Source organism: Variovorax cryoconiti (assembly GCF_051216395.1).
In the GTDB taxonomy this organism is placed as follows: domain Bacteria; phylum Pseudomonadota; class Gammaproteobacteria; order Burkholderiales; family Burkholderiaceae_C; genus Variovorax.
The window spans coordinates 1-113,492 of record NZ_JBPJZI010000008.1; the positions used below are offsets into that span (position 1 = coordinate 1).

Sequence of the window (113,492 nt, forward strand, 5' to 3'; positions counted from 1 at the left end):
CTCGCCCGATAGCCGTCTTGCCCTGCGTTGCGACTGATCTCGCGGCTGATGGTCGACGGTGCCCTGCCAAGTCGGGCGGCCACCGAGCGCATCGATTCACCGACCATCAGAGCACGAGAGATCTCTTCTCGCTCTGCCAGGGTCAGCGCATTCGCGCTGCGCCGCCGGTCCGGTGGTCGAATGCCGCCGGTCTTTGACAAGATGGTTTGGACGGAAGTGTGAGGTCGATCAAACAGATTGCCAATCTGGTGAAGGGTCCAGCCTTCCTTCCAGCGCTCCCACATCAATGCCTTCTGGGCGTCCGTGTAGTAGGTTCGCGTCCGATACTTCATCTGCAACACTCCTTCTGCCTCAGCAGTGGTTAGTGTGTTGCATCGACCAGTTGAATCCGCCGCCGAATGCAGCCGGCCGAAGGATGCCACAGCGACATCCTCGTGGAAAAGCTCCCCAGCTGCGATCCGCCAAGCTCAATGACTTGGCGCAAGGCAATGGCTGCACCTCCCTACGCCTAACGCAGCAGCGACAGCAGCCCGCTCGCACGCCGCGTGCGCTGCGCCAGCGCCTCGCTGAAGGCAGGCGCGCGGGGCGTGACCAACGTGAAGGCGCTGCGCGCCCGCGTGATGCCGGTGTAGACCAGCTCGCGCGTCAGCACGCGGCCGGCATCGCGCGGCAGCACCAGCACGGTGTGGTCGAACTCGCTGCCCTGCGACTTGTGCACCGTCATCGCGAAGGCGGTCTCGACCGACGCCAGCCGGCTGACACCGACCGAGCGGGCGGTGTTGCCGTCGAGGAAGTACGCGCGCAGCGGCGCATTGGGCGTAGCCGGCGGCAGCGTGATGCCGATGTCGCCGTTGAAGACGCCCACCGCCGCATCGTTGCGCGTGACCATCACCGGCCGGCCCTCGTACCAGGCGCTGCGCTTGACGAGCGAACCCGCGGCCACCATCGCGCGTTCGATGGCGGCGTTCAGGCCCTCCGCGCCCCACTCGCCCTGACGCACGGCGCAGAGCAGACGAAAGCGCTCGAAGGCGGTGAGCACGGCGAGCACCCAGTCGGCATGGGCTGGCGCATCGCCGGGCGCCGGCCGTGCGTGCAGCGCCGCGAGGTAGCCGCCGAAGCCGCCCGGCGCGCCGGCGCGGCCACGCAACGCGAGCGCGACGACGTCGGCGGGCGACGGTGCATCGAGCCAGGCCAGCGCGCCGCTTCCGTCGGCGTGCAACAGCTTCACCGCCGATGCCGCGTTGCCCTCGTTCACGGCCATCGCGAGCTGCCCGATCGGCCCGCCGAAACGACGGCTCTCGCGCAGCATGACGGTCTGCTGCGCCAGCGGCGGACCGTCGCCGGCAAACGCATCGGGCACGCGCCGGCCGGTGACCGCTTCGAGGTAGGCCAGTGTCTCCGGCCGGTAGCGCCCGGCCTCGGCATCGCGGCACAGGTCACCCAGCACCGCGCCGGCCTCGACCGAGGCGAGCTGGTCCTTGTCGCCCAGGAAGATCACGCGCGCCGTCGGCGGCAGCGCCTCGAGCAGCGCGGCCATCATCTCCAGGTGGATCATCGAGGCCTCGTCGACGATCAGCACGTCGACCTCCAGCGGATGCGCCGCGTCGAAGCGGAAGCGCCGCGTGTCGGGCCGCGCGCCGAGCAGCGAGTGCAGCGTGCGGGCCGGCTGGATGTGCGAGGCGAGCTCGTCGAGCGGCAGGCGGTCGCCGAGCTGTGTATTCAACGCATCGAGCGCCGCATCGATCGACTGCTTGAGCCGCGCCGCCGCCTTGCCGGTGGGCGCAGCGAGCATCACGCGCAGGCGGTCGGGGCTGGCATCCATCGCGAAGAGCAAGGCGAGCAGGCGCGCGGCGGTGTAGGTCTTGCCGGTGCCGGGGCCGCCCGTGATGATCGAGAAGCGGCCACGCAGCGCGAGGCCGCAGGCGGCCTTCTGCCAATCGAGGGTCGATGCAGCATCGGTCGCTGCGGGGAACAGCAGATCGAGCTGCCGGCGCACGGCCACCGTGTCGACCGGCAGCGGCGTGGCGCCGCGCGCCAACACCTGCGTCGCGACACGCCGTTCGTAGTCCCAGTAGCGGCGCAGGTACAGGCGGCCTTCGTGCAGCACCAGCGGCGCGCTGCTTGGGGCGTCGCCCGTGCCCACGAGCGGGCTCGCTTGCAGGGCCTCGGTCCATGCACCGGGCTCGGTGTGCAGCGATGCCATCGCCGCCTGCAGCGCCGTCTGCGCATCGGCGGGCCAGCCGAGCAGCGCATCGGCGTCGCCCAGCAGCTCGTCGAGCAGCAGGCAGGCGTGGCCCCGGCCTTCCATGTGCGCGACCAGCGCGCCGGCCATCAGCAGCTCGGCGGACGTGTCGGGCTCCAGCTCGTGCAGGAAGCCGGCGAAAGCGGCGTCGAGCCGGCGCAGCCAGCCGGACTCGGCCCATTCGCGCAGCGTGGCGAGCAGCGACGCGGACGTGGTGGTGTCGATCGATGGCATCGTCATGCCTCACCCTCCGCGGTGGCGCCCAACAAGCGGTCGAGCGCATCGAGCAGTGGCAGCACCGGCGGCACGTGGTAGCACCCACGGTACGGCCCGTCGATGCCGCGCAGGAACAGGAAGACCGCGCCGCCCAGCTGTACCGCGGGGTCGTAGGCGGCGCCCAGGCGGCTGCGCAGCAGGCGGTGCAGCGCGAGCAGGTAGATGGCCGATTGCACGTCGTAGCGGTGCGCAGCCATCGCGCCTTCGAGCGCGTCGTGGTCGTAGTCGACATCGCTGCCGCCGAGGTGGTTGGACTTGTGGTCGAGCACCCAGTAGCGCCCGCCGTGCTCGAACACGATGTCGGCGAAGCCCATCAGCATGCCGTGCAGCTCGCGCTCCGGCAGCGCCGGGCGCTCGCGGCCACCCAGCAGGTGCTGGCGGCACAGCGCGTCGATTTGCGTGGCGGCCAGGGTCTGCGCGGGCAGCCAGAACTCCATCTCGGGCACGGTGACCGCCAGCGCGTCGAGCGCCGCGCCGACCGGCGGCAGCGGCGACTGCAGCACGCGCAGCAGCCACGCCAGCACGTCGGGCGCCCGCTCGGCCCAGCCCTGCCGCTCGCAGCGGCGCAGCAGTTGTTGCTGGCGCTCGGACGAGGCGGCGAGGTCGAAGCCTTCGGTCGCCAGCCATTCGAGCTGGTCGTGCAGGAAATTGCCGGCGAAGGCGCCACGCGGGAAGCGATGCCAGGGCGCGTCGATGGCCTCGGCGCGCAACGGGGCCGCGGCCAGGTCGCCATCCGCTGCATCGCCCGGCTCGTCGTTGCGCACGGCCGCCACGCTCGATGCCAGCACGCCCGGCAGGGGTGATACGGCCGACAGCGTGCGCACCAGCGCCGAGAAGCTGCCAATCGACCAGCGCCGGTCGAAGTCCGCGTCGTACTTCGACATTTCGCGCAATGCCGCCGGCTCGCCGCGCGGCAGCAGCGGCGTGGTGCCGAGGCCGGCCATGTCATCGGCCGGCACCAGCGCGATGTCGGCGCAGAGCTGCACCACATCCTGGATGCGTGCCATCAGGTGCTCCGGCAGCACTTCCTCGGTGCCGCCGAGCACGTAGCCGATGGCACTGCGGTGCAGCGTCGGCGCGTTGGCATTGCCTTCCTTCAGCGCCGCCAGGCCGACCCACACGGCGTGCCGTGCCCGCGTGAGCGCGACGTACAGCAGGCGCAGGTCTTCGCGCTGGCGCTCCTTGTCGGCCTCGGCGATGTGGGCGTCGCTCAGGTGCAGGTGCAGCGTGCGTTCGCCTTCGTCGTCGGCCAGGTTCAGGTGAGAGGTGCCGGCCTTCTTCACGCCACGGAAGCCGCTCGCGAAGGGCAGGAAGACCAGCGGGTACTCGAGGCCCTTGGACTTGTGCACCGTCACCACCTTCACCAGGTCGGCGTCGCTTTCCAGCCGCACGATCTGCTCGTCCCCACCGGCTGCATCGCCGCGCACCTGGTCGGCCAGCCAGCGCACCAGCGCCTGCTCGCCGTCGAGCTGGCCGCTGGCCGCCTGCAGCAGCTCGGCCAGATGCAGGAAGTTCGTGAGCCGGCGTTCGCCGTCGGCCGCGCCACCGAGCCAGCGGGTCGGCAGCTGCAACAAATGCAAGGTGCGGCGCAGCATGGTCAGCACGCCCTGCTGCTGCCAGATGCCGTGCAGTTGGCGCAGTTGCTCGCTGCGCAGGTCGAAGGCTTCGTCGTCGCGCGCGAGCACGCGCAGCTCGTCGATCGAGAGGCCGACGGTGCGCGTCGCGAAGGCCGCGCGCGCCAGGCGCACGTCGAGCGGCTCCGCGACGGCGCGCAGCCAGTGCAGCAGGTCCTGCGCCTCGGGGCTGGCGAAGACCGAGTCCTTGTCGGAGAGGTAGACCGAGGCGACGCGCCGGCGGCGCAACTCGCGCTGCACGGCGGCGGCTTCCTTGCCGGTGCGCACCAGCACCGCGATGTCGGCGGGGCGCAGGCGGACGAAAGGCTTGCCCGGCTCCACGAAGCCAGCTTCCGCATCGTTCAACAGCACGACGATGCGCTCGGCACAGCGCGCCGCGAAATGGCGCCGGCTGGTTTCGGCGTTGAGCAGCGTGGCATCGAGCACCAGCGTGACCCCCGGCTCGGCACCGGCCGCGCTGACGAAGGCTTCCTTGCGACCGCGCGCCTCGACCGGCGCGAAGGGCAAGGGGTCGTTCTCGGCGCCACCGCGGTACATGAACGCGCCTTCGCCATCGCGCCGCTCCGGGTGCGCCAGCAAATGGTTCACCGCGGCCACCACCGACGCGGTCGAGCGATGGTTGGTGCCCAGCATGTAGTGCCGGCCCTCGGTCGCGCGCCGTGCCTGCAGGTAGCTGTGGATGTCCGCACCGCGGAAGCCGTAGATCGACTGCTTCGGGTCGCCGATGAGCAGCAGGCCGCTCGACGGCTCGTTCGCAGCGATGCGGTAGAGCCGGTCGAAGATGCGCGACTGCACCGGCGAGGTGTCCTGGAACTCGTCGATCAGCGCGACCGGGTACTGCGCCAGCATGCGCGCGCGCAGCCGCAGCGCGGCCTCGCCGTTGCGCTCGGGGTCGAGCGCATCGTCCAGGCGCTGCAGCATGTCGGCGAAGCCGAAGCTGCCCGACTGGCGCTTGAGTTCGGCCAGCCGCTGCGCGATCTGCGCGGCGGCGTGCAGGCGCAGCGCCGTGCCGATGGGTGGCAGCGCGTCGAGTGCAAGCATCAACTGCTCGAAGGCCGCGAAGTCTTCCGGCAGGTCAACGCTGGCACCGGCCTTGAGCGCGCCCTGCATGCCCTCGGGCGTGAAGCGCGTGCGGCCGGTCTTGAGCTCGGGCAGGTCTGCGCGCGGGTCGTCGGCCCACGCGGCCAGCGCGTTCAGCCAGCCGGTGTAGTTCCGGGGCGCCATGCGGCGGCCGTCGAAGGGGCACGGCTTGCGCGCCATCTGCGCGTCGATCCAGCCCTGCATCGCCTGCGCGCGCTGCGCCCAGCCGAGTTTGAGCGAAGCGAGTTGCGTGTGGCGCGCGGCCAGCGCCTCGTCGATCAGCGCGCCCAAGGCGCCCCGCCCCGCATCCGCCGGCAGCGTCTGGCCGACCAGCGCGCGCGCGTCCTTGGCGAGCGCGTCGACGCTGGGCCACACGGAGAGCGCCGCGTCGAGCGGCTCGCCCGACAGCGGGTAGAGCTGCTGGCGCCAATAGTCCTGCGCCGCCTCGTCGAGCATCGCGCGCTCGTTGGCGGTGAGATCCTCGTCGAACAGGCAGCCGCTGTCGAAGGCGTGCTCGCGCAGCATGCGCTGGCACCAGGCGTCGATGGTGTGGACGGCCGCGTCGTCCATGCTCTCGGCGGCCATGGCGAGCCGCCAGGCGGCCGACTGGCGTGGCGCGCCGTCGGCATAGGCCGCGATCAGGCTGCGCAGGAAGGCGTCGCCGTCGTCGGGCACCGCTTCGCCGCGGAAGCAGCGCGCGGCTTGCAGCAGGCGCGCGCGGATGCGGTCCGACAGCTCGCGGGTGGCGGCGCGGGTGAAGGTCATCACGAGGATCTCGGACGGCACCAGCGGGCGCAAGTAGCCGGTCGATGCGCCCTCGGCGTCGGCCTCGCCATGGCCCAGCACCAGCCGCAGGTAGAGCGCGGCGATGGTCCAGGTCTTGCCGGTGCCGGCGCTGGCTTCGATGAGGCGGCTGCCCCACAGCGGCAAGGTCAGCGGGTCGAGGTGCTGACTCATACGGCCGACGCCTCCGTCAGGGCGGCATGGAGCTCGACCGCCACGTGCGTGGCCGCCCAGTCACGCAATGGGCCGTAGAGGATCTCGGCGAATTCCTCGAAGCGGCCGTCGGCCGCCAGCGTCTCGAAGTCGGGAAACACGCGCGCCAGGCAGGCTTCGCGGCCCTCGCCATCGAGGAACAGGCCGCCTTCGTAGGCGGGCTCGGGCTTGCCGCCGTCAAGGAACGCGAGGGCCGTGAGCGGCGCCACCGGCAGCGGCTGGCCCATGCCTTCGCGCCAGGCATCGAGCAGATCGCGCAACGTCGCCATCGCACGGTCGGCCGGCATGGCCTGCACAGTGAGCGTCGCGTCGCGGCCGACGAGCACGCCCTGCACCGGCACGCCGCAGGCACTGCCGACCAGCGCGTGGATCCATGCGCCGATCAGCTTGTCGACCCGTGGCGCGCCCTTGTCGGTGGCCAGCCGGCTGGCCTGCAGCGACAGCCACACCGGCGCGCCGGATTCCATCGACGCCAGGCGCAACCCGTCGAGCCAGTCGTCGAGCACCAGGCCCTCGTGCTCGAAGCGCAGCGGCTCCTTCACGCCCGCGACGGGATAGTCGCGGTGCAGCGTGCGCCAGCGCGTCAGCATTGGGCGCAGGGCACTGGCCAGCTCGCGCTCGGCGCGCTCGCCCAGCGCGGCCATGGGCAGACGGCCACTGCGGCGGATGCGCGCGAGCTGCGTGTCGATGCGGCGATCGAGCGGCGCGGCGGCCTCGGGCGCGCCGGCATCGTCGAGCGCATCCAGCGACTCGTCGAGCAGGCCGTAGTGCGTGAGGCCGTCGAGCGCGAAGGTCTCGTGGTCCTCCATCACCTCCTCACCGTCGCTGAAGACGACGGCGAACTGGCGCCGGAAGAAATCCTTGACCGGGTTCTTGAGGAAGCTGGTGAGCGCGGACAGCGTGATCGGCACCGCGGTGTCGATGGCAGCCGGCGCGCCGTCGGGCCACACCGCATCGCGGGCATCGGGTTCCGCCGCCGCTTCATGCGCGCCGCGCCATTCCCGGGCGTGGGTGAAAAGCGGCGCCGCGGTGTCGTCAGCAATTTCGGTAACCTCGAAGTAGCGGCGGCTGAAGGGCTGCAACGGGTGCTCGGTGGTGCGCGCCTCGACCACGTCTTCACGCCAGCCCGCCTCGAGGTAATCACGCAGCTGCGACACCAGCACCGACGGCGGCTGCTCGCTGTTGTCGCGCACGCTGCGGCCGGTCCAGCTGACATAGAGCACGCGGCGCGCCGACAGCAGCGCCTCGAGCATCAGCTGCCGATCGTCGTCGCGCCGCGAGCGATCGCCCGGCCGGCGCTGGCCGGCCAGCCCCATCAGGTCGAAGTCGCTGCGCGGGCTGCTGCGCGGGTAGTCGCCGTCGTTCATGCCCAGCAGGCAGACGACCTCGAAGGGCACGGCGCGCATCGGCAGCAGCGTGCAGAAGGTGACGCCGCCGGCGCGGAAGCGGCGGCTCAGGCCGGGCTCGTCGATGCCTTCGAGCCAGGCTTCGCGCAGCACGGCCAGCGGCACCGGTTCGTCGAAGGCGGCGCTGTCGCAGGCCTCGAGCCAGGCGCCCAGCGCATCCTGTGCGGCGGCCAGCGCCAGGCGCTCGCGCTCGTCGGTCGGCGCCATGAAGGCGGCGAGCACGGCGCGGGCGCGCTCGGCCCAGGCGGCCGGGGTGGCGTCGCTGGCGGTCTGCGCCCACCAGGCGGTGAGCGCGCCCAGCAGGTCGGCCAGCGCGCCGGCCACCGAGGCTTCCAGCCCGCCGACTTCGGCATAGGGCTCGATGCCCTCGAAGGCGCCCTCGTCCGCTTCGCCATTCGCATAGCCCAGGAGCATGCGCTGCAGGCCGAAGCGCCAGGTGTTCTGCTCACCGCATGCGTCGAGCCCGAGCGCCGACCGGTGCGCCAGGTTCAGGCCCCAGCGCGCGCCCGCGCCTTCCATCCAGCGCGCCAGCAGCGGCAGCTCATCGGCCGCGATGCCAAAGCGCGCGGCCACGGCCGGCACGTCGAGCAGGTCGCGGATCTCGGTGAGGCCGCAGCGTTGCTGCGGCAGGCGCAGCAGCCATTCGAGCGCGACCAGCAGCGGGTTGTGGCCGCGCTCGTTCAGGTCGGCGATGTCGAAGGGAATGAAGCGCGCGTCGCTGCGTTGGTACTGGCCGAAGACAGAACGGATGGCCGGCGCGAAAGCCGCGATGTCCGGCACCATGACGACGATGTCGCGCGGCTGCAGCGGCGCACCACCGGGCGGCGCAGCGAGCAGCGCGAGCAGCTGGTCGTGCAGGATCTCGACCTCGCGCTGTGCGCTGTGTGCGACATGGAACACGACCGAGCGGTCCTCCGCATCGACCGGCGTGTGCGGGTGCTCGTGCAGCGGCACCAGGTCGCGGATGTTCGCCTGCACCTGCTGCAGCAGCGTCGTGGCCGGCGCGTCGTCGAACAGGTCGATCTGGCTGTCGCCGAAGCGTTGCTGCGCGGCCGCTGCGTCGTCGAAGGCGTCGAGCTGGCGCACGAAGTCGCGGCCCTGCCGGCCCCAGGCCGCCAGCAGCGGATGGCCGTGCGCATGCATCTCTTCCAGCGGCACCGACGCCAGGTCGCGCGCCCCGCGCAAGGGGTGGCGGCGACGCGCCATGCGCAGCAGCTCGCGCCCTTCGATGATGTCGGCCCAGTGGTAGCGGCTGGGGTTCGGGATGGCCATCAGCACCTGGGTGTGGGCCGACAGCGCAGCCAGCGCCTGCAGCGTCTGCATCGGCACATGGGTCATGCCGAAGAGGATCACGCGGCGCGCGACCGGCGCGGCCAGCGGCGCGCCGGTGGTGAGTTTCGCGAGGAAGCGCTGGTGCAACTGCGTGCGGGCGGCGCTGCACGCGTCGGCGTCGAGCCCGGCCAACACGTCGCGCCACAGCGCGGCCTGCCAGCGCTGGTCGTCGGGCAGCGGCAGGTCGTTGGCGCCACCAAGGCCGGGCAGCACGTCGCGGCCCGCCTCCCACGCGGCGAGCCAGTCGCTGCGGTAGACCTGGTACTGGTCGTACAGGTCGGCCAACCGTTGTGCCAGTTGCAAGCGCCGGCCCAGATCGCCATCCCGAAGGAAGCCGGCCAGCGGTGAGAAGCCCGGGCGCGGCGCCACCTCGGGCAGCAGGTGCATCAGCCGCCAGGTCAGCGCCTGCCGGTCGAGCGCGGAGCGGGCCGGCACCGCGTCGCGGCCCAGCACCTGGCGGTAGCTGCGCCACAGGAAGCGCGCCGGCAGCTCGACCCGCGTGGCCGCGCACACGCCGCTGGTGGCCGCCAGCGTCATCTTCAGCCACTCGGCCACGCCGTTGCTCTGCACCAGGAAGACTTCTTCCTCCAGCGGCAGCAGCGGGTGGCGCCGGATCCATTCGAACAGCGCATCGCCCAGCAGTTCGGCGCGGTTGCCGTGCAGGACCAGAAGGCCGGGCTGGAGAGGGACGGGAGTCATGCGCTGCGCGGCGGGTGAAGAGGAAGCGAGGGGTGGCGGAGCATTCTCGCCGCTGCGTCGGGCGGCGACGCTGCGGCCCGTCGTGCAATCTCGCTCAGCGCCGGCCAGCGGCGAGGTTCGCCAGACGGTCGTAGCCGCTCATCTCCAGGAAGCCCTGCCCTTCGGCGCCGCCGCTCACGCGCACCGGCCCCTCCCAGTAGACATTGGCCGTGGTCTGGCGCGAATCGAATTCGCCGTCGGGGTAGAAAGGCTTCACGTCGTAGACGCCCGAAGGCAGACGCAGGCGCCACTCGACGACGTAGGGGATCTGCGTCACGGGGCTGGTCCAGCGCGCACCCGGCGTCAGTTCGATGTCCTCGCCCTTCAGCGGCACGGCGCCCTTGGCGTCGGACACCGTGCCGGCGGTCATGACCTTGCGGCCCTCGGCGTCGAAGAGCTGGTAGACCATCACGTCGGAGCCGTTGGCCAGATGCAGCGCGAACCAGTTCCAGCCCAGCGTGGAGGCATCGAACTCGCCCCACTGGTGATCGAACCACACCGGGCCGCTCACCGGAACGGTCTTGCCGCCGACCACGATCTCGCCCTTGGCGGCGATGCGCGGGCGCGAATAGTAGTAGCTGATGCCGGCCTTGCCGAAATCGAGCAGGCCGGGCGTCTTCGAGCCGGCGGCGCGGTGCGCGACCACCGGCCCCGCGTCCTGCAGGTCGAGCGAGATCGCCATGTCGTCGGACGCAGTCCGCAGCGTGTGCGACGGCCCGGCCGCCGCCACGCGCCAGCGCCCCTGCGAGAAGTCGAAACCGTTGGTGACCGTCTTCGCCGGCACGCCGCCGGTGCGGGTCTGGCTGGCATAGCGCCGGCCGGTCTGCAGGTCGGTCACCGCGGCGTGCAAGGCCGTGTGCTTGACCAGGCCGGTGGCGACGAAGACCGCGACGTGGAAGGCATAGCGTTCGCCGTTCGCTGCATCGAGGATGCCGTTGTAGTACCACCATTCCATGCCTGAACCGTGCGCGGCGTCGTCGGCCGGCAGGTTGAGCGGCGGGAGCGCGGCGGTGCGTTCGGTCGGCCCGCCGTCGTCGACGGCCGCGACTGGCGCCGCCCGCCCCGACAGCGCATCGGGCATCCACGCCATGAACAGCGCCGCCGCCGCGACGACCAGGACACCGACGCCCAATAGCAGGTAACGCCGCGCAGCACGACGGCGCTGCAGCTCTTCCCGGTAGGAGCGGGAATACGCCCGGCCGGAGCGAGGGGAAAAATCATCTGGCATCGGCGAGGCCTCGGAAGGACATGCAATGGGCGCCGAGCCTAGCATTGGCTCCGCGCCAACGCCAGAGAAGGCAGCAGTCGCTGCGCTGCCAAAAGGCTCACAGGAGCCCGGGTGGGCTGGTCCCGAACAGCTCGATCAGCGGCGGCATCGCATCGTAGGCCTGGGGACGCGCAGCGTCCCCGGGCCCCGCCCCGGGGACTTCGCCCGAGGCTTCGACGAACAGCGCCCCGTCGGGCCGGTACACACCGCGGCCGACCAGCCCGTGCGTGCCTTGCTGGTCGAGGATGGCGAGGTCGACCAGCGGCGGCACACCACTCACCGCCGCCCGCGCGATGTCGACCAGCCCCGTGGCCGGGTCGACCACCGCAGCGCGCTGCGCCGCCAGTGCATCGGGCAACACATTCCGCCATTCATCCTGCAGCGCCGGCGCCGCGGCGAGCGCCTGACCACCGAGCCCGCAAAAATCGATGACTGCGCTGTCGCCGATGGCGCCCAGCGCCTCGGTGTCGGCATGGCCGGGCATGCGCGTGCCCATCGGCGGCGTGGCCGGGCGCCGATGCCAGCGACTGTCACCATGCATACGCAGCCCGAAGTCGATGCCATTGCCACCGACCGCGGCCAGACCGTGCGCAGCGTGGCGCAGCCGCCAGCAGGCCGCCGCCATCAGGACCGTCAGCACGAAGCCCGGGTTGGACTGCAGTGCGGCCCGATCGTCGGCAGCAAGGCCGGCCATGGCCTCGACCAGCGCCGCGTTGGCCGCGCCGGTGCGTGCATGGCATTCGTCGCCTTGAGTAAGCGCCTGCACGACGATCGGTGCCAGCGCCACAGGCTGCGCTCGCAGCAGCGGTGCGAGCCGCTGCAGGCCGAAATCGGCGATCGCGGCAAGACGCAAGCGCGCCTCCGGCGCCTCGGTGCCGAAGCGCAGGGCCGGCGGCGGCCCTTCAACCAGCGGCGCCCATGCGACGCGGGCCGCATCGCCGACCACGGCCATCGGCATCGAGGCCGAAACGACCTGCGCCAGCGGCGTGACCACCCCGTGGTCCTGCGCGGGACGAAGCTCGACGGCGCCGGTTGACAGCATGGCGCGTGCATGCGCGTCGTCGGCGGCCAGGCCTTCGAACAGCAGCGCCTGCACGCAGGCGTTGCGCACGGCACGCGGAAGCTCGCCTTCGAATGGCGGGCCGGCGTGCAGCAGCACCGTCGAGGCCAGATCGGGCAAGGCGTCGCGGCGCAACACCACGTCGCGCAGGCTCGCGCCTTCAAAAGGTCGCGCCCAGAATGCGGCATCGGCCGTCGGAAAAGACGGAGGCACGGCAGACATGGCGTCAGGCCCCCTGCGCCACCGGAAGGATCGATGCGACGGCATCGAAGCGCTCGCCGGCGCGCAGGCAGAAGGCGGGCGTGAGCAGGCGGTCGGTCGTGACGGCGGTGCCTTCGTTGTCGTGCAAGGTCCAGCGGCCGCGCTGGTCGTTCAGCACGCTCACGTCGGCCTCGCCGCCCACCCGCAGGCTGCCGAGCGTGTCTTCCATGCCGATCATGCGGGCCGCGTTCACCGTGACCATCGGCACCACCTGCTCGATCGTCAGGCCCAGCGCCAGCATGCTGGTCATGGCCGACACCAGACTGAAGCGGATGCGTCCCTTGAACATGTGGTCTTCCTCGTCCGGGTGCGAATCCGGCGTGCCGGGTGGCGCCGGCACCGTGGTGTTGTAGCCGTGCATGTCGGCGCCGAGGGTGTCGGGCATCACGCCATAGTCCAGCACGATGCGCGCCGTGCGGTAGCTGAAATGAGAGCCGTGGCCCACGTCGATCTTCAGGCCGCGCGCGACCGCTTCCTTCACCAGCGGATGGAGCTTCCCGTCGAGTTCGACGAAGCCACCCGGGTGCCGGCTGAACGGGTGCGCCAGCACGTCGCCCGGCTTGAGCATGTCGACGACCTGGTTAAAGATCGAGTCGGGGTCGACGGCCAGCCCGCCCTCCTCCGGCTTCGGCCACAGCTGACCGAAATGGATGTACACCGGCAGTTCCGCCTCGCGGCCCATGCGGGCGGCCAGACGCATCACGTCGACACCCCAGCGCGCGAAGCCGCCAATCTCGGCATGCGCCTTCAACCCACGGACCAGATCGCGGTTGCTGCGCGCAGCCTTCACCGCCGCGTCGACGTCGAGACAGTCCGGGCGGTACAGCTCGGGGTAGTAGTGCCCCTCGAGCCCGCCCACCAGATAACACGACATGAAAGCCACCACGCGTGACTTGGCAGTGGCCACGACGTAGTCGCGAAAACCCGGCAGCGTGATCGAACTCGGCCCGCCCTGGTCGACCAGGGTGGTCACGCCGGAATGCACGCCACACAGGTCGGCGTTCATCCCGAAGCGGCCGGTCACCCCCTGGTAGACGTGCGCATGGGTGTCGATCAGCCCCGGGAGCACCAGCTTCCCACGGCAGTCGACCACCTGGGTGTCGTGGGTATCGGCCAGCGCGCTGGCCGACAGGTCGGGCCCGACCGCCGCGATGCGCGTACCCGACACCAGCACATCCATGATGCCGTTGCGCTGACTGGCGGGATCGATCACGCAGCCGCCTTTGAGCAGAATGTTCGTCATGTCCTTGGTCGTTCCGAAATGGTTCAGTTGAACTAAATAGGTGGCATGCCGCATGTTTCGTGCCACCCCCGCGACCGGTCGATCCGGCAACAGATATGCGGTATGCCCGCTAAACTGCCGCGCAGCCCCACCCTTCCGCGGGGCCGGGATGCGGCCCCTGCCGCTCAACGCTGCACACGTGTTCAGATGACAGAAAAAACCAAGAGCAAGACCGTCCAGGCGGAACTCCAGGCCGCACAGGAACGCTCGATGCTGTTCGCCCGCCCGGGCTTCCTGATCCGCCGGCTGCATCAGATTCACAGCGGTCTCTTCACCGAAGAAACCAAGGCCTTCAACATCACGCCCGTGCAGTACAGCCTGCTGACCGCCCTGGCGGAGCACGGCGAGATGGACCAGAACACCCTGGCCATGGAGATCGGCCTCGAGCGCACCACGGTCGCCGAGGTGTTGCCTCGCCTGGAGAGCCGTGAGTTCATCGAGCGCAACCAGTCAACGCAGGACAAGCGCGTGAAGCTGGTCAAGCTCAGTCGCACGGGCAAGGCGATGGTTCGTCGCATGGAAGCCGCCGCCCAGCGCGCCCACGACCGAACCATCGAGCACCTGCCTGCAGCGGAGCGGCAGCTGTTCATGCTGCAGCTGATTCGGCTGGTGGAAGCAAACAACCATAAGAGCGTGGCACCCCTGCGGCTGCGCTGAGCTGCTGCTGGCTGAGCGGGAATACTGGTCTGTCGAGGCGCAGTGACGGCTCATGCCGGCAGGGTGCACTGCTTCGTTCGTGTCCCCCGGCCTGCGGCCTCCTCCTTGACCTCACTGCGCAGTACACCCCACCGGCACGAGCCTGGACGCGACGGCTGATCATTGCGCTGAACGACACAGCGCGTCCAAGGCCGAGGGTGGTGGGTGGCCCCTGCAGCGAAATCAAGGAGGAGGCGAAGCCGGGGGACATTCGCGGAAGGGGCCACCCGCCGCCCTGGGCCCATCAACGGCACTGCAAAACCCAAACTCACAGCCGCTTCCATAATAGGTGGCATGCCCCATTAATGCGCGGCATACCACCGATACGGTGCATCACGCACGCTGCCAGATACTGACGAACGCTTGGTCGAGCGTGAATTTCACGCGCAAACCTGTTCGCTGTGCTGGATATTGATGCAACGCAAGGACAGGACATGCCGCAAGCTGCTAGTGGCATGGACGTTGCTTGAAAGCCCAAGGGCCGCGGCATTTCTGCCACGGGTTTCCGCCACCGGAGGTCTCATGGGTCTGGAAGGTTCTGTCGCCATCGTCACAGGCGCTGCCATCGGCATCGGCTTCGCTGCGGCTGAGCGCCTGGCGGAGCGTGGCGCGCGGGTCGTCATCGCTGACCGCAGCGGCGCCGAAGAAGCCGCCGCCCGGCTGGCAGGGCGCAACCTCCAGGTCACGGGCCTCGCGCTCGACGTCTCCTCGCCCGAGCAGGTGAGCGCTGCCGTGCAAGCCACCGAATCGCGCCATGGCCGCATCGACGTGCTGGTGAACAACGCCGGCATCTACTCCACGCTCGAACCCAAGCCCTTCGAGCAGCTGACGCCGCAGGAGTGGCGTCAGGTGTTCGACGTCAACGTGATCGGCGTGTTCCTGATGTGCCAGGCGGTGCTACCGGCCTTCCAGCGCGCCGGGGGCGGCCGCATCGTCAACATCTCTTCGGGCGTCGCCTTCAAGGGCAACCCCTGGATGGCGCACTACGTGGCCAGCAAGGGCGCCGTGATCTCGCTGACGCGGGCGCTCGCCACCGAACTCGGCCGCTACCAGATCCTCGTCAACAGCGTGGCACCGGGCTTCACGCTGAGCGACGGCGTCCACCGCAACCCCACGCTGGTCGAAGGCGTGCGCGAGCCGTCGATGCGCAACCGGGTGCTCGCGCGCGACATGACGCCGGCCGACCTGGTGGGCGCCATCGAGTTCTTCGCCGACGCACAGTCGGCCTTCATCACCGGCCAGACGCTGGTGGTGGACGGCGGCGCGTACTTCCACTGACGCCGATCCCGCCGCATGTCCGCCACCACCATCCCCGTGATCGACCTCGCGCCCGCGCTGCAGGGCAACCGTGCCGAACGCCTGCGCGTCGCGCGCGAGATCGAGGCCGCCTGCACCGACATCGGCTTCTTCACGATCACCGGCCATGGCGTGCCGCTCACGCTGATCGACACGCTGCGCGGCCACGCCGGCACCTTCTTCAATCTGCCGCTGGACGAGAAACGCCGTGCCGAGCCCGAGAAGGTCACCGTGCCGCGCGGCTACCGCGCGCTGGGCTTCGATTCGCTGTCGCGCGGCAATGCCGGCGACGCGCCGGGCGACCTGAAGGAGTACTACCACTTCGGCCGCGAAAGCTGGCCCGACACGCCCTACTACACCAACGAGGCGGGCCAACGCTATTTCATCCCGAACCGCTGGCCGGCGCGGCCCGACGGCTTCGCTGCGGCGGCCGCCATGTACTACGCCGAGATGGAGCGGCTCACCGGCCAGATGATGTCGCTTGCCGCCTTGGCGCTCGGGCTCGATGAAGACTTCTTTGAGGACAAGATCGACCGGCACATCACAGCGATGCGCCTGAATTTCTACCCGGCGCAGCAGGAAGCGCCGCTGGCCGGCCAGATGCGTGCCGGCCCGCACACCGACTACGGCCTGCTGACCATCCTCAACGGCGAGAACACGCCCGGCGGGCTCGAGGTGCAGACGCGCGGCGGGCGATGGCTGCGCGTCGAGACCGACCCCGACACCTTCGTCGTGAACATCGGCGACCTGTTGATGCGCTGGACCAACGACCGCTGGGTGTCGAACGTGCACCGCGTGGTCAACCCGCCGCCCGGCAGCGGCCCGGCGGCGCAGCGCATCTCGCTGGCCTTCTTCCACCACCCGAACTACGACGCGCTGGTCGAGTGCATCGCGCCCGAAGGCCAGGCGAAGTACCCGCCCGTGCTGTCGGGCGAATACCGCGACCAGCAGTACCGGCGCACGCGCGTCTGAGCGCGACGCCCCGCTCTTCTTTTAGAACCAATATGTGGCACACCCCACTTCTTCGAAGGAGCGCCCGATGAACGCTCGCACCCCGCCGGCCGGCCTGCAACTTCCGGCCGACGCCGACCAGGGCATCGGCGGCAGCCCGCGCCGCAAGGAAGACCGCCGCCTCCTGCTCGGCCGCGGCCAGTACGTGGGCGACATCCGCATGCCCGACATGCTCGACGTGGCCTTCGTCCGCTCGCCTGTGGCGCATGCCCAACTCGGCCGGATCGACAAGCCCGAAGGAATGGCGTCGATGGTCTACACGATGGACGACCTGCACGATGTGCAGCCGATCCTCGCCGCGTCTTCGCTGCCCGGGTTCAAGCGCTCGGTGCAGCATCCGCTGGCGAAAGACAAGGTGCGCTTCGTCGGCGAGCTGGTGGCGGCCTGCGTGGCGCCGACGCGCGCCCGCGCCGAGGACATCGCCGCGCAGGTCGTGGTCGACTACATCGACCTGCCGGTGCTGGCCGACATGGAAGGCGCCATCGATTCCGGCACGCGCGTGCACGACGCGTGGAGCGACAACGTCTTCGCCGAGACGAACACCGAGCGCGGCGCCATCGCTGCGGATGCCTCGCAGAAGCCCACGCGCACCGTGCGCCGCCGCCTGCGCACCTCGCGCCAATGCATGATGCCGCTCGAAGGCCGTGCCGTGCTGTGCTGGTGGGACCACCGCCTCGACCAGCTGGTGATGTACTCGGCGGCGCAGGTGCCGCACATCAACCGCACCGGCCTGGCCGAATGCCTCGGCCTCGACCAGGGCCAGATCCGCGTGGTGTCGCCCGACGTCGGCGGCGGCTTCGGCTACAAGGGCCTGCTGCTGCCCGAAGAGGTCTGCTGCGCCTGGCTGGCGCGCCATCTCGGCCGCCCGGTGCGCTGGCTGGAGGACCGACGCGAGCAGTTGGGTGCCAATGCCAACTGCCGCGAGCATGCCTACGACATCGCGGTCGAGGTCGAAGCAGACGGCCGGCTGGTCGGCATCGAATGCGACGCCATGGTCGACTCCGGCGCGTACTCGTCGTACCCCTTCAGCGCCTGCCTCGAGGCGGCGCAGATCGGTTCGATCCTGCCCGGCCCGTACATGATGGACCGCTTCGTCTGCCGCACCCGTTCGGTCGCGACCAACAAGCCACCCATCCTGCCGTACCGCGGCGTGGCCCGCACCGGCGTGTGCTTCGCGCTCGAGCTGATGCTCGACACGGCCGCCCGCGAGCTTGGCATCGAGCCCTACGAACTGCGCGCCCGCAGCCTGGTGCCGGCCTCGGCCATGCCGTACACCAACATCACGAACAAGTACTTTGACTCCGGCGACTACCTCGCGGCCATGACCCAGGCCGTCGACGCGCTGGGTTGGCGGGCCTGGCGCGAACGGCAGCCGAAGGCGGCCGCCGGCAAGCGCATCGGGCTGGGCCTGGCGGTGTTCTGCGAGCAAGGCGCGCACGGCACCTCGGTCTACCACGGCTGGGGCATCCCGATGGTGCCGGGCTACGAGCAGTGCGCGGCGCGCTTCACGCCCGACGGCATCCTGGAGATCCGGCTCGGCGTGCATTCGCACGGCCAGGGCATGGAGACTTCGATGGCGCAGGTGGCGCACACGGTGCTGGGTATCGACATCGACCGCGTCCGCGTGCAGCACGGCGACACCGCCAACTCGCCCTACTCCACCGGCACCTGGGGCTCGCGCTGCGCCGTGATGGCCGGCGGCGCGGTGGGCACGGCCTGCCAAGCGCTGGCGGCGCGGATGACCGAGATTGCCGCGGCCCTGCTCGGCGTGCCGGCCGCGTCGCTGCGGGTCGAGGGCGGACGCATCGGCGTGCCCGACTCGCCGGGCCTGGCGCTCGACGAGATCGCCCGGACCTGGTACCGCGCGCCGCAGAAGATCCCGCTGGGCATCGACCCGTCGGGGCTCGAGGTCGTAGTCGGCTACAAGACCGCGCCCGACACCGGCACCTTCAGCTACGCCTGCCATGCTTGCGCGGTCGAAGTCGACATCGCGACCGGCCGCGTGACGCTGCTCGACTACGCCATCTGCGAGGACGGTGGCGTGCTGCTCAACCCGCAGATCGTCGAAGGCCAGCTGATCGGCGGCCTGGCGCAGGGCATCGGCACCGCGCTCTACGAAGAGATGCCCTTCGACAGCGAGGCCCAGCCGCTGGCCTCGACGCTGGCCGACTACCTGATGCCCGGCGCCGGCGAAATGCCGCCGTTGAAGATCATCCACATGGAAACGCCCAGCCCGCTCACGCTGTTCGGCCAGAAGGGCATTGGCGAAGGCGGCGCCATCGCGCCACCGGCGGCCATCGTCAACGCGGTCAACGACGCGCTGCACGCGCTGGGCGCCGAGCTCACCGAATGCCCCGTCAGCCCGGAGCGCGTGCTGCGCGCGCTGGCGGCCGCGCGCGCTGGAGCGCTCGCATGAAGGCCGTCGCCTATGCCTTCGAGCCGGCGGCCTCCGTGGACGCCGCGACCGCGGCACTGCGCGAGGGCGGTTGGGGCTTCAAGGCGGTCGCGGGCGGCCAGTCCCTCGGCGCAATGCTCAACCTGCGGCTGGCCCAGCCCGAGACGCTGGTCGACCTCGACGGCATCGCCGAACTCGGCACGGTGCAGGAAGCGGCCGACCATGTCTTCTTCGGCGCGATGACCACCCATGCCGCCATCGAAGACGGCCGCGTGCCCGACCCGAGCGGCGGCCTGATGCCCTTCGTGGCCCGCAGCATCGCCTACCGCGCCGTGCGCAATCGCGGAACGATCGGCGGCAGCCTGTGCCACGCGGACCCGGCCGCTGACTGGATCGCCTGTCTGCCGCTGCTCGGCGCCACGGTGGTGGTGGCTGGCGAAGCAGGTCGACCCGACATCCCCGCGGCCGGCTTCATGACCAGCGCCTTCGAGACCTTGCTGGCCGAAGGCGAACTGCTTGTCGGCGTGCGCGTGCCCCGCCGCTCGCCGGCCGCGCGCTGGTCATACCGCAAGTTCTGCCGCAAGACCGGCGAGTTCTCCCATGCCACGGTCGGCGCGCTGGTCGACCCGGCCGACGGCACCGAGCGCGTGGTGCTGGGCGCGCTCGACGGCGCGCCGCGCGTCTTCGAAGGCGCCGGTCTGCTGCGCGAACTGTCCGCCGATAGGGCCCGACGCCAGGCGCTGCTGGACGACGCCGGCCACGGCCTCGACGACACCCGCCGCGCGCTGCTGGCCGAAATGCTGCGGCTCGCACTTCACGACATGGAAACACCCCGATGACGGCTGTCAATCTCGAATTCCCGGCGGTGCGCGAGGCGCGCATCACGCTCGACGTCAACGGCCGCGCCTACGCGATGACGGTCGAGCCCCGGACCCACCTGGCCGACGCGCTGCGCGAACAGTGCGGGCTCACGGCCACGCACCTGGGCTGCGAGCACGGGGTGTGCGGCGCCTGCACGGTCGAGGTCGACGGTGCGCCGCAGCGCGCCTGCCTGCAGTCGGCGACGCGCTTCGCCGGCAAGCGGGTGCGCACCCTGGAGGCCTTCGACGACGACGCCGTGATGGCGCAGTTGCGCGATGCCTTCTCGGCCGAGCACGCCCTGCAGTGCGGCTACTGCACGCCCGGCATGCTGATGACGGCACGCGACATCGTGCTGCGGCTGCCGCAGGCCGACGAGCAGCGCATCCGCGACGAACTCGCGGGCAACCTGTGCCGCTGCACCGGCTACGCCGGCATCGTGAAGGCCATCCAGCGTGTGCTTCGCGAGCGTGGCGACACCGAAGGAGTCCGCCATGCAGCTTGAGCAAGCCTTCACGCTCGCCGCCCCGGTTGAACCGGTGTGGACAGCCTTCCACGACATCGCGCTGCTGGTCGACTGCCTGCCCGGCGCCTCGATCGACCCAGCCGGCACGCCCGCCGACGCGCAGAGCGTGCCGCTGCTCTTCAAGGTGAAGCTCGGCCCGATCGCCGCGGCCTTCGCCGGCCAGGGCCGCATCGCGCTCGACGACACCGCACGCACCGGCAGCTTCGCCGGCAGCGCGGTCGACACCCGAACCAGCAGCCGCATCAAGGGCGAGGCGCGCTTCTCGGTACAGCCCGATGCAGACGATGCGCGATCCACCCGCGTCGCGCTGACGGTGGACTTCACCATCACCGGCGCACTCGCACAGTTCAGCCGCGAAGGCATCGTGCGCGCGCTGGCCGACCAGCTGAGCCGGCAGTTCGCCGAGCAGCTGCAGGCACGGTTGCCGCAGACCGCGCCTGCGGTTGCCGAAGAGCCCGAAGGCGATGCCGCCACCGGTCTCGCGCCCCTGGCGTCTGCCGCCGCCCCGGCATTCCGCCCCAACGACAACCCCATCGACCTGTGGCGCCTGCTCAAGGCATGGCTGCGCAGCCTGTGGCCGGGCGCCTCGCGGCCCTGACCCCGCTCTTCTCCGTTCCCCCACCTCTCCAAGGAAATCAACCATGTGGATCCGTACCAAGACCTGGGCCGCCATCGCCGGCGCCACCGCCTGCACGGCGCTGACCGTGTTGTCCGCACATGCACAGGACACGATCAAGATCGGCGTCTCGGAGCCACTCACCGGGGCGGTCGCCGCCTCCGGCAACTACGTGACGAACGGCGCGCGCATCGCGGCGGACGTGATCAACAAGAAGGGCGGCGTGCTCGGCAAGCAGATCGAGCTGGTCATCGAGGACAACAAGTCGAACCCGCGTGAAGCGGTCAACTCGGCCGAAAAGCTGATCCTGAAGGACAAGGTGCCGGTGATGATGGGCGCCTGGAGCTCGACCTTCACGCTGGCCGTGATGCCCAAGCTGATGGAGTACGGTGTGCCGATGGTGGTCGAGACCGCCTCGTCCGGCAAGATCACCACCTCGGGCAACCCGTGGATCTTCCGCACCAGCCCGACCTCGGCCATGGAGGCCCTGGCCTTTGGCAAGCAGCTCGCCGCGTTCAGCCCGTCGATCAAGAAGGTCGACTTCCTGTCGGTCAACAACGACTGGGGCCTGGGCGCTGCCGCCGAGTTCAAGAAGATGCTCGAAGCCAAGGGCATCGCCGTCGGCCGCACCGAAACCATGGCGCCGGACGCGACCGACCTGTCGGCCCAGCTCGCCGCGCTCAAGGGCACCGGCTCGGACACGCTGATCGTCACGTCGGGCATCGAGCAGCTCACGCTCGCCATCCGGCAGGCCGGTGAGCAGCGCCTGGGCCAGCGCCTGATCACCACCGGCGGCTCGTTCCCCGAACCGCTGCTGAAGACGCCGGGCCCCAAGGGCTACGCCAGCCAGCACCTGCTGTTCTTCGCACCGTGGGCCGTCGAACGCGCCAAGTACCCCGAGGTGGCCAAGGACTTCGTTGAGGGCTGGAACGCACGCAAGCTCGACTTCGCCGGCCAGACCGAAGGCTTCCGCGGCTACGACGCGATCCTGACGATCGCCGAGGCGATCAAGATCGCCGGCAAGGCCGAGCCGGCGGCCATCCGCGATGCACTGTGGAAGGTCAAGCTCAAGGGCGTGAACGGCGACATCGCCTTCGGCAAGGAAGGCCCCGCCGGCCAGGAGAGCGGCCAGGCCGAGCCAAACATCTACGTCGTCGAACTCAAGGACGGCGCGGTCACCGTCAAGTAAGTGCAACCAGCCGGGCACGCCGTTGCCCGGCTTCTGGAACCCCCGGTGGACCAATTCCTTCAACATCTGCTCAACGGGCTCGTGCTCGGGGCGACCTACGCGCTGCTGGGCATCGGCCTGACGCTGATCTTCGGCATCATGCGCGTGGTCAATTTCGCGCACGGCGAGCTGTACGCACTGGGCGGCTACGTCGCCTACGCGGCCGTGTCGGTGTTCGACCTCAACTACTTCGGCTCGCTGATCCTGGCGGCCATTGCCGGCCTGCTCGTCGGCGCGCTGATCGAATACGTGCTGCTGCGCCGGCGCGACCTGGCGTCCATCGACGAAGTCATGCTGATCATGATCGGCACCATGCTCATCATGCAGAACACCGAGCTGCTGGCCTGGGGCGGCGTCGCCAAGGCCGTGCCCTCGCCCTTCTCGCAGGAGCCGCTGGTGTGGGGCGAGGTGTCGGTGTCGCCGATCCGCCTGTTCGTGCTGTGCACGGCGCTGGTGCTGCTGGCGGTGTTCTACCTGCTGATCGAACGTTCGCGCTTCGGCCTGGCGATGCGCGCCACCTTCCAGGACCGCGACGCGGCGCGCATCGTCGGCGTCGATGTGTCGCGCATCTACACCGCCACCTTCGCGCTCGGCTCCTGCCTGGCGGCGGTGGCGGGCGCGCTGCTGGCGCCGGTGTTCGTGGTCAGTCCGACCATGGGCGATCTGGCCAACCTCAAGGCCTTCGCCATCGTCATCCTGGGCGGGCTGGGCAACCTCGGGGGCGCCGCGCTCGGCGGCTTCGCGCTGGCACTGGTCGAAGAGTTCGGCGCTGGGTACATCTCCACCGCCTACCGCGATGCGATCGGCTTTCTCGTGATCCTGGGGGTCATGATCGTTCGCCCGCAAGGCCTCTTCGCCGGCAAGGAGCGGGTCGGATGAGCCGCCAGAAACAACTCGGCTTCTTGGCCAGTGTGGCGGCGCTCGCGGTGCTGCCGCTGCTCTGGCCCGATCCGTACATGCTGTCGGTGGTGGCCTCCTGCGGCATCTTCATCATCGCGGCGATCAGCCTCAACCTGCTGCTGGGCTTCACCGGCCAGCTGAGCCTGGGGCACGTCGCCTTCTTCGGCATCGGCGCGTACACCAGCGCGCTGATGTCGCTGGGCTTCGACGTCGACCTGCTGGGCGCCGGCACGCCGTGGGTGGTGGCACCCAAGCCGGTGTGGCTGGCCTTCGCCAGCGGCATCGTGGTGGCGGGGCTGTTCGGCTGGCTGGTCAGCCGCATCGCCTTCCGGGTGCGTGGTGCGTACTTCGTGATCGTGACCATCAGCTTCGCGCAGGTGATGCGCATGGTCGCGCTCAACTGGGTCGACCTGACCGAAGGGCCGATGGCGCTCAACAACATCCCGCCGCTCACGCTGTGGCTGCCGGGCACCGGCACGCTGCCGATCACGAGCAAGGCATCGATCTACTGGTTGGTGCTCGCGGCCGCGGTGGCGGCCTACCTGCTGGTGGCCGCGCTGGTCACCAGCCGGCTCGGCCGCGCGATGATCGCGCTGCGCGAGAACGAGACGCTGGCGCGCTCCATCGGCATCGACGTGACCCGCTTCCTGCGCATCGCCGCGGTCGGCGCGGCCGGCATCGCCGGCGCGGCGGGCGGCCTGTACGCCCACACGGTGCGCATCATCGACCCGGACGTCTTCATGTTCATGTTCACCGTCACGATGGTCATCATGGTCATCGTCGGCGGCAAGGGCACGCTGGCCGGGCCGGTGATCGGCGGGCTGATCTTCGGTCTGCTGCCCGAGCTGCTGCGCGGCGTGCTGGCACCCGAGGTGCAATGGATCATCTACGGCGCGCTGATGATCGGGGTGCTGATCTTTCTGCCCAAGGGCATCGTGCCGGCGGCCGGTGCGCTGAAGCGCCGACTGGCGGCGCGGCGCGCGCCCCAAACCGCGCACGTTTCCGCGGCAGAAAGCGAGCCGGCATGAGCGACCCCGTTCTGACGCTGTCCGACGTCACCATGCAGATCGCCGGCCTCACTGCCGTCGACCAGCTCAGCTTCTCGGTCGAGGCCGGGCAGATCGTGAGCCTGATCGGGCCGAACGGCGCAGGCAAGACCACGACGTTCAACGTGATCTCCGGCTACATGCGTCCGACCGCTGGGCAGGTCATGCTGTTCGGCGAAAACATCGTCGGCCTGTCGCCCGACCGCATCGCCCAACGCGGGCTGGTGCGCAGCTTTCAGCGGACCAGCGTGTTCGCCGGCTGCACCGTGTTCGACAACGTGCTCACCGCCCTGCACCTGCAGGGCCGAGCTGGCGTGTGGAAGACGTTGCTGCGCACGCCCGGCTTCCAGCGGGAGGAAGCCGCGCTGCGCGAACAGGCGCGCGAGATGCTGGATTTCCTCGGGCTGCAATCGCGCGCCGACGAGCTCGCGTCGAGCCTGTCGTACGGCGAACAGCGTGTGCTCGGCGTCGGGCTCGCGCTGGCGGCCCAACCGCGCATGCTGTTGCTCGACGAACCCGCCGCGGGCCTGAACCCGTCGGAGACCGAAGCCTTCAAGGCGACCGTGCGTCGCATCGGCGACCGCGGCATCACCGTGCTGCTGGTGGAGCACGACATGCACATGGTGATGTCGATCTCCGACCACATCGTGGTGCTCAACCACGGCCGGCTCATCGCGACCGGCGTTCCTACAACCATCCAGCAGGATCCCGAAGTGATCCGCGCCTACCTCGGGTCAGGACTGCGCCGTGCTCAAGCTTGATCAGGTCACGGTCCGCTACGGCGCGACCACCGGCGTCGACCGCATCTCGCTCCATGTGCGCGAAGGCGAATTGGTCACGCTGATCGGTGCCAACGGCGCGGGCAAGTCGACCACGCTGCGCGCCATCAACGGGCTGGAGCCGCTTGCCGGCGGCACCATCCATTTCGACGGGCACCTTGTGTCCGGCGCCACGCCAGCGGCGATCATCGACCGCGGCATCTCGCACTGCCCCGAAGGCCGACGGGTGTTTCCGCAGCTCACCGTGCGCGAGAACCTCGAGATGGGCGCCTACCGCCGCACCGACCGCCAGCGCGCACGCGACGACATGGAGCGCCTGCTCGACAAGTTCCCGCGCCTGCGGGAGCGCATCAAGCAGGCGGCCGGCACGCTGTCGGGCGGCGAGCAGCAGATGCTGGCCATTGCACGCGCGCTGATGGCACGCCCGCGGCTGGTGATGTTCGACGAGCCCTCGCTCGGCCTCGCACCGAACTTCGTCGAGATGATCTTCGACCTGATTCTGGAGATCCGCCGCGAAGGTGTGACGGTATTGATGGTCGAGCAGAACGCCTACGCCGCGCTGGAGATGTGCGACCGCGCCTACCTGCTGGAGAACGGTCGCATCGTGAAGGACGGCACTGCGGCCGACATGCTGGCCGACCCGGCGATCCGTCGGGCCTACCTGGGCGGGTGAGCGACCGTTCTCCAGTGCTGACCATCCCGCCAGGGCCTCGTCGGCTCAGCGAATGACCACCGTCAGCGTGCTGCCCTGCGGCACGCGCACCGTTTCCTTGTAGCTGCCCGTCAGGCGGAAGCGCGACACCGGGAAGCTCGCGAAGCCCTTCAGCGTCGACGGGACCGCCGCCGGCAAACCACGGCCCGACTCGCCGAGCGCGGCGGGATCCATGGCCACCAGTTGCAGGCCGTCGTCGTTGCGCGTGGGCATGCTGTAGCCGGCGACGCCGGCGCTCAACGGCACCAGGCCGGCCGCGGCGGACGAGAAGCGGCGCAGTTCCTGGCCGATGCCGGAATCCGGGCGCTGGGCCTTGATCGCGGCCTCGAGCACGGCGGCCGAGTCGGTCAGGCCGGTGCTGCGCAGCACCGACTGGAAGAAACCCAGGCCAAACTGGCGGTTCAGGTAGCCGCCGAAGGAACCGACCACGGCATAGCTTTCGCACACGGTGCCCATCGGGTCCCAGCGGGTGAGCTCGCAGTTGTAGCTGCCACTGCCGCGGTAGTTCAGGTAGTACGGCAGGCGCGCATCGCGGATGGCGTTGTGGCTGGTATCCAGCGCGTAGCTGGCCCAGTCTTCCATCATCAGCGCCGACATCTCCTCGAGCCAGTCGTCGAAGGCGAACTGGGAGCCCATGCTGACGCTGCGGCGGTAGAAGTTCTGCATGTGCATGCCTTCGTGCGCGAGCGCGGTGACGACCTGGCGCAAGCCGCGCTCGCCGTCGAGGTACATCGTTTCGGTGTCCATGTACATGCTCACCGATTCGTTGCTGTAGGCCAGTTGGCCCGTGCCCGTCTTGAAGTTGTTCAGGCCCCAGAAGTAGCCGCCCATGCCGTAGGGCTGGCCGTTGCGGTCGAAGTTGACGAGGAAGATGTCGATCGGCTGTCCGCTGCCGGACAGCAGCTCGGTGTGCCCGTGCGGGCCCCACAGCGGGCCGCCGACCTTGACCAGCATGTCGTAGACGCCCCCGGCGCCGGCGAAGGCGTCGCGCACGCGGTCGCTCAGCGTCGCGGACACGCGCGACGGGTCGATCTCGCTCGTCTCCACCCACACGTTGACGACCGTGCCGTCGCCGGTCGCGCGCTGGCCCGCAAGCCGGACCGTGCGCTGCGACCGGTCGAGCAGGTACACGGTGCGCTGCTGCCCCACCGTGTAGGTGGCGGCCGGCGCTGTCGGGGCCGACAGCGCGGAGAGCTTCGCGGCGGCGCCGGCAGCCGCGGTCGGCGTGCTCAGCAGCCGGGCGAAGCCGTCGCGGTTGAAGTTGGCCACGTCGGCGTTGAATGCCGTGCCCGCCTCGGCGCTGTCGCTGCCCCCGGCCATCGACTTGCTCAGCGTCGGCGCCAGCTTGGTGGGCGACGACAGGATCTGCAGGGACGGCATCGCGACTTCCTGCGCCGATTCGTTGGTGAAGACCAGGGTCACGAGCTGGCCTGTCAGGCCCTTGATGGTGAGCGGAAAGTCTTTGGCCAGCGTCCCGGTGTTCGACACCTGCCAGACACCGGTGCCGGCACCGGCATAGGTGCTGCCGTCGACCGCACCGCAGTCGGTGCAGGCCGCGGTCAGCGGCGACGGCGTGTCGACGGCGGCCGCCGGCGCCGCGCTCGCGCCACCGGTGCCCTCACCACCACCGCCCCCGCCGCCGCAGGCCGCGAGGATGGCAACGGCGGCCAGGGATGCGATCGCGCCGAAGAGGGCGTTGGGGGTTCTGCGAAGCATGAGCTGTTCCTTGTTCGGCGGAGGCCGGTACCTGTGAGGCGCCGGGACAGCGTGAACAGAGGGGGGAAAGCTCTGCAGGCCGCGGCCCGATCGCGTGGCATGACCCAGCTATCGGCAGCGATCGGTGAACCTTGAGGGCGTGGCCGTGCCAGACAGGCAACGGCGCGCGGCAGGCCGCAATTTCAGGAAGAAATGCGCATCCAGGCCGACATTTGCGAAGGCCGGGTCGGTTCGATTCCCGGAGCCCGCCGGCCCTTCAGGCGAAACCCAGGCGAATGGCCAGTGCGGCCAGGGTCACGAACAGGACCGGCACGGTGAGCACGATGCCGACCCGGAAGTAGTAACCCCAGGCGATGGTGGTGCCCTTCTTGGCCAGCACGTGCAGCCACAGCAACGTGGCCAGGCTGCCGATGGGCGTGATCTTCGGCCCGAGGTCGCAGCCGATCACATTGGCGTAGATCATCGCCTCCTTGACCACGCCGGTGGCGTTCGAGGCATCGATGGACAGCGCGCCGATCAGCACCGTCGGCATGTTGTTCATCACCGAGGACAGCAGCGCCGTCAAGAAGCCGGTGCCCATCGCCGCGCCCCAGACGCCGCCCTGCGCGAAGACGTTCAGCAGCCCGGCGATGCGGTCGGTGAGGCCCGCGTTGCGCAGGCCGTAGACCACCAGGTACATGCCCAGCGAGAAGACCACGATCTGCCAGGGCGCGCCGTGCAGCACCTTGCGCGTGCTGATCACCGAGCCACGCGCCGCCACGGCCAGCAGCAGCGCCGCGCCGACCGCCGCCACCGCGCTCACCGGCACGCCCAGTGGCTCCAGCCCGAAGAAGCCGATGAGCAGCAGAACCAGCACCACCCAGCCTGCCCGGAAGGTGGCCCGGTCCTTGATTGCTTCGCCCGGCGCCTTGAGCTGCGCCACGTCGTAGGTGGCGGGAATGCCGCGCCGGAAGTACAGCATCAGCACCACCAGGCTAGCGAGCACCGACGCGATGTTCACAGGGACCATGACGGCCGCGTAGTCGTCGAAGCCGATCTTGAAGAAGTCCGCCGAAACGATGTTCACCAGGTTCGAGACGATCAGCGGCAGGCTGGCGGTGTCGGCGATGAAACCCGCCGCCATCACGAAGGCCAGGGTCGCAGCCGGCGTGAAGCCGAGGGCCAGCAGCATCGCCATCACGATCGGCGTGAGGATCAGCGCGGCACCGTCGTTGGCGAACAGGGCCGACACGGCCGCGCCGAGCAGCACGATGAAGGCGAACAGCAGCCGTCCACGGCCGCCGCCCCAGCGTGCGACGTGCAGCGCCGCCCATTCGAAGAAGCCGGCTTCGTCCAGCAGCAGGCTGATGACGATCACGGCCACGAAGGTGGCGGTGGCGTTCCAGACGATGCCCCAGACCACCGGGATGTCGCCCAGCTGCACGACGCCGAACATCAGCGCGATCACGGCCCCCAGCGACGCGCTCCAGCCGATGCCCAGGCCGCGCGGCTGCCAGATGACCAGGACGAGCGTGAAGATGAAAATGAGGATGGCCGTCAGCATGGGGCCTGCTCGCGCACGGCGTGCTTCTCATGGGGGCAACGGATCAGGACGATCATCGTCACCGGCGGATCCCGATCTCGCGCACTTCATGCTGGATGGCCATGCGCTCCAGCTTGTCCATCGGCAGCGACAGCATGAACTCGATGCGGCGCTTGAGCGCCACCGCCGTGTCCATGAACGCCCGCTTCTTCTCTTCCTCGGTGCCTTCCACCGCGGCCGGGTCCGGCAGGCCCCAATGCGCGGTGATCGGCTGGCCCGGCCACACCGGGCACATCTCGCCCGCGGCCTGGTCGCAAACGGTGATCACGAAGTCCATCGGTGCGGCGCCGTCCTTGGCGAACTCGCCCCAGCTCTTGCTGCTGTAGCCACGGTCTTCGATGTGGAGCGTGCGCAGCGTTTCGAGCGCCAGCGGGTTCACCGCGCCCTTGGGTTGGCTACCGGCGGAGAAGGCCTTGAACCGGCTGCCGCCCCGCTGGTTGAGCAGGCCTTCGGCCAGGATGGAACGCGCCGAGTTGCCGGTGCAGATGAACAGCACGTTGTGAAGGGTGTCGGTCATGAGGGTCAGTAGGTTTGGGGAATCTGGATTACTTCCGACCTGCATTCGGGCCGCAGCAAGCGTTGTTGGAGCGCTCCAACCGCTCGGCTGCCTTCGTTGCCAAACCCTGAATTTGCTGGCTGACCTGGTCGCGACGCTGACCGAAGGTTCGGGAGGTATCCATCGTTCTGTAGTGCTCCCAGGCCAAGCCTTGTGGGTCCGTCACCCAATGCTTTTCGCTCTTGGCATAGCAACAGACCGTCTCCCCTTCATCGAACAGCGTCCGGTCGGCTGCGCCGGCACGACGCTTCAGTTCGGCAAGCTCTTCCTCGTTCTCGGCTTGGAAGCCGAAGTGGTCGACGCCCTGGCCACGGCTGACGGTCGAAATCGCAAAGTTGACGCGTGGGTCTTCCAGCATCCATTTCGCATAGTCCGGCTCCAGGCGAGTCGGCTCGGCACTGAACAGCTTGGAATAGAACTCGACGCTCTTCGACAGGCTGTCGACGTGCAGATGGACATGGAAGCGCTTCATGGACAACTCCTTAGGACGAACAAGCCAACGTGCCACCCGAGGCGACACAAGCCTCGCCCTGGCAGCAGTTTTCCGTGAGATAGCCGAGCAGAGCGTTCATCCGGTCGAAGGCTGCTCGGTAGATGAGGTTGCGGCTCTGACGCTCCTGCGTCACCAAGCCAGCATGCGTCAATTCCTTGAGATGGAACGACAGCGTGGTGGCGGGAACGGCGAGAGCGTCAACCAACGCGCCGGGGGTCATGCCCACCGGGCCGGCGACCACCAGGCTGCGGAAGACCTGCAGCCGCACGGGTTGCGCGAGTGCGGCCAGTGCGCGAACGGCATCGTTTGTTTCCATAGTTCAATTATGTTCGAATAATAAAATTAATTGGAAGAAAAATCTTCCGATTGATGTCTTGCACCGTCGGGCGGGCTGTGTGGCCTCAGGAAGACCCGACGGGCGGCGGCGTGGTGGCGAGCGGCAGCTTGCGCCAGCGGCGGTGATGCCAGCTCCACAGCTGCGGGTGCTGGCGCACCTGCTGCTCGGTGAGCTGAACCAGCCGCTCGACATCCGACGCCAGTGACCCCTGCCCCAACGGCACCGGCGGCTGGATCTCGAAGCGCCAGACCGGCTCGGCCGCCGTTGTGGCCACCGGCAGCAGCGGCGCCCGCGCCGAGCGGGCGAGCTGCGCGGGGCCGGCCGGCATGGCGGCGTCCTTGCCGAGGAAGCGCTGCATCAGCCCGGTCTCGGCCTGCTGCACGCCCTGGTCCATCATCACGAAGACGACGCGGCCCTGCTTGAGCGCCGAGACCATCTGCGCATAGGCACGCAGGCCGGTGTTCGCCAGGATGCCTTCGATACCGTACTGCTCGAGCCCGTTCTGCAGCAGTCCGGCCGACATCATCCGTGCCTCGCGGTAGACCACGCTCACGCCCCAGCCGGCGCGCGCCAGCTTGACGGTGAGCAGCGCGGCGTTGCCCATGTGCGTGGCCAGCAGGATCGCGCCGCGCCCGCCGGCCATGGCGGCGCGCAGGTGCGCGAGGCCATCGACCTCGCAGCGCGCGATGAGCATGTCTTCATCCTGGCGCTGGTCGAACATCGCCAGGATCTCGAGCACGGCGGTGTTGTTCACGCGGTAGGCCTCGCGCAGCAGCGGCGCGACCGAGGGGTCGCCGGGCGGCAGGCCCAGCGCCAGCGCCATGTCGTGCGCGATGCGCCGGCGTTGGCGCCATGCCAGGCGGTACTGCAGCGTGCCGGCCAGCCTGCCGAGCAGGCGCACGCGCTGGAAGCCGGCCACGCGCAGCACAGTGCGCAGGCCGAGAAAGAGCGCGCGGCGACGGGCGCGGCGCAAGCGCCGACCCAGGTCGACCGGACGTTCTGCGTCGCTCACGCGTCCCCCTCTCGCTCCTGCGGACCGCGCACCAGGCTCACCTGCGCATCCGCCAGCCGGTAGATCCGGTCCGCCGCGTCGATCAGCAGGCCCTGGTGCGCCACGGCCAGGATCGTCAGGCTGCCCTTGAGGCGCTTCACGGTGTCGATCACCACGGCCTGGGCTTCGGCGTCGAGGCTGCTGGTCGCCTCGTCGAGCACCAGCAGGCTGGGCTTGTGCACCAGCGCCCGCGCGATGGCCAGCCGCTGGCGCTGGCCGCCCGAGAGGCGCGAACCGCCCTCGCCCACGCGCGTCTGCAATCCTTCGGGCATGGCGTCGACGAAGTCGAGGGCACCGGCAGCGCGCAGGGCGTCGCGCAGGTCGGCCTCGCTCAAGTCTTGCTCGCCGAGCGCCAGGTTGTAGGCGATCGATTCGTTGACCAGCACCGAGTCCTGCGGCACGTAGCCGATCTGCCGCCGCCACGGGCGCAGGGCCAGTTCGGGCATCGGCACGCCGTCGACGCGCACGCTGCCGGCCTCCGGCTGGAGCAGGCCGACCACCAGGTCGAGCACCGTCGTCTTGCCGGCACCCGAGGGGCCGACGATGACGGTCAGCTCGCGCGAATGGATGGTGAAGGACGCGTCCTCGAGCACCAGCCGGCCGTCGCCGTGGCGGAAGCGCACGCCGTCGAACGCGATGCCGTCGGCCAGCGTCGCGGTGCGGTCGCCGCCCTTCGGCTCGGCCTGCGCATGCGCGGCGTCGATGCCGTCGATGAGCGCCCAGTAGGCGCTCTCGCGCACCGCGATCTGCTGATAGGCCCGTTGCGTCTTGGAGAGATAGCTCACCACCCGTGCCAACAGAAACAGCATGACCAGTACCGACGCCAGCGGCATCTTCAGCACCACCAGGCTCAGGAAGAAGCCGGTGCCGACCATGATGGCGAGCAGCGGGTCCTGCAAGGCGCTGAGTGCTTCGCGGCTGACCACCTGGCGGCGCAGCGCCCGGCGCAGCTGCTTCATCTGGTCGGACAGCAGCGCATCGACGTGGTCTTCGCGCGCCATCGCCTTGAGCGGCTTGGCCGCGGCCAGCTGCGCGCCGATGGCTGACAGCAGCGAGGTCAGCAGCTGCGTCTGGTGCTGGCCCGCGCGGCGCGAGCTGCGGATGAGCGTGTGCAGCAGCGCCAGCAGCAGGCCGCCGGCGATGGCCGTGGCCACGCCCGCCTGCCACGAGATCGCAAGCGCGATGCCCATGTAGATCATCGAATTGAGCAGCATCGCCGCCATCTCGGCGCTGTACTGGAAGGCCTCGGACGCACGTTGCGCCTCGGTCGCGACCGCGTTCGACAGCCGGCCGACCGACTGCTGCAGGTAGTGGCTCCAGCGCGCGCCCATCACCGCGCGGATCAGCGCCAGCCGCAGGTCGGTAGCGATGTGCGCCACCGTGTAGCCGACCTGCTTGTTGGCCACCAGCGTGAGCCCGGCGCGCAGCGCGATCAGCGCGATCGCGAGCGTGAGCATGACCGGCGCGGTCGGCGGCAGGCCGAGGACATCGGCGATGCGCGTGGCGACCTGCTCGGGCATCGACGGCTTGTGGTTCGGGTCGTTCGCTGTCGTGAGCGTGAGCATCGACAGCAGCATCGACATGCCGAGGCCGTCGAGCAGCCCGGCGACGAAGACCGCGGCGAGCGCCGCCGCGCTGCGGCCCGGGTAGGCGCGCACGAAGGCGCCGATCATCGGCACCGCGCCGCGGGCGCGAGCGGCGGTCACGGCGTCGGCAGACTCACCGCTCATGCCGCGAAGAACCGCAAGGAGGGGCCGCGGCGGATCACGACCGGACGCGTCGGGTCGGTGTCGTAGGCCTCGCCGTCGAGCGAATAGCCGGCGAGGCCGATGATCTCGGCACGGGCACTGGCGCCGCTGAGGAAGCCGTGGGCCACGTCCATCGAGCGCGAGAAGCGCCCCGTCAGCAGGCGCGGCAGCGATCGGTAGAAGCGCGTGGCATGGCGCGACACGGCCGTCAGGCGCATGCCGCCGTCGGCGCGCGTGGCGTAGGGGTCGAACAGGCCCTGGCGGTGCTGCAGCGTCGTCGCCAGCAACAGGTTCACCTTGCCCTCGAAGCGGCCCAGCGGACCGGCATCGATGCGCAATGTCGGACACGACAGACCCGACCGCCCGCGCAATGCAAGGACCACCAGGCGCAGCAGCGAGGACAGCGTGCTCAGGTGGCCGGTGCGCAACGCGCCGTCACCGCCGATGCGGTGGGCGTGCGTGCGGCGGATCACGCCGTCGATCAGCGCCGCGCCGACCCACAGCCCTCGGCGCGCCGGCGCCGGTGCCTGCTCGATGCACAGCGTCGCGCGCTCGACGACGGCTGCGTCCCAGCGCTTCTCTGCGACTGCCGCCAGGCCGCGCTTGAGCAACGCGAGCGCATCGATGCCCGGTGTCAGGTCGGCGGCGGTGAGGTTGGTGCGGCCGCCGGGCAGCACGAGCAGGTCCGGCATCCAGGCCCCCGTCGGCAGGCTGGCCAACTGGTCGATGACCGCGCGCACGGTCCCGTCGCCGGCCAGCACCATCACGTGGCGCTGTCGCCGCGCCAGGATGGCGTCGACGGCGGCGATGAGCGATGCGGGACCGTCGACCACGACCACCTCGGCACCCTGCGCCTTCGCCACCGCCTGCGCCTGCTCGGCCAGGCCGCGCGACGCGCGAAAGCTCAGCGGGTTGACGATGAGGCAAGGTGGCAACGACGCATTCGCCAACCCTTGAAGCGCCTCCGCGATAGGCGCTCCCCCAGGTACACCGGCGTTCAAGACCGGCCGGACCGCGGCAGCCACGCGCGCATCGCCGATCGCTCGTTCGGCGTCTGACGGGCCGACTGCCAGAGCTCGCGCACGGCGGCGAAGAAGCTGTCGCGGTTGGTGATGCGATAGGACGCATCCGCCGGCAGGTTCTGCATCAGGCGGCGATGCGCTTCGTCCATGTTGTGGTACGGCAGCGCCGGGAAGAGATGGTGCAGCGCGTGGTAGCGCAGGCCCACCGGGAAGAAGGCGATGGTCAGCCAGGTCTGGCCGGTGATGTTGATGGATTCTTCCACCTGGCCCGCCAGGTCCATCGGCGTGCCGTCGTTGACGTAGCGGTGCGCCGCCAGGTTGCGCACCCAGTTCAGCCCCAGCGTGAAGGCCAGCAGCAGGTAGCCCATCGCCACGTGCCTGAAGCTGATCACGTCGCGCCAGACCAGCACGGCGAGCGCCACGATGTACGCGAAGCACAGCACCTCGACGATCTTCAGGTGCTTCTCGAAGCGTTTGGGGAAGCGCTCGCTGTAGTACGGGTTCGACACGGCCGCCGACGCGCGCGTCAGCACCCAGTGGCGCAGCCCGCCGTGCAGCCACGACAGCGGCCCCAGCACGCCGAAGCGCACCGCCATGAAGAGCGGCAGCAGCGGCGCCTGCGCCAGGTACTTGAGGGTCTCTTTCACCGGCGACGAGCCGAGCGGCAGGTATTCGCCGTCCGACGGGGTGCCGAAGCGGCGATGGTTGTGGTGCTCGATGTGGTTGCTGTACAGGATCCACGGCATCAGGAACGGGATGCCCAGCAACAGGTTCCACGCCCGCTTGAACCACACCATCTGCTGGTTCGGCATGTGGATGATCTCGTGGATGAAGGTGCCCGAGCGGAAGAACAGCAGGCTGGCGACCAGGAAGGCCGCGATCTGCACGGCGCTCCAGGGCGTCGCCAGGAAGTAGACCGCCGTGAGCGCCCAGCCCACGCCGGTGCTCAGCAGGAAGTCGGTCCAGTAGATGGCCGGCGAGCGTTCGAACAGGTCGTCGATCAGCGCGCGCGCCTGTCCCCGCCATGCGAAATTTCGGGTGGCCGCGGCAGCGGCGGGAGCCCGATCGACGGGCGTGGAAGTGGCGGTCACAGCTCTGCGGATGGAATCGGGAGGGGGGCTAAAGCATAGCGGGTACGGGAAGTCCCCGGCAGGGGCTCCAGTACCGCGGTCTCCGGGGCCGTCGCGACGGTCAGCCACTGACATCCGCCAGCGTCATGTCGAGCGGCGCATCGAAGGGCGGCAGCGTGAGGCGGATGCGCACCGGCAGGAACTGCCGCGCCGGCTCGACCCAGACCTCCGCCCGCGTGTCGTCGGGCTTGCGCAGCGACCGCGTCAGCTTCTGGGTTCGCAGGTTGCCCGCGGGGGTCTTGATCGTCTCGGCCCCCGAGGCTTCGAAGATCCAGGTTTCGGCGCGGCCGCGCACGCCCACCACCGGCATCACGATCCGCCCGCCGGCCTTCGCCTTGGCCGGGTCCGCCGTCAGGATGGCCTGCAGTTGCACCAGCCAGCTCACGCGGTCCTGGGCGCCCGGCACCAGCGGGATGTCCGGGGCGGAGCCCGAGAAATCGATCCGCGATTCGCCCCGCACGAAGGTGGCCTCCCGCGCCGACTTGCCCAGGCGCTTCTCCACATAGCTGCCGGGGGCCACGCCCGCGGCGTCGAAGCCGCCCTGGCTGGCCCAGTTGATGAGCGCCAGACCGGCGACCGTGCCCTTGAGGTGCGCCTCGTAGGCATCGCCAGTACGCTTCCACGCGAACTCGCCGCTGCCCCGGATGCCGCCGCGCTGCATCTGGTAGAGCACGGTGAAGGAACGCGCGATGCGGGTCGGGTAGACCTTGGCTTCGGCGTCGCGTGCCGCCGGCGCTGTGCCCGGTGGTTCGGCGGCGGACGCCGCGGTTGCCGAGGATCCCAGCAGGACCGCCGCGCACAGCACGATCCGGCGCCGGGAGAAATTCGAGAGAAGAAGAGACATGGACGAGCAGACTGAATAGCCACTCATTCTCAGCGCAGCACGCCGAGCCGGCGCAAGCGCCAATAGATACCCGGCGCCGCCAGCAGCGGATGCCGCCGCTGGAAGGGGGTGGGTTCGATCCTGTAGCCGCTGTGGCGCTCGACCTTCCAGGCGACGTAGTCGGTGGCGTTGTCGAAGGTCAGCGCCGCCTTCAGCAGCCGCAGCAGGTTCAGCACCGGCCCCAGCCGGCGACGCATGCGCCAGCGGTACTCGGCGGTGGTGCGCTCGTCCGGTGCCAGCACGGGGGCCACTTCGCCCGGCGCCTTGGTGAAGGCCAGCCCGCCCTCCTCCCAGGCCAGCGGCAGCAGGCGTGCGTAGCGCAAGCCGTCGTGCGCCAGCAGGTCTGCGCCGCGCGTGCTGCGCTCGACCCGCAACTCGGCCGCATAGGTGCGCGCATACAGGGCGCGCCAGAAGGCGACCGGCTCGGCGCGCAGCGGCCCGAGCATCGCCGCCCAATGCGCGGCGGCCACCACCGCGTCGCACACCGCATCGCGCATGGTGAGCCGGTCGGCCTCGCTGCGCGCATGAATGCAGGCACAGGGCTGCGAGAAGCGCGCCCACAGCGTGGTGTCGATGCGCTGCACCGACATCGCCCGCCGGAACTGCGCGACCGTCATGACCGCGTACTTGGCGCGCAGGCTGCGGCCGTCGACGGACTCTTCCAGGTAGCCGACGTTCGGCGGCAACAGGCGGTTGGCGCAGGCCGCGAGCCACGGGCCCGGCCAGTCGCCGACGTGGTCGACCAGCACGTAGAAGTCGAGCACGCCGTCGAGCGCGCTGTCGCGCAGGGCCGAGCCGTAGAACAGCACGGCTGCCGCCCCGCCCTGCGCACGCGCCGCCAGCCGCTCGGCCAGCGCGACGACAGCGGGCGGCACGGCGCGCCGCAGCTCGTCGTCGATCAGCGCGCGCAGGTCACTCACGTCTGTCACGTCGCTCAGTTCGGCGCGGAGAGCCAGGAGCGCAGCGGGCCGCGGCGGCGCGCCACCGCAGCCTGCAGCAGCCGCACCGCATGCACCACCAGACAAGCGACGGTCCAGATCGCCACGGCGAGGATGCCCAGGTCCGGACGGCCGAAAGGAAGGGACGCGGTCAGCAGCAGCAGGTTCGGGTTGCGGCGCGCGGTGATGAGACGGAAGCGGCTGTCGAAGCGCTCCCACACGTGCATCTCGATGCCGAAGCACGCGATGAAGAGGCCCTCTTCCAGCCGCTGCAGCACATAGCCCGCGACGATGGCCGTGAGCGCCAGCGCGGCATGCGTCAATGGCAGGCCGACGGCCGTCAGCCCGACGATCCAGGCCCACCACCAGAACGGCGGATGGACCAGGTCGATGGAATGGTCGTAGAAGTCGCCGAAGCGCGACGAGTTCAGCGTGACGCGCGCCAGCTTGCCGTCCACGGTGTCGAGGAAGGTCATGCCCCAGGCGGCCGCCAGGCCCCAGCCGTAGTGCCCGGTCCAGAACAGCCACATGGCGGCCAGCACCAGCGCCAGGCTGAGCGAGGTCACCTGGTTCGGCGTGATGCCGGCCTCGGCGCACAGCCGCGTGACGTAGCGCGCCGGCCGCGGCCAGGCGTAGAGCGTGACCAGGTCGGTGACGCCTTTGTAGGCGCCGCGGAAGGTGCGCCATTCGATGGCGTCCATGCTCTGCGCGGTCAAGGGGAGCAGGTAGGGCGGTTCGCGCTTGCGCAGCTTGTCGTTGTAGCCGTCGGCGATCTGCGCCGGCGAGACGGTGCGTGCACCGGCCAGCGCTTGCCGATCGGCCAGCAGCCGGGCGGCTTCGTCGGCATGCGCGGCTGCAACGGACAACGCGACCACGTCGCCATCGCCCTCGCCCGCCCGTAGCGCGACGTCGTCTTTCGCACCGGCGAGGCCGCGCACCAGCGCCTCGTCGAACACCCAGTCGGCCCGCAACAGCACGACGCGATCGGCATCGGCCGATGTCGCCACCACGCCGGCACGCGCGAACTGGCGCTGCAGCCGCGCCTCCGACGTGAGGCCCCAGACACGCAAGGCCGATTGGCCGACGACGATCCCCGCAACGCGCTGGGTGGGCGCCTTGTCTGCGCTCATTTGGACAGCCCGGCGCGCGGGGTATGAAGTTTTGGCATGATCGAAGCGAAGTGTCTAGAAAAGAAGCAGCGGGCGATTATCGATGAGCGGATTGACCTTGGCCCACGTGTCGGACCTGCACCTCCCCTTCGAGCCGGTGCTGTCGCTGCGGCAGCGCCTGTCGAAGCGCCAGCTCAGCGCCTGGTCCTGGCAGCGGCGGCGCGCGCTGCACCGCACCGACATCCTCGACGCGCTTGCGCAGGACCTGCGTGCCCATGCGGTCGACCACATCCTGGTCACCGGCGACATCACCAACTTCTCGCTGCCGGGCGAGTTCGAGCAGGCGGCGCGCTGGCTCACGGCGCTGGCGCCGCCGGAGCGCATCAGCATCGTGCCGGGCAACCACGACGCGCTGGTGCCGGTGCCGCACGCGCAGGGCCTGGGGCTCTGGCAGGGCTGGACCCGCGCGGACGATGGCTGGCCTGTCGTGCATCGCCGCGACGGCGTGGCGCTGATCGGGCTGAACTCGGCGCTGCCGACCGCACCGTTGCTGGCCCGCGGCCGGCTGGGCGACGAACAGCTCGCACGCCTCGAACAGTTGCTGATCGCTGAAGGCCAGGCGGGGCGCACGCGCATCGTCATGCTGCATCACCCGCCGGCTGCAGGCGCCATCGGCCGGCGCAAGGCCCTGGCCGACGCCCCGGCGCTGCGCGCCGTGCTGCGGCGTGCCGGTGCCGAGCTGGTGCTGCACGGCCATGCCCGCGACGCCCGCATGGACGTGGTGGCCGGGCCGTCGCTGCCGATTCCCTGCCTCTGCGTGCCCTCGTCGTCGGCGGTGCCGAACCCGAAGGACCAGGGCGCGCTCTGGCACCGGCTGCGGCTGGTGGACGGTGCGAGCGGCCCCCAGGTCATGGTCGAGGTGCGCCGCTGGTCGACCGAAGCGGAGGCCTTCATCGCCGACGGCGGCTACGCGCTGGCCCTGCCGCGTGCCCGCCCGCGCGACTCAGGCGAGAATGTCGGCCGCTGAGAGCACAAGCGATACACGACCCTGGACGACTGCGATGGCCAATGCCACTGAAACGAAATTCGGCGATCCCGCCACACGCCTCGCGCAGACGGACTGCTGGACGCTGCTGCTGCGCCCCAAGCAGCCCACGCTGGGTGCATTGGTGCTGGTTTGCCGCGAGCCGGTCCAGGCCTTCGCCGATGTGAGCGCGAAGGCCTTCGCGGAAATGCAAGGCATGGTTCGACGCATCGAGGCCGCGCTGCACGAGCTGGTGGGCTACGAGCGCATCAACTACCTGATGCTGATGATGGTCGACCCCGACGTGCACTTCCACGTGATCCCGCGCTACGACGGCGCGCGCAGCTTCGAAGGCGTGACCTTTCCCGACGCCGGCTGGCCCGGCCCGCCGGCGCTGGACGCCGCCGTCGCGCTCGACGCCACGATGACCGCCCAACTGAGCGTCGCCCTGCGCGAGGCCCTGCAGCGCACCGCCCCCTGAGAGACTGAGGCATCGTCCCTTGCGCTTTCTCTCGTTCGATCGGCTCGACCGCTACGCGGTGCGCCTGTTCGCCGTGCCGCTGCTCACGGCGCTGGCGACCATGCTGCTGGCGACCATGCTCCAGCGCCTGCTGCGTCTGTTCGACATCGCGGCCTCCACCGGCGCATCGATCGCCAGCGTGCTGTTCCTGGCGGCCGACCTGGTGCCGCACTACCTGGGGCTCGCGCTGCCGGTGGCCTTCACGGCCGCCATCTTCATGGCCGCGGCGCGCATGGGCGATGACAGCGAGCTCGACGCGATGCTCGCCACCGGCCGCTCGATCGCGCGCATCGCGGCGCCCTATTTCATCCTCGCGCTCTTGCTGTGCGTGTTCAACCTCTACCTCTTCGGTCGGCTGCAGCCGCTGGCGCGCTACGACTACCACGTGAAGATGGACGCGGTGCTGCAGACCAATTGGGACGCGAAGATCGAAGAGAACCGTTTCATCGACATCGCCCACGGCTTCAGCTTCAGCGCCGACCGGGTCGAAGACAACGGCCGCCGCTTCACCGGTGTCTTCATGGAACGGCGCCAGAACGGCATCGAGGAAATCACGACGGCCGTGCGCGGCCAGCTCGAGAGCGACCCGGACACCCGCAAGCTGCGCCTCAAGCTCGAGGACGGCATGCGGGTGCGGCAGACGTCCGACGGCGCGATCGCCACCACCCGCTTCGTCGACGGCTTCGTGGAAGATTTTTCCCGGGCACGCGCACCCTACCGTGATCGCGGTGACACGGCCACCGAACGCACGCTGCCCGAGCTCTGGCAGGCCATGTGCAAGACCTGCGACCCCGACTCGGCGGCCGAATTCCACAGCCGGCTGGCACGCGCCCTGCTGCCATTGCTGCTGCCACTGCTGGCGCTGCCGCTGGGCATGGCGTCCAAGCGCGGTCGCCGCACGCCGGGGGTGGTCTTCGCGTCGCTGGCCTTGCTGCTGCTCAACCACACGCTTCAGTTCGGCAAGAGCCTGGCCGAGAGCGGCCGCCTGCCCGCCGCGCTGGCGGTGTGGACGCCGTTCCTGCTGTTCGCGCTGCTGAGCCTGTGGATCTTTCGCGGCAGCCTCGCCTGGCCTGGCGACAACCCGGTGTCGCGCACCGTCGGCGTGCTGGAGCGCCTGATCGAGCGCCTGAAGCCGCGGCGCCTGAGCAACGTGGCGAAGACCGCGCTATGAACCGCGCGATGGCTTCGTACCTGCGGCGCCGCGTCGGCACGCAGATCCTCGTGCTGCTGCTGGTCATCACCGCGCTGATGCAGGTGCTCGAGCTGCTGGACGTCACCACCGACGTGCTCAAGCGCGACCAGGGCTTCATCGGCATCGTTTACTACGGCCTGCTGCGCCTCCCGGCCGAGCTGGTGATGGCCCTGCCGCCCGCCGTGCTGCTCGGCACGCTGATGGCGCTGGCCACCATGGCGCGCAACCTCGAGATCGCCACCATGCGCACGGCGGGCCTAAGCATGATGCGGCTGCTCGGCTACCTGCTGCCGCTGGCCGCCGTGCTGGCCGTCGCGCAGTTCGTGCTGTCCGACCGCGTGCTGCCGCCTGCCGAGAACGGCCTGAAGGAATGGTGGAGCGCCAGCGCGCCGGCCGACGACACGCCGACCAAGCGATGGGCGCACACCTCCGGCGGCACGGTGTCGATGGAAAGCACCAGCCCCGATGGCCGCCGGCTGATCGACGTGCGGCTGTATGTGCGCGACGACCGCGGCCTGATCAAGAGCCGGCTCACCGCCACCGAAGCGCAATGGGACGGCAAGGTCTGGCGGCTCAAGGGCGTCAACGAATTCGTCTATGGGGACACGCGCGTCGAACGCACCCAGGTGGCCGAGCGCGCCTGGGACACCAACCTGCGCCCCGAAGACGTGCTGCGGCTCGACGTCGCGCGGCCGAACCTGTCGACCGCGATGCTGGCCGAGGTGATCGCCGGCACCCGCACCGGGACCCAGCCCCACCGCTACTACCAGAGCGTGCTGTACCGTTCGTACGCCGCACCGCTGGCGATCTTCGTCATGCTGCTGCTGGCGCTGCCGACCGCGGTATCGCTGCCGCGCGGAACGGGCGGCGGGTCGAGAATGGCGATGGCGCTGATCCTCGGCCTGGGCTTTCTTCTCTGCGACGGGATCGTCGCGGCCGTGGGGCTCGCCGCCCGCTGGCCGCCCCTGGTCATCGCGCTCGCCGCGCCGGCGCTGTTCGCCGCGATCGGCCTTCTGCAACTGCGAGCCTCCGAACGCCTATGAATCTCTGGATCGACACCACCGCCGCCACCCGAGCGGAACAGCTCTACGGCATCGCGCCGGTCGAGCGCCTGCGCCGCAGCGTGAAGCACCTCGATGCCGGGGCGCAGGTCGTCCTGTCCGGCGTCGATGCCGGGCGCACCGCCTGGCCGGCAGCGAAAGCCGACGTCGACACCGCACCGCTGGGCACGCGCCTGCGCCAGGCGCTGGCCGGCGGCGCGCTGGTCGCGATCGACGGCGGCAACGCGGTCGACCCGCGGCTGATCGATGTGCTGCTGCGCGGCACGTCCCCCTGCGTCGCCGCCCGCGGCCAGGGCGCCGAACGCGCCGTCGTGCTGCGCCTGGAGCCCGCGCTGATCGACGCGATCCCGGCCGATGCGCAGACGCTGCGTGAGGTGGCCGATGCGCTGACGGCCGCGGGCCGCATCGCACCGTACGACGAGACGGACTTCCCCGCCTACGTCAACAAGCTGCGCCGCTCTCTGCCCTACTGGATCTACGCGGTGAACGACAAGGCCACGCGCCGCCGGCTCGAGCGCCAGATGTTCTGGGACAACTACAAGGGCTCGACCGACCTGCTCACCCGCTGGGTCTACCCGCCGCTGGTGTGGCCGCTGGTGCGCCTGTGCACCCGCTGGGGCATCCACCCCAACACGGTGACGGTGCTGTCGATCATCCTCACAGTCGCAGCCGTGCCGCTGTTCGCGCGGGGCGACTTCCTGCTGGGCTTCCTGTGCGCCTACGGCATGAGCGTGCTCGACAGCGTCGACGGCAAGATCGCACGCGTGACGCTCACCGATTCGGCCATCGGCAACGTGCTGGACCACGGCCTGGACATCGTGCACCCGCCCTTCTGGTACTTCGCCTGGGCCTGGGGCCTGGGCGGGCGATCGATGGACGACCCGCTCTACGCGGCGGCTGTCTGGCTGATCGTCTTCTACCTGGGCGACCGCATCGTGCTCGGCATCGCCAAGGCCCGCCTGGGCTTCGCGCTGCATGCGGCGACACGGCTGGACGGCCGGGTGCGCAGCTTCATCGCGCGCCGCAACATCACCATGACGATCATGGCGCTCGCGCTCCTGGTCGGCGCCGGCCCCGCCGGCTTGGTCCTCGTCACCGCCTGGCAAGGCCTGACGTTCGCCTGGCACGGCGTACGCACGGTCTGGCTCGGCTTCCTCGCACGCAACAAGGCCCGCCCCGCTGTCTGATGACCACGCTTGAAATCGTCCCGGTGCGCACACCGGCGGAACTGGACCGCTTCATCCAGCTGCCTTCGAAGATCCACGCACGCGACCCGCACTTCGTGCAGCCGCTGATGATGGAACGGCGTGAGGCCTTCTCGCCGCGCAAGAACCCGTACTTCGCGCATGCCGAGACGCAGTTCTGGCTGGCCCGCAAGGACGGCCGCGATGTCGGGCGCATCAGCGCGCAGATCGACAAGCTGGTGAAAGACCCGGCGGTCGGCCACTTCGGGATGATCTGCGCGGAGGACGACGCCCAGGTCTTCGCCGCGCTCTTCAAGACTGCAGAAGACTGGCTCGCCGCGCGCGGCAAGACGAAGGTGCTCGGTCCCTTCAACCTGTCGATCAACGAAGAGACCGGCCTGCTGGTCGACGGCTTCGACACGCCGCCGATGATGCTGATGGGCCACGACGCCCGCTACGTCGGCGCACGGGTCGAGGCCGAGGGCTACGTGAAGGCGAAGGACATGATCGCCTACCTCTACGACATCGAGCACGAAATGCCCGCCGCTGCGCGCCGCATGATCGGCCCGCGCAAGCCCTCGGCCCTGACCGTGCGCAACCTCGACACCCAACGCTACCTCGAAGAGTTCGACACGGTCACTGCGATCTTCAACGACGCCTGGTCGCAGAACTGGGGCTTCATCCCGTTCACCGAGGCGGAGATCGCGCACATGGCCAAGAGCCTGAAGATGTTCATCGACCCCAAGTGCGTCGCCATCGTCGAGCTCAACGGCAAGGCCGTGGGCTTCGGCATCGCCCTGCCCAACCTCAACGAGATGATTGCCGACTTCGGCGGCAAGCTGCTGCCCTTCAACTGGGCCAAGCTCATGTTGCGGCTCAAGCGTGGCACGAAGACGGCGCGTGTGCCGCTGATGGGCATCAGCCGCAGCATCAGCGGCGAACTGGCAGGCGCCATTGCGCCCTTCCTGGCCATCGACACCATGCGCCAGGGCCTGCGCGCCAAGGGCGTGAAGCAGGTCGAGCTGTCGTGGATCCTCGAGGACAACCGGCCGATGCGCCACATCATCGAATCGCTCGGCGCTGCCCCCTACAAGACCTACCGCGTGTACGAAAAAACCATTGGCATCGGCGCCTGATATGAGCGGACTCACCGCGCTGGTGCTGGCCGGCACGCGGTCCGGCGGCGACCCGCTGGCCGACTACGCCGGCGTGAGCCACAAGGCGCTGATCGAGATCGGCGGCACGACGATGATCGAGCGGGTGGTCGCCGCGCTGGTGGCCACCCCGGCGGTGGGACGCATCGTGATCGCGATCGACCGGCCTGGACTGCTGGATGACCTGCCGGGCCTTCAGCCCGATGCCTGCAGCAAACCGTGGACCGCGATGCCGACGCAGGAAGGGCCCAGCGCCACCGTCGCCGCAGCACTCGCACAAGAAGGCACGCCCTTGCTCGTCACCACGGCCGACCACGCGCTGCTGCAGGCCGCATGGATCGACGAGTTCCTGGCCGCCTGCCCGCCCGAGGCCGATGTGGCTGCCGCTTTGGCACCGCGCCAGGCGGTCGAGGCGGCGGCGCCCGCCACGCGGCGCACCTGGTTGCGCTTCTCGGACGACGATTTCTCCGGCTGCAACCTGTTCCTGCTGGCACGGCCGAAGGCAGCCGGCGTCATCGTGTTCTGGGGCGACATGGAGCGCTTGCGCAAGGAACCGCTGCGCATGATGCAGCGCCTGGGCTGGTGGTTCGCGCTGCGCTATCGGCTGGGCTGGCTCCGTTCGGCGGCGGCGGCCGAGCAGCTGGGTTTGCTGTCCGGCGGTGCGCGGCTCGCGCTGGTGTCGATGCGCGACGGGCGCGCCGCGATCGACGTGGACAAGGCCGCGGACCTGGACCTGGTACGCCGGCTGGTGGCGGCCGACGGCCCGTCCACCTCAGGCGGTCGCTGAGACCTTCGCGGTCTGCGGCGTCGCGCTGGCGCCGAGCCAGCCGGCGGCCAGGCTGCGCACGTACGTCAGGTCAGCCGGGAAATCGAGTTCGCCCCACTGCAGGCCTTCGATCGAGGCCACGCGGATGTCCGCCCCCGCACCGGCCAGGCGATGAATCGCCGAGAGGTACCACAGGCCCGGGCCCTCGGCGGTGCGCATCGTGCGTTCGAGTTCGGCGACGAACAGCGCGGCGCCCTCGGCCTCGAAGCGCAGGAAGCCGATCGATTCGCCGTTGACACGCTCGGCCGACAAGGTCTTGCCGATCGCGCGCAAGCGATCGCCCTCGACCTCAACCTTCATGTCGTCGGCGTCGTAGCCCGGTTTGCGGTCGATGGTGACCGTGATCGGGGCCGAGGGCGCGGCGAGCAGGCGGCGTGCGATCTCCGGCTCGAACAGGGTGTCGCCGTTGAGAATGAGGCAGGGAACCTGCAGTTCGGCACGGGCCATCCAGCAGCTCGCGAGGTTGTCGGCCAGCTTGTAGAAGGGGTTGAACAGGGTGCGAACCGTCATGCCGGCCGGCGTGATGCGTTGCAGCGCCTGCTCGACGAGGTCGGAGCGGAAGCCGGTCACGACGACCGCTTCGCCGATGCCCGCCTCCACCAGTCCGCGCAGTTGCCATTCGAGCATGCTGCGGCCCTCGCCCAGGTCGAGCAGGCACTTCGGGAGTTGTTCGGTCAGCGGCAGCAGGCGACTGCCTTGGCCGGCGCCGAGGATGAGGGCACGCTCAGGTCTGGACACGTTGATTCACCAATCAGAAAAAGGGGGAGACGATGGGGACAGGTCGGCGATTCGGCGGCGATGCGAGCCGGGGGATCAGGGCCGATCGATGCAAAGGTCGCGTTCGAGCCAGGCTCTGGACACCTGTGTCGCGCGCCAAGGCGCGTGCCGGTCTCGAAGCGCGAGATGCGCCACATGGGCGCTTCCGATTTCGAGCGCTGGAGTCTGCCAGACTTGGCCGGCAAACGCAGCGCCCTCACCCGCCGGCCGGGTATCGATGTCGCGAAGCTTGGCGAGGCTGTCGGCCCCGGCGGCCTTGGCGACCGCTTCCTTGCGCGTCCAGACTGCGCAGAAGCGCTGCGGATCGCGACCGGCCCAGGCACGCTCGCCGTCATTGAGGTAGCGCGGGAAGTCGTCGGCCGTCAACATGCCGATCGCCTCGACATCGACGCCGATCGGGCCGTCTGTCGACACGGCGCAGACGACGCGTCCTTCACAATGGGAGATGCTGAAATCGACCGCGAGATCGAGCACTGGCCGACCGTGCGCGGTGTACTGCAGAGACGACAGCACGGCGCCGCGGTGACCGAATTGCCGAAGCCCCTCGCACAACAGCCGGCTGGCGATCAGCGACCGGTGCCGCGCACGGGCACTGGGCCAGCGCGCGATCTGAGCCCGGCGGGGTTCTGGAAGTTCGGTCATCCAAGCAGCCTCGAGTGCCATCGGAAGCACGGAGTCGTCGGCGATCAGGACGGAGATGGGCATGGACGCAGCGTCTGGCGCGCACATGACATAATCGAGGGCTCAGCACCAAGGGCAATTTCGGATTATGGCACAGGGACATTTGGCGCCGGGCCCCGACCAGGGCTACGACCTCGACGCCAATGACGAGACCTTGCCGGTGCTGCAGCAACTGCGCGCCCGCTACGGCGCCATCTGCCGCGTGCCGTCGCTGACGCGCCCTGGCGATGGCCTCGTCATCCACGACCCCGACGACATCCGCCGCGTGCTGCTGACCAACCGCGGCAACTACGTCAAGGGCGCGGGCCTCGAGCGTGTGCGGGTGCTTCTCGGCAACGGTCTGATCGTCAGCGACGGCGACCTGTGGGCGCGCCAGCGCCGCATGATCCAACCCGCCTTCCAGGGCCAGGCGACCCGCGGCTTCGCCCCGGTCGTCAAGCAGGTCAACGCCGACCTGCTGACGCGCTGGAGCGCGCACGCCGACAGCGGCGAGCCCATCGACCTGACGCACGAACTCAGCAGCGTCGCGCTCGAGATCGTGCTGCGGGCGCTGTTCAGCGCGGACTTCGACCGCCTGGTGGAGGCCGAGGGCGGTAGCCCCTTCGACCTGCTGACCGAAGAGAGCCGGCGCGATCTGCAGTTCGCAGCCCGGTTCCGCGGCCTGGCGCGTTTCGTGCGCGCCATCATCGAGACCCGCCGCCAGGAGGCGCGGGTCGAGTCCGACTGGCTCTCGATGCTGATGCAGGCCCGCGACAAGGCCAGCGGCGAGCCGATGCCGGACCGGGCCCTCCTCGACGAGGTCATGACGCTGATCGTCGCCGGCCACGAAACCACCGCCAGCACGCTCAACTGGACCTGGTACCTGCTGTCCCGGCATCCCGAAGCCGAAGCGGCACTCCACGCCGCCATCGCCCACGCGGCGCCCGCCGAAGCCGCGCCGGACCAAGCCCTGGCGACCCCCTTCGCCTCCGCAGATTACGTCGAACAGGTGCTGCAGGAGGCGCTGCGGCTCTACCCGCCGGTGTGGCTCTTCAGCCGCCGCGCGCTGCAGGACGACACCCTGGGCGGCTACCACGTCCCGGCCGGCACGGACATCTTCATCTGCCCCTACCTGCTGCACCGCGACGCAGCCCAGTGGGAGCGCCCCGACGAATTCTTGCCGGCGCGCTTCATGCCGGATGCGGCCGCGGGCCGGCATCGCTTCGCCTACCTGCCCTTCTCGGCCGGCCCGCGCTTCTGCGTGGGTGCCGGCTTCGCCATGGCGGAGATGGCCACGCACCTGACGATGGTGGCGGAACGCTTTCGATGGGTTCCCGTCGACGCCGAGCCCGCCGAGGCCGAATTCCAGATCAACCTGCGCACGCGCCATCCCCTGCGGATGCGGCTCGTGTCGCGCCGCTGAACGGCACCCTCCTTTCCTTCATGCCATTCGACACCCTCCACGCCATCCTGCCCGCCACCGCGCGCGACGACCGCCAGATCACGCTGATCGAGGGCGACAAGGAGCAGCGCGTGCTGAGCTTCCAACGGCTGCGCCAGCGCGCGCTCGCCGTCCTGGGCGCGCTCCAGCGCCAGTCGATCGCGCCCGGCGACACGGTGATCCTGTGCCTGGCCGACAACGAGCGCTTCCTGGAAATGTTCTGGGCCTGCGTGCTGGGCGGGATCGTCCCGGTCCCTCTCGCGCCCGGCGCCACCGATGCGCACCGCCAGAAGCTGTTGCGTGTCTTCGCGCAGCTCGGCCCGAAGGCATCGGTCTACATCGACGGCACGTCGCTGGAACGGCTCGACGGCTTCGCCGCGGCACAGGGGCTGGCCGACCAGGCGGCGGCGCTGCGTGCCCGCGCCCTGGTTCCGGGCGGCCTCGACATCGGCGGCGAACCGGGACAGCCCGTGTCGCCGCGTCCGAACGACCTGGCGTTCATCCAGTATTCCTCCGGCTCCACCGGCGAGCCCAAGGGCGTGCTGTTGACGCACCGCAACCTGTGCGCCAACATCGCCGCGATCATCGAGGCCGGCGCCTTCTCGGACCGCGACGTGGCACTCAGTTGGATGCCGCTGTCCCACGACATGGGGCTGATCGGCTTCCACCTGAACATGCTGGCTTGCGGCGCCAGCCACGCGATCATGCGCACCGACCTGTTCGCGCGGCGCCCCCTGCTCTGGCTCGACCAGGCCAGCCAGCGCCGGGCCACGGTGCTGTGCTCGCCGAACTTCGGCTACCAGCATTACCTCCGGCAGTTCGCGCTGAAGCCGCCCCAGGGGCTGGACCTCTCGGCCGTGCGGCTGATCTTCAATGGCGCCGAACCCATCTCGGCCGAGTTGTGCCGGCGGTTTATCAAGGCCATGGCGCCGCATGGACTCAAGCCGAACACCATGTTTCCGGTGTACGGGTTGGCCGAAGCCAGCCTCGCGGTGAGCTTTCCGCCGCCATCGACACCGCTCGAAACGATCGAACTCGACCGGACGGCCCTCCGTGTTGGCGCACCCGTGCGGGCTGCGGCACCCGGGTCGGCGCACGCCGTCGAGTTCGTCAAGCTCGGCCGTGCCGTGCCCGGATGCGAGATCCGCATCGTGGACGACGCCGGCATTGGGTTGCCCGACCGGACGGTCGGCCATGTTCAGATTCGGGGCGACAACGTGTCTGGCGGCTATTTTCGCGACGAGGGCGTCAGTGCCGCATCGCAGGCGACCGCCGGATGGCTGGACACCGGCGATCTGGGCGTGACCCTCGGCGGGCAGCTCGTGATCACGGGTCGGGCCAAGGACCTGATCATCGTCAACGGTCAGAACTATTACCCGACCGACCTGGAGGAGATCGCCCAACAGGTGCCCGGCGTCGAGGCCAACCGAGTGGCAGCGGTGGGAGTGCGCGACGCCGTCGAAGGCACCGAGTCGGTCGCGCTTTTCGTGATCCACCGCGGAAATCTCGCGGACTTCGTGCCGAAAGTTCAGGCACTGCGGCGCGTCATCGGCCAGCAAACCGACGTGGAGCTGAGCGAGGTCGTGCCCGTCAGCGCCATTCCGAAGACCACCAGTGGCAAGCTGCAACGCTATGCACTGGCTCTCGCCTTCGAACAAGGCGAATTCGCTACAATACGCTCGGAATTGGCAGGGTTTATGTCAGCGAACGCCGCGATCGAACCTGTCGAGGCGGGGCCGAAATCAACGGCCCTGCGCCTCAAGGAGATCTGCGAGCCGTTGATTCCAGACCAGCAGATCACGGTCCAAACCAACTTGCTGGAAATCAACCTCAAATCGCTCACCCTGGCGCGCATCCATGAAGCGATCGAGCGCGAATTCCCCCAACGGATCGAGGTCACGGATCTTTTCGATTACCCGACGCTGGAGCAGCTGGCGAAACTTCTGGACGAAACCCAGACCTGATCACTGTGCATAACATTTATGACAGTTTGACGTGCGCGGATTTTTCAATCCCGCAGCTTTTGAGTTTCTTCCATGGGGCACGCAGCTCGCGGGTGGCCCAAACCGTACAGTACTGTACAGTACAGTCCAAGTTATAGAGTGAAGCAGTGCATGCCCAATATGTTGTGTTCTAGCGTTCTCCCGAGAGTTCAGGAGCACGAAAAGCGGGGGGGTGCACGGTGACGGAAGCAATGCTCCTCGGTACGGCACCGACGCCGACGGCCAGCGGCATTGCGCTGCGCAGCGCGGTCTTCTCCACCCTGACCGAAGCCCTGGACTACGCCGCGACCGGCGAGACCGGATTCAACTACTACGACGGACGCGACAAGCTCTCGGCCGTTCTGCCCTACCGCGAACTGCGTCGCCGCGCCCTCGAGATGTCGCGCCGCCTGGCGCCGCTCGGGCGCGGCCAGCGGCTGGCCCTGGTCGCCCACACGCATCCCGACTTCGCTGTGATGTTCTATGCGTGCCAGTACGCCGGACTGGTGCCCGTCCCACTGCCTGCCGCCGTGCACCTGGGCGGCCGCGAGGCGTACGTTCGCCACCTGCGCCAGCTGATGCGCGACTGCCAGGCCGTCGCCGCCTTCGCCCCGTCCGAATTCGTCGGCTTCCTGAACGAAGCCAGCGAAGGCCTGCCGCTCACGCTGTCCGGCACGCTGGACGACTTCCTGGCACTGGATGCCCAGAACAAGCAGCCGCTGCCACCCGTGCCGACCGACCTGGCCTACCTGCAGTACACCTCGGGCAGCACCCGCTTCCCGCGCGGCACCATGATCACGCAGGCCGCGGTCATGGCCAACCTCAGCGCCATCTTCAACCATGGCTTCGCGCTCACCGCGGACGATCGTTTCTGCTCCTGGCTGCCGCACTACCACGACATGGGTCTGGTGGGCATCGTGCTGGGGTGCATGGCGACACAGCGCTCGGTCGACTACCTGCCAACGCGCGAGTTCGCGATGCGCCCGCGCCTCTGGCTCAAGCTGATCTCGCGCAACCGCTGCACGATCTCGTACAGCCCGCCCTTCGGCTACACGCTGTGCGCACGTCGTCTGCGTCCGGCCGATATCGAGGCACTCGACCTGTCCTCCTGGCGCATCGCCGGTGTGGGCGCCGAGATGATCCACCCCGAGTCCCTGCGGCAGGTGGCCGATATCCTGGCACCGGCCGGCTTCGACGAACGCGCCTTCCTGCCCAGCTACGGCATGGCGGAGTGCGCGCTGGGCGTGAGCTTCGCGCCCGTGGGCAGCGGCCCGCACAGCGATCTGATCGACATCGACCGCCTGTCCCGCACGGGCGAGGCACGCCCGCCGATCGAGGGTGAAGCCGCCGTCAAGGGCAAGGCCTTCATCGACTGCGGCCGGCCGCTGCCGGGCTTCGAGGTCGAGGTGCGCGGCGACAGGGGCAACGTGCTGCCCGAGCGCCGGTGCGGCACCGTCTATCTGCGCGGCCCCAGTGTGATGTCGGGCTACTTCGGCAACCCCGAGGCCACGCAAGAGGTGCTGTCGGACGACGGCTGGCTCAACACCGGCGACCTGGGCTACTTCGCCGACGGGTCGCTGTTCGTCACCGGTCGCGCCAAGGACCTGATGATCATCAAGGGCCGCAACATCTGGCCGCAGGACCTCGAGTACCTGGCCGAGCAGCAACCCGAAGTCCGGCCGACCGATGCGTCCGCCTTCACGGTCGCGGACGAGGACGAGAACGAAACCGCGGTGCTGGTCGTGCAGTGCCGGGAAGCCGACCCGATCAAGCTCGCGTCGCTGTCGGTGCGCCTGAAGCAGGCAATCCACGCCGAATTCGGCATCCATTGCCTGATCGAACTGGTGCCGCCGCACACCCTGCCGCGCACCTCGTCGGGCAAGCTGTCGCGCAGCATGGCGCGCAGCGACTTCCTCAAGCGCTGCGGCGAGGAGCCGCAGGTCGGCTTCGTCAAGGACGATGCACGCGTCCAGACCCACCACGCGAGCATCGGCCGCGACATTGCCCTGACGACCCCTGATTGAGCCTTCACCCGTGACCGAATTGAATCTGGCAACCATCGAAAGCGCCATCCGCGAAGCACTCGACGCCATCCGTCCCGGCACGGCGGGCCTGGGCGGCGACGCCGACCTGATGCAGGAGGCCGACCTCGACTCGATCGGCGTGATGGACCTCGTCATGGAGATCGAGGACCGCCTCGACCTGTCGATCCCGGTGGAAACGCTGGCCCAGGCGCACACCATCAACGGATTGCGCGCCGGCATCGCCCAACTGACCGGCGGTGCGGCGTGAGTCTTCTGAGCAAGTTCGGCGCACAGCGCCAGCTCCAGGCGAGCCTGGACGCGATGGGCGGCGTGGCACCGATCGCGACGCCGATGGACCAGATCCACTCGGCCACCGCCGCCACCATCGGCGGGCGCCGCATGGTGCTCGCGGGGACCAACAACTACCTGGGCCTGACCTACGACGCGGCCTGCCGTGCCGCCGCCATCGAGGCGATCGAGGCGCAGGGCACGGGCTCCACCGGCTCGCGCATGGCGAGTGGCAACTACGCCGGCCACCGGGCCCTCGAACGCGAACTGGCCGACGCCGTCGGCTGGCCGTCCTGCATCGTCTTCTCCACCGGCTACCAGACCAACCTCGGGGTGATCTCCGCGCTGGCCGACACCGGCGACTACCTGCTGGTCGATGCCGACAGCCATGCCAGCATCCACGACGGCTGCCGGTTGAGCAACGCCACCACCATCCGGTTCCGGCACAACGACCCCGAGAACCTCGACCGCCGCCTCGCGCGGCTCGGCGACGACGCGCATCGCGCGCTGATCGTGGTCGAGGGCGTCTACAGCACGCTCGGCGACCGCGCGCCGTTGAAGGAAATCGCCGAGATCAAGCGGCGCTACGGCGCCTGGCTGCTGGTCGACGAAGCGCATTCCTTCGGCGTCTTCGGTGAACGCGGCCTCGGGCTGTCGGAAGAGTTGGGCGTGCTCGACGACGTCGATTTCATCGTCGGCACCTTCTCCAAGAGCCTGGGTGGCGTCGGCGGCTTCTGCATCGGGCGGCACGCGGAACTCGAATACGTGCGGATGGTGAGCCGCCCCTACATCTTCACGGCGTCCTCGTCGCCGCCCTCGATCGCGGCGACGCGCGAAGCGCTGCGCCAGATGCTGGCCGGCCATGCGTTGCGCGAGCGGCTGTGGCGGCACGCCGAGCGGCTCTACGCCGAGGCCGCCAAGCTGGGCTACCGGCTGGGCACCACGACGCCCGGCCCGGTCGCCGCGCTGGTCTTCACCGAGCGCGCCGAAGCGCAGGCGCTGTGGCAGTCGCTGCTGGACAGCGGCATCTACACCAACCTCATGATCCCGCCGGCCACGCCCGCCGGCCTGAGCCTGGTGCGCATCAGCCTCAGCGCGGCGCACAGCGACGACGACATCGGGCAAATCGTCGCCGCGCTCGCCAGCGCACGGCGCTGAGCGTTCACGATAGCTCCCATGCCCCATCGCCGCTTCGCCGTCGTCACGACCTGCCATGCTGCCGGGTACGAGACCTACGGTCAAATCATGGTCGAGACCTTCCTCGAGCACTGGCCGCACGATGTGCCGCTGATGCTCTACCACGAGGGTTTCGTGCCGCCGTCGGCACCGGGGCGCATCGAGGCGCACGACCTGAACGCCGCGAGCCCCGAGCTGGTCGCGTTCAAGGCACGACACCACGACAATCCCCGCGCCATCGGGCAATGGCGCCCACGCCGGCGCCTGCGCGTCGGCCCGCTGTCGATCCCGCTGCCGTGGCGGGTCAAGAAGGCAGGCTATCGCTGGGACGCGGTGCGCTTCTCGCACAAGAGCTACGCGATCTTCGACGCCGCGCGCCGCACCGATGCCGACGCGCTGATCTGGATCGATGCCGACACCCGCTTCTTCGCCGATGTCGACGTGACCGAACTGGCCGCGCTGATGCCGTCGGACAGCGCCGTGTCCTGCCTGCGGCGCCCGAACCACACCGAGTGCGGCTTCGTGGTCTACAACCTGCGGCATCCGGAGACGCGGCGCCTGCTGGCCGAGTTCGAGGCGATGTACAGCCAGGACCTGCTCTTTGCCGAGTACGAGTACCACGACTCCTACCTCTTCGACGTGGTCCGCGAACGCGCCGAAGCGCGCGGGGCCCACACGCACGACATCGCCGAAGGCGCCGGCTGGCAGGCGTCGCATGTGCTGATCAACTCACGCCTCGGCCGCTTCATGGACCACATGAAGGGCGACCGCAAGGTCGACGGCAAGAGCCGCGCGGACGATCTGCTGGTCGCGCGCGACGAAGCCTACTGGCAGCGCCGCTAGAACATCGGCGACAGCGGTGAAAATACGGCATGCGCAACGCCGTCTTCATCCACACCAACCCCAAGCAGATCGTCGGCGCCCTGGTGGCGCAGCATGCCTTGCGCAGCCGCAGCGCCGCGCCCGAGCGCTTCGACGTGCGCATCCTCCAGACGACCGACTTCCCCGCCTTCCAGCGCTTCGAGGGCCGCCGCTATTTGCGCGAAGGCCAGCAGGTGCTGTGGCGCAACGACGACCTGCAGTCGTTCACGCCGCTGCGCTTCGCCGTGCCCGAGCAGATGGGCTACGCCGGCCGCGCCGTGCTGATCGACCCCGACATCTTCGCGCTCGGCGACATCAACGCGCTGCTTGAGCGCGACATGGGCGGTGCCGCGGTGATGGCGCGGCAGATGGACGGCGATTTTCGCCGCCCGCTGCACTACGCCTCGAGCGTGATGCTGATGGATTGCGCACGGCTCACGCACTGGCAGTGGGAGGCGGACTTCGAGCGCACCTTCCGCGGCGAGCGCGACTACCGCGACTGGATGTGGCTGCTGCTCGAGCCGCCCGGCAGCGTCGCGGCGCTGGAGCCCGAGTGGAACGACTTCGACAGGCTCACCTCTCAGACCCAACTTTTGCACAACACGCACCGCCGCACGCAGCCGTGGAAGACCGGCCTGCCCTCGGACTTCACGCCGCGCGGCACCACGCTCAAATCGCGCGCCGGCATCTGGCTGCGCAAGCTGACGGGGCGCGGCGCCGGTCGCTACCGCCGGCACCCCGATCCGGCGCAGGAGCGGTTGTTCTTCCAGCTGCTGGGCGAATGCCTGGACAACGGGTCGATCGACCGCGCCCTGCTCGACGCCGAGATCGCGCGCGGCCATGTGCGCCGCGACGCGATGGATTGCGTGACCCGCGCCGCCCGCGCCACCACCTGAGCCAACACCGCCTGCCCGATCGAGGCGCTCAGGGCCGATCGATCAGTGCGTGGATGCGCGCCAGCGTGGCCGCGCGCTCCTGCCGTGCCAACGCGAGCACCCGCCCGCTGCCGTCGAACGCACCGGCCGCGTCCAGTGCAGCGTGCAGCAGCCCCAGATCGCGCAGCGACGAGAGCAATCCGAGGTCCTGCAGCGCATCGAAGCTGCTCGCCACCATCGACCCCGGACGCCGTGCCGCAGCGCCGCGCCAGGCCGTCGCCAGACGCCAGCGCCAATCCGGTTGCCGTGGCAATGCGAAGGGCACGACCGGCTTGCCCGTGAGCAGCGCCTCGGTCAGCATCGACGCGCTGTCGGTCGTGACGATGAGGCGGTCGGCGCGCTGGCGCAGGGCAAGATAGGGGTTCTCGCCCTCGCCCCACCGGACGACGTGCGAGGGCACATCGAGCGCCTGGGCCAACACGTCCATGGAACTGGCCGGCGTGCGCGGGCTGCCGAGCACCCAGGCGCTGCCGCCTTGCGTTCGCACCTGCGCATTCACGCGGCGCGCCAGGCCGGCGGCCGCCTCGTCGTCGAGCACGAAAGGCCGGCTGTCGCCACCGACCATCACCAGTGTCCAGGGCCGCGGCATGCGCGCTGCCTGCGTTCGCAGCGCGACCGGCAGCGGCACATCGATCAGGTCAGGCGGCGGCATGAACGGCATCCGATGGCTCAACACATTGGCGCGCTCGGGCACCGCGTACTGCGGCGTGGTGACGATCAGGTCGAACCACGACAGCGGCGCCCACGGCCGGTTGATGTGGACCAGCCGCGTCTGCCCGCCCGATTGCCGCCGGATCCACCGCGCCGCCGGCACGCTCTTGCGCCCGGCGGCCAGCACCACGCGCGGCCAGGGCGGCTGCAGCGCTGTCGCGTCTTGGCTGCGCCAGCTGAGCCGTGAGGCGCCCCACAGAATCGGCGGCAGCCCCGCCGCGGCGTTGAAGCGCAAGGGCACGGTGCGGTACGGCACGCCCAAGCCCTCGGCGATGGCCAGCAACTGCTGGTTGTCGCCATGGCGCGCGCCCAGCAGCACCCAGACCAGGGCTGCACCACGGTCGGATGAGGCCACCATCAGCCCGGCAGCCAGCCGGCCGACCGGTACCAGGCGACCGCATCGGCGAAGCCGGTGTCGATGTCGAATTGCGGCGACCAGCCCTCCGGCCGCGCGAGCTCGGCCGGCGAGACGCCCCAGTCCGTATGGCGCAGCTCGCGCAGCTTTTGGGAATTGAGCATCGCGGCCGACCCGCCGAGGCGCGCCAGATCGCCCACCCAGGCGATGCCACGCAGCAACCCTGGCGGCGCCTGCACGAAGCGGGGCGTCGGGTTCCCGACGGCCCGTGCCGCGGCGCCGAGCAGTTCGTCCCAGCGGTAGCCCGCCGGCTGGCCATCGGCCGCCGCCAGCACCTGGCCCTGCGGCGTCGACGCGACCAGCGTGACGATCAGCCGTGCCACGTCGCGCACATGGATCAGCGCGGCGCGCGCGTCCGGCCCGCCGAGCAGTGGCACGCGCGGCCAGCGGGCGACCTGGAAGAAGCGCAGCGTCTCACGGTCACCCGGGCCGTAGACCGCGGGCGGCCGCAGCACGGTCGTGCGCGCGCCCATCGCGTCGAGCGCCGCGGCCTCGCCGGCGCGCTTGCTGGCGGCGTAGTCCGAGAGCAAGGGTTCGCGCGCGGCCAGGCTGGAGACCAGCAGGAAATGCGCGTCGGGCGCCAGCCGCTTCGTCGCCTGCGCGATCCGCGCGACGCCCTGCGCGTTCACCGCGAAGAAGTCGGCACGCCGTGCCGCCTTGATGAGCCCGGCCAGATGGATCACCGCATCGGCGCCCTCCACCAGACGGGCCAGCGCCACCTCGTTGTCGAGCGACCCGGCGACGACCTCGGGCGTCGACTGGCGCCATTCGGCGCCAGAAGGCTCGCGCCGCAGCAGCAGCCGCACCCGCCAGCCCGCCTGCACCAACGCGGCGACGAGATGCCGGCCGATGAAGCCGGTCGCGCCGGTCACGGCGACCAGGGGCGCACGGGCCGGGTCGAGATCGGAATGGGAGGGAGACTGCTGCATCGAAACGTTGAGAGAGGAACGCGGGCGCTGGCTGGGAACGCCCGGAGCGGGAGCCGGATAGCATAGAGCACCGCGGCCCGACAGCCCCAGCCTTCCGCATGACCAAAACCCTTCTTCTCTGCCTCCTGTTCGCCACCCTGCCCGGCCTGGCCGACGCCCGCAGCAAGCACCGCGACCACGCCGAACAGCGCGCCTTTCGCCAGGACCATCCTTGCCCCTCCACCGGGCAGGTGGAAGGCGCCTGCCCCGACTGGCAGATCGGCTACGTGGTCCAGCTCTGTGCCGGGGGCCAGGACAAGCGCGAGAACATGCGATGGATCACCCCGGCAGACAAGCGCTTCATCAAGGAATCGACGGGCAAAGACTGCAAGAAGCTCAAGCCCGGCACCGTGCTGCGCTGAGATTCATTCGCTCGCGCCTCAGCGCGAGGCCCAGAACGCGCGCTGCATCGCCACGGTTTCCTCGGCGATCTCCGGCACCGGGCCGATGAGCTCGACCGGCTTCTGGCCGTGGTCGAACACATAGCGCGACGGCACGCTCATCGTCGGGTTCTCGGCATGGCTGCCGGTCTCGTCCAGCAGCTGCGCCTCGGTCATGCCGTAGACCACGCGGCCGATGTTGGCCCAATACGCGGTGCCGGCACACATGCAGCAAGGCTCGACCGCGGTGTAGAGCGTGCAGCCCCACAGGAACTCCGGCGTGAAGTTGGTGGCAGCCACCCGCGCGAGCGTCGATTCGGCGTGGTTGACCGTGTCGATGTTGCATTGCTCGAGCAGCACCGTCTCCTGGTCCGGGCCGACCAGCACGGCGCCGAAGGGGTGGTGGCCGAGCGAGACGGCGCGTTGCGCGACCGCGTTGGAACGGCGCAGGTGCTTGAGCATCTGCGCCTGCGTGGGGCGCAGGCCCTGCGCGGGCAAGGTGGGATCGAACATGCGGGTCCTCCTCGTCAGTTCACAGGCTGCGCCAGAAGTCGATCAGCAGCGCAACGAATTCGTCAGGCTTCTCCACCGCGCTCAGATGCGCCGCGTCGAGGGTGGCGAGCTTCGCGCCGGGGATCTGCGCCACCATCTGCTCCGACATCGCGGGCGGCGTGGCCAGGTCCTGCGTGCCGGCGATGACGAGCGTGGGCACCGCGATGCGCGTGTTGCTCTCGCGGAAGTCGATGGCCGCGACCGCCTTGCAGCTCTCGACGTAGCCAGCGGCATCTGTCTTCACCAGCATGTCGCGCAGCGCTGCCGCGGCGGCGGCGCCTTCACGCTTGGCGCGCCAGTCCGGCGTGATCCAGCGCTCCACCGCACCGTCGGCCACGGCGGCGACGCCGTCGGCCTGCACGCGCGCCACGCGCGCCGTCCATGGCGCAGGGTCGGGGTAGTGGGCGCTCGAGTTCGCGATGACCGCGGTCTTGAGCAGTTCGGGGCGGCGCACCGCCAGCGCCTGCGCCGTCATGCCGCCCATGGAGAGGCCGACGAAGTGCACCGGCTCGCCGGCCGCCTCGCGCTCGATCACCGCAGCCACGTCGTCGGCCAGCGTATCGATGCTGAACGCACCGGGCACGACGGCGGACCCGCCGTGGTCACGATGGTCGTAGCGGATCACGGTGTGGGCGCGCGCCAGCAACGCGGCCACGCCGTCCCACATGTGCAGGTTGCAGCCGAGCGCATGGCTCAGCACGACGATCGGGCCTTCGCCCTCGCGCAGGACATTGAGGGAAATCATTGGGGTCTCCTTGCAGTGGATGCTGCCGGCAGGCGCGGCAGCCAGAAGAAAGCGATGAGCACCAGCACCACGCCCGCCAGTAGCATCGGCACGACCATCGGCCAGGCGCCGTTGGACGATTGCGGGTCGACGAAGCTGGCGGCCGTCTGGCCGACGATGAAGCCGACCCCCATCATGCCGAAGCCGGACCACGACACGGCCCGTCCCGCGAGATGCGGCAGATCGCCCACCGCGCCGGCCTGCCCGCAGGGCTGGTGGATGCCGTGGCCGAGACAGTACACGGCATGGCCGAGCAACAGCGGCACGACCGACTGCGGCGCCAGCACGCAGCCGGCGACCTGGAACAGCGGCCCGGTCAGGCTCAGCGTCGCGCCGAGCTGCACCGTGCGCACGACGCCCAGCCGACGCAGCAGGCGCCGGCACATCGTGGTGCTGCCGATGTAGACCAGCGAGCCACCTGCGGGAATCCAGCCGTACATGATGGGCGAGAGGCCGAGATAGCCGATGTAGACCATCGGCGACAGCAGCAGGAAGGCGAAGATACCGCTGTAGGTGGTGGCCGCCAGCGTGGCCCAGGCCCGGAAGTTCGGGCTGGCGAACACCTCGCGCACGCTGCCCTTGGGCGCGGCGGGCTCGCCGACGCCGGGCCGATGCAGCGTCTCGCCGAAGCGGCGAAAACACAGCATCCACAGCAGCGCCGCATAGGTGGCCATGCCGCCGAGCACCCAGCGCCAACCCAGCTCCTGCACGGTGAAAGCGCCCATCACCGGCGCGATCAGGCCGACCACACCGAGGCCGGTGAGCCCGCGCGCCATGACGTGCGGGCCTTCGTGCGCGGGGTACAGGTCGCGCACCGCGGCGCGCGCGCAGACCAGGATGGCCGCCATCGCAAAACCCTGCAGCACGCGGAAACCGACCAGCGCCGCCATGCTCGGCGAGAAGATCGCGCCGGCCGCGGCGATGGCGTAGACCGCCAGGCCGGTGAGCAGCACCGGGCGCCGCCCGACGCGGTCGGACAGCGGGCCGCAGACCAGCTGCGCGATGCCGAAGGCCAGCACGAAGGCGGTGAGGCTGGCGCTCGCGGAGCCGAGCTCGCGCGCGATCTCGGGCAGTGCGGGCAGGTAGCTGTCGGTGGCGACCGGCTGGGCCGCGAGCAGCAGCGGCAACAGCAGCGCGAAGGACGTCGCAGGCGATGGCGATGGCCCTGTGGCCGTCGCGCTCACTTCGGCAGCTCTTCGAGCAGCCCCTTTTCGCGCAGGATCGCGGTCGCGATGCCGAAGCCGTGGTTGGCCACCGGCACGCCGCAGTAGATGGCCGCCATCATCAGCACTTCCTTGATGTCATCGGGCGTGAGGCGCGACTCGGGCGGGCCGTCCAGCGCGGCGCGCACATGCATCGCGAACTCTTCGTAGGCGTGCGTGCCGAGCATCATCGACAGCACCATGTAGCGGCGCGTCTTGTCGCCCAGCGCGGGGCGGCCCCAGATGTCATGCCAGGCATGGCGGGTGATGAGTTCCTGGAACTCGGCGTTGAAGCTCGTGCGCTTGGCGAGCGACTGGTCGACCCAGGCGTCGCCCAGCACGCGGCGGCGCTGCAGCAGGCCGCGTTCGTAGTCGGGATGAGGGCTTGTCTCGTCGCTCATGGCGAAGCGTCCTTGGATGAAGTGGTGTTGCGAAGTCCGTCGAACCGGGCCTGCAAGTCGTGCGCCTGAGCGCGTGCAAGTTCGGCCGCCCCGTCGGCGAGCGTCGGGTCGAACCATTCGTCGGCGGCTTGCGCCGGCAGCTCGTCGCGCAGCCGATCGATGTTGGCGCGCATGCGCACGGCATCGACGTTCAGCCCCGGCAATGCACCCGCGAGCGCATGGGCACTGCCCTGCACCGTGAGCCACAGCTGCGGCCATTCGGCCAGCTCGGCCTGCCACGGCCCGAGGGCGCGCTGGTGCTGCTGCGGCATCGCAGCCAGCAAGGCCGCGACCTGCTGCGGCGCACGCTGTGCGGCGGCCAGCGCCACCATCGACGCGACCGGGTTGCGCTTGTGCGGCATCGCCGACGAGCCGCCCCGGCCGGCCTCGGCGGGTTCGGTGACTTCAGCGACCTCGTACTGGCCCAGCAGCGAGATATCGAGCGCGATCTTGCCCAGGCTGCCGGCCAGCAGGCCGAGCTCGCAGCCCAGCGCTGTCCAGCTGTCGCGCTGGGTGTGCCAGGTGGCGCCGGGGTCGCGCAGTTGCAGGGCTGCGGCCAGGCGTGCGCGCACCGCGGCGCCCTGCCCCTTCATCTGCGCCAGCGTGCCGATCGCGCCGCCCAGTTGCAGTTGCAGCGCCACCTGCGCCGCGATGTGCAGGCGCTCGCGGCTGCGCACCAGCGGCGCGGCCCAGCCCGCGCACACCAGGCCGAAGCTGGTGACCGAGGCCGGCTGCATCAGCGTGCGCGCCAGCATCGGCGTGGCCGCGTGCTGCCCGGCGTGGCGCAGCAGCGCGCCAATGGCAGCGTCGACATCGTCCAGCAACAGTGCCAGCGCGTCGCGCGTCACCAGCACCATCGCGGTGTCGATCACGTCCTGGCTGGTGGCGCCGACGTGCACATGCGGCAGCGCCTCCGGATGGCGCTGGCCGACGATGTCCTTCAGCGCCTTCACCAAAGGGATGGCGAGGCTGCCGGCGCGGCCGCTGTCGAGGCCGATCCGTTCCGGGTCGACATCGTCGAGGCCGCAGCACGCGGCGATGGCGTCGGCTGCGTCGGCGGGGATCAGGCCCACGTCGGCCTGTGCGCGCGCCAACGTCGACTCGAAGCGCAGCATGGCCGCGACGACGGACGGCCCGTCGAAGACCGCCCGCATGGCAGGGGTCGAGAGGAAGCTGTCGAAGATGCTCATGGCTGGATGTCCTGGGCCTGGATGGTCAAAGCCGCCGGCCGAACGGCAGCTGCCCGCGCCAGTAGCGCAGCGTCAGCCAGCCGCCGAGGATGCCGCCCAGGTGCGCGAAGTGCGCCACGCCACTCATGCTGCCAGTCACGCCGAGGAAGAGCTCGATCACGCCGTAGATCACCACGAAGAGCCAGGCCGGCATCGGGATCGGCGGGATCAGCGGCACGATGCGGCGGTGCGGGAACAGCATCGCGAAGCCGACCAGCAGCCCGAACAGGCCGCCCGATGCGCCGACCGTGGGGTTCGGGCTGCCGCTCCAAGCCGCCACCAGCAGCTGCGTCAGCGCAGCGACGATCACGCTCGCGAAGTAGAAGACCAGGAAGCGCTTCGAGCCCCACACCCGTTCGAGCTCGGCACCGAACATGAAGAGGCCGAACATGTTGAAGACCAGGTGCGAGAGCCCGCCGTGCAGGAAGGCATAGGTCAGCACCTGCCACGGCATGAAGCCCCCCGAGCCGACCGGCCACAGCGCGAAGAAAGCCAGGCCGTCGACACCCAGCGACTGCAGCAGGAACACGACAACGCAACTGAGGATCAGCGCCTGGGTGGCGGGCGGCATGGAAAACATCGGGGCTCCGTTTCTGGACTGGGAAGAAGAAAAAGATCGACGGTGCGACTCAGGCGACGGCACCGGGTTCCAGCGCCGCCTCGGCCCGCAGCATGCGCCAGGCGCAGAGGGTGCCCAGCACAGCGAGCACCGTGGCGGCGACGTACATCGCCACGAAGCCGAAGCGGCTGGCCAGTGCCCCGCCCGCCAGCACACCGGCCACGCCCCCGACACCGTACCCGACCACGGTGAAAAGAGCTTGGCCGCGCCCCCGCAGACGACCGGGGAAATGGCGCGTGATCAGCGCAATGCAGGTCGTATGGTGCGCGGCGAAGCTCAGGCCGTGCAGCAGCTGCGCGAACAAAATGGCCGCCAGCCACTGCCCCGCCACGCCGGTCATCGCCATGCGCAGCACCGCGACCGCGCTGCACAGCAGCAGCCAGTGCGACATCGTCAGCCGGCCGATGAAACGGCCCTGCACGAAGAACCAGGCGACCTCGGTCACGATCGACAGCGCCCAGAGCGCGCCGATCATGCCCTTGCCATAGCCGAGCGAATCGAGGTACAGCGACAGAAAGCCGTAGATCGAGAAGTGCGCGGTGACGTGCAGGCACAGCGACAGCAGGAACCAGCGCACCACCGGCTGGCGCAGCACCGGCAGCACCGGCACGTGGTCCTTGGCGTGGTCTGCGCGCGGCTCGCGCACGTCGGGCAGGCGCCAGGCGGCCAGCAGCACCAGCGCCAGCGTGACGGCCGCCCACAGGGGGAAGTGGCCCATGCCGAAGCGGTCGAACCATGCGCCGGCGACGAACACGGTGACCAGGAAGCCCGCCGAGCCCCACAGCCGAATGCGCCCGTAGCGGCCCCAGTCGCCGGCCACCAGCTGCGCCATCGCTGCCTCGGTCAGGCCCATCATCGAACTGGTGTGCGTGAACAGCAGCAACAGCACCAGCGCGATCCACCAGGCATTGCCCGGCACCCACAGGCCGAAGGACACCGCCAACGCGATCGCTGCGCTGATGCGCAGCAACCGCACGCGTTCGCCGGTGCGGTCGCTCAGCGCGCCCCAGGCATAGGGCGCAAACACGCGGGTGAAGGACTGCACCGCCGCCAGCAGGCTGATGGTGAGGATGGGCAGCCCCTGGTCCTTGAGCCACAGCGGCAGGTAGGGGTTGAAGAAACCGATGTGCGCGAAGTAACTGGCCGACAGCGCGGCGAAGGCCAGCAGGTGGCCGGCACCGCCCGATGGCAAGGGCGGGGACGGCGAGGACGGCGCCGCCGCCACTACAGAAAGGACGCCTGCAGCGGCGCGGCATCCGACGGCGCGGTCTCGCCGTTCTGGGCTCGCTGACGCAAGGCATGCTCCATCACCACCAGCGCCAGCATCGCCTCGGCGATCGGCGTGGCGCGGATGCCGACGCAGGGGTCGTGCCGACCCTTGGTCACCACCTCGACCGGCTGGTTGTTGACATCGATCGATTGGCGCGGGCTGATGATCGAGCTGGTCGGCTTGATGGCGATGCTCACTTCCAGGTCCTGGCCCGACGTGATGCCGCCCAGAACCCCACCCGCGTTGTTGCTGAGAAAACCGGTCGGCGTGATCGAGTCGCCATGCGTCGTGCCGCGCTGCGTGACGCTGTCCCAGCCGGCACCGATTTCCACCGCCTTGACCGCGTTGATGCCCATCATCGCGTAGGCGATCTCGGCGTCCATCTTGTCGAACAGCGGCTCGCCCAGGCCCACCGGCACGTTCGAGGCCACGACGCGGATGCGCGCACCGCACGAATCGCCGGCCTTGCGCAGCGCGTCCATGTAGGCCTCGAGGTTCGCCACGTCGGCCACCGGCGCGAAGAACGGGTTGTGCGGTACGTGCGACCAGTCCTCGAAGGGAACGACGATCTCGCCGATCTGCGTCATGCAGCCGCGAAACACGGTGCCGTACTTCTCGTAGAGCCATTTCTTGGCCACCGCGCCGGCCGCGACCATCGGCGCCGTCAGGCGAGCCGACGAACGCCCGCCACCACGCGGGTCGCGAATGCCGTATTTCTTCCAGTAGGTGAAGTCGGCGTGGCCGGGGCGGAACTGCTGGGCGATCTGCCCGTAGTCCTTGCTGCGCTGGTCGGTGTTCTGGATCAGCAGCGCGATCGGCGTGCCGGTCGTCCGGCCCTCGTACACGCCGGAGAGGATCTGCACCGCGTCGGGCTCGTTGCGCTGCGTGACATGGCGGCTGGTGCCGGGGCGGCGGCGGTCGAGGTCGCCCTGGATGTCGGCCTCGGTCAGGGCCATGCCGGGCGGGCAGCCGTCGATGACGCAGCCGATCGCCGGGCCGTGCGACTCTCCGAAGTTGGTGATCGCAAAGAGATTGCCGAAAGTGTTGCCGCTCATGGGGCAGGATTATCCCCACAACAGCGCGGGTCCGCCCCAAGCGGGGGCGCCGACCCCGGCCTCAGTCGGCCTTGGCGCGCGTCTCCATCCGCTGGATGAGCTCGCCGATCTGCAGGTCGATGGCGAAGAGCCGCTCGTTGAGGATGGCCGTCTGCAGCCGCAGCGCCTCGACGATCGCCCGCGTCTGCGGATCGGGGGCCGTGTCGACCAGGACCGACAGTTCGTGCAGCTTCTTGCGCAGTTCGTTGCTCATCGCGAGTCCTCTCGTGGTTTCGGCACAGTATGGCGGCCCGGCGTGCCATCGCGCAACGTCGCCGCGGGAACGCTTTATGCATGATGCGGCGCAGCATCCCCACCCCCGAAGGAGATTGCCCATGTTGGACCGCACTGCCACCCAGTTCTCCCATGTGAAGCCCGGCGACACCGACTTCGTGCCCGGCGGACTGCGCGACTTCTTCCTGTACCGCGACCTCGGCGTCGCCGAAGCCACCAACGGCAAGGTGATCGCCCACCTGGTCAAGGCCAACATGGCGCCCGAGACCGGCACCGGCTGGCACAAGCACGAGGCCGATTTCCAGATCGTCATCATGACCAAGGGCTGGGCCAAGTTCATGTACGAGGACAAGGAAACGCTGGTCGAGGCCGGCGACGTGGTGCACCAGCGCCCGGGCATCCGCCACTACCTGTTCGACTACTCGCCCGACATGGAGTACCTGGAGATCGTCTCGCCCGCGGACTTCAAGAGCGTCGACTGCGAGCCGGCCGCCGAAGTGCCGGCGCCGACGCCCTGGAAATGACCGGTGACTTTCAGGGATTCCTGAAACTCCGGTAGCGGGATCACAATGGGCGCATGCCCGCCTCCCTGCCCGAACTCCCGCCCCTCAACCGCCAGTTCGTCGCCCACTTCGGCGAGATGGGCAGCAAGTGGGGCATCAACCGCACCGTCGGCCAGATCTATGCGCTGATCTTCCTGTCGGAGCGCGCACTCAACGCCGACGAGATCGCCGAACTGCTCGCCTTCTCGCGCTCCAACGTGAGCATGGGGCTGAAGGAACTGCAGGCCTGGCGCCTTGTGCGGCTGCGGCACCAACCCGGCGACCGGCGCGAGTACTTCGAGGCACCTTCCGACGTTTGGGAAATCTTCCGCGTGCTCGCCGAAGAGCGCCGCCGCCGCGAGATCGAGCCCACGCTGTCGATGCTACGCGGCGCCCTGCTGGAAGAACCCACCAACGATGCGGAACGCCATGCCCAGCAACGCATGCGCGAGATGCACGACCTGATCGACCGGCTGATGAAGTGGTTCGACGACGTGCAGCGGCTGGCGCCCGAGACTGCCATGCAGCTCATGGGCATGGGGGCGACGGTGACGAAGGTGCTGGGGCTCAAGGACCGGTTGACGGGCGGGGGCAAGGACAAGAAGAAGACAGGGTGATTTCGTGGCGCCGCGTCGGGCTCATGCCGGTGCGGTGCACTGATCAGTAGGCACTCAAAGGGCGCGGCATCCACGGCTTCCCGAGATCAGTCGCGGTTACGACTCAGATCCTGTTCTATCTGACGATTGCGTCGTTGCGCCCAGGCATCGCGCACGAAGGTGTAGTCGTCGAAAGCGTCCTTGCGGACCTGGTCCTGGGGAAGCATCTGGGCGCGGCCATCGACCATTTGCATGATCTGGAGCTTGTCCGCGATGCTCGATTTGTCGATTTGGCCGATGGGCGACAACGCCTGGTCACCCACGATGGCGACGGTGTCGCGCACCGTGCGCGGTCCGAGCAGCGGCATCACCAGGTAACGCGAGTCGCTCCATCCCCAAGTGGCCAACGTCTGGCCGAAATCCTCGCCGTCGCGCTTGGGCATGCCGATATGTGTGGCCGGGTCGAACACGCCCGCGATGCCTGCTGTGGAGTTGACGACGAACCGCCCGAGAGACTGTCCGGCTAGGCCTGGTCGACCCTGCAACGCCTGGTTGACGGCGGTGGCTGGCAGGCGGAGGTTTCCGAAGAAACGCGACACGCCCGATTGCACGGGGTCGGGCGTGATCTTGTTGTAGCCCATGGCAACAGGTCGCAGCACGAAGCGGTCGAGCACATTGTTGAAGCCGTGCATCTTGCGGTTGAACCCCTCCCACGGATCGCGCACGGGCGGCTTTGCGTACAGAGCCTCAGCCTCCTGCTCGGCCTGTGGAATCACTTTGGGCGCATTTGCGCCGGCCGCCGATGCCTGCGTGGACATGCCGGCCTGCGCTATGTTGGATCCCACGGTGGCGCTGTTTAGCGTGCTGTCTTTATCAGCGGTGCCCGTGCCCTGGGCAGGCAGAGGCATGCTCGTCGGTGACGCTGGTACTACGGCCGCAGATGCCACCAGCGTGACAGATGTTGAACTTGGTGCAGCGTTCGGCTCGGTCGCAGGTTGCTGCTTGACGGCGTTGTTGGCGCAGGCGCTGCTGCCCAGTACGATCGCCGCCAGCGCGATGGATGAGATGGTTTTCATTTTGAGATCTCCTGCGCCATAGGCAGCAAGTGCCTATGACTTTGGGGTTGAGGGGCGCGTTAGAAGCGGTAGGCATAGCCGAGCGCGAGCGTGGTCCCGGTGACTTTTCCCACCAGCGGGCTATCCTTGACGGAACTGCCGAAGCGCGTGGCACCGACGTCTACAAACACCGTGTGGTTGCGCGACGGCGAGTAGTCCATGCGCACGCCGAACTGCACGTTCGTGGTGGCCTTTCCCTCGTGGAAAGCCCGACCACCCTGGGCCTCGGATTGCCGCACGCCGTAGTAGTAGTCGACGTACTTGTCGTCGACCCACTCGGCGGCGAGGCGTGGGGTGAAGCCGAACTTGCCGGCAGCGAACCGACGATCGATCTGCAGCTTGGCGCGCGTGCCCTTACTGTTGCCCATGGCATCGACCAGCACTTCACCGCTGAGGTTCGCGAAATCGGTTTTCCAAGTCACCGCCCCGCCGGCCCAGAGGCTGGACTTGCGCTCAGCCATGCCGCTGAGAACTGGAGAATCCTTGGCCTCGTAGCCGTCACCCGACCAACGGGCGCGCAGTCGGAATGAGAGTGCTTCGGTCGAGTACAGCTTGACGTCGAACGTTGGGACGGTGGCGCTGATCCACTTGCTCTCGTACGACACTAGTGGAAGGGGGAGAACCTCACGATCGAAGTCGCGGTAAGGCTTGTCGACGACGACGGCGCCAATGCCCAGGGCCCACTGCCCGCTGCCGTCATTGGGCTGGCTGTCCTGCGCGAAGGCTGACGGCGTCCAAGCGGCGGAGAGCGCAGCGGCAACGATGAAGGTCAGCTTGCACGATGCCAGCGGAAGACGGAAGAGCTTTTGTTGAGACATGGTTTGGTCCTTTCTGTGACGCATTGGGGGAAGAATTTCGTTGTTCTTTGCAGCTAGGCCGCAGGCGTGGAGCGGGCTGGGCCTCGTCCTACCTCAGGGTGGCCGAGCGGTCTCAGTGATGCAGCGCTGCCCAGCACCGCGTCGAGTTCGGGGTGGTCGCCGGCGCGGCTGTGCGCACACGAGACGAGTTCATGGATGCATCCCTTCGGCGACGGATGCGCGGGAGCGCGTGGTGCCGCTCGTTGGGCCGTCCGCCAAGCCGTCCGTTGCGCGGGGCGCCCTGAAGCAACGCGTGAGCCAGCCCTCGAAATCGTGGATGTAGCCGAACACCACGAGCCTGATCACCAGGCTCAGCAGGGTCGAGGTGATCAGGCGGCCGATCACGGCAATCGCCATGGGCTGGCGAAAACTGGCGTCTGCACCCCGCGCCAGCGCGATCGGCACATCCAACTGGCTGCCCATCTGCAACAACACGATGACTCCCCCGCCGAGAGACAGCGGAATGGCCAACAAGATGGTGATCAGTTGGAAGAAGTCCTTGAACGGCAGGACCAGCACGCAGAACATGCACAGGATCCCGGTCACGATGGCAAGCGTCAGCCCACACGAAAGCTCTGCCGCTACCTCAGCATCGCCCGACTGCATCAGCCAGACGGCTGGCAGCATGTTCCGCACAGAGCGCAAGCCATGGGTGATGGTCAACCCCTCGCCTAGCGAGCAGCTGCCTAGGTCGGCGGTCACCGCGACGTAGCGTCGGCGTTCATAGCGGTCGATCTGTGCCGGCCCGCGCTCCACAGCGAAGGTGGCCACACTCACCAAGGGCTCCAAGCCGTCGCGCGAGGCCACGCGCAGGCTCGCGAGTGCCGCAATGTCCGCGCGCACGGCATAGGGGACATGCACGCGGTTGCCGATCTGGCGGCTGTCCCGGTTGAGTTTGGACCGTGGGGAGTCGAAGCCACCGCGGGTGTCGGTACGCGTCGGCTCGCTGATGGTGGCGCTGCTCACCCCGTGCTCGGCTGCCCGGTTGAGGTCGGGTCGCACAACAATCTCGGGGCGCCCCAGACGGTCGATGCTACGCACGCCGGACAGCCCTCCCGCACGAGGCTCCTGGGTAAAGGTATCCGGCATGAATCTTCCAATCTCGTAGCGCGCCAATGCGGCGCATCGGTGAGATGCGGATACTGCCCAAGCGGATTTAGGGGCTTTTTAGAGTTGTTAGGAATTCTTTAAGAAGCAGGCCATTCAGCAAAGAAAGTCAACGGCAGGCGTCTGTCCAACCAGAAAGCAACTCGCAAGTTGCTCGAATACACCGCTGAACCAATCGATTTGGATGGGCAGTTGACCGGCATGCCAATCAACGTGCGCGCCGAGCATGTCCTGTCTTGGCTTTTGGCATTCCATCGCCGGTGCAGCACCGGTTTGCCAATGTCCAACCTCCCCAGCCCGTGTTGGAGGCACGCATGGCAAGGTTTGCTCCGGAGCGCGCGGATCGGATCGTTTCCCCAGATCATTCGCGAACCGGCACGCGCTGGATCCGCTGATTTGTAGTTTCAGCCGAACGACCCTGAGGCGAGCGTCAAGCCGCCCCTCCCGATTCCCCAGTAGAAGGTCGAAGGTCGGCCGCCCGCGTGGGACTCGGGTAGATCAGCCTGTGTGCCGTTGCTCGACGACGCCAGGAAACACGACGCGCACCATCAATCCTCGGTCTTCCAGCCCGGTCTCGGTCTGGACAGTGGCATTGTGCGACTCGGCAATGTTGGCTACTAGCGACAGGCCGATGCCGCTGCCGCGCACGGGCGTCCCCGCGACCCGATGGAAACGCTCGAAGATGGCCTCGCGCTCCTCGGCCGGAACGCCCGGGCCGTCATCTGAAACTTCCAGATAGACCATGCGCGCGAGCTCGCTGCCCTCGGTGGCTTGGTAGCCGCAACGCACGAGCACATTGCCACCCTCCGCGGTGTAGCGCATGGCGTTGTGCATCAGGTTGCGCAGCAGAATGCCAATCTCGTCAATGTCGCATAGGATCGTGCAGGGATGCACATCCAGAAAGAGCGAGCGCTGATTCAGGTCGGCGTAGACCTCGAATTCCTGGGCTACGTGCTGCACCAGTTTGCTTAGATCGGCCAGTGTGTGTTTGGGGGCTTTTGCACCAGCATTGATGCTCGCCAGATCCAGCAACTGCTCGGACAGCCGGGTGCTGCGCCTGGCGACCACCAGCAGCTTTCTGAGGGCGACATCTTTGTCCCGGGGATTGGTGGCTTGCAATGCGATCTCGGCTTGCGCCTGCAGTGCAGACAACGGCGTGCGTAGCTCATGAGCCGCATCGCCAATGAAGCGGCGCTCGCCTTCGATGGCCTCGTCCAGTTGCCTGAGCACGTGGTTGAAGGAGTCAACCAGCGTGTGCAATTCCCATGGCAAGCGATCCAGTGGCAACGATGTGAAATCGAAGCGACGACGATGGCGCATTGCCGCCCCGAGTGCGCGCACGGGCCTGAGCGCACCTTGGGTCACCAGCCACATGATGAAGCCTGCAATCACGAGCAGCACAGTTGCGAGCACGAGTGCATGCGCTGCCTCGTGGCGCATGTCCGCATCTACGACGCTTTGCAGATTCCCAACTTGGACGGTCACCCGCCCAGTGCTGTCAGAGGCAGAGTACACGCGCCATTTTTCTTCCTGCACGAGGGTAGAAGCCGCACCGTCGGCAAAGTCAGGCCGAAGCGGCGACTCGGGCGAGCCGGGAGTGCTGGCGACCATCCGCTCGCGATTGATCCAGATCTGGAATACCAACTGTTCGCGCTCGGTGCCGACGGCCTCGCGCAGCTTGAGGCCTGGCCTGCCTCCTCCATCGAAGTGGCTATCGGCGGGGATCGTGACCAGCAGTTGAGTGGCTATGGCCGCGAGCTTCTCGTCCCAGGTGCTGGTGCGGTTGAGCGAGAACTGCGTGAGCACGGCGCCAACCACCACCGTCCAGCATAAGGCAATGACTGCGACGATCACCATGATCAGTTGCGCGTTGAAGGAGCGGGACTTCATGCGGTTGGCTGCCCAATGACGTAGCCGAGCCCGTGAACGGTCCGGATCAGATCGTCACCGAGTTTTCGACGCAACTGGTGAATGAACACGGCGATGGTATTGCTCTCCACATTGCTGGCCGTACCGTAGACGATGTCGTGCAGATGGTCGCGTGTGACCACGTGGCCAGGCCGCTCCACCAGGGCGAGCAAGGTGCGATATTCGTGGGCACTGAGGACTACCTCGACACTGGCCTTCGTGACGACGCGCTTGCTGCGGTCGATGCGAACGTCCCCACGAGTAAATACTGGAACAACACGCCCCTGGCTGCGGCGGATGACCGAGCGCACGCGTGCCCAAAGTTCGTCGAACTGGAATGGCTTGACCAAATAGTCGTCAGCGCCCGCGTCGAGGCCGACGATGCGCTCGCTGAGCTGGCCACGCGCGGTGAGGATCAGCACCGGCGTGGGGTCGTAGCGCCCACGCATCGAGCGCAGCACGGCCAGCCCCGAATCTCCGGGAAGACCGATGTCGAGCAAGACGGCGGCATAGGTGTGATCCACCAGCGCGGTGCGCGCCGAGTTTGCATCGCCGACGTGATCGATGTGCCATCCGCCCTGGCGTGCACCGTCGCAAATAGACTCACCCAGCATCTGGTCGTCTTCAACGAGGAGCAGCTTCATGTCATATCAATCCATACCGAGCATTAGTTTTTGAGGAATCATGCAGCAAGCTCATTAATAGTTTTTTAAGTTCCGACTAGTTTGGGGATCAGTGCCGATGCGTTTCAAGTGGCAAGGTGCTCAAACCACCAAGGAAATCATCCTGCCTGCAGACGATGCTGACGACAGCGTCGTGCTACAACGCGCCCAGCGCTCTGCATCAAGCGTGGATAGGCTGTTCAACGACCGCTGCCGAGCATGTTGAGCGACGCGCGGCGCGAGCAAGCCGCAGATGCACTTGCGCTTGCGCTTGGTCGCTCGCTAGCACCGCTGCGGGAGCAAGGGGTACTGATCGTGGGTTCAGGCAGCCTCACCCATAACCTCTACGAGTTCCGCCAGTCCGAAACGGCGCACCCGAGTCCTACGTGCATGAGTTCGTCACATGGGCGTGGAGTGCAGCCCTCTCGCATGACGTGGACGCCTTGGTCGATCTTCGGGACGCCCCACACAGCCAACGTGCGCACCCTTCGGACGAGCACTACCTGCCCTTGATCGTTGCGGCCGGTAGCAGCAGCGCGGGCGAACCTGTCGAGGTCATCGAAGGCGGCGTCACCTACGGTGTACTGTTAATGGAAGACTACGTCTTCGGCGATCTCCCGCATGCATCAGCGCGCTCGTGAACCCCTGCTCTTGAAAAGACCACCATGTCAGCCACATCCATCATCGTTCAGCAACCTCTCAGCCCGGCCTCCCGCCTGGTCCTTCTCACGCACGGCGTCGGCTCCGTGCCGCAGTCCATGCTGGAGCTCGGACGCTGGTTCGCCAAACGCGATCCTGAAGCCATGGTGGTCAGTGTCGCGTCGCCTGAGCCCTCCGACATTTCGGCCGGCTACCAATGGTTTTCCGTCCGCGGAGTGACTGAAGCAAACCGGCAAGCCCGTGTGGATGCAGCCATGCCGGGCTTTGTAGCGTGCGTGCAGCACTGGCAAGGGATCGCGCACGTCGACCCCCAACGCACGCTGCTGGCCGGCTTCTCGCAGGGCGCCATCATGGCCCTGGAATCAACCAAACTGACGCACGCACCTGCGTTGCGAATCGTGGCGATGGCGGGGCGCTTCGCGACGCCGCCGGAACGAAAAACCTCGGCGGTCGTTCATCTGCTCTACGGCGGTGTCGACCCTGTCATGCCCCAAGCGCTGGGAGAAGCTGCGCGGGCGCAGCTGCGCGAATTCGGCGACGACGTCACCCTGGACGTCGCGCCGGGGATAGGGCATCAGCCCGATCCAGCGCTCCTCGCACTGCTGGCCGCGCGACTGGCACCGACTTGAGCCTTCGAAGTTGCTCGATTCAGGCGGCGATCCGATGTGTTCGTAGCAGGCATGTGACGCTGCGCATTCCCATACGGCAGGGCCCCGCGCCGCCGCACCGCGGCGGGCGACCGCGCACCGCCCAAGGGTGAGATGGGCCGCAATCTCGATGCGTGCTCAGTTCAGTTCGCCCCTTGCGGCATAGCCAACGAGTTGATCGACCACAAAACGCAGGCGCGCACTTAGCTGTCCGCGATGGGGCCAAACAGCATGAATCTCGACGTCAGGGCCTGAGCAGCCCGGAAGGATCGTCACGAGTGCCCCGGCTTTGATCTTTTCACGAACCATCGACAGTGGCAACTGCACCAGCCCCAGGCCCGCAGCTGCCGCCTCGACCATGGCCTCGCCATCGCTAAGTTGATGGGTGGCGGGCGGCGCGTAGGTTTTCTCGACGCCCGCTTCGAGCACCGACCACACCATCGGAGGTCCATGCTGTGTGCCGACCACGCAGCGATGATCGCCAACATCCATGAGCGTCTGAGGGGCGCCGCGCTCGCGCAGGTAAGCCGGTGACGCGCAGATGACGCGCTGCTGCGTGGCCAGGTGCCTCGCGACGAGATGCCCACTGTTACCCACGTCGCCGAACCGGATCGCCAGGTCGACATCGTCGCGAAGCAGGTCACTCGTGGCGTCGGTGAAGGTGAGCGTCAGGCTGATGGCCGGATGGGGACGCACGATGTCCATCAACACGGGTAACAGCACGCGCCTTCCGAAGGCTACCGGCATGTCGATGTGCAGCCGTCCACTGAGGACCTGGTTGTTCGAGGAGAGCGCCGTTCGCGCTGCCGTGACCTCATCCATGGCCGAGACGCAAGCCGCCAGATAGGCCTCGCCGTCGGCGGTCAGCCGCATCAGCCGGGTCGTCCGGTGGAAGAGCTTGAACCCCAGGCGCCCCTCCAGACGGGTGACGGCCTTGCCCACAGCCGACTTGGTCAGACCGAGTCGTTCGGCCGCCTTGGTGAAGGTTCCAGCCTGGGCGGCGGCTACAAACACCGACACCCCGGCCAACGGATCTTGATCGTTCAATGTTTCCTCCAAGGACACTCTGAGTGGAATTCAAACGCATTTTATGCATTTTCATTCCACTATAGGATCGTCCTATCTGCCACGGCTGCCTTACAACGAGCCGTCGCTTTCATCAATTCACCCTCAGGAGTCAACCTCATGCCCGTCGTTCGTGTCAGCTGGTTCGAAGGAAAAGACCAAGCGCAAAAGGCCAACGTGGCTGCCGAAATCACCGAAAGCATCGTGAAACATACCGGCACCGATGCCAACTACATCTACGTCATCTTCGAAGACGTGAAGGCTTCCGACTGGGCCGGCGCTGGCAAGCTGTTTGGCGAGGCAAGTCCGAGCAGCTGACCGGTTCAACTCACCGAGATCTTCCATGTCCTCTCAGATCACCAGCGTATTCACGCTCGCAGTCGAGCCGGCGGATTTCCCGGCGTTCCAGGCGCTCGTCGTTCAAATCGTTGCCGCCACCCGTGAGGAACCCGGCACGCTGGTCTACGAGTATTCGGTTAATGCCGATCGCACGGTCGCGCACATCGTCGAACGGTACCGCGCGGACGCTCTCGTCAGTCATGTCGACACCACTTTCGCGCCGTTCGCCGAACGCTTTCTGGGCCTGGTGACAATCACCGGCTTGACTGTCTATGGCCCTGCGGATGCAGAAGTGCGCAAGCGCCTCGACCCGTTCGGCGCTGTCTACATGACGCCTTTCGACGGCTTCAGCCGTTGACAGGCGGATCTCAAGGACTTCCCAACATGCGTCGGAAACTCCGTCGTATTGGCGCTGCCTTTGCGCTGAGCGCGCTGTCATGTCTGAGTTCGGCAGCGCCTGCCCTCGCGGTGTTGGGCCGGGATTTCACATTCCCGGCCGCACTCGAGGGCATGCCGCAGAAGCTGTCGGATTTCAAAGGTCTTCAGATCAACAGCTTCACAACCCAAGACGGCGTGAAGCTTTCTTATTGGGAAGCTGGCGAAGGCCCGCCGCTGGTGTTCATCCCTGGCTGGTCGGCCAACGGCGCCCAGTACGTGAACGTGATGTACCTGCTGGCCCAGCACTACCACGTGTACGTGCTCGACCCGCGCAATCAGGGACTCTCCGACAAGGTGGAATACGGCAGCCGTATCGCGCGTCATTCAATGGACGTCCGCGAACTGGGAGCCCACCTCGGATTGAAGTCTGCCGCGTATGTCGGGCACTCGATGGGGGCGGCGATTCTCTGGAGCTACATCGACCTGTTTGGCACCAGCGCGATGCGCAAGGTGGCCTTCGTCGATGAACCCATCAGCATCTACTCGCACTCCGACTGGGAGGAGACAGAGCGGTCGAATGCCGGAGGCACCACCACGGCGCCCGAGCGCATGGTCGCGGCCTTCACCGCGGGCGGTCCTGTCAATACCTTGGTGACGGACCTCAAGGTAATCGAACGCTCGCAACTAACCGACTCGCCTTACTACCGCAACTCCGAAAGCTTTGCTTCGGAGTTCATCAAAAACGATCCGACTGCCCTGGCACGTGTGCTGTTCAACCACACGGTCAATGACTGGCGCGATGTCGTGCGCCACAAGATCGACATCCCCGCCGCCATCTTCTCCGGCGAACAGAGCAACAACCTGCCCAGCCAGCGGTGGGCCCAGTCCGTGGTGCCCGGAGCCACGCTGTTCTCGTACACGACCGCCGAGCAGGGTGACCATTTCCTGATGTTCAAGAACCCGGTGAAGTTCACGCAGGACCTGCAGCTCTTCCTGGCGCGCTGAACGCCTCCCCTCTCCAACCCAACAAAGCAATCCAATGACGACCATCGAACAACTCATCAAGAGCCGTACCTCCGCCAACAGCTACGACACGCGCCGCAAACTTTCGGGCGAAGAGATCGCTCAACTGATCGAGCTCGCCACCTACTCTCCTTCGGCCTTCAACTTTCAGAACTGGAAGTTCATCGCGGTTCATACCGATGACGCCAAGAAGCGTCTCCTGCCGCTTGCGTACAGCCAGCCCAAGATCGTCGAAGCCGCGGTCACGTTCATCGTGTGCGGCACGCTTGAGCCGCAACTGGGCCTGCCCTCGGCCCTCCAGCCTTCCCTCGATGCCGGCATCCTCGACGAAGCCACCTTCAACGGTTGGGTCGGCGCGGCCAACGGCATGTACAGCGGGAATTCGCCAATGCAGCGCGACGAGGCCATTCGGTCTGGCGCCATGGCAGCCATGACCCTGATGCTCGCCGCACAGGGCCGCGGCCTGGTGTCGTGCCCCATGATCGGCTTCGATCATGCAGGCGTTGCCGCCGAGTTCGGCTTGCTCGCGACGGACGTGCCGGTGATGCTCATCACCGTGGGTCACGCCGCAGCGGGCAACTGGCCGCAGAAGCCACGCAAGGATGTTGAAAAGGTTCTTTTTTTCGCGTAATCAGACTTCGAGAGCTCACAGGCGCGCAGTTGACCGGCCCGGTCAATGACTAGCGCCATGTGCTCAGGCACAAGATTCCACCTCTTCGTCGGCAGATCAGGTGCGACCATTTCCTGAGGTTCAAGAAGCCGGTCAAGTTTGCGCGCGAAGTTCGGTCGTTCCTGGAACGCTGACCGGCGCAATGCCGCTTGCCAGCGGACTTGGGGACCATCCCCGAGACCTATCGGCCATTCGAAGCCATCCCTCGGACTGACGGTGCACACGCTGTCTCGTCCAACATTTTGTGAGTCACGTCATGTCGTTCGTCAGCTCCTCGGCCCATCAAAAACCGACTGCGGTTCTCAGGACGGGCGTGTACGCCCTCGGGGTCCTCATTGCGCTCGTGGGCCTCTACCTGGTCTATGCCGGGTTCCAACTCATCGCGTTGGGCGGGTCGCCGTACTACCTGCCGGCCGGCCTGGTTTTGTTGGGCGTCGCCGTCCTGTTGTTCCGCCTCGACGAAAGGGCGGCCACGTTGTACGCGGCGTTTTTCGCAGCCACCGCGGTATGGGCCGTCTGGGAGGCAGGGCTCGCGTTCTGGCCACTCGCGGCGCGGCTTGGCATGTTCGCTGTGCTGGGCGTGCTGGTGGCGATTTGCATCCCGTTCATGCCGCAGGCTCGTGTCAGCCAGCGCAGCCGGCGCCTCGCGTTCGGCGTCGCAACCCTCATGACCGTGGCGCTGCTAGCCGCCTTCATCACCGCCTTCTTCCCCATCTGGATCGTCAAGCCAGGGCAGGCGCCCCAGGCCGCCGCAGACTATGCGCCGGGGAATGAGCCGAAGGACTGGGTCGGCTTCGGCCGTACGCCATCTGGCGAACAGTTTTCGCCCGATGCGCAGATCACGAGCGCCAACGTCAAGCAGCTGGCGGTGGCCTGGACAATGCGCACCGGCGACATATCGGCCGATGGCCGCGAAAACCAGAACACGCCGCTGCAGATCGGCAACGTCCTCTATCCCTGCACTCAAACCGGACAGGTCTTTGCCCTGCGGGCGCACACCGGGGAAAAGCTGTGGCACTTCGATCCCAAGGTAACCCCCGCCTCGACTGCCAACTGGATGCGCTGCCGTTCGCTGGCGTACTACGAAGTGCCGGGCATCGCCGACAACGCACCGGGCAAGAAGCGTCTGTATCTCACCACCGGCGACATGCGACTGATCGCACTCGACGCCACGAACGGCGAGCCCGTGCAGGACTTCGGCCGTGAAGGCACCGTCTTTCTGGCGAAGGGCATGGGCCAGGTCATCCCTGGGTTCTTCAACCCTACCTCGGGTCCTCTGCTGGCAGGAAGCAATCTGATCGTCGGAGGCTGGGTAATGGACAACCAGTCCGCCGACGAACCGTCGGGCGTGGTTCGCGCCTTCAGTGCGGCCACCGGCGAGCTCGCATGGGCATGGGACGTGGGTCGGCCCGGAAAAATGGGCGAGCCTGCCGAGGGCGAGACGTACACCCGCAGCACGCCGAACATGTGGGCGACCCCGAGCTACGACCCGAAATTGAACATGGTCTACCTGCCCACGGGCAACGGCACACCCGATCTCTTCGGCGGCGAACGCTCGGCTGCCACCGACCGGGTCAGCACCTCGGTCGTCGCACTTGACGCCACCACCGGTCAGGAGCGCTGGACATTCCAGCTGGTCCATCACGATGTCTGGGACTACGACCTGCCCTCCAAGCCGGTGCTGTACGACATGCCAGACGGCAAGGGAGGACGCATTCCGGCGCTCGTGCAGGCTGGAAAAAACGGTCAGATCTATGTCCTGGACCGGCGGTCAGGCAAGCCGATCACGGCAGTGCAAGAGCGCGCGGTGCCGACGAGCGGGGTACCTGGCGAGCGCCTGTCGCCCACCCAGCCATACTCGGTCGGCATGCCCTTGATGCGTGACGCCGTCCTGACCGAAGCGACGATGTGGGGCATCACGCCGATCGACCAGCTGAACTGCCGGATTCAGTTCAAGGGGCTTCATTACGAGGGCGACTACACGCCTCCGCAACTCACGTGGTATCTCGAGAGCCCGTCCTGGTACGGCACGACGAACTGGGGTGGCCAGTCGATCGACAAGCAGCATGACATCATGATCGTGAACGACATGCGAATCATGATGAAGGGGCGACTGCTCAGTCGCGAGGTCGCGGACACGCGCTTGGCGGGCAAGAAGACGGCGGGCGTGGGCGGGGTCATCCCGATGTTGAAGACGCCCTATGGAGCCGAACGTGGCATGGTGCAATCGTTCCTCGGCGTGCCATGCACCAATCCACCCTTCGGTACTATGGCCGCCATCGACATGACCACCCAACAGGTGCTGTGGCATCGCTCCCTGGGCACACCCGAGCAATTCGGACCGCTCGGCATGAAGACCCATCTGCCGATAGAGCTCGGCATGCCGACGTTGGGTGGAGCAGTCACCACAGGTGCGGGACTGGTCTTCTTCTCGGCAACGTCCGACTACTACCTGCGCGCGCTCGACGTGAAAACCGGAGATGTTCTGTGGAAGAGCCCGCTTCCCGTCGGGGGAGGATCGACCCCGCTGGTATTCACTTCTCCGGAAGACGGCAAACAGTACGTTGTCGTCACGGCAAGCGGTTCTCGCTCGGCTCCCGATCATGGTGACTACATCATCGCGTATGCGCTGCCTGGCAAGGCGCCCTGAGGAATGCACATGAGCGGATCAATGAGAGCGGTGGTGATGCACGAACCGGGCGGGCCCGGTGTGCTGAAGATCGAGCAACGCGGCATACCGCGTGCGCAAGCTGGGACAGTGTTGATACGGGTCGAAGCTTTCGGCCTGAACCGCTCCGAGCTCTTTACCCGACAGGGTCACTCGCCCGGCGTTACTTTCCCGCGCGTGCTGGGGATCGAAGCGGTCGGCACCGTCGCCGATGCGCCGGGCGGCGAATTCGAACATGGGCAGATGGTGGCGACGGTCATGGGCGGCATGGGGCGGTCTTTCGACGGCGGCTACGCCGAGTACACCTTGGTACCCGCGCATCAGGTGCAGGCCGTGCAGACCGGGCTCCCGTGGGCGCAGCTCGGCGCGCTGCCCGAAATGCTCCAAACAGCATGGGGCGCCCTGTTTCGCGCGCTGCGGCTTCGCAGCGGCGACCGTTTGCTCATTCGAGGGGGCACGACGTCCGTGGGGCTCGCCGCTGCTTCGATCGCCAGGGCGCACGGGGCAGAGGTCGGTGCGACATCCCGCAACACGGCCGGCGAAGCACGGGTCGTCGCAGCGGGCGCAGACCGATTCTTTCTCGATGACGGCGCCATCGCAGAACGCGTGCGCGCGGAATGGTCCGGCGGGGCCGACAAGGTGCTCGAACTCGTAGGTACAGCCACGCTCGCAGACTCGCTGCGCTGTGTCCGAGAGCCTGGAACCGTCTGTATGGCGGGCATGGTGGGAGACCGCTGGTCGCTCGACGACTTTGCACCGATGGACTTCATTCCAAGTGCCGTGTCGTTGACCACCTATTCGGGCGACGTGCGCGATTTCATGGCCACTCCGCTCCAGCAACTGGTCGATCAGGTCGAAGCGGGTGAGCTTGCAATCGGCCCGAGCCGCATATTTCACCTGGACGACATCGTGGAGGCCCACCAGACCATGGAATCGAACACGGCCCAAGGCAAGATCGTGGTGCTGACACGTTGACCCGACGCAAGGCTTGGAGGACATATGAGTGAACACGCCGTGACTGTGTTGATCAGTCGCAGTGCCAAGGCCGGCTGCGAAGCCGATTTCGAGCGCGTGACTGCGGCTCTGATGCGAACCGCCGAAGGCTTCAAAGGCTGCCTGGGCGCCCAACTGGTTCATCCCGGCGAAGACCCCGAAGTGGCAGACACGATGTATCACGTCGTCCTGGCGTTCGACCACCAGCGCAACCTGGACGCCTGGCACAACTCGCCGGAGCGGCAGCAGGGTCTCGCAGCCGCCGCCGCCTTCATCGAAGGCCCACCCAGGATCAAGCCGATGATCGGCCTGGGGCTGTGGTTCCGCACCACTCCGCAGGCTCCGCCGCGGTGGAAAGTGGCCGTCGTGACCTGGGTCGGCATCTGCCCCACGGTCTACCTGCTGTTTCTTTTGATGGGGGACCGCCTGCAATCATGGTGGCTCTTGCCTCGCACGATGGTGCTTACCGTCGCGGTCGTCGCTGTCATGACATGGGTCGTCGCGCCTCAATTGACCAAGCTCTTCAGGCCTTGGCTCTTCTCCAAGCGCGTGACGTTGTGAGCAGCCGGATGGGCATGGAGGCTGATTCGGGGCCCTGACCTCTGGCTTGCTGTCGGAGGAGCGCAGAAGCTTCGGCTGAACAACCAACGCCAGCAAGGCGACGAACAAGCACACCATCGCGCTGATCTCGAGCGGCCCCAGCGGCTCTCGGCGCACCACGGCACCGGTGGCCATGGCAACCATCGGCACCATCACGGTGGAAAGACCCGAGGCGCTCGGCGGCACGCGATCAACGATCGAGAACCACGCCATGTTCCCGATCGCCATCGGGACCAGCGTGATGTAGGCAATGACAGCAAGTGACGGCCATGAAGGCATGAACGGTTCGCGGTTGCCGAGCATCAACGCAGCGAGTGTCAAAGGCGCGGAGGCGATCAGCAGTTGCCACCCTGTCGACACCAGCGGTGTGACCGTGAGCCCCGCCCGGTCGAGAATGAGCGTGCCGCAGGCCCAGCCCATGCCGGCAGCAATGCCGAGAATGAAGCCTAGCGGCGTCGAGGCGTAGCTCGCGCGCGCAGCGAAGCCCAGGATCGCAACGCCGCAGGCGGCGAGCAGCACACTGCACATCAGCCGCCTCGACGGGGTCTTCCCGAAGACGATCCATGAAAACACCGTTGCCCAGACGGGCATGGTGAAGCCCAGTACCGCCGCCTGGCCAGACGGAATCAGCACGGCGGCGTAGGTACTGCAGACATTCCAGACGACAAGGTAGGCCAACGCAGCCGCCACCAGGTAGGCTCGCTGAGGTCGGGGGACGCGCAGCGACTGGCCCTTGAGTGCGGCAAAGCCAAGCAGTGCCGCGCCCGATCCCGCCAGGCAGATGGCGCGAAACGTCCACACCGACACCTCGCGAACAGCCAGCGGAAACAGTACCCAGTTGGTCCCCCACAGCAGCGTGAGCACGACGATCAGCGGAACCACCTCGGCCAACGAGCCGGAGCCGGAAGTGCCCTCCTTCATCTTTCTGCTTTGTCGGCGATCCCCGAACCCCGGCGTCGTCGTCCGGCCGTCGGGATCACGAGCTGGCTGCGCAGAGACTGAAATGCTCGACGAATGGAGGCTGGGTGAAGAAAGGACCCACGATGGCGCGCCATTCGGCATGCGCAGGCGAAGCCCGAAATCCCACGCTATGGTCCTCCAGGGTGTCCCAATGAATCAGCAGCACGTACCGATCAGGGCTCTCGACGCTGTGACGCACCTCGTACTGCCGGAAGCCCTTGGCCTTCGAGAGCACCGCATCCAGACCATGCTGCGCCGCTTTCTCGAAGTCGGCCGTCTGGCCCGGATGGATGCGGATGTCGGCGATTTCCAGAATCATGGGTGCTCCTCGTTTTCGATGGGCATTTCTTCGCGGATCCAGGTCAAGGCGGAATCGTGGCGTGGATTCCACCCGAGCTCGCGCCGCGCGCGGCGTGCGATCACCCGGCTGTTGCTGCCGAAGGTGTAGAACGCTCGCGTCGCCCCCCACAGCCGCGCCGCGTCCTCGGCCGGAATCGACTCGACGCCGCTCAAACCAAGGCGTTCGGCGATGGCACCGCCGATGGCGGCGAACGAGACCTCGCCGTTCTCCGCGAAATAGAAGGCGCCACCTGGCGCGTTGTGCAACGCAAGCAGGTAAAGGTCCGTGAGATCGTCGATGTGCACCGTGGACCAGCGGTTGACACCTTCACCGACCACCCGCGCCACCCGCTGGGTACGGGCCTGATTCACGAGGAAAGGGATCTGGATGCTGTTTCGATTCAGCCCCTGGCCCACGCCGTAGATCAGGGTCGGACAGACGACGATGCTGCGCACCCCGCGGCTCGCGGCGGATTGCACGCTTTGATTGAGCGCGTGCCGCGCAAGCTTGGCGGGTGCGACCACGAACGGGGTGTCTTCGTCGAAGACCGCTTCATTCACCGAGCCGCCGCGCGCGTCGTCACCGATCACGCTCGAGCCGCTGGTGTGGATCAACGGCTTGCCGCTGCCTTCCAGCGCGTCGATCAGCGCTTCGACGCAACGGCGATCATCGGCATTGGCCGTGTTGATGACGCCATCCGCCCGACGCGCTTCGCTCGCCAGGATCTGCTCGTCCTCCAGGCTGCCCAGGACGGGCTCGATGCCACGAGCGCGCAGGAGTTCGGCCTTGGCACGGTCGCGCACCAGTCCTCGCACCCCGTGCCCCTCCGCTACCAGTCGGGCCGCGATGTTGCCGCCGATGTACCCCGAGGCACCTGTCAGAAAGATGTTCATGCCTGATCCTGCTCTTTACAAGGCGAAAGTGGAAAGCGCTGGCACGCACGCGATGATGATCACGCCGATGAGCAAGGCCATGATGTAGGGCCAGATGGCACGCATCACCTCTTCCGGCTTGCCCTCCCCGATCCGGCAGGCCACGTAGAAGCCGACCCCGACCGGGGGCAGCATCAGCCCGATGTTCATGGACGAGACGATCACCATGGCGTACTGGATGTCGTGGATGCCCAGCTTCTTGGCGATCGGAAACATGATGGGTGCCAGCAGCAGTACCGCAGGCAGGCCTTCGAGCAGGCATCCGAGGACGATGAAGATCACGATCGACGCGGCCATGAAGGCGATGGATCCGCCTGGCAAGGTCGTGAGGAACTGCGACATCACCTGCACGACGCCGCTTTGGGTGATTCCCCAGGCCATGGCCGATGCCGTGCCAAGGATCATCAGAATCGCCCCGCTCAGCGCTGCCGTCTCGACCAGCATCCCGTAGAGCGTCTTCCAGCGCAGGCCACCGTAGAGCACATGACCGACGATCATGGCGTAGATCACGGCAATGGTGGACACCTCGGTGGCAGTGGCCACGCCCTCGCCAACCGCACTGCGGATCAGGAAAGGAAGTGCCAGTGCAGGCGCCGCAACCAGAGCCAGACGTCCAATACGGTTCCATGGCGGGCGCTTCGTGCCGTCGTTCTGCTCGTTTCTTGCCTTCCAGCGGGCCACCGCCACGAGCGTCAACAGCAGCACCATCGCGATCACGAAACCACTCTGGAACAAGCCGGCGATCGACACCCCGGCCACCGAGCCCAGCACGATCAGCACAATGCTGGGCGGCACCGTGTCCGCCATCGCGGCGCCGGTTCCAAGAAGCGCCACCATCTCCGGACGCTTGTTGCCGCGACGTGTCATCTCCGGAAAAAGCGCGGGCGCCACCGTGGCCATGTCGGACACCTTGGAACCAGAAATGCCCGAGACGATGAAGAGCGACCCCAGCAGCACATAGGACATGCCTGCCTTGATATGCCCGATGAGCGCCGCGAGGATGTCGATGATGGCCTTGCCCATGCCGGTCGCATCCAGAACACATCCGAGCAGGACGAACACGGGCACCGACACCAACACGAGGTTGGACATCCCCTCGTCCATGCGCCCGACGATCACGCCGATCGGCACCGAGGTGCCGAACGCCAGGTATCCCATCACACCGAGCCCGAAGCAGAACGCGATGGGCGCACCCGCAGCCAGCAACAATGCGACGACGACCACCAGAAAAAACACGAGACCGCCAACCTTGAATTGCGAGATCACCGGAGACAGGAGATAGAAGGCCAGCACCGCTGCGCCGACGACTGCGACAGCGGTGGCCAGCGGCGTCCTTCCGATCGTCCGCAACGCGTGCTGGACAACAATAGCGAGCATCAGCAGCGCACCGGCCGCAATGGCGCCCACCCGGAAGCTGTTCGGGATGTGGAGAGTCTGCATCTCGATGATCCACTCCTGCTTCGCATGCTCCATCGCCGGCGGGATGAGAGCGACCAGGAAAACGGCAACGCAGACAAGGGCGATAGCATTGACGAACTCGCGACTCCCCGCGGGCAGCATGTCGACGAAGGTCGCCAATCGCAAATGCTCGTTGCGGTACATCGCGATGCCTGCGCCGAGCATTCCGACCCATATGAAGGCCATCGACACCGTCTCGTCGATCCAGTCGATGGGCCTGGAGAAGACGTACCGAGACACCACACCGCCGAACAGGAGCAAGACGATCCCAGCGATCAACGCGGCCGCAATGATCTCGAGGGGAACGATCCAACCCGACTTGGGCGGGACCCGCTCCGCCGTCGGGAACACGCCGTCTTCTAGCACCGGCATGGCGCCCGCTTGGCTTGCGTGAGTCATGTCGTGTCCTCTTCAGGCGAGCTTGCCGGAGTACTTCTCCAGCAGCACCCAGGTTTCCTCACCGAACTTGCTCTTCCACTCCTTGTACGCCCCGGCCTTTTGAAGGGCTTCGCGAAACGGCTGCTGGCTCACCGTATTGAAGGTCAGGCCGCGCTTGGTGAGGCTTTCCTGCAATGAACTGTTGAGCGTGGCCATCGCTGCGCGCGTCTTCACGGCATGGGACTCGAAGGCCCGCGTCGCGATCTGGCGCAGGTTCTCAGGCACCGCATTCCATGCCCGTGGATTCGCCGCGATCCAGAAGCACTCCCAGGCATGGCCCGTGAGGGAGCAGTACTTCTGGACTTCGTAGAAGCGCTGCGCCTCGATGATGGCCAGTCCGTTCTCCTGCCCGTCGACCACCTTGGTCTGCAATGCCGTGTAGGCCTCGCCGATGCCGATGGTGGTCGGAGACGCTCCGAGCGCCTTGAAGGTCTGCTGGAGCACAGGCGTTGCCGGTACCCGAAGCTTGACCCCTTGCAGATCTTGCGGTGAGCTGACAGGCTTGGTGCTCATCGTCACGTGACGAAATCCGTGATCCCACGCCTTTCCCACCGGCACCAAGTTGACCTTGGTGAACCCCGTACGAATGTGGTCGCCCAGATCGCCGTCCATTGCGCGGAACGCAGTCTCCAGATCAGCAAAAACGAAAGGTGTCACCGAGACCGCCGCACTCGGGATGAGCGTGGCGAACACGCCGCTCGCGGTGGACATCATCTCGATCGCACCCGAGCGGACTTGCGAGATCATGTCCGTGTCACTGCCAAGCTGGCTGTTGGGAAACACGTCGATCGCCAGCTGTCCGTTGGACTCCCTGAGAATTTCCGCGCAAGCGGCTTGAAGACCCACCACCGTGGGATGCGACTGTGCAAGCGAGATGCCCAGCTTCATGGATATCTTGTTGCCCTGCGCGAACGCGAAGCCTGGCAGGGAAGCGGCCGTGGCAGTGGCTGCCAGCGTCTTGAGAGCGAAACGACGTTGCATGATGTATGTCTCCGATGGGCCCGCGGCCTCTTGGTTTTTGAAGCGCGACGTGCGCGCGGTTTGAAAATCAGTCTCGGCTCACGCAGCCGCTAGTGGATATGGCTGCCGCCGTTCACGTCCAAGGTGGCTCCCGTGACGTAGGCCGACAGGTCCGAGGCGAGAAACAGACAGGCCCCGGCAATGTCTCGCGCCTTTCCCGCTCGTTTCAGTGGAATGCCGGCCACGATCTCCTTGAACTGGTCTTCGGTGACGTTGCCGTCCAACATTCCGGTCTCTGTCATCGAGGGGCAGACCACGTTGGCGCGCACACCCTGGGGACCGAATTCGCGTGCCACGGAGCGGGTCAGGCTGATGACTCCGCCCTTGGAGGCTGCATAGTGCGCGCCGCCAACAAGACCTCCGCCGCGTTGCGCCGCCACCGAGGCCAAGTTGATGATCGTGCCGCTCTTACGCTCGCAAAGAACAGGTAGAACGCTCTTGCACAGGTTGAATGTCCCCTTCAGATTCACGGCTGTCACCAGATCGAAGTCCTCGTCCTGGATCGCCAGCAAAGGGTGTGATTTCACGACCGCGGCGCTGTTGACCAGGCAATCGATGGCGCCATAGCGCGACAGCACCTCGCTGACCATCCTTGCGCAATCATCGAAGTCGGCGATGTTGCACTTCACGCCGATCAGTTCCACATCCCGGCCGAGAGCGTTTTCGATGGACGCTTTGATCTCGATGCTCACGGCTTCTGTCATGGCGAGATCGACCACCGCGAGTCTTGCGCCATGCTCGGCGAACAGCGCTGCAGTTGCATAACCGATCCCTCGCGGCGAAGCCGCTCCAACGATGACGCAGACTTTGTCTTTGACGAGCATGGCTGTCACATGCCGGGCTGATGGACTTCGATGACGTTGCCGTCCGGGTCCTGCAGGAACACCTGGTACCAGCCCGAAATGGCCCACTTTCCGTAGTCGGAGTAGCGGATGCCCAGCTCGTCGCACTTGCGCATGAAGCCCTTGATGTCGTCCGTGCGAAAGCAAAAGTGGCCACGCGCCATCGGGTTGACGATCTGCTTCATCTTGAAGCCTGTATCGATATCGCGTTCGGCCCAATGAAACTCGATGGCGCCGTCGCTCAGAAAGTCAACCTTGCCGTTGTAGCCGGTGCGATCGCTGCTGGCATCGACCCGTGTGTGCTCCTCGTCCTTGATCGTTCCCAGGTCGAACAGGGTTTGATAGAACTTGGTGAGCCTGGGCAGGCTGTCCGTGCACAGGTTCATGTGGTGAAACTTGAAATTCATGTCGCATCCTTGGGTAGTCGGGGTGGTGCGCGGGACCGACACGGTCATTCAGCGCGGATCGGACTTCGAGACAGCCGTGTGAAGACCGTTAATCGAAGCTCAGCGTCACGATATTTTGATTCATCTATGAAGTCAATGATGCATAGGTGAAAACACCTAGCCTCATTTCAGAAGGTGACTCACAATCGTTTTCTGGCCCGCAGCTTCATGGATGCATGCCAGATTGCATAAGAAAAACGGTTGCGAAACGGCGGGACGCACCCCGATCTCAAGATTCGCGGGGTCGCCTCCTGCTCCGCCTATCGGATTCGATGCGTACATCACGCACGAAGCAAGTCACGTTGAGGCCTCAAAAGGCAGCCGCGCCTGCGCAGGCGCGAATCAAGCCCATGTTCTTTAGGGATGCATTCCTGATTTCATTGGTACGATGATCAGGGGCGCACAGCGTGGCCGTTCCCTCTTCCACCGAGACGCGAAAGTTGGCAATGAAAGACGATCTGAGAGATGTTGAACCGGAAGGCCGAAGCTATTCGGCGCCGGCGTTGGAAAAAGGCCTGGACATCCTGGAGATCCTCTGTACGAGCGAGGTTCCGATGTCGCAGAAAGAGATCGCGCTGGTGATGGGCCGCAGCGTCGGCGAGATCTACCGAATGCTCGCCTGCCTCATCAGCCGCAACTATGTCGCACCCGTCGACGAGAACAGTTACGCCATCACGACCAAGTTGTTCGAGCTGTCCCATATCAATCCACCCACCCATCGCCTGTTGGTGGAGGCCGTGCCCATCATGCAGCGGCTGGCCAGCGAACTCGATCAGTCGTGCCATCTCACCGTCTACGGGCAGGGCAAGCAGATCGTGATCTGCAAGGCCGATACGCCGAGCGGGATGGGGTTCGCCGTCAGGGTGGGTGCCGAACTGGACGTGCTGATTTCCGCTTCGGGACGCGTGCTGCTCGCCTTCCAGGATCAGGAAACGCGCAGACTGCGGATCGAGGAATCTGTGCAAAGGCGTCCTGGTCAAGCAGATTCGCAGATCCAGAGCGTTCTGGATTCGGTGAGGGCCAGTGGCTTCGAGTCCATCCCCAGCGTTCAGGTGCGAGGCCTCTACGCCGTGAGTTTCCCGATCCTTGACACCCAGGGTCGCGCAATCGCGGCTCTGACGGTCCCGTATGCGGAGCGAATCGATCAGAGTCAGCGCAAGTCCATCCCCCAGGTGCAAGAAGCATTGGGTGTTGCTGCGCGAACGCTCTCTGCCCGTGTCGGCGGGACCAGCATTGCACAGAAGACGCCGCAACAAGCGAATCCCGTCGTTCGTCCAGCGGCCGAGCCACCCGCAGCGAGGTCACGCCGTCCGCGATCATAGGAAGCTAGCCGGCCCCTCCGTCCGTCCGTGCCTATGCAGCCGCGAAGGGTCGACCCCTGGCCCCTTCAGCAGCCAGCTTGTGTTCATTGGCGCAGCTCGGAGAACAGTCCGTCGCGCACTTCAGCACCGGCTCCCCGCCATTTCGCCGGCCTGGTGGTGCTGGACTCCAACGCCGCACCTTCTTTGATCACGCATCAGCTGGACAGAGCATTGGGAACTCAGTTGCGAATTCGTTCGCTGCCCTTATTCGTCTGCGAGGCGATTGCTACACCCATCATCCGCTCGATGCTTTCTTCGGCGAGGCCAAGCTCTAGCAGAACGGCCTCCGTCTCCCAGCCGCGAGGCTGTGCGGGGCCTCGAAGCGGCAGGTACGCGTCATCGACTTTTATCGATGCACGAAGGACCTTCGTCATCCCCTCCGTTGGATGCCGCTCCTCCTGCAACAGTCCGACCGCCTGCAGATGGGGATCCCTCTGCAGTGATTCGAGGGTATGGCATGGCTGGGCCGCGATGTCGGCGTCCTGCAGCAGTCTCAGCCACTCGTCGCTGCTCTTGTGCGTAAGCGGCGCGCCTCGGACCTCGAACCACTCGGCCACATTGCGTGCACGACCTGACACGCTGTCGAACCTCGGATCGTCCAGGAGCGCATGCCGTTCGGTCACCGCCAGAAAGGCACGCACCTGCGCGTCGGTGTTGACGGTGAACGATATCCATCCATCCGCCGTAGCGACCGGCTTGTTGTGCGGGCTGAGCAATCGGAGATCTCCTGCCGGCCCTACGGGCGGATCGAAGGTGGCCTGTGCCAGGTGCTCCTGAAGCACGAACGCGGCCATGGTCTCGAACATGGGCACCTCGATGCTGCAGCCATTGCCTGTCTCGCCGCGCTCCACCAGCGCGGCAAGGATGGCCCCTGCGGCGATCTCGCCGGCCACGTGATCGCAGATGAGCATCGGCACGTAGGCGGGTGCACCGTCACGCCGCATCGCCAAGCCGGCCATGCCTGTCGCACCCTGGATGACGCTGTCGTAGGTGGGCTGCCCGGCGTAGGGGCCGTCGGTACCATAGCCAGTGATGAGGCAATAGATCTTGTCCGGGTACCGCGACCGTACCGTGGCTGGATCCAGCCCCAAACGCGCGAGCGCATCTGGCCGCATGTTCGCGACGACAACATCCGCGGTGACCAACAAGCGGTCCAGCGCCTCCCGTGCATCCGGTGCCTTCAGATCCAAACAGACGTTGCGCTTGCCCCGGTTGAGGTGCAAGTAAGTTCCCGAATGCTGACCTGTCGGCGAAGGTCCGCCAAGGCCACGCATCAGGTCGCCGCCCGGACTTTCGACCTTGATGATCTCGGCCCCGTACTGGCCGAGTCGCCAGGTGGACACCGGCCCGACAACGACGCTGGTGAGATCCAGGACGCGAATCCCTTTGAGTGGTTCGAAGCTCATTGTGTTTCCACTTCCATCTTGGCGCAGAGCACGCCTTGGTCGTCGAGCACGCTCACCTGCCACGCCGGGCCGACCTTCTCGGCCACCATCGTGATCGGTCGATCGCAATACAGCGGCGCGAGATGCCGCGTCTGCAGACGAAGGGGCATTGCCGCCAAGTCGTGCGCGACGAACTCGGTCATCAGCAGCGTGATCAGGCCCCCATTGACCACCAGATCGGGCAATCCTTCGACCTCCTGCGCATACTGCCGATTGATATGGATCTTGTGGGAGTTGAAGCCGAGCGCCGAATATTGAAAGAGCAGCGTTTCGTCGGGCACGATCGTCCTTTGCACGCCGCCAGACGATGGCGTATACGCCACGTCGGAAGGTCTCGCCGCTCGCTCGCGGTCCGCCGCGAGCAGCGCGTAGGTTTGCGTCTCCTTCAACACCAGTTCGTCGCCAAAAACGAGTCGGTGACCGACCGTGAGAAGCGCCATGGGCCCCGATGCGCCCTCCTTCTTGACGATGTCCTCGATCCAACTGGACCGTCGAAGCGCCGCGCCGACGGGGATGTCCGCCAGGTAGTTGACCGTGCGTCCCGCCAGCATCAAGCGCGGCAGGCCCAGATCGGGAAGCGGCACGCCCAGGCCGGGGAAGCCATCGCTGCGCAATGCTTTCCGGGGCGTGTCTGCGCCGAGCAGGATGAACTGCCATCCGCGCGGCAGGGGAAGTCCCTCGTGCATCGAGTCCGGCTCCGTGTTCAACATGGCGGCCACGCGCCGTACCGTCGAAAGAGAACACACCTCGGATCGGGTCACGGTGCTTCGTGGGTCATTGCTTTGCATCTGGCGCCTCCCGGACCTCAGGCTGCAACCTCATACAGGCTTGTGCCGCAGCCGAGGCCGCATCACGCGTCACTCGCCTGCCTTCACGTCGGCCTTGCGAACGATCTCTTCCCACTTCGCGCGCTCGGCCGTGATGTACTTGGTGAATTCTTCGGGCGTCGAACCCACGGGCTCGGCACCCATCTCCACGTACTGCTTATGTACGTCGGGTTGCCTGAGCGCCTGCGCGGCCTGGGTCGCGAGCTGATTCACGATGGATGCAGGCGTGCCACGGGGCGCCCACAGGCCGTACCATGTGCTGATGTTGAAACCCGGCAAGCCGGATTCGGCCACTGTAGGTACGTTCGGCAAAGCGGTTGATCGCTTGGCGGTTGTCACGGCCACTGCGCGAAGCTTGCCTGACTTGATGAACGGCATGGCCGAAGGCATCGAGTCGAACATCAGCTGGATCTGCCCCCCCATGAGATCAGTGAGGGCGGGTGCACTGCCCTTGTAGGGAACGTGCTGCAGCGGCACCTTGGCCGTCAGCTTGAACGACTCGCCGGCCAGGTGCTGTGACGACGCAGCGCCCGGAGAGCCGAAATTGAGCGGCTCAGGCTGGCTTTTCGCGAGCGCGATGAGGTCGGCGACGGTCTTGATCGGCGACGCGTTATTCACCACCAGAACAAGCGGCACATCGGCGAGCTGGGTGATGGGAGCAAAGTCCTTGATCGCGTCGTAGCGCATCTTGGGCTGCACGATCGGGGTGATGATGTGCAGCGACGCGTTGGAGAGGATCGTGTAGCCATCAGGTGCGGCGCGAGCGACCGCCTCGGCGCCGATCATCCCGCTGGCACCGGCCCTGTTATCAATGATGAAGTTCTGGCCCAACGCGTTGCCCATCTTGACCGACACAACCCGCGTAAGCAGATCTGTCGGCCCACCGGGCGGAAACGGGAGCACCAGCTTGATCGGCTGCTTGGGGTAATCCTGGGCGGCGCTCGTGCCTGGCAGCGCGCTCATCGCGGCCAGCGCGACACTGGACAGGAAGCATGCCCGGCGGGCGAGGAGGAGCCGAAAGTTGTTCATGAATAGTCTCCGTTTTTGTTGCGTTTCAGCGAGCCCAGCCTCTGCGCGATTGCCAATTTCAAAGAAACAAGGCCCCGTCACAAATTCTATTTGTGCACCACCCAGGCGACAATCACTGCATCTGTGCCACCTGTGTTGACTCATGATTGACAATAGTCTGGACCTCAATCTCATGCGCTTGTACGTAACCATGGTGGAGTCGCCGTCGCTGACGGCCGCCGCGGCGAGCAGCGGCATGACACGCTCCAACACGTCGAGGCGCCTGAAGATCCTTGAGAAGGCCGTCGGTGCACAGCTGATGCGACGGACGACACGCCACGCGGAACTCACCGAGGCGGGGCAGCTCCTCTATGCCCACGCGTTGCGGATGCTGGAAGAACTTCGGTCGGCGACCGCATCGATCGACAGCCTCGGAAAGACCGTGCGCGGAGACGTTCGGGTTCGTCTGCCGACCGGGCTGGCACACCTCTATCTCACACCGGTGTTGCTCGATTTCGCCCGCAGGCACCCAGAGATCTCGCTGCGGGTCGTGATCAACGACAGCATCGGTGATCTCATCTCGGCAGAGATCGATGTCGCCCTCAAGGTGACCTCTCAGCCCCCCGAGGACCATGTCGCCCGGCGGATCTGCGATGTCAGCTGGTGCTTGTGCGCGGCCGCAACCTTCCTGGACGCGCGCTCGCCGATCATCAACATGGCCGACCTCGAGAGCTGTGATCTCATCACCCCGCAGTCGCTGGGCAGGCGCTTCAACTTGAAGCTCATGATCGCCGGCAACCCCCAGACCATTCGCGTCAGCCCGCGAATCCAATCAGGCGACTATCCCTTCCTGTTCGAATCCATGATGGCGGGGCTCGGGGTGGCGCTTCTGCCACGCTACGCCGTCTGGCGGCAGATTCAGGCAGGAACCGTCAGAGAGGTCCTGGAGAACTGTGATGCGGAGGGGGTAGGCGATAGCATCTACATGATCACGACGTCGACGCGCTTCCCTACTGTCGCGACGCGGACACTGATGGATTTCATCAGTGGACATCTCGAGAGCCAGGCCCCGAACTGGCGAAAGCAGACTTGAAGATCAACGCACGGCGCCGTCAATCGAACGGCGCGAAACCCCGTGTCGGTTTTTGACGGGACGCAGTGCCGCCACACTGGTGACTGGCCGCAGTGGCATGGGAACAGTCGGGGAGCGAGCAAGCGCACACCGTGAGTGAGTTGATGCAAGAACCTCAGACGGCCGCGACCACAGCCGCCTCACGTACCCATTTGAGCAGCACGTTCTCGTGCGCATCGAGGTCGCGTGCAGCCTGCGCTACCGACACGCCTCGTTCCTCACCAGCTTGACAGCCTCAAGCTTGAACTCTGGGCTGAATTGCCTTCGCGTTTCCATGAACCACCTCCGGTTTCATTTCACACCCTAACAAGGTGTCCTTGAAACCGGCAGCAGCCCACGCAACGCATCCACCGCCCTCGGTACCACCCCAACTTATCAATGGCGATGCGTCAGCGAGCCGGAACAACGACGCATCAAGGCTTCTCCAGCTTGTCCCGCCGAATGGCGTCGTCTTCCATCAGCTCGTACCACATCGCGTTGAGCACCGCGAAGGTGGCCGCCAGCGGCAGCCCCAGGATCCAGGCGAAGTACCACATGGTTTTCTCTTTCGTTGATTCGTGGGCGTTCAGTAGGCGTGGCCGCGGTCTTCGCGGATCGCGTCGGCGTCGACCTTGCCCCACAGCACGTGGTAGACCCAGCTGGTGTAGGCGATGATGAGCGGCAGGAAGATCGCGGTGGCGACCAGCATGTTGAAGAGCGTGAGGTGGCTGGATGACGAATCCCACACCGTGAGGCTGGCGCGCGGGTCGATCGACGACGGCAGGATGAACGGGAACATCGAGGCACCGACGCTCAGCACGATGCCGGTGATGGAAAGGCCACTCGCCAGCAGCGTGGCGACCTCGCGCCGCGCCCGCAGGCCGATCAGCGCCAGCAACGCACCCGCCAGGCCGAGCACCGGTGCGGCCCACAGCCACGGCCGCGCCGCGTAGTTGACGAACCAGGCGCCGGGCTGCAGTGCCGCCGTTTTGAGCATCGGGTTCGACGGGCCGCCGGTCGGCAGTGCACTGGTCACGCGGTAGCCGTCGATCCACAGCCACAACGCGACACCGGCCAGCGCGTAGAGCACCAGCGTGGCGACGGCCGCCCAGCTGCCGTAGCGCCGTGCACGCTCGGCCACAGGGCCGGCGGTCTTGAGCTGCAGCCAGGCCGCGCCGTGCATCAGCATCATCGCGACCGACACCCCCCCGCACAGCAGCGCGAAGGGGTTGAGCAGGCCGAAGAAGCTGCCGTCGTAGAAGATGTGCATGTCCGACGAAAAGCGGAAGGGCACGCCCTGCAGCACGTTGCCCACGGCCACGCCATAGATCAGCGCCGGCACCAGGCCACTCAGGAAAAGCACCGCGTCCCAGCGCGCGCGCCAGGCCGGCTCTTCACGCTTGCCGCGGAACTTGAAGGCCACCGGCCGCAGGATGAGCGCGACCAGGATCACGAACATCGCGAGGTAGAAGCCCGAGAAGGACACCGCGTACAGCTGCGGCCAGGCCGCGAAGATCGCACCGCCGCCCAGGATCAGCCAGACCTGGTTGCCTTCCCACACCGGACCAACGCTGTTGATCATCACGCGGCGCTCGTGGTCGTCGCGCCCCGCGAAGGGCAGCAGCATGCCGACGCCGAGGTCGAAGCCGTCGGTGACCGCATAGGCGACCAGCAGCACGCCGATCAGCAGCCACCAGATCAAGCGCAGGGTTTCGTAGGAGATCAGTTCACTCAGAATCATGATGGGTGCTCCTCGGTTATTCGGCGGCGCCAGCCAGCGGGCGCGACGGCGCGCGCAGCGCGGGCGAGGCGTCGGCACGGTATGGCGCGGGCGGTGGCTCCGTGTGCTCCTCGGGCCCCTTGCGGATGGCCTTGAGCATCAGCTTCATCTCGATGAAGAACAGCGTGGTGTAGATCGCCACGAAGCCGGCGATGGTGATCAGCAGCGTGGTCGCGCCGAGGTTCGACACGGCCACCGCAGTGGGCAGCACCCCTTCGATGACCCAGGGCTGGCGGCCCACCTCGGCCACGATCCAGCCGCACTCGGCGGCGATCCACGGCAGCGGGATCGCGAACACCGCGACCTTCAGCAGCCACGGGTGCGCGTCGAGCCGGCGCCGTGTCGAGAGCACGAAGAAGGTGGCGGTCAGCAGGATGAAGAACATGCCCAGCGCGACCATGATGCGGAAGGACCAGTACAGCGGCGCGACCGCGGGCACGGTGTCCCACGCGGCCTTGGCGATCTGTGCCGGCGTGGCCTGTCGCGGGTCGTCGACATAGCGCTTGAGCAGCAGCGCGTAGCCCAGCGCGTGGCCGTTGACCTCGAAGGCGTCCTTCGCATCGGCGGGCACGGCGGCGGTGCTGCCGGCGGCGCGGATCGTCTGCAGCGCGTCGTAGGCCTTGATGCCTTCGTGGATGCGCTGCTCGGCGAGCTTGACCAGGTCTTCAATGCCGGGGATGACGGTGTCGAGCGAACGCGTGCCGATCAGGCCCATCACCGCAGGGATGTGGATCGCGTAGTGCGTCTCGCGCGCTTCCTGGTCGGGGAAGCCGAAGGCGGTGAAGGCCGCCGGGGCAGGCTCGGTCTTCCACATGGCTTCGATGGAGGCGAGCTTCATCTTCTGGTGCTCGGTCGACAGGTAGCCGCTCTCGTCGCCCAGCACGACGACCGACAGCGATGCGGCCAGCCCGAAGGATGCGGCCACCGTCATCGAGCGCTTGGCGAGCTGCACATGCCGGCCCTTGAGCAGGTACCAGGCCGACACGCCCAGCACGAAGATCGCTGCGACCGTGTAGCCCGCCGACACCGTGTGCACGAACTTGGCCTGCGCCACGGGGTTCGTCAAGACCGCGAAGAAGTCGGTCACCTCCATGCGCATGGTTTCAGGGTTGAAGGCCGAGCCGACCGGGTTCTGCATCCAGCCGTTGGCGATCAGGATCCACAGCGCCGAGAAGTTGGAGCCGATCGCCACCGCCCAGGTCGTCACCAGGTGGCCGACCTTGCTGAGCTTGTCCCAGCCGAAGAAGAACAGGCCGACGAAGGTGGCTTCGAGGAAGAAGGCCATCAGCCCCTCGATGGCCAGCGGCGCGCCGAAGATGTCGCCGACGTAGTGGCTGTAGTAGCTCCAGTTCATGCCGAACTGGAACTCCATGACGATGCCGGTGGCCACGCCCATCGCGAAGTTGATGCCGAAGAGCACGCCCCAGAACTTCGTCATGTCGCGCCAGACGGTGCGGCCCGTCATGACGTAGACCGTCTCCATGATCGCGAGGATCACGGCGAGGCCGATGGTCAGCGGCACGAAGAGAAAGTGATAGAGCGCCGTCAGCGCGAACTGCAATCGCGAGAGCGCAACGATGTCGAGGTCCATGGGGGGTTCCTTTTCCTTTGTTCTTCGGTCCGGCGTCAATCGGGACGCAGCGCGCGCAGGGCGGCGTCGAAGGCCGGCGTGCCGCGATGCAGGTCGGCCACCAGGCGGCCATGGTCGATGCGGATCAGCCGATCGGCCAGCGCGGCCTCGCGGCGAAGGTGAGTGGCGATGAGCAGCGTGCGGCCCTCGGCACGCGCTGCGAGTCGACGCAGCACATCATGGGCGGTCCGAGTATCCACCGCCTCGGTGGCCTCGTCGAGCAGCCAAAAGGGAGAGTCGCGCAGCAGCAGCCGCGCCAGCGCCAGACGGCGCAACTGGCCGCCGGAGAGGCCCAGGCCGCCTTCGCCGAGCCGCGTGTCGAGGCCGCCGGACGTGGCACGCACCTCGCCCGCGAGGCCGGCGGCCTCGAGCACCGACCACAGGCGTACATCGTCGGCCGACGCATCGGCCAGGCGCAGGTTGTCGCGCAGACTGTCCTGAAAGACTTCTGAGCGCTGCGTGAGCAGGCAGTGCGGCGGCGCGTGCACGCCGCCTTGCGTCGGCGCCATCTCGCCGGCCAGCACGGCCAGCAGGGTGGACTTGCCGGCGCCGCTGGGGCCGACCAGCGCGACGCGATCGCCCGCCGCGATGCGCAGCGAGATGCCCTGCAGCGCCGGTGCGGTGCTGCAGGCGTGAGTCGCGTGCACGTCGTGCAGCGACACGTCGGAGCCCGTCGCATCTCGCGCAACAGGCGCCGATGTGTTGCCCATGCGCGGCGCCAGCCGGTGCACGGCGAGCCAGGTGCGCCCGGCTTCGAGCGCGCCGCGGCGCAGGGCCGCGAAGGGTTCGGTCGCGGTCAACGCAACCAGCAGCGCCAGCGCGGCGGCCGGTGCGCCGATGGCGCCCTCGCCCACCAGCGCACCGACGGCCAGCAACACGGCGGCGAGCGTCAGCGTGCCGGCCATGCTGTAGGCGGCACCGGCGCGCACGTCGAGCCGGTTGAGCGCCAGGTCGGCACGCGCCAGGCGCAAGTCGGCCACGGCGAGCGCATCGCGCTGCGCATCGAGCCGTCCCGCCATCGCGAGCTCGGTCTGGCCCGACACCAGGTCCACGGCGCGCGCGCGCAGCAACTCGGTGGCCTGGGCGCGCCGCATGGCATGCGGGCGCGCCTGCCGCGTGAGCCACAGTGCGATGCCCCAGCCCGACACCAGCAGCCAGACCGTCAGCGCGGCGCCCATCCACAGGTTCATGAAGCCCGTCACCACGCCGACCAGCAGCGCAGCGCCGAGCGCGGCGATGGCCGGCACACCCAGGCGCAAGTACAGCGATTCGAGCGCGTCGATGTCGGCCGTCAGCCGGAACAGCAGGCGCGCCGGCCGCGCCATCAGCGCGCGCGCCGCCTCGGGCCGCGCCCATCCGTGGAAGAGACGCTTGCGCAGGTCGGCCAGCGCGGCGAAGGTGGCGTCGTGCGTCACCACGCGCTCGCCGTAGCGCGCGCCGGTCCGGCCCAGGGCCAGCAGCCGGATGCCGGCGGACGGCATGAAGACGTCGAAGACGATGGCGGTCGTGGCGCTCAGCCCGGCCAGAGCTGTCGCCGTGATGAACCAGCCCGACAGCCCCAGCAGCGCCATCCCCATGAGTACGGTGAGCGCACCGAGCGCCGCGCCCAGGGCGAGGCGGCGCGGGGCGGTGGCGATGAAAGGCTGCAGCACGGTGCGCAGGTCGCGCAGGCGGCGATGGCGGGCGCGCGTCATGCGGCCTCCTGCGCCATCACGAGCGACGCGTCGCCGAGCCGCACCACGCGCTGCATGCGCGCGGCGAGGATCGGGTCGTGCGTCACCGCGATCAGCGTCTTGCCCTGCGCCAGCCGCAGCAGCGCGTCGACCACGCGCTCGGCGGTATCGGTGTCCAGGTGCGCGGTCGGCTCGTCGACCAGCCACAGGTCGGCCTCGGGCTGCACCGCCAGCCGGGCCAATGCCAGCCGCACGAGTTCGCCGCCCGACAGGCCGCCACCGCCCTCGCCCAGCGCCGTGGCCGGCCGCGCCTGCGCCACGTCGCCGAGCCCGGCGTCGCGCATGGCCTGCGCCACGTCATCGGTCGCCACGCCGGTGCGCCCCAGGGCCACGTTGTCGTGCACCGATGCCGCGAAGACATGCGGGCGCTGGCCCATCCAGCCGATGCGGCGGCGCAGCGCCGATGCCGTCTCGTCGTTCAGCGACACCCCCCCGATGGCGATGTCGCCCGACGCGGCCGGCATCAGGCCGGCGATCAGGCTCAGCAAAGCGGTCTTGCCCGCGCCGCTCGGTCCGGTGAGCGCGATGTGCTCGCCCGGCGCCACGTGCAGGTCGAGACCGTTGAACAGCGCGGACTCGCCCCGGTGCGCGAAGTGCAGGCCGGCAATGCGCACCGAGGGCGCACCGCGTCGCACCACGGCCGGTGCCTGCGCGTTCGCGCGCCCCGGCATCGGCACGCCCGCTTCGGCCAGCGCGTCGAGCGCATCGAGCGCCGCTTCACCGGCGGCGCGGTCGTGCCACACCGCCGAAAGCTCACGCAGCGGCTCGAAGAAGGCGGGCGCCAGCAGCAGCACGAACAGGCCCTCCGCCAGACTCAGCCGGCGGCCCCAACTGCCGAACTCCAGCGTGCCGAGCAGGTGAAAGCCGATGTACACCGCGACCATCGCCACGCCCAGCGCAGCGAACAGCTCGAGCACCGCGGACGAGAGAAAGGCGATGCGCAACACCGCCATGGTGCGATGGCGCAGCGACTGCGCGACATCGCCAAGGCGGTGCGCCGTCGCGTCCACCGCGCCCAGCGCACGCAGCGTCGCGAGGCCGCGCAGGCGGTCGAGCAGGAAGGCGTTCATCGCGCCCATCTCGACCATCTGCTGCTGGCTCGCCGCCTGGGCGCGCCAGCCGACGATGGCCATGAACATGGGAATGAGCGGCGCGGCCACCAGCAGGATCAGCGCAGCAACCCACGAGAACCACGCCACCGCGACGAGGATGAAGATCGGCACCAGCATCGCGCGCCAGCGGGCCGGCTGGTAGCGCACCAGGTACGGCAGCACGGCCTCCGCCTGCTCGGCGATCACGCTGGCGGCCTGCCCGGACGCGGGCCGCGCCAGGTCGAGCGGCGAGCGCGCGGCCAGCGCGACAGCGACCTGTGCGCGCAGCACCGAGAGCTGCCCGCGCACCTCGATGAAGAGGCGGCGCGCGCCCCAGGCCTCGCAGACGGCGCGCAGGGCGCCCATCACGACGATGCCGAGCGCCGGCCACCACACCGCGTCGATGCCCTCGAGGCCCTCACCCCGGCCCAGGCGCTGAACCGCCCAGGCCAGCAACGCCGCTTGCGGCAGCCAGAAGAGCGCGGCCCCGCCCTGCACCAGGCTGCCCACCCCTGGCGCCGCCAGTCGGCGCAGGCTGTCGGTCGACGGCGCGGTCGAACCAGCAGGGTGGGCGGGAGACGAAGTCATCGGTTGCGCTTTCGAATTTTCAGTATTTCCTGAAACTTCATGAAGTTTAACGGAGATGGGCTGCGGCCGCTTGCGCGCGCGCAAGTCGGCGCACGCCCGGTTATGGCATGAAGGCTGGAGAAAAGGGAGGCCATGGCGGCCTTGAATGCCTATTCCCTGCGACGCAGGCAGGTGGGGTCACGGTGCAGCGGCAGACGACGGGCCGCCCGATGCGGGCGCATCAAGCGGCGCTCAGCGCAGCGCAAGCGAGCAGGCCGGCGAAAAGCGCCAGCACGGCTCTCCACGTGGCGGCTCGCATTTCCACTTGCCGGTGCAGCAAGGTGCCGGCCGCCAGTGACAGCGCGAACGCGCAGGCCATGCCGCACAGCGCGATCCACGCCTGGTCCGGCCACCAGTGGTCGATGACCGCGTTGGCCAGCAGGATCACTGGAAAGTGGATCAGAAACAGCGAATAGGAAATCTCGCCGAGGTGCACCAACGGCTGCCACAAGGCGGGCCAGGCCGTCGGCCGCAGCCACTGCCGGCGCTGCGCCACGGCAATGACCAGTGCCGCCACCAGTGCGACCGCGATGCGGCTGCGCCAATCGATCGCCAGCGCGCCCGCGCCGAACAGCGCCAGCGTGAGCGCGGCCAGCCGCCAGGTGCTGTCACGCGTGGCGCGGCCGATCCAGAAGACCAGCATGCCGAGCCCGTAGGCGCCGAAGAAGTAGAGCGCGGTGTCGTCGAGCGCCGGATCACGGTTGAAGACCGCGAGCGATGCGGCAACGAGCCCCAGCACCAGCGCGACGGCCAGCCAACGTGCGCGCGCGGCGCCGACCTTCCACCGCCGCTCGAGCCAACGCACCCACCAGAACGCCGCCAGCGCGAGCACGAAGAGCTGGAAGTCGATGGCCACATACCAGACCCCGGTCGACAGCGCGTCATAGCCCAGCAGGTCCTGCAGGAGCAGCGCATGGGCGACGAGCTGCGCGATCACCGGGGCATCGGGCACCGCTTCGTCGTTCAGCCAGGGGCGCACGAGCGCCGCGACGACGACGCTGCAGGACAGCGCAGCCAGGTAGGGCATGACGAGCCGCGCATAGCGGCGCAACACGCGCGCCATCGGACGCTCGACGCGCAAGAGCCCGTCCGGCGCGAGGCTGCTCGCTGCCAGAAAGCCGGCAAGGACAAGGAAGACCTGTACGGCGAGCCGCCCGTGCTGCGCCAGCCAGCCAAAGAGCGATGGCGCCAGCACCGAGGCGCTTTCGGCCATCGGGCCGTAACGTGCCAGGTGGTGGCCGACGATCAGCGCGCAGGCCACACCCTTGACCGCGTCGAGCAGCGGCATGCGCGCGGCCGCCGAATCGATCGGCATCGGAACGCGCGGAACGGCTGCCATGCGGCGGTCGCGCGGCGCTTAGAGCGCCAGCCGCTGGCGCGCCGCCTGGTACTCGCGCTTGAGCTTCTCGACGAAGGCCGCCACGCTGGTCACCTCCGTGATCGCGCCGATGCCCTGGCCCGAGCCCCAGATGTCCTTCCAGGCCTTGGCCTTGCTGCCGTCGCCACTGGCGAAGTTCATGGTCTTCAGGTCGCCCTCGGGCAGGTTCGCCGGGTCCATGCCGGCGGCGATGATCGACGGCGCCAGGTAGTTGCCGTGCACGCCGGTGAAGAGGTTCGAGTAGACGATGTCGTCCGAGCTGCCGTCGACGATGGCTTGCTTGTACGCCTCGCTGGCGCGCGCTTCTTCGGTCGCGATGAAGGCCGTGCCGATGTAGGCGAAGTCGGCACCCATGGCCTGCGCGGCGAGCACCGCATCGCCGCTGGCGATCGAACCCGACAGCGCGACGGGGCCGTCGAACCACTGGCGGATTTCCTGGATCAGCGCGAACGGGCTCTTCACGCCCGCATGGCCGCCGGCACCGGCGGCCACGGCGATCAGGCCGTCGGCGCCCTTCTCGATCGCCTTCCGTGCGAATTTGTCGTTGATGATGTCGTGCAGCGTCACGCCGCCGTAGCTGTGCACCGCATCGTTCACGTCGGTGCGCGCGCCCAGCGAGGTGATGACGATCGGCACCTTGTACTTCACGACCATCGCCATGTCGTGCTCGAGCCGGTCGTTGCTCTTGTGCACGATCTGGTTGATGGCGAAGGGCGCGGCCGGCTTGTCGGGGTTCGCCTTGTTGTAGGCCGCGAGTTCTTCGGTGATCTCGATCAGCCACGCTTCCAGCTGTTCCGCCGGACGCGCGTTGAGCGCCGGCATCGCGCCCACCACGCCCGCCTTGCACTGGGCGATCACCATCTTCGGGTTGCTGATGATGAACAGCGGCGAACCGATGATGGGCAGCGGCAGGTTCGCGAGCACGGGGGGCAGCTTGGACATGAGGTCTCCGAGGGTGTTGTCTGGAATCTTTTTAAGGGATGAGTCGTGTGCCGCGCGTCCGGTCAGCGACACGCGCGGCCGGACTTAGAACGCGTCCAGCGCCAGCGCCGTCACGCTCTCGGCGCCGTCGACGATGCTGTCGCGGATGCCCGGCGCCTTGTTCAGGATGTGCTCCGCGTAGAAGCGCGCGGTCACGACCTTGGCCTGCATGAAGGCGACGTCGGTGCCGGCCTTGGCCAGGTCTTCGGCGATGAGCAGCGAACGGGCCAGCTGCCAGCCGGCCACCAGGTTGCCGGCCAGCATCAGGTAGGGCACGCTGCCGGCGAACACCGCGTTCGGCGACGCTTTGGTCTGCCCCGCGACGAAGTCGACCACCTCGACGAAGGCTTCGCGCGCGGCCTTCAGGCGCTTCTGCACCGCGTGCGCGTCGGCGCTGTCGCGCTTCGCCAATTCGGCCTCGGTCGTCTCGATCTGTGCGGCGATGGCCTTGGCCGTGCGGCCGCCGTCGCGCGCCGTCTTGCGGCCGACCAGGTCATTGGCCTGGATCGCGGTCGTGCCTTCGTAGATCGTCAGGATCTTCGCGTCGCGGTAGTACTGCGCTGCGCCGGTCTCTTCGATGAAGCCCATGCCGCCGTGCACCTGCACGCCCAGCGAGGTCGCCTCCAGGCTCATCTCGGTGCTGTAGCCCTTCACCAGCGGCACCATGAATTCGTAGAAGGCCTGGTTCTGCTGGCGCGCCTCGGCATCGGGGTGGTGGTGCGACGCGTCGTAGGCGGCCGCGGCCACGCTCGCCATCGCGCGGCAGCCTTCCGTGTAGGCCCGCATCGTCATCAGCATGCGCTTGACGTCGGGGTGGTGAATGATCGGCGCGCTGGCATGCATCGAGCCGTCGACCGGGCGGCTCTGCACGCGGTCTTTCGCATAGGTCACCGCATGCTGGTAGGCGCGCTCGGCGATGGCGATGCCCTGCATGCCGACCGCGTAGCGGGCCGAGTTCATCATGATGAACATGTACTCGAGGCCGCGGTTCTCTTGCCCCACCAAGTAGCCGACGGCGCCGCCGTGATCGCCGTACTGCAGCACGGCTGTCGGCGAGGCCTTGATCCCCAGCTTGTGCTCGATGCTCACGCAATGCACGTCGTTGCGCGCGCCCAGCGCGCCGTCGGGGCCGACCATGAACTTCGGCACCACGAACAGGCTGATGCCCTTCACGCCCTCGGGCGCGCCGGTCACGCGGGCCAGCACGAGGTGCACGATGTTCTCGGCCATGTCGTGCTCGCCGTAGGTGATGAAGATCTTGGTGCCGAAGACCTTGTAGGTGCCGTCGGGCTGTGGCTCGGCACGGCTGCGCACCAGCGCCAGGTCGCTGCCGGCCTGCGGCTCGGTGAGGTTCATGGTGCCGGTCCACTGGCCGCTCACCAGCTTCTCGAGGTACACCGCCTTGAGCGCGTCGGAGCCGGCCGTCAGCAACGCCTCGATGGCGCCGTCGCTCAGCAGCGGGCACAGCGCGAAGCTCATGTTGGCCGAGTTCAGCATCTCGCCGCAGGCCGCGCCGATGGTCTTGGGCAGGCCCTGGCCGCCGACGTCGACCGGGTGCTGCAGGCCCTGCCAGCCGCCCGCCGCGTACTGCGCGAAGGCGTCCTTGAAGCCGGGCGTGGTCGTCACCGCGCCGTCCTTGAAGCTCGACGGGTTGCGGTCGCCCGCCACATTGAGCGGCGCCACCACGTCCTGGTTGAAGCGCGCGCATTCCTCGAGCACCGCCTGCGCGGTGTCCAGGCCGGCGTCCTCGAAGCCGGGCAGCTTGGCGATCTCTTCGATGCGGGCCAGGTGCTCGATGTCGAACAGCATGTCCTTGACGGGGGCGATGTAGCTCATGTCTTGTCTCCAGGGTTCGGATGTGAAAAGGGCATCGCGAACGATGCCCTTTGTCGACGCGGTGCGAAGCCTTACAGGGCCTTCGTCAGTTCCGGCACCGCCGTGAACAGATCGGCCACCAGGCCATAGTCGGCCACCGAGAAGATCGGCGCCTCTTCGTCCTTGTTGATCGCGACGATCACCTTGGAATCCTTCATGCCGGCCAGATGCTGAATGGCGCCCGAGATGCCGGCGGCGATGTAGAGCTGCGGCGCGACGATCTTGCCGGTCTGGCCCACTTGCCAGTCGTTGGGCGCGTAGCCCGCATCGACCGCGGCGCGCGAAGCACCCAGGCCGGCGTTGAGCTTGTCGGCCAGCGGGGCCATCACTTCGGTGAACTTCTCGGCGCTGCCCAGCGCGCGGCCGCCCGACACGATGATCTTGGCGGCGGTGAGTTCGGGGCGCTCGCTCTTCGTGACCTCGCGGCCCACGAAGCTCGACTTGCCCGAATCGGCCACACCTTCGGCCGTCTCGACCGTCGCGGTACCGCCCGTGGTCGCGGCGGCGTCGAAGCCGGTCGTGCGCACGGTGATGACCTTGATCGCGTCACTGCTCTGCACGGTGGCGATGGCATTGCCGGCATAGATCGGGCGCTCGAAGGTGTCGGGGCTGACCACCAACGTGATGTCGCTGATCTGCGCGACGTCGAGCTTGGCGGCCACGCGCGGGGCCACGTTCTTGCCGTTGGCGGTCGAGGGGAACAGGATGTGGCTGTAGTTCGAGGCGATGGCCAACACCTGGGCCGCCACGTTCTCGGCCAGGTTCTCGGCGAGCGACGCGCTGTCGGCCACGATGACCTTGCTCACACCGGCGATCTGCGCAGCGGCCTTGCCGGCTTCGGCGGCGTTGGCGCCGGCCACCAGCACGTGCACGTCGCCACCGCAGGCGATGGCCGCGGTCACGGTGTTGAGGGTCGCGGGCTTGATGGTCGCGTGGTCGTGTTCGGCAATTACCAGTGCTGTCATGTCAGATCACCTTCGCTTCGTTCTTGAGCTTGTCCACCAGGGCGGCCACGTCGGCCACCTTGATGCCGGCACCGCGCTTGGGCGGCTCGCTCACCTTGAGCGTCTTCAGGCGCGGCTTGACGTCCACGCCCAGGTCTTCGGGCTTGAAGACGTCGAGCGTCTTCTTCTTGGCCTTCATGATGTTCGGCAGCGTGACGTAGCGCGGCTCGTTCAGGCGCAGGTCGGTCGTGATGACGGCCGGCAGCGACAGCGACAGCGTCTCGGCACCGCCGTCGACTTCGCGCGTCACGCTGACCTTGTCACCGGACACTTCGACCTTCGATGCGAAGGTGGCTTGCGGCAGGTCCGCCAGCGCGGCCAGCATCTGGCCGGTCTGGTTGGCGTCGTCGTCAATGGCCTGCTTGCCGAGGATGATCAGCTGAGGCTGTTCCTTGTCGACCAGCGCCTTCAGCAGTTTGGCGACGGCCAGTGGCTGGAGTTCTTCGGTGGTCTCGACCAGGATGGCGCGATCGGCGCCGATGGCCATGGCGGTGCGCAGGGTTTCCTGGCACTTCGCGTCGCCGCACGAGACGGCGATCACTTCGGTGACCACGCCCTTCTCCTTCAGGCGGACCGCCTCTTCGACGGCGATCTCGTCGAAGGGGTTCATGCTCATCTTGACGTTGGCGATGTCGACGCCGGTGCCGTCGGACTTCACGCGAACCTTCACGTTGTAGTCGACGACCCGTTTGACTGGGACCAGAACCTTCATTGGTGTGACTCCATGGATTGCAAAACTGTGTGCCTCGGGGCAGCCGGTCATTCTAGGACGACCCCTTTCGCGGGGCTGTCCCTATGGACACAGGCCTGGCGAGCCACCTTGGGTGCAAAGAAAAGAACGGTCGTGCTTTTCTCGGATTATAAAGGCGCGGCTTCGGGGCGCGAGAAGCCGTCGGGCAGCGACTCGACGCGCAGCACGCGCTGCGGATAGGGAATGTCGATCTTCGCGGCGCGCAGGCCCTCGAGGATGGCGACATTGATGGCCGAGCGCACGTTGTCCTTGCCCTTGTCGGGGTCGGTCACCCAGAAGTGCAGCGTGAACTCCAGCCCGTCGGGCGCGAAGTTGGTGAGGAAGGCGATCGGCTCCGGGTCGGCCATGACCCGCGACTGCGCTGTCGCCGCCCCGACCAGGATGGCCTGCACCTGCGCCACGTCGCTCTCGTAGCCGACCACGATGGCCGTCGTGATGTTGAACTTGCGGTCGGCGATCGACAGGTTCTCCACGCGACTCGTGATGAGCGACTCGTTCGGCACGATCGCCTCGCGCCCGTTGCCGGCGCGGATGAGCGTGTAGCGCGTCTTGATGTCGGTGATGCGGCCCTCGAAGTTGTCGACCTTCACGTTGTCGCCGATGCGGATCGAGCGTTCCAGCAGGATCACGAAGCCGCTCACGTAGTTGGCCGCCAGCTTCTGCAGGCCGAAGCCCAGGCCGACGCCGACCGCGCCGCCGAGCACCGACAGCGCCGTCAGGTCGACGCCCACCGCCGACAGCGCCACCAGCAGGCCGATCAGCAGCAGGAAGGCGCGGATTGCGTTCGACGCCACCTTGCGCATCGACAGGTCGGTCACGGCTTCGCGCAGGATGCGCTTCTCGATCGTCGTCGAAATCCACAGCGCGATCACGAGCACGAGGCCGGCCGACAGCGCGCCTTCGAAGATGGTGCGAATGCTCACGCGGGTCTTGCCGAAAGACAGCGTGATCTGGTCGAGCTCGGCCAGCACCGGCGGCAGCAGCCCGACGATCCACAGCACCGCGCCGACCCAGGCGATCCACGACACGGTGCGCTCCACCAGCCGCACCAGCGCCGAGCCCGGGAACACCGCCCGCATCACGCGTGCGATCAGCCGGATCACGACCAGCGCGACGAACACGGAGACCGCGATGCGCAGCACCACGACCACCTGGTAGTTGAGCACCGCGCGCCGCGCCAGGTCGGTGGCGACCAGCGCCAGCAGCGGGAACAGCAGCCCGTCGAAGGTGCGCTCGCCGAACCAGATCGAATCCTTGGGTTGGTCGCGGCCGAACCAGCGCGTCACGCCCCAGGCCAGCGCCACGCAGGCGACCAACGCGGCCAGTTCGACCCACAGGCTGCGCGCCTGCACCTGGCCCAGGCGGGCCATGAAGTCGTCGAGGTTCATCAAAGGTCCGCCAAGACCCGGACGTGCGCCTCCACGCTGCGCGCCAGGGCATCGAGGTGGTAGCCGCCTTCGAGCATCGACACGATGCGCCCGTGCGCATGGCGCTTGGCCACATCGCGTACGCGGTCGGTGATCCAGGCGAAGTCGTTTTCGTTGAGCCGCAGCTGGCCGAGTTCGTCGTCGCGGTGGGCATCGAAGCCGGCACTGATGAAGATCATCTGCGGCTTGAATTCCTCCAGGCGCGGCATCCACATCATCTCGATCAGCTCGCGCACGTCCATGCCCTTGGTGTAGGCCGGGACAGGCAGGTTGAGCATGTTGGCGGCCGGGTGGTCAATGTCGCCGAAGGGGTAGAACGGGTGCTGGAAGATGCCGACCATCAGCACCCGTGGGTCGCCGGCCAGGATGTCTTCGGTGCCGTTGCCGTGGTGCACGTCGAAGTCGACCACCGCCACCCGCTCCAGACCATGCACCTCGAGCGCATGGCGCGCCGCGATGGCGACGTTGTTGAGGAAGCAGAAGCCCATCGCCTGCTCGCGGCAGGCGTGGTGGCCGGGCGGGCGCACGGCGCAGAAGGCGTTCTCGATGTCGCCGGCCATCACGGCATCGGTGGCGGCGATGGCGGCACCGGCCGCCCGTCGCGCTGCCAGCACGGTGTAGCGCATCAGCGAAGTGTCGGGGTCGACCATGGCCTGGGCCGGCCCGCCGGCGGGCTCGTCGGCGACGAGCCGCTGGCTCAGTTCTTCCAGACGTTCAAGGTGGGCCTCGGTGTGGGCCCGCGTGATCTGCGCCAGGGTGGCGAGCGGGACATCGCCGCGCTCCAGGGCGTCGCCGACGCCGGTGACCAGCAATCGGTCTTCGATGGCGTCGAGGCGTTGGGGACACTCCGGGTGCCCCTCGCCCATGTCGTGTTTCCAGCAGTCGCGGTGTGTGTAGTAGCCCGTTTTACCCATGTCTCTGTTGCCGACGCCGCACCGGGCGACCTCACGCCGCGTGGGGCCGAGGGGCCTTGCGGTATTGTTTGCATATGGATACAAAAATGGACGTCGCCGCGAAGCTCGCCAGTTTGCTTGGCCAGCTTAACACGGTGATCGTGGGCAAAGAGGCGCAGGTGCGCGACTGCGTGGCCTGCCTTTTGGCGGGTGGCCACCTGCTGATCGAAGACGTGCCGGGGGTGGGGAAAACCACCCTCGCCCATGCGCTCTCGCACACCTTCGGCCTGCAGTTCTCGCGGGTGCAGTTCACCGCCGACCTGATGCCGGGCGACCTGTCGGGCGTGGCCATCTACGACCGCAACCAGCAGGCCTTCGTGTTCCATCCCGGCCCCATCTTTTCGCAGGTGCTGCTGGCCGACGAGATCAACCGCGCCAGCCCCAAGACCCAGAGCGCGCTGCTCGAGGCCATGGAAGAGAAGCAGGTGACGATCGAGGGCGAGACCCGCCCGCTGCCCACGCCCTTCTTCGTGATCGCCACGCAGAACCCGCACGACCAGCTCGGCACCTTCGCGCTGCCCGAGTCGCAACTCGACCGCTTCCTGATGCGCATCTCGATCGGCTACCCCGACCGCGCTGCCGAACGCGAGCTGCTGGCCGGCGCCGACCGCCGCGACATGCTGGCGGGCTTGCCGGCCCTGCTGACTGCGGGCGAACTGCTGGCCTTGCAGCAACGCGTGCAGCAGGTGCATGCCTCTGATGCCCTGCTCAACTATGTGCAGGACCTGATGGCCGCCACGCGCAACGGCCGCTGGTTCCTGCAGGGCCTGTCGCCGCGAGCGGGCATCGCGATCCTGCGGGCCGCCAAGGCGCAGGCGCTGCTGGCCAACCGCGACTACGTGGCGCCCGACGACGTGCAGGCCGTGCTGCCGCAGACGGTGGCGCACCGCGTGACGCCGGTCGGCGACGCCGGCCGCGGCGCCTTCGAGCAGGTGCGCGCCATGATCGCGGCCGTGCCCCTGCCGTGAACCCGCTGGCGGCCACGCGCCGGCGCATCGACGGCTGGTTCCTGTCGCGGCGGCCGCCGAGCGACACGCTGGCGCTGACGCAGCGCAACGTCTACATCGTCCCGACGCCGGCCGGCTGGATGCTGGCCGCCACGCTGCTCGTGCTGCTGGTCGCATCGATCAACTACCAGCTCAACCTCGGCTACCTGCTGACCTTCATGCTGGCCGGCTGCGTGGCCGTCGGCATGCACGTGAGCCACGCGACGCTGCGCGGCCTGTCGATGCACCTGATGCCGCCGGAGCCGCAGTACGCCGGAAGTGCCGCGGTCTTCCGCGTGGTGCTGCACAACGCGCGGCGGAGCACGCGCTACGGCATCGGCCTGGCGGTGCGCGGCAGCGGGCACTGGGCCTGGTGCGACGTGCCGGCGCAAGGCAGCGAGACCGTCGAGATCGCCTTCCAGCCCGCGCGGCGCGGCCTGCACGCGGTGCCGCCGCTCACCGCCGAGACGCGCTTTCCGCTGGGCGCCTTCCGGGTCTGGACCGTCTGGCGCCCGGCCTCGTCGCTGCTGGTGTACCCGGCACCGGAGCCGCACCCGCCCGCGCTGCCCGCCGGCGAGCCCCTTGCCGGCGACGCCAGCGCCTCGGTCGCCCGCGCCGCCAGCGCCGGCGAATACGACGGCGTGCGCGCCTACCGCCGCGGCGACCCGCTGAAGCTGGTGGTCTGGAAGAAGGCGGCGCGCGCACAGGCGGCCGGCTCCGACGACCTGTTCAGTCGCGACACCCAGCAGGCGCAGCGCCAGGAGCTCTGGCTCGATGCGCAGGCCGCCGGCCTGCCCGAGCTCGAAGCCCGCATCTCGCGCCTGTGCGCCTGGGTGCTGATGGCCGACCGGCTCGGCGTGGACTACGGCCTGCGCGTGGCCGGCCAGCAGGTGCCGCCCTCGCAGGGCGAGGCGCACCGCCGCCGCTGCCTGGAGGTGCTCGCCACATGCGCATGACCGCCTGGTTCGGCGCCCTGCCGCGCGACGCCCGCGACACGCTGTTCCTGCTCGGCGTGATCGGCATCGTGCTGCTGCCGCAGGTGCCCGAGCTGCCGTGGTGGTGCACCCTGCTGACGGCCATCGTGCTGGTCTGGCGCGGCACGCTGGCCGTGCAGTCGCGGCCCCTGCCCGGCCGCTGGTGGCTGGTGGCGCTGCTGGCCGTGGCGCTGGCCGCCACCTTCGCCACCTACCGCACCGTGCTGGGCCGCGAGGCCGGCGTCACGCTGGTCGTGGTGCTGCTCGCCCTCAAGACGCTGGAGCTGCGCGCGCGGCGCGACGCCTTCGTCATCTTCTTCCTCGGCTTCTTCGCGATGCTGACGAACTTCTTCAGCTCGCAGTCGCTGCTCACCGCGGTGGCGATGCTGCTCGCGCTGCTCGGCCTGCTCACCGCCCTGGTCAACGCCCACATGCCGGTCGGCCGGCCGCCGCTGGCGCAGGCGGCGCGCACGGCCGGCTGGATGGCGCTGCTGGGCGCGCCGATCATGCTGGCGCTCTTCATGCTGTTTCCGCGCATGGCGCCGCTGTGGGGCACGCCGAACGACGAGATGACCGGGCGCAGCGGGCTGTCGGCCACCATGCGCGTGGGCAGCATCGCGCAGCTCGCACTCGACGACGGCATTGCCGCGCGCATCAAGTTCGACGGCGGCCGCGCGCCGCCGCAGCGCGACCTGTACTTCCGCGGCCCGGTGCTGTCGGACTTCGACGGCCGCGAATGGACCGCGCCGCCGCCCTGGGAACGCGGCGTCCTCAGCGCCGAGCTGCGCGTGCAGGGCGAGCCGGTGGGCTACGAGGTCACGCTGGAGCCGAGCAACCGGCCCTGGCTGCTGGCGCTCGACGCGCCCCTGAAGCCGCCCGAGATCCCCGGCCTGCGCGTCATGGCCACGCCCGACCTGCAGTGGATGGCCCACCGCGCCATCGGCGACCTGCTGCGTTACCGCGCCGAGAGCTACCCGCAGTTCCAGAGCGGCCCGCTGCGCCGAACCGGCGCCCTGCAGCGCTACGTCGCATTACCGCCGGGCTCCAACCCGCGCACGGTGGCGATGGCTGCGCAGATGAAGGCCGACCCGGCCCTCGCCAGCGCCGCCACGCCCGCGTACGTGCAGGCCGCGCTCGAGCGTCTGCGCACCGGCGGCTACAGCTACACGCTGGAGCCCGGCCTGTACGGCAACGAGACGGCCGACGAGTTCTGGTTCGACCGCAGGGCCGGCTTCTGCGAGCACATCGCCTCGGCCTTCGTCGTGCTGATGCGCGCGCTCGACATCCCGGCGCGCATCGTCACCGGCTACCAGGGCGGCGAGCTCAACGGCGTCGACGGCTACTGGGTGCTGCGCCAGGCCGACGCCCATGCCTGGGCCGAGGTGTGGGAAGCCGGCAAGGGCTGGACCCGCGTCGACCCGACCGCGTCCGTGTCGCCCGGCCGCATCGGCGCCTTCCAGCGCCTGGCGGCGCAGCCCGGCCTCTTTGCGGGCGCCATCGGCACCATGAGCCCGACGCTGGCGCAGAACCTGCGCGCGGCGTGGGAAGCCGTCAACAACGGCTGGAACCAGTGGGTGCTCAACTACACGCAGAGCCGCCAGCTCGACCTCTTGAAGAACATCGGCTTCGAGGCACCCAGCCTGCAGGACCTGGCGACCGTGCTGCTGTGGGTGCTGATCGCCACCAGCCTCGCGGGCGCCGGCTGGACCCTGTGGGAACGCAGCCGGCACGACCCCTGGTTGCGCCTTCTGGGCCGGGCGCGGCAGCGGCTGGAGAAGGCCGGCCTGGTGCTGCCCGAGGCCGCGCCACCGCGGCAGATGGCGACGCAGGCGGTGGCGCATTTCGGCGCGGCCGGCCAGCCGGTGCACGACTGGCTGCTGCGGCTGGAAGCCCAGCGCTACGCCAAGACCAAGACGCCCGAGGCCGGGCTGCCGGCCCTGCGTGCCGAATTCCGCAGACTGGTCTGGCCGCGTTGAAACCGCCGGTGTCGATCACCAGGACCGCACGCGCGCAACGGCACAATGGGCCGATGCGACCTTCCTCCCCGATGGCCCCTGCACTGCTGGCCGCCCTCCTCGCCTTCGGCGCGATCTCATCCACCCCGGCCACGGCACAGACCCGCGGTGAACGCCGGCCCGTCACCGCCGTGCGCGGCACCATCCCCTACGCCACGCGCGACGACGCGATGCGCTTCGCCGACGACGTGGCAGCCCGGCGCAACCTCGACCGCAACTGGGTGCGCGCCACCATCGGCGCCGCGCGGCTGCTGCCCAACGTGCCACGCCTGATGACGCCGGCGCCCAGCGGCACCGCGAAGAACTGGCGGGTCTACCGCAGCCGCTTCATCGACCCGGTGCGCATCGCCGCCGGTGCGCGCTTCTGGCGCGACAACGCAGCCACGCTCGCACGCGCCGAGGCCGAATACGGCGTGCCCCCGGAAATCGTCGTGGGCATCATCGGCGTCGAGACCATCTACGGCCGCAACATGGGCAACTTCCGCGTGATCGACGCGCTGGCCACGCTGTCCTTCGACTTCCCGCAGGCGCACCCGCGCGCCGCCGAGCGCGTGGCCTTCTTCCGCGGCGAACTCGAGAGCTTCCTCAGCACCGAAAGCCGCACCGCCGCAGACCCGCTGGCGCCGCTCGGCAGCTACGCCGGCGCCATGGGCATGCCGCAGTTCATGCCGAGCAGCATGGCCAAGTACGCGGTCGACTTCGATGGCGACGGCCGCATCGACCTGGTCAACAACCCGGCCGACGTGATCGGCTCGGTGGCCAGCTACTTCAAGGGCTTCGGCTGGCAGCGCGGCATGCCGTCGACCTTCCCGGTGCGCTTCGACACCGCCCGCCTGCAGATGCCCATCCTCATGGCTCCCGACATCAAGCCGACCTTCAGCGCCGACAGCTTCATGGCGGCCGGTGCAGTGCTCGAGCGCGAGGCCCAATCCTTCCCCGGCCTGCTCGCGCTCATCGAACTGCAGAACGGTGCGGAGTCGCCCAGCTACGTCGCGGGCACGCAGAACTTCTACGTGATCACCCGCTACAACTGGAGCAGCTACTACGCGATGTCGGTGCTCGAC

General features: G+C 68.0%; 103 protein-coding genes and 2 pseudogenes (1 of these 105 running past the window's edge). 44 read left to right on the forward strand and 61 right to left on the reverse strand.

The window, feature by feature from the left end; all coding sequences use genetic code 11:
- The 7 genes from ACSFA2_RS18440 to ACSFA2_RS18470 form a co-directional block, all read right to left on the reverse strand.
- On the reverse strand, positions 1–332 hold a 332-nt coding region (locus tag ACSFA2_RS18440), incomplete at its 3' end, for a helix-turn-helix domain-containing protein (RefSeq protein ID WP_435457004.1).
- A gap of 176 nt (positions 333–508) precedes the next feature.
- On the reverse strand, positions 509–2,476 hold the full coding sequence (gene recD, locus ACSFA2_RS18445; protein ID WP_435457005.1) for an exodeoxyribonuclease V subunit alpha: 1,968 nt from the start codon (positions 2,474–2,476) through the stop codon (positions 509–511).
- A 2-nt stretch (positions 2,477–2,478) separates the two neighbouring features.
- Complete coding sequence (recB, locus tag ACSFA2_RS18450; RefSeq protein WP_435456770.1) at positions 2,479–6,189, reverse strand: exodeoxyribonuclease V subunit beta; 3,711 nt, start codon at positions 6,187–6,189, stop codon at positions 2,479–2,481.
- Entirely contained in the window at positions 6,186–9,665 is a 3,480-nt protein-coding gene (gene recC, locus ACSFA2_RS18455) for an exodeoxyribonuclease V subunit gamma (RefSeq protein WP_435456771.1), read from the reverse strand. The genes recB and recC overlap by 4 nt, the downstream gene beginning before the upstream one ends.
- Before the next feature lie 94 nt (positions 9,666–9,759).
- A complete protein-coding gene (locus tag ACSFA2_RS18460) occupies positions 9,760–10,932 on the reverse strand; it encodes a lipocalin family protein (protein WP_435456772.1) in 1,173 nt (390 codons plus the stop codon).
- A 97-nt stretch (positions 10,933–11,029) separates the two neighbouring features.
- On the reverse strand, positions 11,030–12,253 hold the full coding sequence (locus tag ACSFA2_RS18465) for an oxamate carbamoyltransferase subunit AllG family protein (protein WP_435456773.1): 1,224 nt from the start codon (positions 12,251–12,253) through the stop codon (positions 11,030–11,032).
- A 4-nt stretch (positions 12,254–12,257) separates the two neighbouring features.
- Positions 12,258–13,535, reverse strand: a complete 1,278-nt coding sequence (locus tag ACSFA2_RS18470) for an amidohydrolase/deacetylase family metallohydrolase (RefSeq protein ID WP_435456774.1) — start codon at positions 13,533–13,535, stop codon at positions 12,258–12,260.
- A gap of 186 nt (positions 13,536–13,721) precedes the next feature.
- On the opposite strand from ACSFA2_RS18470, the gene ACSFA2_RS18475 reads away from it, so the two are divergent.
- The 12 genes from ACSFA2_RS18475 (at position 13,722) to ACSFA2_RS18530 (ending at position 25,598) form a co-directional block, all read left to right on the forward strand.
- Positions 13,722–14,231: a MarR family winged helix-turn-helix transcriptional regulator gene (locus tag ACSFA2_RS18475; RefSeq protein WP_435456775.1), complete on the forward strand. Its 510-nt coding sequence runs from the start codon at positions 13,722–13,724 to the stop codon at positions 14,229–14,231.
- A gap of 561 nt (positions 14,232–14,792) precedes the next feature.
- Positions 14,793–15,548: an SDR family NAD(P)-dependent oxidoreductase gene (locus tag ACSFA2_RS18480; RefSeq protein ID WP_435456776.1), complete on the forward strand. Its 756-nt coding sequence runs from the start codon at positions 14,793–14,795 to the stop codon at positions 15,546–15,548.
- A 15-nt stretch (positions 15,549–15,563) separates the two neighbouring features.
- On the forward strand, positions 15,564–16,538 hold the full coding sequence (locus tag ACSFA2_RS18485; protein WP_435456777.1) for an isopenicillin N synthase family dioxygenase: 975 nt from the start codon (positions 15,564–15,566) through the stop codon (positions 16,536–16,538).
- Positions 16,539–16,605: 67 nt separating this feature from the next.
- Positions 16,606–18,993 (forward strand): xanthine dehydrogenase family protein molybdopterin-binding subunit, encoded by a 2,388-nt coding sequence (locus tag ACSFA2_RS18490; RefSeq protein WP_435456778.1) that lies wholly within the window; start codon positions 16,606–16,608, stop codon positions 18,991–18,993.
- Entirely contained in the window at positions 18,990–19,811 is an 822-nt protein-coding gene (locus ACSFA2_RS18495) for an FAD binding domain-containing protein (RefSeq protein WP_435456779.1), read from the forward strand. Before ACSFA2_RS18490 ends, ACSFA2_RS18495 begins: the two co-directional genes overlap by 4 nt.
- Positions 19,808–20,335: a (2Fe-2S)-binding protein gene (locus ACSFA2_RS18500; protein ID WP_435456780.1), complete on the forward strand. Its 528-nt coding sequence runs from the start codon at positions 19,808–19,810 to the stop codon at positions 20,333–20,335. The genes ACSFA2_RS18495 and ACSFA2_RS18500 overlap by 4 nt, the downstream gene beginning before the upstream one ends.
- A complete protein-coding gene (locus tag ACSFA2_RS18505; RefSeq protein ID WP_435456781.1) occupies positions 20,325–20,954 on the forward strand; it encodes an SRPBCC family protein in 630 nt (209 codons plus the stop codon). Before ACSFA2_RS18500 ends, ACSFA2_RS18505 begins: the two co-directional genes overlap by 11 nt.
- Positions 20,955–20,997: 43 nt before the next feature.
- Positions 20,998–22,161, forward strand: coding sequence for an ABC transporter substrate-binding protein (locus ACSFA2_RS18510; RefSeq protein ID WP_435456782.1), 1,164 nt, complete (start codon positions 20,998–21,000; stop codon positions 22,159–22,161).
- A gap of 45 nt (positions 22,162–22,206) precedes the next feature.
- Entirely contained in the window at positions 22,207–23,079 is an 873-nt protein-coding gene (locus ACSFA2_RS18515; RefSeq protein ID WP_435456783.1) for a branched-chain amino acid ABC transporter permease, read from the forward strand.
- Positions 23,076–24,128, forward strand: a complete 1,053-nt coding sequence (locus ACSFA2_RS18520) for a branched-chain amino acid ABC transporter permease (RefSeq protein ID WP_435456784.1) — start codon at positions 23,076–23,078, stop codon at positions 24,126–24,128. Before ACSFA2_RS18515 ends, ACSFA2_RS18520 begins: the two co-directional genes overlap by 4 nt.
- Positions 24,125–24,907 carry an ABC transporter ATP-binding protein gene (locus ACSFA2_RS18525; RefSeq protein WP_435456786.1) on the forward strand — a complete coding sequence of 261 codons (783 nt, stop codon included), beginning with the start codon at positions 24,125–24,127 and terminating at the stop codon, positions 24,905–24,907. The genes ACSFA2_RS18520 and ACSFA2_RS18525 overlap by 4 nt, the downstream gene beginning before the upstream one ends.
- A complete protein-coding gene (locus tag ACSFA2_RS18530; RefSeq protein WP_435456787.1) occupies positions 24,894–25,598 on the forward strand; it encodes an ABC transporter ATP-binding protein in 705 nt (234 codons plus the stop codon). The genes ACSFA2_RS18525 and ACSFA2_RS18530 overlap by 14 nt, the downstream gene beginning before the upstream one ends.
- Before the next feature lie 45 nt (positions 25,599–25,643).
- On the opposite strand, the gene ACSFA2_RS18535 is transcribed toward ACSFA2_RS18530, so the two are convergent.
- The 12 genes from ACSFA2_RS18535 to ACSFA2_RS18590 form a co-directional block, all read right to left on the reverse strand.
- Complete coding sequence (locus tag ACSFA2_RS18535) at positions 25,644–27,353, reverse strand: M30 family zinc metallopeptidase (protein ID WP_435456788.1); 1,710 nt, start codon at positions 27,351–27,353, stop codon at positions 25,644–25,646.
- 256 nt (positions 27,354–27,609) lie between these two features.
- The gene (locus tag ACSFA2_RS18540; RefSeq protein WP_435456789.1) at positions 27,610–28,896 is read right to left on the reverse strand and encodes an arsenic transporter; all 1,287 of its coding nucleotides are present in this window, start codon (positions 28,894–28,896) and stop codon (positions 27,610–27,612) included.
- Between the two features lie 58 nt (positions 28,897–28,954).
- Positions 28,955–29,452 (reverse strand): arsenate reductase ArsC, encoded by a 498-nt coding sequence (locus ACSFA2_RS18545; protein ID WP_435456790.1) that lies wholly within the window; start codon positions 29,450–29,452, stop codon positions 28,955–28,957.
- 28 nt (positions 29,453–29,480) lie between these two features.
- Positions 29,481–29,963, reverse strand: a complete 483-nt coding sequence (locus ACSFA2_RS18550) for an ArsI/CadI family heavy metal resistance metalloenzyme (RefSeq protein ID WP_435456791.1) — start codon at positions 29,961–29,963, stop codon at positions 29,481–29,483.
- Between the two features lie 10 nt (positions 29,964–29,973).
- Positions 29,974–30,300, reverse strand: a complete 327-nt coding sequence (locus ACSFA2_RS18555) for an ArsR/SmtB family transcription factor (RefSeq protein WP_435456792.1) — start codon at positions 30,298–30,300, stop codon at positions 29,974–29,976.
- 85 nt (positions 30,301–30,385) lie between these two features.
- Complete coding sequence (locus ACSFA2_RS18560; protein ID WP_435456793.1) at positions 30,386–31,333, reverse strand: lysophospholipid acyltransferase family protein; 948 nt, start codon at positions 31,331–31,333, stop codon at positions 30,386–30,388.
- On the reverse strand, positions 31,330–33,102 hold the full coding sequence (locus tag ACSFA2_RS18565) for an ABC transporter ATP-binding protein (protein WP_435456794.1): 1,773 nt from the start codon (positions 33,100–33,102) through the stop codon (positions 31,330–31,332). The genes ACSFA2_RS18560 and ACSFA2_RS18565 overlap by 4 nt, the downstream gene beginning before the upstream one ends.
- Positions 33,099–34,055, reverse strand: a complete 957-nt coding sequence (locus ACSFA2_RS18570) for a diacylglycerol kinase family protein (protein WP_435456795.1) — start codon at positions 34,053–34,055, stop codon at positions 33,099–33,101. Before ACSFA2_RS18570 ends, ACSFA2_RS18565 begins: the two co-directional genes overlap by 4 nt.
- A gap of 62 nt (positions 34,056–34,117) precedes the next feature.
- Positions 34,118–35,233, reverse strand: coding sequence for a fatty acid desaturase family protein (locus tag ACSFA2_RS18575; RefSeq protein WP_435456796.1), 1,116 nt, complete (start codon positions 35,231–35,233; stop codon positions 34,118–34,120).
- Positions 35,234–35,333: 100 nt separating this feature from the next.
- Entirely contained in the window at positions 35,334–36,116 is a 783-nt protein-coding gene (locus ACSFA2_RS18580) for a DUF3108 domain-containing protein (RefSeq protein ID WP_435456797.1), read from the reverse strand.
- Positions 36,117–36,145: 29 nt separating this feature from the next.
- Positions 36,146–37,075, reverse strand: coding sequence for a hypothetical protein (locus ACSFA2_RS18585; RefSeq protein ID WP_435456798.1), 930 nt, complete (start codon positions 37,073–37,075; stop codon positions 36,146–36,148).
- Between the two features lie 14 nt (positions 37,076–37,089).
- Positions 37,090–38,223, reverse strand: coding sequence for a CDP-alcohol phosphatidyltransferase family protein (locus ACSFA2_RS18590; RefSeq protein WP_435456799.1), 1,134 nt, complete (start codon positions 38,221–38,223; stop codon positions 37,090–37,092).
- A gap of 106 nt (positions 38,224–38,329) precedes the next feature.
- Here ACSFA2_RS18590 and ACSFA2_RS18595 point away from each other — a divergent pair, with 106 nt between their 5' ends.
- Genes ACSFA2_RS18595 through ACSFA2_RS18625 form a run of 7 tightly spaced genes read left to right on the forward strand, consistent with a single transcriptional unit; the run spans position 38,330 to position 45,124 of the window.
- Positions 38,330–39,229, forward strand: a complete 900-nt coding sequence (locus ACSFA2_RS18595) for a metallophosphoesterase family protein (protein ID WP_435457006.1) — start codon at positions 38,330–38,332, stop codon at positions 39,227–39,229.
- A 34-nt stretch (positions 39,230–39,263) separates the two neighbouring features.
- A complete protein-coding gene (locus tag ACSFA2_RS18600; RefSeq protein WP_435456800.1) occupies positions 39,264–39,707 on the forward strand; it encodes an HIT family protein in 444 nt (147 codons plus the stop codon).
- A gap of 19 nt (positions 39,708–39,726) precedes the next feature.
- Entirely contained in the window at positions 39,727–40,917 is a 1,191-nt protein-coding gene (locus ACSFA2_RS18605) for an LptF/LptG family permease (RefSeq protein WP_435456801.1), read from the forward strand.
- Between the two features lie 8 nt (positions 40,918–40,925).
- Complete coding sequence (locus tag ACSFA2_RS18610) at positions 40,926–41,981, forward strand: LptF/LptG family permease (RefSeq protein ID WP_435456802.1); 1,056 nt, start codon at positions 40,926–40,928, stop codon at positions 41,979–41,981.
- Positions 41,978–43,186, forward strand: a complete 1,209-nt coding sequence (locus tag ACSFA2_RS18615) for a CDP-alcohol phosphatidyltransferase family protein (protein ID WP_435456803.1) — start codon at positions 41,978–41,980, stop codon at positions 43,184–43,186. Before ACSFA2_RS18610 ends, ACSFA2_RS18615 begins: the two co-directional genes overlap by 4 nt.
- Positions 43,186–44,319, forward strand: a complete 1,134-nt coding sequence (locus ACSFA2_RS18620) for a dATP pyrophosphohydrolase (protein WP_435456804.1) — start codon at positions 43,186–43,188, stop codon at positions 44,317–44,319. The genes ACSFA2_RS18615 and ACSFA2_RS18620 overlap by 1 nt, the downstream gene beginning before the upstream one ends.
- Position 44,320: 1 nt before the next feature.
- Positions 44,321–45,124 carry a nucleotidyltransferase family protein gene (locus ACSFA2_RS18625; RefSeq protein WP_435456805.1) on the forward strand — a complete coding sequence of 268 codons (804 nt, stop codon included), beginning with the start codon at positions 44,321–44,323 and terminating at the stop codon, positions 45,122–45,124.
- On the opposite strand, the gene ACSFA2_RS18630 is transcribed toward ACSFA2_RS18625, so the two are convergent.
- Both ACSFA2_RS18630 and ACSFA2_RS18635 read right to left on the reverse strand, forming a co-directional pair.
- Entirely contained in the window at positions 45,110–45,901 is a 792-nt protein-coding gene (locus ACSFA2_RS18630; RefSeq protein WP_435456806.1) for a phosphocholine cytidylyltransferase family protein, read from the reverse strand. The genes ACSFA2_RS18625 and ACSFA2_RS18630 overlap by 15 nt on opposite strands.
- Before the next feature lie 75 nt (positions 45,902–45,976).
- Positions 45,977–46,645, reverse strand: a complete 669-nt coding sequence (locus tag ACSFA2_RS18635; protein WP_435456807.1) for a 4'-phosphopantetheinyl transferase family protein — start codon at positions 46,643–46,645, stop codon at positions 45,977–45,979.
- A 64-nt stretch (positions 46,646–46,709) separates the two neighbouring features.
- Here ACSFA2_RS18635 and ACSFA2_RS18640 point away from each other — a divergent pair, with 64 nt between their 5' ends.
- From ACSFA2_RS18640 to ACSFA2_RS18670, 7 genes are all read left to right on the forward strand, one after another.
- The gene (locus ACSFA2_RS18640) at positions 46,710–48,023 is read left to right on the forward strand and encodes a cytochrome P450 (RefSeq protein ID WP_435456808.1); all 1,314 of its coding nucleotides are present in this window, start codon (positions 46,710–46,712) and stop codon (positions 48,021–48,023) included.
- Positions 48,024–48,043: 20 nt separating this feature from the next.
- Positions 48,044–50,005, forward strand: coding sequence for a non-ribosomal peptide synthetase (locus ACSFA2_RS18645; RefSeq protein WP_435456809.1), 1,962 nt, complete (start codon positions 48,044–48,046; stop codon positions 50,003–50,005).
- Between the two features lie 230 nt (positions 50,006–50,235).
- Positions 50,236–52,047 (forward strand): fatty acyl-AMP ligase, encoded by a 1,812-nt coding sequence (locus ACSFA2_RS18650; RefSeq protein ID WP_435456810.1) that lies wholly within the window; start codon positions 50,236–50,238, stop codon positions 52,045–52,047.
- A 10-nt stretch (positions 52,048–52,057) separates the two neighbouring features.
- The gene (locus ACSFA2_RS18655; RefSeq protein ID WP_435456811.1) at positions 52,058–52,315 is read left to right on the forward strand and encodes an acyl carrier protein; all 258 of its coding nucleotides are present in this window, start codon (positions 52,058–52,060) and stop codon (positions 52,313–52,315) included.
- On the forward strand, positions 52,312–53,493 hold the full coding sequence (gene spt, locus ACSFA2_RS18660; RefSeq protein ID WP_435456812.1) for a serine palmitoyltransferase: 1,182 nt from the start codon (positions 52,312–52,314) through the stop codon (positions 53,491–53,493). Before ACSFA2_RS18655 ends, spt begins: the two co-directional genes overlap by 4 nt.
- Positions 53,494–53,511: 18 nt before the next feature.
- Positions 53,512–54,354: a hypothetical protein gene (locus ACSFA2_RS18665; protein WP_435456813.1), complete on the forward strand. Its 843-nt coding sequence runs from the start codon at positions 53,512–53,514 to the stop codon at positions 54,352–54,354.
- Between the two features lie 29 nt (positions 54,355–54,383).
- Positions 54,384–55,268, forward strand: a complete 885-nt coding sequence (locus tag ACSFA2_RS18670; RefSeq protein ID WP_435456814.1) for a hypothetical protein — start codon at positions 54,384–54,386, stop codon at positions 55,266–55,268.
- Positions 55,269–55,296: 28 nt separating this feature from the next.
- Here ACSFA2_RS18670 and ACSFA2_RS18675 read toward each other — a convergent pair whose 3' ends face one another.
- Together ACSFA2_RS18675 and ACSFA2_RS18680 are read right to left on the reverse strand one after the other, a co-directional pair.
- Positions 55,297–56,376, reverse strand: coding sequence for an ELM1/GtrOC1 family putative glycosyltransferase (locus ACSFA2_RS18675; protein WP_435456815.1), 1,080 nt, complete (start codon positions 56,374–56,376; stop codon positions 55,297–55,299).
- Positions 56,376–57,362 (reverse strand): NAD-dependent epimerase/dehydratase family protein, encoded by a 987-nt coding sequence (locus ACSFA2_RS18680; RefSeq protein WP_435456816.1) that lies wholly within the window; start codon positions 57,360–57,362, stop codon positions 56,376–56,378. Before ACSFA2_RS18680 ends, ACSFA2_RS18675 begins: the two co-directional genes overlap by 1 nt.
- A 98-nt stretch (positions 57,363–57,460) precedes the next feature.
- On the opposite strand from ACSFA2_RS18680, the gene ACSFA2_RS18685 reads away from it, so the two are divergent.
- Positions 57,461–57,763 (forward strand): HNH endonuclease, encoded by a 303-nt coding sequence (locus ACSFA2_RS18685; RefSeq protein WP_435456817.1) that lies wholly within the window; start codon positions 57,461–57,463, stop codon positions 57,761–57,763.
- Between the two features lie 18 nt (positions 57,764–57,781).
- Here ACSFA2_RS18685 and ACSFA2_RS18690 read toward each other — a convergent pair whose 3' ends face one another.
- The 9 genes from ACSFA2_RS18690 to ACSFA2_RS18730 form a co-directional block, all read right to left on the reverse strand.
- On the reverse strand, positions 57,782–58,294 hold the full coding sequence (locus ACSFA2_RS18690; protein WP_435456818.1) for a nucleoside deaminase: 513 nt from the start codon (positions 58,292–58,294) through the stop codon (positions 57,782–57,784).
- A 19-nt stretch (positions 58,295–58,313) separates the two neighbouring features.
- On the reverse strand, positions 58,314–59,078 hold the full coding sequence (pcaD, locus tag ACSFA2_RS18695) for a 3-oxoadipate enol-lactonase (protein WP_435456819.1): 765 nt from the start codon (positions 59,076–59,078) through the stop codon (positions 58,314–58,316).
- Positions 59,075–60,301 carry an MFS transporter gene (locus tag ACSFA2_RS18700; RefSeq protein ID WP_435456820.1) on the reverse strand — a complete coding sequence of 409 codons (1,227 nt, stop codon included), beginning with the start codon at positions 60,299–60,301 and terminating at the stop codon, positions 59,075–59,077. Before ACSFA2_RS18700 ends, pcaD begins: the two co-directional genes overlap by 4 nt.
- A complete protein-coding gene (locus tag ACSFA2_RS18705) occupies positions 60,298–60,720 on the reverse strand; it encodes a carboxymuconolactone decarboxylase family protein (RefSeq protein ID WP_435456821.1) in 423 nt (140 codons plus the stop codon). The genes ACSFA2_RS18700 and ACSFA2_RS18705 overlap by 4 nt, the downstream gene beginning before the upstream one ends.
- Positions 60,717–61,949, reverse strand: a complete 1,233-nt coding sequence (locus ACSFA2_RS18710; protein ID WP_435456822.1) for a lyase family protein — start codon at positions 61,947–61,949, stop codon at positions 60,717–60,719. The genes ACSFA2_RS18705 and ACSFA2_RS18710 overlap by 4 nt, the downstream gene beginning before the upstream one ends.
- Before the next feature lie 25 nt (positions 61,950–61,974).
- Positions 61,975–62,568, reverse strand: a complete 594-nt coding sequence (locus tag ACSFA2_RS18715; RefSeq protein WP_435456823.1) for a rhomboid family intramembrane serine protease — start codon at positions 62,566–62,568, stop codon at positions 61,975–61,977.
- Positions 62,569–62,617: 49 nt separating this feature from the next.
- Positions 62,618–63,799 (reverse strand): MFS transporter, encoded by a 1,182-nt coding sequence (locus ACSFA2_RS18720; RefSeq protein WP_435456824.1) that lies wholly within the window; start codon positions 63,797–63,799, stop codon positions 62,618–62,620.
- Positions 63,800–63,831: 32 nt separating this feature from the next.
- Positions 63,832–64,932: a chorismate synthase gene (gene aroC, locus ACSFA2_RS18725; RefSeq protein ID WP_435456825.1), complete on the reverse strand. Its 1,101-nt coding sequence runs from the start codon at positions 64,930–64,932 to the stop codon at positions 63,832–63,834.
- A 61-nt stretch (positions 64,933–64,993) separates the two neighbouring features.
- Positions 64,994–65,185: a hypothetical protein gene (locus ACSFA2_RS18730; protein WP_435456826.1), complete on the reverse strand. Its 192-nt coding sequence runs from the start codon at positions 65,183–65,185 to the stop codon at positions 64,994–64,996.
- Positions 65,186–65,306: 121 nt separating this feature from the next.
- On the opposite strand from ACSFA2_RS18730, the gene ACSFA2_RS18735 reads away from it, so the two are divergent.
- Together ACSFA2_RS18735 and ACSFA2_RS18740 are read left to right on the forward strand one after the other, a co-directional pair.
- A complete protein-coding gene (locus tag ACSFA2_RS18735) occupies positions 65,307–65,729 on the forward strand; it encodes a cupin domain-containing protein (protein WP_435456827.1) in 423 nt (140 codons plus the stop codon).
- A 53-nt stretch (positions 65,730–65,782) separates the two neighbouring features.
- Positions 65,783–66,364, forward strand: a complete 582-nt coding sequence (locus tag ACSFA2_RS18740) for a GbsR/MarR family transcriptional regulator (RefSeq protein WP_435456828.1) — start codon at positions 65,783–65,785, stop codon at positions 66,362–66,364.
- A gap of 86 nt (positions 66,365–66,450) precedes the next feature.
- Here ACSFA2_RS18740 and ACSFA2_RS18745 read toward each other — a convergent pair whose 3' ends face one another.
- From ACSFA2_RS18745 to ACSFA2_RS18765, 5 genes are all read right to left on the reverse strand, one after another.
- Positions 66,451–67,419 carry an MlaA family lipoprotein gene (locus ACSFA2_RS18745; protein ID WP_435456829.1) on the reverse strand — a complete coding sequence of 323 codons (969 nt, stop codon included), beginning with the start codon at positions 67,417–67,419 and terminating at the stop codon, positions 66,451–66,453.
- Between the two features lie 59 nt (positions 67,420–67,478).
- Positions 67,479–68,276: a MipA/OmpV family protein gene (locus tag ACSFA2_RS18750; RefSeq protein WP_435456830.1), complete on the reverse strand. Its 798-nt coding sequence runs from the start codon at positions 68,274–68,276 to the stop codon at positions 67,479–67,481.
- A 189-nt stretch (positions 68,277–68,465) separates the two neighbouring features.
- On the reverse strand, positions 68,466–69,404 hold the full coding sequence (locus tag ACSFA2_RS18755; RefSeq protein ID WP_435456831.1) for an efflux RND transporter permease subunit: 939 nt from the start codon (positions 69,402–69,404) through the stop codon (positions 68,466–68,468).
- A 516-nt stretch (positions 69,405–69,920) separates the two neighbouring features.
- Positions 69,921–71,312 (reverse strand): sensor histidine kinase, encoded by a 1,392-nt coding sequence (locus ACSFA2_RS18760; protein ID WP_435456832.1) that lies wholly within the window; start codon positions 71,310–71,312, stop codon positions 69,921–69,923.
- Entirely contained in the window at positions 71,309–71,974 is a 666-nt protein-coding gene (locus ACSFA2_RS18765) for a response regulator transcription factor (protein WP_435456833.1), read from the reverse strand. Before ACSFA2_RS18765 ends, ACSFA2_RS18760 begins: the two co-directional genes overlap by 4 nt.
- Before the next feature lie 404 nt (positions 71,975–72,378).
- Between ACSFA2_RS18765 and ACSFA2_RS18770 the strand changes: the two genes are divergently transcribed.
- Both ACSFA2_RS18770 and ypfH read left to right on the forward strand, forming a co-directional pair.
- On the forward strand, positions 72,379–72,633 hold the full coding sequence (locus ACSFA2_RS18770) for a hypothetical protein (RefSeq protein ID WP_435456834.1): 255 nt from the start codon (positions 72,379–72,381) through the stop codon (positions 72,631–72,633).
- A 24-nt stretch (positions 72,634–72,657) separates the two neighbouring features.
- Positions 72,658–73,281: an esterase gene (gene ypfH / locus ACSFA2_RS18775; RefSeq protein WP_435456835.1), complete on the forward strand. Its 624-nt coding sequence runs from the start codon at positions 72,658–72,660 to the stop codon at positions 73,279–73,281.
- A 156-nt stretch (positions 73,282–73,437) separates the two neighbouring features.
- On the opposite strand, the gene ACSFA2_RS18780 is transcribed toward ypfH, so the two are convergent.
- Complete coding sequence (locus tag ACSFA2_RS18780; RefSeq protein WP_435456836.1) at positions 73,438–74,346, reverse strand: LysR substrate-binding domain-containing protein; 909 nt, start codon at positions 74,344–74,346, stop codon at positions 73,438–73,440.
- 138 nt (positions 74,347–74,484) lie between these two features.
- Here ACSFA2_RS18780 and ACSFA2_RS18785 point away from each other — a divergent pair, with 138 nt between their 5' ends.
- The 7 genes from ACSFA2_RS18785 (at position 74,485) to ACSFA2_RS18815 (ending at position 80,996) form a co-directional block, all read left to right on the forward strand.
- Complete coding sequence (locus tag ACSFA2_RS18785; protein WP_435456837.1) at positions 74,485–74,682, forward strand: tautomerase family protein; 198 nt, start codon at positions 74,485–74,487, stop codon at positions 74,680–74,682.
- Between the two features lie 25 nt (positions 74,683–74,707).
- A complete protein-coding gene (locus tag ACSFA2_RS18790; protein ID WP_435456838.1) occupies positions 74,708–75,061 on the forward strand; it encodes a putative quinol monooxygenase in 354 nt (117 codons plus the stop codon).
- A gap of 26 nt (positions 75,062–75,087) precedes the next feature.
- On the forward strand, positions 75,088–76,086 hold the full coding sequence (locus ACSFA2_RS18795) for an alpha/beta fold hydrolase (protein WP_435456839.1): 999 nt from the start codon (positions 75,088–75,090) through the stop codon (positions 76,084–76,086).
- A gap of 34 nt (positions 76,087–76,120) precedes the next feature.
- Positions 76,121–76,735: a nitroreductase family protein gene (locus ACSFA2_RS18800; RefSeq protein WP_435456840.1), complete on the forward strand. Its 615-nt coding sequence runs from the start codon at positions 76,121–76,123 to the stop codon at positions 76,733–76,735.
- A 295-nt stretch (positions 76,736–77,030) separates the two neighbouring features.
- Complete coding sequence (locus ACSFA2_RS18805; RefSeq protein ID WP_435456841.1) at positions 77,031–79,424, forward strand: membrane-bound PQQ-dependent dehydrogenase, glucose/quinate/shikimate family; 2,394 nt, start codon at positions 77,031–77,033, stop codon at positions 79,422–79,424.
- 9 nt (positions 79,425–79,433) lie between these two features.
- Positions 79,434–80,417, forward strand: coding sequence for a zinc-binding alcohol dehydrogenase family protein (locus ACSFA2_RS18810; protein WP_435456842.1), 984 nt, complete (start codon positions 79,434–79,436; stop codon positions 80,415–80,417).
- A gap of 24 nt (positions 80,418–80,441) precedes the next feature.
- Positions 80,442–80,996 carry an antibiotic biosynthesis monooxygenase gene (locus ACSFA2_RS18815; RefSeq protein WP_435456843.1) on the forward strand — a complete coding sequence of 185 codons (555 nt, stop codon included), beginning with the start codon at positions 80,442–80,444 and terminating at the stop codon, positions 80,994–80,996.
- Between the two features lie 96 nt (positions 80,997–81,092).
- Here the strand turns inward: ACSFA2_RS18815 and ACSFA2_RS18820 are convergent.
- From ACSFA2_RS18820 to ACSFA2_RS18850, 7 genes and pseudogenes are all read right to left on the reverse strand, one after another.
- Positions 81,093–82,097, reverse strand: a pseudogene (locus tag ACSFA2_RS18820) (DMT family transporter); the annotation flags it as partial.
- A complete protein-coding gene (locus tag ACSFA2_RS18825; protein ID WP_435456844.1) occupies positions 82,012–82,314 on the reverse strand; it encodes an antibiotic biosynthesis monooxygenase family protein in 303 nt (100 codons plus the stop codon). The pseudogene ACSFA2_RS18820 and the gene ACSFA2_RS18825, both read right to left, overlap by 86 nt.
- Complete coding sequence (locus ACSFA2_RS18830) at positions 82,311–83,228, reverse strand: NAD-dependent epimerase/dehydratase family protein (protein ID WP_435456845.1); 918 nt, start codon at positions 83,226–83,228, stop codon at positions 82,311–82,313. Before ACSFA2_RS18830 ends, ACSFA2_RS18825 begins: the two co-directional genes overlap by 4 nt.
- Positions 83,229–83,243: 15 nt before the next feature.
- On the reverse strand, positions 83,244–85,124 hold the full coding sequence (locus ACSFA2_RS18835; RefSeq protein WP_435456846.1) for a TRAP transporter large permease: 1,881 nt from the start codon (positions 85,122–85,124) through the stop codon (positions 83,244–83,246).
- Positions 85,125–85,136: 12 nt separating this feature from the next.
- Positions 85,137–86,144: a TRAP transporter substrate-binding protein gene (locus ACSFA2_RS18840; protein ID WP_435456847.1), complete on the reverse strand. Its 1,008-nt coding sequence runs from the start codon at positions 86,142–86,144 to the stop codon at positions 85,137–85,139.
- An 89-nt stretch (positions 86,145–86,233) separates the two neighbouring features.
- Positions 86,234–87,007 carry an SDR family NAD(P)-dependent oxidoreductase gene (locus tag ACSFA2_RS18845; protein ID WP_435456848.1) on the reverse strand — a complete coding sequence of 258 codons (774 nt, stop codon included), beginning with the start codon at positions 87,005–87,007 and terminating at the stop codon, positions 86,234–86,236.
- A 5-nt stretch (positions 87,008–87,012) separates the two neighbouring features.
- Complete coding sequence (locus ACSFA2_RS18850; RefSeq protein ID WP_435456849.1) at positions 87,013–87,432, reverse strand: VOC family protein; 420 nt, start codon at positions 87,430–87,432, stop codon at positions 87,013–87,015.
- 485 nt (positions 87,433–87,917) lie between these two features.
- On the opposite strand from ACSFA2_RS18850, the gene ACSFA2_RS18855 reads away from it, so the two are divergent.
- Entirely contained in the window at positions 87,918–88,793 is an 876-nt protein-coding gene (locus ACSFA2_RS18855) for an IclR family transcriptional regulator (RefSeq protein ID WP_435456850.1), read from the forward strand.
- Between the two features lie 218 nt (positions 88,794–89,011).
- Here ACSFA2_RS18855 and ACSFA2_RS18860 read toward each other — a convergent pair whose 3' ends face one another.
- The 3 genes from ACSFA2_RS18860 to ACSFA2_RS18870 form a co-directional block, all read right to left on the reverse strand.
- A complete protein-coding gene (locus ACSFA2_RS18860) occupies positions 89,012–90,238 on the reverse strand; it encodes a CaiB/BaiF CoA transferase family protein (protein WP_435456851.1) in 1,227 nt (408 codons plus the stop codon).
- Positions 90,235–91,038 (reverse strand): HTD2 family dehydratase, encoded by an 804-nt coding sequence (locus ACSFA2_RS18865; RefSeq protein ID WP_435456852.1) that lies wholly within the window; start codon positions 91,036–91,038, stop codon positions 90,235–90,237. The genes ACSFA2_RS18860 and ACSFA2_RS18865 overlap by 4 nt, the downstream gene beginning before the upstream one ends.
- Before the next feature lie 96 nt (positions 91,039–91,134).
- Complete coding sequence (locus ACSFA2_RS18870; protein ID WP_435456853.1) at positions 91,135–92,133, reverse strand: Bug family tripartite tricarboxylate transporter substrate binding protein; 999 nt, start codon at positions 92,131–92,133, stop codon at positions 91,135–91,137.
- A 142-nt stretch (positions 92,134–92,275) separates the two neighbouring features.
- On the opposite strand from ACSFA2_RS18870, the gene ACSFA2_RS18875 reads away from it, so the two are divergent.
- A complete protein-coding gene (locus ACSFA2_RS18875) occupies positions 92,276–93,205 on the forward strand; it encodes a LysR family transcriptional regulator (RefSeq protein WP_435456854.1) in 930 nt (309 codons plus the stop codon).
- A gap of 178 nt (positions 93,206–93,383) precedes the next feature.
- On the opposite strand, the pseudogene ACSFA2_RS18880 reads toward ACSFA2_RS18875, so the two are convergent.
- The 13 genes and pseudogenes from ACSFA2_RS18880 to ACSFA2_RS18940 all read right to left on the reverse strand — a co-directional run.
- Positions 93,384–93,520, reverse strand: a pseudogene (locus ACSFA2_RS18880) (transposase); the annotation flags it as partial.
- 137 nt (positions 93,521–93,657) lie between these two features.
- Positions 93,658–93,780 (reverse strand): cytochrome bd-I oxidase subunit CydX, encoded by a 123-nt coding sequence (gene cydX / locus ACSFA2_RS18885; RefSeq protein ID WP_435450255.1) that lies wholly within the window; start codon positions 93,778–93,780, stop codon positions 93,658–93,660.
- Between the two features lie 29 nt (positions 93,781–93,809).
- Positions 93,810–94,964: a cytochrome d ubiquinol oxidase subunit II gene (gene cydB / locus ACSFA2_RS18890; protein WP_435456855.1), complete on the reverse strand. Its 1,155-nt coding sequence runs from the start codon at positions 94,962–94,964 to the stop codon at positions 93,810–93,812.
- Between the two features lie 16 nt (positions 94,965–94,980).
- On the reverse strand, positions 94,981–96,594 hold the full coding sequence (locus ACSFA2_RS18895; protein ID WP_435456856.1) for a cytochrome ubiquinol oxidase subunit I: 1,614 nt from the start codon (positions 96,592–96,594) through the stop codon (positions 94,981–94,983).
- Positions 96,595–96,629: 35 nt separating this feature from the next.
- A complete protein-coding gene (locus tag ACSFA2_RS18900; RefSeq protein ID WP_435456857.1) occupies positions 96,630–98,327 on the reverse strand; it encodes an amino acid ABC transporter ATP-binding/permease protein in 1,698 nt (565 codons plus the stop codon).
- The gene (cydD, locus tag ACSFA2_RS18905) at positions 98,324–100,045 is read right to left on the reverse strand and encodes a thiol reductant ABC exporter subunit CydD (RefSeq protein ID WP_435456858.1); all 1,722 of its coding nucleotides are present in this window, start codon (positions 100,043–100,045) and stop codon (positions 98,324–98,326) included. The genes ACSFA2_RS18900 and cydD overlap by 4 nt, the downstream gene beginning before the upstream one ends.
- Before the next feature lie 220 nt (positions 100,046–100,265).
- The gene (locus ACSFA2_RS18910; RefSeq protein ID WP_435456859.1) at positions 100,266–101,423 is read right to left on the reverse strand and encodes an acyltransferase family protein; all 1,158 of its coding nucleotides are present in this window, start codon (positions 101,421–101,423) and stop codon (positions 100,266–100,268) included.
- A gap of 18 nt (positions 101,424–101,441) precedes the next feature.
- Positions 101,442–102,404: an NAD(P)H-dependent flavin oxidoreductase gene (locus ACSFA2_RS18915; RefSeq protein ID WP_435456860.1), complete on the reverse strand. Its 963-nt coding sequence runs from the start codon at positions 102,402–102,404 to the stop codon at positions 101,442–101,444.
- 84 nt (positions 102,405–102,488) lie between these two features.
- Positions 102,489–104,279, reverse strand: a complete 1,791-nt coding sequence (locus ACSFA2_RS18920) for an acyl-CoA dehydrogenase (RefSeq protein WP_435456861.1) — start codon at positions 104,277–104,279, stop codon at positions 102,489–102,491.
- Between the two features lie 71 nt (positions 104,280–104,350).
- A complete protein-coding gene (locus ACSFA2_RS18925) occupies positions 104,351–105,283 on the reverse strand; it encodes an electron transfer flavoprotein subunit alpha/FixB family protein (RefSeq protein ID WP_435456862.1) in 933 nt (310 codons plus the stop codon).
- 1 nt (position 105,284) lies between these two features.
- Entirely contained in the window at positions 105,285–106,034 is a 750-nt protein-coding gene (locus ACSFA2_RS18930) for an electron transfer flavoprotein subunit beta/FixA family protein (RefSeq protein ID WP_435456863.1), read from the reverse strand.
- A 146-nt stretch (positions 106,035–106,180) separates the two neighbouring features.
- Positions 106,181–107,461: a mechanosensitive ion channel family protein gene (locus ACSFA2_RS18935; protein ID WP_435456864.1), complete on the reverse strand. Its 1,281-nt coding sequence runs from the start codon at positions 107,459–107,461 to the stop codon at positions 106,181–106,183.
- On the reverse strand, positions 107,461–108,414 hold the full coding sequence (locus ACSFA2_RS18940) for a histone deacetylase family protein (protein ID WP_435456865.1): 954 nt from the start codon (positions 108,412–108,414) through the stop codon (positions 107,461–107,463). The genes ACSFA2_RS18935 and ACSFA2_RS18940 overlap by 1 nt, the downstream gene beginning before the upstream one ends.
- Positions 108,415–108,500: 86 nt before the next feature.
- On the opposite strand from ACSFA2_RS18940, the gene ACSFA2_RS18945 reads away from it, so the two are divergent.
- The 4 genes in view from ACSFA2_RS18945 to mltB are tightly spaced (at most 53 nt apart) and all read left to right on the forward strand, a layout consistent with a single transcriptional unit that may run on beyond the window.
- Entirely contained in the window at positions 108,501–109,421 is a 921-nt protein-coding gene (locus ACSFA2_RS18945) for an AAA family ATPase (protein ID WP_435456866.1), read from the forward strand.
- Entirely contained in the window at positions 109,418–110,395 is a 978-nt protein-coding gene (locus ACSFA2_RS18950; protein WP_435456867.1) for a DUF58 domain-containing protein, read from the forward strand. Before ACSFA2_RS18945 ends, ACSFA2_RS18950 begins: the two co-directional genes overlap by 4 nt.
- A complete protein-coding gene (locus ACSFA2_RS18955; protein ID WP_435456868.1) occupies positions 110,386–112,389 on the forward strand; it encodes a transglutaminase TgpA family protein in 2,004 nt (667 codons plus the stop codon). Before ACSFA2_RS18950 ends, ACSFA2_RS18955 begins: the two co-directional genes overlap by 10 nt.
- Positions 112,390–112,442: 53 nt before the next feature.
- Positions 112,443–113,492, forward strand: the 5' portion of a protein-coding gene (gene mltB, locus ACSFA2_RS18960) for a lytic murein transglycosylase B (protein WP_435456869.1). 36 nt of this gene lie beyond the right edge of the window; the window shows 1,050 of its 1,086 coding nt (coding positions 1–1,050); its start codon is at positions 112,443–112,445; its stop codon lies off the right edge, out of view.

What these genes read in the sequence shown, in the direction of transcription:
- cydB (WP_435456855.1), bottom strand. Translation starts at nt 94,964, where the DNA reads ATGATTCTGAGTGAACTGATCTCCTACGAAACCCTGCGCTTGATCTGG.
- ACSFA2_RS18750 (WP_435456830.1), bottom strand. Translation starts at nt 68,276, where the DNA reads ATGTCTCAACAAAAGCTCTTCCGTCTTCCGCTGGCATCGTGCAAGCTG.
- ACSFA2_RS18460 (WP_435456772.1), bottom strand. Translation starts at nt 10,932, where the DNA reads ATGCCAGATGATTTTTCCCCTCGCTCCGGCCGGGCGTATTCCCGCTCC.
- ACSFA2_RS18680 (WP_435456816.1), bottom strand. Translation starts at nt 57,362, where the DNA reads ATGCAGCAGTCTCCCTCCCATTCCGATCTCGACCCGGCCCGTGCGCCC.
- ACSFA2_RS18625 (WP_435456805.1), top strand. Translation starts at nt 44,321, where the DNA reads ATGAGCGGACTCACCGCGCTGGTGCTGGCCGGCACGCGGTCCGGCGGC.
- ACSFA2_RS18815 (WP_435456843.1), top strand. Translation starts at nt 80,442, where the DNA reads ATGAGTGAACACGCCGTGACTGTGTTGATCAGTCGCAGTGCCAAGGCC.
- ACSFA2_RS18855 (WP_435456850.1), top strand. Translation starts at nt 87,918, where the DNA reads ATGAAAGACGATCTGAGAGATGTTGAACCGGAAGGCCGAAGCTATTCG.
- ACSFA2_RS18525 (WP_435456786.1), top strand. Translation starts at nt 24,125, where the DNA reads ATGAGCGACCCCGTTCTGACGCTGTCCGACGTCACCATGCAGATCGCC.
- ACSFA2_RS18485 (WP_435456777.1), top strand. Translation starts at nt 15,564, where the DNA reads ATGTCCGCCACCACCATCCCCGTGATCGACCTCGCGCCCGCGCTGCAG.
- ACSFA2_RS18685 (WP_435456817.1), top strand. Translation starts at nt 57,461, where the DNA reads ATGACCAAAACCCTTCTTCTCTGCCTCCTGTTCGCCACCCTGCCCGGC.
- ypfH (WP_435456835.1), top strand. Translation starts at nt 72,658, where the DNA reads ATGTCAGCCACATCCATCATCGTTCAGCAACCTCTCAGCCCGGCCTCC.
- ACSFA2_RS18910 (WP_435456859.1), bottom strand. Translation starts at nt 101,423, where the DNA reads ATGGCAGCCGTTCCGCGCGTTCCGATGCCGATCGATTCGGCGGCCGCG.
- ACSFA2_RS18810 (WP_435456842.1), top strand. Translation starts at nt 79,434, where the DNA reads ATGAGCGGATCAATGAGAGCGGTGGTGATGCACGAACCGGGCGGGCCC.
- ACSFA2_RS18790 (WP_435456838.1), top strand. Translation starts at nt 74,708, where the DNA reads ATGTCCTCTCAGATCACCAGCGTATTCACGCTCGCAGTCGAGCCGGCG.
- ACSFA2_RS18620 (WP_435456804.1), top strand. Translation starts at nt 43,186, where the DNA reads ATGACCACGCTTGAAATCGTCCCGGTGCGCACACCGGCGGAACTGGAC.
- ACSFA2_RS18610 (WP_435456802.1), top strand. Translation starts at nt 40,926, where the DNA reads ATGGCTTCGTACCTGCGGCGCCGCGTCGGCACGCAGATCCTCGTGCTG.
- ACSFA2_RS18640 (WP_435456808.1), top strand. Translation starts at nt 46,710, where the DNA reads ATGGCACAGGGACATTTGGCGCCGGGCCCCGACCAGGGCTACGACCTC.
- cydX (WP_435450255.1), bottom strand. Translation starts at nt 93,780, where the DNA reads ATGTGGTACTTCGCCTGGATCCTGGGGCTGCCGCTGGCGGCCACCTTC.
- ACSFA2_RS18495 (WP_435456779.1), top strand. Translation starts at nt 18,990, where the DNA reads ATGAAGGCCGTCGCCTATGCCTTCGAGCCGGCGGCCTCCGTGGACGCC.
- ACSFA2_RS18835 (WP_435456846.1), bottom strand. Translation starts at nt 85,124, where the DNA reads ATGACTCACGCAAGCCAAGCGGGCGCCATGCCGGTGCTAGAAGACGGC.
- ACSFA2_RS18580 (WP_435456797.1), bottom strand. Translation starts at nt 36,116, where the DNA reads ATGTCTCTTCTTCTCTCGAATTTCTCCCGGCGCCGGATCGTGCTGTGC.
- ACSFA2_RS18925 (WP_435456862.1), bottom strand. Translation starts at nt 105,283, where the DNA reads ATGACAGCACTGGTAATTGCCGAACACGACCACGCGACCATCAAGCCC.
- ACSFA2_RS18675 (WP_435456815.1), bottom strand. Translation starts at nt 56,376, where the DNA reads ATGGTGGCCTCATCCGACCGTGGTGCAGCCCTGGTCTGGGTGCTGCTG.
- ACSFA2_RS18505 (WP_435456781.1), top strand. Translation starts at nt 20,325, where the DNA reads ATGCAGCTTGAGCAAGCCTTCACGCTCGCCGCCCCGGTTGAACCGGTG.
- ACSFA2_RS18645 (WP_435456809.1), top strand. Translation starts at nt 48,044, where the DNA reads ATGCCATTCGACACCCTCCACGCCATCCTGCCCGCCACCGCGCGCGAC.
- ACSFA2_RS18670 (WP_435456814.1), top strand. Translation starts at nt 54,384, where the DNA reads ATGCGCAACGCCGTCTTCATCCACACCAACCCCAAGCAGATCGTCGGC.
- ACSFA2_RS18805 (WP_435456841.1), top strand. Translation starts at nt 77,031, where the DNA reads ATGTCGTTCGTCAGCTCCTCGGCCCATCAAAAACCGACTGCGGTTCTC.
- ACSFA2_RS18590 (WP_435456799.1), bottom strand. Translation starts at nt 38,223, where the DNA reads ATGAGCGCAGACAAGGCGCCCACCCAGCGCGTTGCGGGGATCGTCGTC.
- ACSFA2_RS18740 (WP_435456828.1), top strand. Translation starts at nt 65,783, where the DNA reads ATGCCCGCCTCCCTGCCCGAACTCCCGCCCCTCAACCGCCAGTTCGTC.
- pcaD (WP_435456819.1), bottom strand. Translation starts at nt 59,078, where the DNA reads ATGATTTCCCTCAATGTCCTGCGCGAGGGCGAAGGCCCGATCGTCGTG.
- ACSFA2_RS18860 (WP_435456851.1), bottom strand. Translation starts at nt 90,238, where the DNA reads ATGAGCTTCGAACCACTCAAAGGGATTCGCGTCCTGGATCTCACCAGC.
- ACSFA2_RS18500 (WP_435456780.1), top strand. Translation starts at nt 19,808, where the DNA reads ATGACGGCTGTCAATCTCGAATTCCCGGCGGTGCGCGAGGCGCGCATC.
- ACSFA2_RS18945 (WP_435456866.1), top strand. Translation starts at nt 108,501, where the DNA reads ATGGACGTCGCCGCGAAGCTCGCCAGTTTGCTTGGCCAGCTTAACACG.
- recD (WP_435457005.1), bottom strand. Translation starts at nt 2,476, where the DNA reads ATGCCATCGATCGACACCACCACGTCCGCGTCGCTGCTCGCCACGCTG.
- ACSFA2_RS18900 (WP_435456857.1), bottom strand. Translation starts at nt 98,327, where the DNA reads ATGACGCGCGCCCGCCATCGCCGCCTGCGCGACCTGCGCACCGTGCTG.
- ACSFA2_RS18710 (WP_435456822.1), bottom strand. Translation starts at nt 61,949, where the DNA reads ATGAGCATCTTCGACAGCTTCCTCTCGACCCCTGCCATGCGGGCGGTC.
- ACSFA2_RS18635 (WP_435456807.1), bottom strand. Translation starts at nt 46,645, where the DNA reads ATGCCCATCTCCGTCCTGATCGCCGACGACTCCGTGCTTCCGATGGCA.
- ACSFA2_RS18535 (WP_435456788.1), bottom strand. Translation starts at nt 27,353, where the DNA reads ATGCTTCGCAGAACCCCCAACGCCCTCTTCGGCGCGATCGCATCCCTG.
- ACSFA2_RS18490 (WP_435456778.1), top strand. Translation starts at nt 16,606, where the DNA reads ATGAACGCTCGCACCCCGCCGGCCGGCCTGCAACTTCCGGCCGACGCC.
- ACSFA2_RS18550 (WP_435456791.1), bottom strand. Translation starts at nt 29,963, where the DNA reads ATGAAGCGCTTCCATGTCCATCTGCACGTCGACAGCCTGTCGAAGAGC.
- ACSFA2_RS18705 (WP_435456821.1), bottom strand. Translation starts at nt 60,720, where the DNA reads ATGAGCGACGAGACAAGCCCTCATCCCGACTACGAACGCGGCCTGCTG.
- ACSFA2_RS18600 (WP_435456800.1), top strand. Translation starts at nt 39,264, where the DNA reads ATGGCCAATGCCACTGAAACGAAATTCGGCGATCCCGCCACACGCCTC.
- ACSFA2_RS18755 (WP_435456831.1), bottom strand. Translation starts at nt 69,404, where the DNA reads ATGCCGGATACCTTTACCCAGGAGCCTCGTGCGGGAGGGCTGTCCGGC.
- ACSFA2_RS18935 (WP_435456864.1), bottom strand. Translation starts at nt 107,461, where the DNA reads ATGAACCTCGACGACTTCATGGCCCGCCTGGGCCAGGTGCAGGCGCGC.
- ACSFA2_RS18895 (WP_435456856.1), bottom strand. Translation starts at nt 96,594, where the DNA reads ATGGACCTCGACATCGTTGCGCTCTCGCGATTGCAGTTCGCGCTGACG.
- ACSFA2_RS18765 (WP_435456833.1), bottom strand. Translation starts at nt 71,974, where the DNA reads ATGAAGCTGCTCCTCGTTGAAGACGACCAGATGCTGGGTGAGTCTATT.
- ACSFA2_RS18465 (WP_435456773.1), bottom strand. Translation starts at nt 12,253, where the DNA reads ATGTCTGCCGTGCCTCCGTCTTTTCCGACGGCCGATGCCGCATTCTGG.
- ACSFA2_RS18540 (WP_435456789.1), bottom strand. Translation starts at nt 28,896, where the DNA reads ATGCTGACGGCCATCCTCATTTTCATCTTCACGCTCGTCCTGGTCATC.
- ACSFA2_RS18850 (WP_435456849.1), bottom strand. Translation starts at nt 87,432, where the DNA reads ATGAATTTCAAGTTTCACCACATGAACCTGTGCACGGACAGCCTGCCC.
- ACSFA2_RS18520 (WP_435456784.1), top strand. Translation starts at nt 23,076, where the DNA reads ATGAGCCGCCAGAAACAACTCGGCTTCTTGGCCAGTGTGGCGGCGCTC.
- recC (WP_435456771.1), bottom strand. Translation starts at nt 9,665, where the DNA reads ATGACTCCCGTCCCTCTCCAGCCCGGCCTTCTGGTCCTGCACGGCAAC.
- ACSFA2_RS18475 (WP_435456775.1), top strand. Translation starts at nt 13,722, where the DNA reads ATGACAGAAAAAACCAAGAGCAAGACCGTCCAGGCGGAACTCCAGGCC.
- ACSFA2_RS18915 (WP_435456860.1), bottom strand. Translation starts at nt 102,404, where the DNA reads ATGTCCAAGCTGCCCCCCGTGCTCGCGAACCTGCCGCTGCCCATCATC.
- ACSFA2_RS18845 (WP_435456848.1), bottom strand. Translation starts at nt 87,007, where the DNA reads ATGCTCGTCAAAGACAAAGTCTGCGTCATCGTTGGAGCGGCTTCGCCG.
- cydD (WP_435456858.1), bottom strand. Translation starts at nt 100,045, where the DNA reads ATGACTTCGTCTCCCGCCCACCCTGCTGGTTCGACCGCGCCGTCGACC.
- ACSFA2_RS18940 (WP_435456865.1), bottom strand. Translation starts at nt 108,414, where the DNA reads ATGGGTAAAACGGGCTACTACACACACCGCGACTGCTGGAAACACGAC.
- ACSFA2_RS18800 (WP_435456840.1), top strand. Translation starts at nt 76,121, where the DNA reads ATGACGACCATCGAACAACTCATCAAGAGCCGTACCTCCGCCAACAGC.
- ACSFA2_RS18830 (WP_435456845.1), bottom strand. Translation starts at nt 83,228, where the DNA reads ATGAACATCTTTCTGACAGGTGCCTCGGGGTACATCGGCGGCAACATC.
- ACSFA2_RS18615 (WP_435456803.1), top strand. Translation starts at nt 41,978, where the DNA reads ATGAATCTCTGGATCGACACCACCGCCGCCACCCGAGCGGAACAGCTC.
- ACSFA2_RS18785 (WP_435456837.1), top strand. Translation starts at nt 74,485, where the DNA reads ATGCCCGTCGTTCGTGTCAGCTGGTTCGAAGGAAAAGACCAAGCGCAA.
- ACSFA2_RS18555 (WP_435456792.1), bottom strand. Translation starts at nt 30,300, where the DNA reads ATGGAAACAAACGATGCCGTTCGCGCACTGGCCGCACTCGCGCAACCC.
- ACSFA2_RS18825 (WP_435456844.1), bottom strand. Translation starts at nt 82,314, where the DNA reads ATGATTCTGGAAATCGCCGACATCCGCATCCATCCGGGCCAGACGGCC.
- recB (WP_435456770.1), bottom strand. Translation starts at nt 6,189, where the DNA reads ATGAGTCAGCACCTCGACCCGCTGACCTTGCCGCTGTGGGGCAGCCGC.
- ACSFA2_RS18715 (WP_435456823.1), bottom strand. Translation starts at nt 62,568, where the DNA reads ATGTTTTCCATGCCGCCCGCCACCCAGGCGCTGATCCTCAGTTGCGTT.
- ACSFA2_RS18840 (WP_435456847.1), bottom strand. Translation starts at nt 86,144, where the DNA reads ATGCAACGTCGTTTCGCTCTCAAGACGCTGGCAGCCACTGCCACGGCC.
- ACSFA2_RS18870 (WP_435456853.1), bottom strand. Translation starts at nt 92,133, where the DNA reads ATGAACAACTTTCGGCTCCTCCTCGCCCGCCGGGCATGCTTCCTGTCC.
- ACSFA2_RS18745 (WP_435456829.1), bottom strand. Translation starts at nt 67,419, where the DNA reads ATGAAAACCATCTCATCCATCGCGCTGGCGGCGATCGTACTGGGCAGC.
- ACSFA2_RS18955 (WP_435456868.1), top strand. Translation starts at nt 110,386, where the DNA reads ATGCGCATGACCGCCTGGTTCGGCGCCCTGCCGCGCGACGCCCGCGAC.
- ACSFA2_RS18690 (WP_435456818.1), bottom strand. Translation starts at nt 58,294, where the DNA reads ATGTTCGATCCCACCTTGCCCGCGCAGGGCCTGCGCCCCACGCAGGCG.
- ACSFA2_RS18735 (WP_435456827.1), top strand. Translation starts at nt 65,307, where the DNA reads ATGTTGGACCGCACTGCCACCCAGTTCTCCCATGTGAAGCCCGGCGAC.
- ACSFA2_RS18545 (WP_435456790.1), bottom strand. Translation starts at nt 29,452, where the DNA reads ATGACCGACACCCTTCACAACGTGCTGTTCATCTGCACCGGCAACTCG.
- ACSFA2_RS18920 (WP_435456861.1), bottom strand. Translation starts at nt 104,279, where the DNA reads ATGAGCTACATCGCCCCCGTCAAGGACATGCTGTTCGACATCGAGCAC.
- ACSFA2_RS18760 (WP_435456832.1), bottom strand. Translation starts at nt 71,312, where the DNA reads ATGAAGTCCCGCTCCTTCAACGCGCAACTGATCATGGTGATCGTCGCA.
- ACSFA2_RS18470 (WP_435456774.1), bottom strand. Translation starts at nt 13,535, where the DNA reads ATGACGAACATTCTGCTCAAAGGCGGCTGCGTGATCGATCCCGCCAGT.
- ACSFA2_RS18565 (WP_435456794.1), bottom strand. Translation starts at nt 33,102, where the DNA reads ATGAGCGGTGAGTCTGCCGACGCCGTGACCGCCGCTCGCGCCCGCGGC.
- ACSFA2_RS18510 (WP_435456782.1), top strand. Translation starts at nt 20,998, where the DNA reads ATGTGGATCCGTACCAAGACCTGGGCCGCCATCGCCGGCGCCACCGCC.
- ACSFA2_RS18480 (WP_435456776.1), top strand. Translation starts at nt 14,793, where the DNA reads ATGGGTCTGGAAGGTTCTGTCGCCATCGTCACAGGCGCTGCCATCGGC.
- ACSFA2_RS18665 (WP_435456813.1), top strand. Translation starts at nt 53,512, where the DNA reads ATGCCCCATCGCCGCTTCGCCGTCGTCACGACCTGCCATGCTGCCGGG.
- ACSFA2_RS18650 (WP_435456810.1), top strand. Translation starts at nt 50,236, where the DNA reads ATGCTCCTCGGTACGGCACCGACGCCGACGGCCAGCGGCATTGCGCTG.
- ACSFA2_RS18795 (WP_435456839.1), top strand. Translation starts at nt 75,088, where the DNA reads ATGCGTCGGAAACTCCGTCGTATTGGCGCTGCCTTTGCGCTGAGCGCG.
- aroC (WP_435456825.1), bottom strand. Translation starts at nt 64,932, where the DNA reads ATGAGCGGCAACACTTTCGGCAATCTCTTTGCGATCACCAACTTCGGA.
- ACSFA2_RS18875 (WP_435456854.1), top strand. Translation starts at nt 92,276, where the DNA reads ATGATTGACAATAGTCTGGACCTCAATCTCATGCGCTTGTACGTAACC.
- ACSFA2_RS18730 (WP_435456826.1), bottom strand. Translation starts at nt 65,185, where the DNA reads ATGAGCAACGAACTGCGCAAGAAGCTGCACGAACTGTCGGTCCTGGTC.
- ACSFA2_RS18930 (WP_435456863.1), bottom strand. Translation starts at nt 106,034, where the DNA reads ATGAAGGTTCTGGTCCCAGTCAAACGGGTCGTCGACTACAACGTGAAG.